The sequence below is a fragment of the Dyadobacter luticola genome, assembly GCF_005860805.1.
Taxonomy (GTDB): Bacteria; Bacteroidota; Bacteroidia; order Cytophagales; family Spirosomataceae; genus Dyadobacter; species Dyadobacter luticola.
Genome location: NZ_VCEJ01000002.1, coordinates 1,802,491 through 1,917,833 on the forward strand (window position 1 = coordinate 1,802,491; position 115,343 = coordinate 1,917,833).

Consider the following 115,343-nt stretch of genomic DNA (forward strand, 5'->3'; position numbering starts at 1 on the left):
TACTTAATTTATAGACTTAGTGTTAAAATGCTTGAAAATCTATTGCTACTCAGGAAAAAAAGACCTGCACTGCTCTTGCAGATTGCCTTCGCGGCATTGATGAGCTTACACGTAAGTGCCCAGAATGTTGTGAAAGGTACCGTGACGGCCGAAAGTGACAAAGGGACGTTGCCGGGCGTGAATGTGGTCATCAAAAACTCACAAACCGGTACCACCACCGACGTCGATGGCAAGTACGAACTTACTGCCGGCAGCGATGCCATCCTTGTTTTCTCGGGGATCGGTTACGTTACCAGAGAGGTGCAGGTAAAAGGCCAGAGCACCATCGACGTGGCGCTGGCGGCGGATACCCGGCAGCTCGACGAGCTGGTGGTGGTAGGTTATGGTACCCAAAAACGCAATGCGCTGACCAATTCGGTTTCGACGATCAATGGTGATCAGATCACCCGCAGGCCGGTTTCCAACATTCAGCAATCGTTTCAGGGACTGATGCCTGGGGTGACGGTGCTGGACCAGGGCGGGTCGCCGGGGAAATCGAATACCAACATTCGCGTCCGTGGGATCACGACATTCAACATTAACGGCAGCAGTACCAGCGGGTTTGATCTGGGCAAAAACGATGCGCTGGTCATCGTTGACGGGATAGAGCAGCGGCTGAGCGACATTAACCCGGACGATATCGAGTCGGTTTCGGTTTTGAAAGATGCTTCCTCGACGGCGATTTACGGTTCACGCGCCACAAATGGTGTGATTCTCATCACGACAAAAAGGGCGAAAGGCGGCAAAGTGCAGGTGGATTACCACGGCTACTACGCGATCCAGAAATCCAACAATGTGCCTAAAATGATGGGGATCGAGGCTTACATGCGTGAGCAGGTGGCGGCTTACACCAATGCGGGTGTGACCTTGCCGGCGCGTTTTACGGAGGAGTCGATCCAGGCTTATGTGAATGCGACGGATCGCGAGAAGTATCCGCTGCCCAACAACTGGTTTGAAACCATGCTCCGCGCCGCGCCGCAGCAAAACCACACGATTTCGGTTGCCGGCGGGAATGAAACTTTGCGCACAAGACTCAGCGTGCGCTACCAGGACCAGGATGGGGTGATTGCAGGTTATTCCAATACAATCGGCGAATTCAGGCTGAATTCGGATTACACGGTTTCGAAAAGGATCCGCGTGAGCGGCGACATTAACTATCGCTACGCCAAGGCGATCAACCCGACGGTGAATAATACCGATCCCAACCCTCAACCGCTGAATAACTTTTTTCACGGCACATTATGGGCGGTACCAAAATATGCAGACGGAACATACGGGCTGAGTACGCAGGGAAATAACCCTTTGATGTTCAACGAAATCGGCGGACAGTCAAGGCAAAATACGGATTACCTGGCAGGATATGTCAAGGCGGAAATCGACATTCTGGACGGTCTGACATTCTCGACGCAGATTGCCGGACGTGGTAATTTTATTTACCAAAAAAACTTCACGAACTCCTACACCAACACCGACAAAAACACCAACATTACCAAAACGGTGGCGATCAACTCGCTTAAAGAAGTGCGGAATACATTGCGCGAGTACACGATCAACAACTTGCTGACTTATGATAAAGGCTTTGGCGACCATCATTTGAAGGCTTTGGTGGGTTACTCGCAGATCGGCAACACTCAGACAAATCTCTGGGCTTCCCGCGAGCGTTTTTATAATAATGACATTGGCTCGATTGGCCAGGGTGCGAACGACGGTACTAAAAGCAATGATGGAAATGATGCGAAATACGGTCTCCGCTCATTTTTTGGCCGGGTTAATTATGATTTTCAGGAAAAATATTTGTTCGAGGCGAATGGTCGCTACGATGGTTCTTCCAAGTTTACCGGCAACAAACAATACAGCTTTTTCCCTTCTTTCTCGGCCGGCTGGCGGATTTCGAAGGAAGGCTTCTGGGACGGGCTGAGCAAAACGGTGAATGACCTGAAACTTCGCGGCTCGTGGGGGATTACCGGAAACCAGTCGGTGGATCTGTACAGCTACTACTCGGCGCTGCGGGCGGCGGGCTATACCTTCGGCGGCACTTCCGTGCAGGGTTATCGTCCGACGACTTTGTCGAACACCAATCTCGGCTGGGAATCGACAACGCAGCTTGACCTGGGAATCGACGCAGCATTTTTACATAACAAGCTGACATTGACGGCTGATTACTACCGCAAACTCACCGACGACATTCTGCTGAACCTCGACATTCCAGCCACGATCGGCTTGACGGCGCCTCCGCAAAACGCTGGTTCCGTGGAAAATAAAGGCTGGGAATTCAGCTTAAACTATCGTGGTACGCCCGCAGCCAGCAGCTTCCGCTACTCGGTCGGCGGCAATTTGAGCATAAATGAAAACAAGGTGACCGACCTCAAAGGTACCGGTCCCTACATTACCGGCTCCGACATTGACCCGCGCTACATTATTGCCAAAGGTTTGCCGATCAACACCTTATGGGGATATCAAACAGCAGGACTGTTCCAAAGCGAGCAGGAAATTGCAGAATACAAGGCGACTTACGCCGCCAATACCAAGCCGGGCGACGTAAAATATGTGGACCGGAACGGCGACGGCAAGATCAATGCGGACGATATGACGGTGATCGGGAATTCGTTTCCGAAGTACACTTTCGGTCTGAATGGTGATTTTTCTTACAAAAATTTCGACCTGAACATTCTCTTCCAGGGCGCGGCGAAAGTAGATGCGCGACTGGCCGGAGCGCTGGCCGAAATGGGTAACCAGGAAGGTTTTACCCACGAAATTTACACCAACAATTACTGGACACCGACCAACACGGACGCTCGTTTTCCAAGACCATTAAAGTTTGATCTGCGGAATGTGGCGACTTCCGACCGCCTCGTGATCGACGGTTCTTATCTGCGCCTGAAAAATGTGCAGCTGGCCTACAACATTCCGGGTGACGTCGTGAAAAAGCTGCATCTGGCCCGCGTGCGCGTGTATACTTCGGCCACCAACCTGCTAACATTCTCGAAACTGAACGAGTGGAACCTCGATCCCGAGGTACCGTCGGGACGCGCGGTTTACTTTCCGCAAACTGCCCTGTACACGTTCGGTCTGAACCTCCAATTTTAATTTATCATGAAAATCAAGCATATACAATACTTCTTTTTTGCCGCGGCAGCCACATTTGCACTGGCTTCCTGCGACGCGGACCTGCTCGAAACCGCGCCCAATGACCGCCTTTTGGAAAATCTTTTCTGGAAATCGGAAGGTGATGCGCGGCTGGCCGTAAACGCCATTTACACCGACCTGGATTCTACCAATATTTTTTCGTGGGACGGCGTGACAGACATTGCGCATACCAACCAAAGCTTCAACATTGACGCTTACATTGAGGCGGGCAGCTACGACGCGACGAGCTCCAAAGTTTACAGCGAGTGGCGCAAAGCCTATCGTGGGATCCGCGCTTCCAATTATTTCCTGGAAAACGTTGATAAAATCCCAAGCACTAACACGGCGCTGATCAATCAGTTTAAAGGCGAAGCCAGGGTTTTGCGGGCTTATCAGTATATCAAGCTGGCCGGATTGTATGGTAATGTTCCGCTGGTAACCAGCACTTTGACCATCGATGAAGGCCGCGCACTGACGAATTCGACTACTGAGCAGGTTTGGGATTTTGTTGAAAAGGAACTGACCGAATCCGCGCCGCTGCTGCCTCTCACTTACGGCGCTGCCGACAAAGGCAGGATCACAAAAGGTGCTGCCCTGGGCCTGCTCGCCCGCGCCGAATTGTACGCAGGCCGATACGCTAAAGCGGCCGACGCGGCCGACCAGGTGATGAAGCTGGGTGTATATGGTTTGTATGAATCTTATGAAAAACTGTTCACTTACGCGGCCGAAAACAACAAGGAAGTGATTCTGGATAAGCAGTTTGTGAAGGATGTTTATCCTAACAATGTGTTCGTTTTCCTCGGACCTTATAGTCAGAAAAACAGCCAGAGCACCTACGTGCCGACCAAGGCGCTGGTGGATATGTATGAAACCACGGCCGGAAAACGCATTACGGATGCAGGCAGCGGCTATAATCCTGCCAAACCGTACGAAGACCGCGACCCGCGTCTGAAATTCTCCATTTTTCTTGATGGCGATCCGCTCCCGAGCGGCATTAATTTCCAGCCGAAACCCAACAGTGGCACGGCGGATGCGATCGGCAGTACCTACATTGCCTCTACAACCGGTTTTAACATTAAAAAATACATCAACCCAGAAGATTTTGCGAACCCGGCAAATGGTGGTATCAACATTATATTGCTGCGTTATGCCGAAGTGTTGCTGACTTACGCAGAAGCAAAAATTGAGCTGAACCAGATCGATGCGAGTGTTTTGGCCGCGATCAACCTGGTAAGAAATGGCCGCACGGATGTGAAGCAGCCCGCTGTAAAAGCAACAACCCAGGCAGCCCTGCGCGAGATTGTTCGCCACGAGCGGACGGTGGAGCTAGCCTTTGAGGGGCAGCGGTTGTTTGATATCCGGAGATGGAAAATCGGCGAAACGGTGATGCCGGGAGCAGTCTACGGAATCACTTATACCGACGCAGCAGGTAAGCTGGTGACGGTGCAAGCCGCTACTTCGAACCGGGTTTTTGATCCCGCCAGACATTATCTTTGGCCTATCCCGCAAAAAGAGCGTGACCTGAATCCAAATTTGAAACAAAATCCCAACTGGTAACGCGGGCGCCGGCGTCGCGCCGGTGCCGTCTATTATCCGACGTCCACGTCGGAGCGTAACCAAGCTGGAACTCAACCACCAACAATAAACCGATGTTAAAAAAATTCACAGCATTTTTCTTAGCGCTGGCTGCCTGCGCACTAGTGGCATTCCAGCCGGAAAAACCGGCCGCCAAAACCCCCAACATTGTTTTGTTTTTCATCGATGACCTCGGCTACGGAGACTTATCCGTCACCGGCGCGCTGGGCTACCGCACCCCGAACCTCGACAAAATGGCCGCCGAGGGTACGCGATTTACAAACTTCATGGCGGCGCAGGCCGTATGCAGCGCATCGCGTGCCGCTTTGCTAACGGGCTGCTATCCCAACCGCCTGGGTATTGCCGGCGCTTTCGGGCCGAATGCCAAAATGGGCCTGAACCCGAAAGAGGAAACAATTGCCGAGCTGGTGAAAGCGCAAGGATATGCGACCGGGATTTTCGGGAAGTGGCATTTGGGAAGTGAGCAGGAATTTTTGCCTTTGCAGCAGGGATTTGACGAATATTACGGTGTGCCTTATTCGCATGATATGTGGCCGCTGCACCCGTGGCAGGAGCGGGCAAAATACCCTCCGCTGCATTGGATCGAAGGAAATACACCAGGTAAGGAGATCAAAAACCTGGAAGATGCCAGCGAGCTGACGCCTAAAATCACTGAGCGCGCCACGGCCTTTATCCGGAAAAATAAAAACAAACCCTTCTTCCTGTACGTCCCCCACCCGCTACCGCACGTGCCGCTGGCCGCCTCCGCAAAGTTCCGGGGAAAAAGCGAGCGTGGGATTTTTGGCGATGTGCTGATGGAGCTGGACTGGTCGGTGGGTGAGATTATGAAAGAGCTGAAAGCACAGGGTCTGGACAACAATACCCTGGTGATTTTCACGAGCGACAATGGTCCTTGGCTGAATTATGGCGACCATGCGGGTTCGGCTGGTGGCTTCCGGGAAGGAAAAGGCACTTCTTTTGAAGGCGGGCAGCGCGAGCCTTGCATTATGCGCTGGCCGGGCGTAGTACCTGCGGGTCGGGTATCAAACAAGCTGCTTTCTACCCTGGATGTACTGCCGACGATTGTGAAACTGACCGGCGCGAAGTTGCCGAAAGAGAAAATCGACGGATATGATTTCACGGATCTGCTGAAAGGTGACGATACCAAAACACCGCGAGAGACTTTACTGTATTATTATCGCAAAAACAGTCTTGAAGCCGTCAGAAAAGGCGATTGGAAACTGGTTTTCGCGCATCCGGGACGCATTTACGAAGGTCAGCTGCCGGGACAAAATGGTCAGCCGGGACCAGCGCCCGAGGATTTTCAATATCCGAAAGCATTGTACCACCTGACCCGCGATCCAGGCGAGCGCTACGATGTTCAGGCACAAAATCCGGAAATCGTGGCTGAACTGGAAAAAATCGCCGAAGCCGCCCGCGAAGATCTGGGCGATGATTTGCAGCAAAAACAAGGGAAAAATGTGAGACCCGTCGGAAAAGTCAATCCATGAAACGACCAACATTTAAACCACTGGCGCTGATTGTGCCGGTGGTTTTCTTTTTCAGCACATTCAATATTTTTGCCCAAAAAAGAGGCGAAAAACTCCCGAACATTATCTACATCTACGCCGATGACCTGGGATATGGCGAGCTGGGATCTTATGGTCAGCAGAAGATCAAAACGCCGAACCTCGACCGCCTTGCCCGGGAAGGAATGCGGTTTACGCAACATTATACCAGTATGCCGGTGTGCGCCCCAGCCCGCGCCATGCTTCTGACTGGCAAGCACGGCGGACATTCGGCGATCCGGGGTAACCTGGAACTGGGCACATTCAAAGACGATGAAGAGCGCGGACAGCAACCGCTGCCAGCCGCTGAATTCACGATCGCGGAGCTGCTCAAACAAAAAGGATACGCCACCGCGCTGACCGGAAAGTGGGGTTTAGGCGTGAGCAGCACCGAGGGCACGCCTTCTAAACAAGGCTTCGATTATTATTACGGCTACCTCGACCAGAAGCAGGCGCACAACTATTATCCGTCACATTTGTGGGAAAATGACAAGTGGGATACCCTCCCCCAGCCCTGGCTCGACGTCCACCGAAAGCTCGACCCAGCCACGGCAACGGACTCGGATTTCGATTATTTCAAAGGGAAAGTGTATGCGCCGGCGAAAATGACGGAAAAGGCCTTGGGCTTTATCGAGCGCAGCAAAAATGGTCCGTTTTTTCTGTACATGCCTTATACCATCCCGCACGTATCCTTGCAGGCGCCGGATGAATATGTCAAACAATACATCGGGCAGTTTGATGAAAAACCTTACTATGGCGAGAAAAATTATGCTTCCACCAAATATCCGCTTTCAACTTACGCGGCGATGATCACTTATCTGGATGATCAGGTGGGGATTATTTTGGCAAAAATAAAGGAGCTGGGACTGGATGAAAATACGATCATTATGTTCAGCAGCGACAATGGCGCGACATTTAATGGTGGGGTGAATGCGCAGTTTTTCAATAGCGTCGGCGGGTTGCGGGGTCAGAAAATGGATGTGTACGAAGGCGGTATTCGCGAACCTTTCATCGCTCGTTGGCCGGGGAAAATCAAGGCGGGCAGCGTCAGCGACCATGTTTCGGTGCAGTATGACCTGATGGCAACATTGGCAGAACTGACCGGTCAGAAAGTTGGAAAAACCGACGGTATTTCCTTTCTTCCCGAACTTTTGGGACAAAAAAACAAGCAGCAGAAACACGAATTCCTTTATTGGGAATATCCCGAGAAAGGCGGCCAGCTTGCGATCCGGCTAGGCGACTGGAAGGGCGTAAAAACTGATTTAAGAAAAAACCCCAACAATCCCTGGCAAATTTTCAACCTGAAAACCGACCGCAACGAAACCACCGACGTCGCTGCTCAGCATCCAGAACTGGCGAAACAATTTGATCAGATTGTCCGGCGTGAGCACGTAGATTCCGGGGTGGAAGCCTGGCGGTTTTTGGATGCGGTGATTGGAAAAAAGTAATGCACATGAGGGTTGGCGATAACATATTCTAAGTCGAAATGCTAAACATCCAAGATCAAAACGATCCCAAAGACCGGAAATGGGGTTTTCCGCTTTTTATGATGAGATTTCTTTGCCTGGATTATCTGGTCCGGGATCTAGTCAAACGGATACAACACACGCCCGAAGTAACAATAGGCCAGCATGTGATTGCGTTCGTCATCTCGATAAGCCTGGCTTTTGGAATAAATTACACTTTGCGGCACCAGCCCTGGAAAGTGAAACTTTGGGTGTCATGGCTGATTTTCGGCATTTTCGCAGCTGGGGAAATTTTGATTTCAGTATTATAAGCGACGAAGAGCCTGAATTCCAAAATTATAGCCCCTTCAAATTCGGCGGGTCACCCGTCCGCATGGTATTACAAACCTCCACCCCAGAAATATTTTTCGATAGCGCTGTCAAACTGGGCGCCACTCAAATCTGCCCGGTCACCGTAGAAGAATCCTGAAAATCGGAAAGCTGCAAGATCCTTCGGGGCACATTTGGGAGATTGGGTGCCCGCTGTAGGTTGTTGAGGAAAAAGTGATTTCTAGCATTGCGTTACGGTAAGATACATGCTCTTCGCTGTAAATTATCCGGAAACTTCCCGGCAGTTTTACATAAATTGCCTTTTGAACTAACACAAAATTCCGCATGCCACATACTACCTCCAACCCGAAAATCCACGAAGGCCGCAATCTTAAACGTTTTCGGGAAATGCTTCAGATAAAACAGGATTTCCTGGCTTTCGAGCTTGGTGAAGATTGGAACCAGCAGAAAATTTCTCTCCTTGAACAGAAAGAAAGGATTGATTCCAACATTCTTGAACAGGTAGCCGCAATCTTGAAAATACCGGCGGACGCTATCCGGAACTTCGATGAGGAAAAAGCTATGAACATCATTTCAAATACTTTTCAGGAGTTTCATGACCAATCAGGCGGTGTAAATTTTCAACCGACTTATAATGTAAATCCGGTTGAAAAATGGATAGAAGCATTGGAGGAAAATAAGCGCTTAAATGCAGAATTGCTGAAAGCCAAAGATGAGACGATCAGAGCCTTAGAAAAATTGATTGGGCATATTTAAATACTTATGGAAAGATTGGAAAAATATAAGGCATCAATCGCTAAACTTTGTAAAACACATCGTGTAAGAAGTTTATATGCTTTTGGCTCGGTACTATCCGACAAATTTGATGAGAAAAGTGATATCGATCTTGTAGTTGACTTCACTAGTATGGAAGTAGAAGACTATGCAGATAACTATTTCGATTTTAAATTTTCTTTGCAGGAAATATTTAATAGACCTGTCGATCTCTTGGAAGAAAAGGCTATAAAGAATCCATACTTTCTACAAACATTAAAGCAACAAAAGCAGCTTGTCTATGGACAATGATATCAAAGCCTGGCTTTACGATATGCTCAATGCGATTGCTGAAATTGAAAGCTTCTTCGCTGATCGTCCAATGCTTTTCACGAATTATCAATCGGACCTACGAACGAAGCGAGCCGTTGAACGAAACATCGAGATTATTGGGGAAGCGATGAATCGCATCACTAAAAAAGATAGCGGAATCCAAATTACTAACTCACGTAAACTGATAGATGTCCGAAATAGAATTATACACGGCTATGATTCGGTTTCTGATGATATTATTTGGGGAATTGTAGTTCGGCATCTGCCGGTCTTAAAGACGGAAGTTGAGCAATTGCTTAACAACGTAGACTTATAAAAATACCTACCCTCTGATTCTCTCCCCCTGGGCTTTCTCCCTAACATTACACCCTACCCCCCAAACCCCAGAAAAAAATCTCCCTTAACCTTACTGGAATAATATTTTTGTTTAATAATTTTAGAAAAACGTTAAACAAAAATGTCGGTCTACTCTATTAAGGATCTTGAACGGATCAGCAGTACCAAGGCGCATACCATCCGGATCTGGGAGCAGCGATATGGGTTACTTACGCCCGAGCGGACCGACACAAATGTTCGCTATTACAATGATGATCAGCTCAAAAAGCTGCTCAATGTGTGCACGCTGCTGAATGTGGGGCTGAAAATTTCGCATATCAGCCAGATGAGCAAACAGCAGATGACGCAGGAGATTGACAAGCTCCTGACCGACCACCGCGATGAAGATGCTCAAATCGAGGCGATCATTAACCAGTCACTTATTTCGACAGCCACATTCGACGCAACGCTTTTTACTAAAAATTTCGAGAAAGCGGTGAGTTTGCTGGGCTGGGTCAAAACGTATGAGAGGATCATTTATCCGCTGCTGGTCAGGACGGGATTGATGTGGATGAAGGATGACCTGCTGCCTTCGCAGGAACATTTTTTGTCTAACCTGATCCGCCAGAAATTATTTTCGGCTATCGACAGACTGCCGCCCCCTGGCGAGGAAAGCCAAAAATGGCTGCTGTTTCTCAACGAAGAAGAAGATCACGAGATAGGGCTGCTTTTTGCCCACTACCTCATCCGCCAGCACGGACACCAGAGCATCTACCTGGGTGTGCGCGTACCCTATAATGACCTGTCGAAAGTGGTGGCAGCCAGTAACCCTACACACATTTACTCTTTTTTTGTGGGACATCACGAGCAGAAGGCCAGTGAAGTGATCACACGTCTTTCTGCCGATTTTGAAGGACCTAAGATCCTCATTTCCGGTAGTTTAGGTAATATGCGGGAGTATTTCGAAAACAGCCGCGCCACCTATGTCCCCAACATTCTCAAATTAACCGAAATCCTCCATGCAACCTGAAATTCAAACATTAAATAACAAGCAGGCGGAAATCGCCGTGATCGGTGCCGGATTTTCCGGTATGACGGCCGCGGCGGTGCTGGCTGCGGGCGGGCATCATGTGACGGTGTTTGAGAAAAACGAAACAGTGGGTGGCCGGGCGCGTACCCTGCTGCTCGACGGCTTCACATTCGATATGGGACCTAGCTGGTACTGGATGCCGGATGTGTACGACCGCTTTTTTGAGCTTTTTGGAAAGAGTACCTCGGATTTTTACGAGCTGACAAAACTGGATCCGGGTTTTGCGGTAGTTTTCAAGGATAACGAGGTTTTTGATATTCCCGCTGATTTCGACAGCATTTGCGCATTGTTTGAAAGCATTGAGCGCGGCGCGGGCGACAAGTTGAGAAAATTCATTTCAGAAGGCGAGTGGAAATACCGCGTCGGGATGGACACGATGGTGTACAAGCCTGGACATTCGATCCGCGAGTTCATGCACTTTTCGCTTTTTAAAGATGCGCTGCGGTTGCAGATTTTTCGCTCGTTCAGCGCGCACGCGAAGCAATATTTCAAGGATCCGCGGCTGCTGGCCATGATCGAATTTCCGGTGCTGTTCCTCGGCGCCATGCCCAAAGATACCCCGGCGCTTTACAGCCTGATGAATTACGCGGGCCTGAAACAAGGGACTTTTTATCCGCAGGGTGGTTTTGGACAGGTTGCACAGGCCTTTAAAAAACTCGCCGAATCGGCCGGCGTGACATTCCGTACCGGGCAGGGCATCGAGCGGCTGGAAATTGAGAATAACCATATCCGGAACATTCGCGCAAATGGGATGGTCAGGAAAGTGGATGCGGTGATCGGCAGCGCGGATTACCGGCACATTGAGGCCAGCCTGCTGGATGAAGAGCATCGCTCCTACTCCGAGAGCTACTGGAAATCAAAGACTTTTGCGCCTTCCTGCCTGCTGTTTTACCTAGGCATCAGTAAAAAAGTGCAGAAGCTCCGGCACCATAACCTGTTTTTCGACGAAGATTTTGGGGCGCATGCGGTGGAAATTTATAAAGACAAAAAATGGCCTTCCAAGCCACTATTTTATGTATGCTGCCCCTCCAAGACGGATGAGACGGTTGCGCCGGAAGGTTTTGAAAATCTTTTCCTTTTAATGCCGATTGCCACCGGTCTGGCCGATCCGGAAGAGCTACGTGAAACGTATTTTCATCAACTGATGGACCGGTTGGAAGCGTTTTGCGGAGAAAACCTGCGCAGCCACCTGGTTGTCAAAAGAAGTTACTCGGTTTCGGATTTTGAAAACGATTACAATGCCTACCAGGGAAATGCTTACGGACTGGCCAATACATTGATGCAGACAGCAATTTTTAAACCCAAGATGCGCAGCAAGAAAGTCAAGAACCTGTTTTTCGCCGGGCAGCTCACGGTTCCTGGCCCGGGCGTACCACCCGCTATTATTTCCGGTCGCATTGCTGCCGGTGAATTACTTAAAACGTTAAATACACGCCGATGAAAGCGCTTTTCGACAAATTATCCCACTCGTGCAGCAAGCAGACGACCCAGCTGTACAGCACGTCATTCTCGCTGGGAATACATTTTCTTACCTCCCGTTTCCACGAACCGATTTACGGCATTTACGGTTTTGTACGTCTGGCCGACGAGATCGTGGATAGTTTTCATGGCTATGACAAAGTGGGGATGATGAAGCAGATCCGGACAGAAACAGCGGCGGCGATCGAAAACGGGATCAGTATCAACCCGATTCTGAACAGTTTCCAGCATGTGGTGCGCACTTACGATATCGAGTGGTCGCTGATTGATACCTTCTTGAAAAGTATGGAAATGGATCTGGAACAAACACGTCACAGCAGCGACAGCTACAACGAGTACATTCTCGGATCGGCGGAAGTAGTGGGGCTGATGTGTCTCCGCGTCTTTACCGAGGGCAACCATCATCTTTACGAAAATCTGAGACCGTACGCAATGAAACTAGGCTCTGCTTTCCAGAAAGTGAATTTTTTGAGAGATTTGAAAGCAGATTATGCGGACCTGGGCCGCACCTATTTTCCGGGTGTCAACTTTGATCACTTTTCGCATAAAGAAAAAGAGATTATTCAGCAGGAGATCGAGGAAGATTTTAACCAGGCGCTGATCGGGATCAAAGGATTGCCTATGTCTTCTCGTCGCGGGGTGTACCTGGCCTATTATTATTACAAAAAATTATATCTGAGAATCAAGGCCACACCAGCGGAAAAAGTTATGAACGCCCGCATCAGGATTCCTGATTATGATAAAGTGGGGCTCATGTTCCGCTCGCTGGTACGGCACCAGTTCGACATTTTGTAACATTTACATTTACTCCGGCCCTGCGCCCAATTTGATAAATATGCCTGTCTGGATCATCAACACATTAATCGTTATAGGCGCATTCACAGCGATGGAATGCACCGCGTGGCTTGCACATAAGTACCTCATGCACGGCGCTTTATGGTTCCTGCACCACGATCACCACCAGCGCGACGACGGTGATTTTTTTGAGAAAAACGACTACTTCTTTGTCATCTTCGCGACGCCCGGCATTGCCTGTTTGGGCGTAGGAGTAGCGCAGGGATTTAACTACTGGTTCTGGATCGGGCTGGGGATTACGATTTACGGTTTTACCTATTTCCTGGTTCACGATATTTTCATTCACCAGCGTTTCAAAATGTTTCGGAACACCGAATCGGCTTACCTGAAAGCGATCCGCCGGGCGCACAAAATGCACCACAAACATTTAGGCAAAAATGAAGGAGAATGTTTCGGGATGCTCTGGGTACCTTTGAAATATTACCGGGAGGCCCGTAAAACGACTGCGAAATGAATTACCTGTATTTGCTGGTCGACCTCGCTTCGATTTCAGTGCCGCTGGCGTTTTCTTTTCATCCCAAAATTGCGCTGTACAAACATTGGAAGGCGATGTGGCCAGCTATTCTGATGGCCGCGCTGCCTTTTCTGATCTGGGATGCCTATTTTACCGAACTGGCCGTATGGGGTTTTACACCAAGGTATCTGACTGGTATTTACCTGTTTAACCTGCCGATCGAGGAGGTGCTGTTTTTTATCTGCATCCCCTACGCTTGTCTGTTTACCTATTTTTGTTTCAAAATCTGGAAAGGCCCCGAATACCGGCTTTGGTCGGAAAAGATTGTGTCTGTGATTTTTATCCTTACTTCTGCTTTTTTAGCATTTACTAACTCAGGCCGTGCCTACACCTTTTCCGCGACGGGCTTGCTGGCGATTTTTTTGGTTTATCTGCAATTCAAAAAACCTTCCTGGCTTGGGTTGTTTTACTTCTCCCACGCATTTCTGCTGGTTCCGTTTTTCATCGTAAATGGTATCCTGACAGGGACAGGGCTCGACGAGCCGATCGTGTGGTACAACAACCAGGAAAACCTGGGTATCCGGATTTTGACCGTGCCCGTCGAAGATGTTTTTTACGGCATGATCATGCTCCTGCTCAATACCTCACTTTTTGAGTGGGGATTGAAAAGAACCCGCCGGACTCTTAGCCCAGCAAAGGTGTTGCAATAGAAACCAGCACCACCGACAGCAGCATCGACAGAAATACCAGCAGCGCTGACGGCTCTTCATCCGCATCCAGAAAAGCGGCAAATACCGTCACATTCGCGGCCACCGGAAAAAGCGGTACAAATGCCAACATCCGGTAATCCTGGTCGTCCAGGTCTTGCAATATCACAGATGCCAGCAATGTGATTACGGTTAAGATCACTGCCGCAGCAATAGTCCTTACTGCCAGTAATTTTGAGAAATATTTTACCTGAATGTGCTTGAAATTGACCTTGCCCAGCTGCAAGCCGACAATCAACATTCCCATCGCCGATACAACAAAGCTCACCACATCCGCCACCGGCTTCAACGATTCGGGCGTTTCGAGACCGGCGATTTTACCAATAATACCTGCTATAAAAACGTACAGAAAAGGAATTTTAAAAACTTCCTTCAATGCTTCCCGCGCCGATTGTTTGGTACGCGCTACCTGGTAAAAACCAATGGTATCGCCGTACAATGCCGAGCCCAGGTAAATGCAGATCAGCACGCTCACGCCCTCTTTGCCAAAAAGCGCCGTGACGATGGGGATACCGAAAAATGCAATGTTGAAAAAAGAGAAGGCGCTCCGCAAAAGCAGCGGATTAATCTCGGAAGGCACTTTTTTATGGAAAAACTTGGCGACGTAGTTCATCAATAAGGCCAGCAAGAAAGTCACTACCGGCAGAGTAGCCAGCTTGGACGGGTCCGCATCGAGCATATTCCCGAAAACCAGCAGCGGCAGCAGCACCTTGATCAGCGGCCAGCTTACGTAGCTGGATTTTACGTCCCATTTTTTGCCAATCCACCAGCCTGCCGGCACAAATGCCATGACGGGCAGCAACTCGCCATATACTTTAAGAAGCTTTTCCAATGATCTGGGCGGTGAGGTGGCGGCAGAGGTTGCCAATCGTTTTAACATTAAACCATACCGCATTCACATCCAGCAGCACGCCGTTGGTAATGTGGCCAACCGCATAAAAATTCGGACTTACCTGATCGCCCGAAATAACCTGCATCGTCTCGGTATTGATCTTGATCCCGCCCACCGGATCGGGGTCAATCAGCTTGCTCTTCAGGAGGTTCTGCATCAGCTCAGACTTCATGTGTTCCACCGCCGAGGCCGGGCCGGTCGCATTGATCAGGTATTTTTCAAAAGCGGTTTTCCCGCCGTCAAACTCTATTTTAAATGCATCTTCGTGCTCATCATATTCCACGCCTTCCATCTTTGGAATAATGTTAAGCTGCCCTTTTTCAAACAGGTCAAGCACACGTCGCGCATTTACAAGCGGCATACAGTGCCGGTGCGACGCCCAGTAGCTGCCCAGCCATTTTTTAAAACGCAGCTTTTCGTCCGCGTCCAGCCATTTCCACATTTGTGAACTGTCGTACCGTAGCGAATACGGAATGTTTATCAGCGCGTCGCCGCCATTTTCTGCGATCTGAATGTCGTCTTTCAACAATTCACCGGCTGTCTTATGGTCACGTTTGGTAGCTTTCCAATCTATTTTTCCGCCGGCATAATGTTCTGCTTCCTGCATAAATAATCGGAGCACTTCTTTCACCGTCGGGTTGCGAAGCTGCGTGCGCTGGATCTCGTGGAGATTTTTGAGGGTAAGAAACTGGCGCTCCGGCATTTCCTGCTTCTCCGGCTGCACGCGTGGAAGCTGGCCGTCAAGCGAGTAGCAGTGAATTTGACCAGTATAACCATTGTCCGTCAATGTCATCAAAGCGTCGATCGCGCTCAGGCTGGACCCAATGATCGCCACGTCTGCGTCTTTGGGGATGCGGTCCAGGATCGGCTCCGACGGCCAGGGTGCACTGAAATAATGTGACCTTTTTTCCAATTCCGGATATTTATTCCCAACCGGCGTGCCTGGCGCCAGTAGCAGAATATCGCACTTGTGTGTTTTATTACCCGATAACGAAATCGAAAAACCATCACCGAGCCGGGTTACTGCCAGCGCGGATGCGTGGATCACCTCGGTTTGCATCCCTTCATCTTGCGCCAGCCGGAAGTAATGCTGGAACTGTTCTGCCAGGTAGTCGCCATAAAGTCTACGGGTTGTGAAAGCCTCATTTTTCCCTTGATTATCAACTACCTCATCCCCCACCCGGTCGTCGTGGCGGATGAGCCACTCGCTGAAATGCTGCGGCTCGGACACGTGAATACCCATCAAATCGGCCTGAGTGTTAAGGATATGTCCCTGCTCGCGGGTGCCAAATGCCAGGCCACGTCCTACCTCGCTGTTTTCTTCTATAATGGTAATGCTGACTTTGCGGTGACTATCCGCGATGCGGAGTTGGAGAAAGAGTTCTATGAAAGCAGAGATCCCGCAGGCGCCGCCGCCCACAATCGTAATGTTTTGTAAATGCATCTGTAACTGATTCTTGCTGATGTCCCCGTCATTTTGAAAGGTTTTGCGGGGGCTTCTTCAAGAATCGTGCGCAGGAAAAAGTATTTTGAAAAACATCACTTTAAGTGGTAACCTGCTGGTATGAAGTGCAGGCTGGGAGAACATTAAAATCTCCTAGCATGATTTTTTATAAACCGTGCATTCAAAATTCTTCATTAACAACAAATACTTCATTAACAAAACAAGATTATGAAAAAGCTAACAATGAGTGTGGCCATGATGCTAATGGTAGCAGCCGGGTCAGTTTACGCACAGACTACGACAGACCAAACTAAAATGAAAGAGAATTCGACGCAGGGATCGACTTCTACGCAAAGCTCTACTTCGTCTACTACCCGTAACGGTACCGGATTATCACAAACCAACGACACGGTTCAAGGTCAGAAACCTGCAAACCAGGGCGCAGTACAGGAAACCAACTCGCTGCCTTCGACTACACGCAACGGAACAGGTATGTCACAAACGAATGATATGAAAATGAATCAGTCAAAAGACACCACCGGACAGAACAGCAGCAACAGCACACAGTCGCAGGGTAACAGCGCGGGAGGAACTTCGGCATGGCCGCAGGCAACTGGTACCACCGGCGCTACTACGCCAGAATCCCAAACACCAGCTACTTCGTCTTCGACAACCAGCACAGATGGCAGCTCAGCGACCATGGATTCTAAATCGTCCAAAGACGGCAAAATGAAAAGAAGCGACCGGAAGAAACGCCAGTCGGATGGTCAGAAGCCAGAATAGGCTGAATGATAGCATAGTTTAAATAGTGCAGAATGCCCGGTTTGTGCCGGGCATTCTTCGTTTTCAAATAGTTCTTTATTCTGATTCTCAGATTGGGCAGAGCTGAAAACTTTGCACGTCAATTTCCCCACAAAAAATGGCTAACAACTTGTAGCTCTAAGAATTGAGGATGAATTTCCCAAAAAAGATACGGACGGATATGGTCTGTGTTTTTTGTAACGCAGCGTACACTTAAATCAACAAACCATGAAGAAGACCATCGTTTTTATACACGGCATGTTCCAGAATGGCAAAAGCTGGGACAGGTGGGTGTATCATTTTGAGCAGCTGGGTTACAATTGTGTTGTGCCCTCCTGGCCGGACCACATCGGCAACCCGGCCGCGCTCCGGGCCAATACGCCTTCCACATTGGGCGACCTGATGCTGGAAGATGTGATCGCCGCCATCGAACAGGTGGTAATTGACGCAGGCGGCGGACGGCAGGATGTGAACGAGAAACCGATTGTGATCGGGCATTCGGTGGGTGGCTTGCTTGCGCAGATCTTTGTCAACAAAAACCTGGCGAGCCTTGGTGTCGCGATCTGCCCGGTGGCGCCCAACAAAATGATGACGCTCGACTGGCCGTTTTTCAAAAACGTGGCAGCGATCACAAATCCGTTTAAAGGTGACGAGCCTTTTAAGCATACCTCCGAGACATTCCACGAAAGCTTTTGTAACACTCTGGACGAAGCAACTGCACGGACCGCATTCGAAGAAACGGCGACTTATGACAGCCGAAATGTATTGCGCGGTTGCCTGGGAGAGTACGGCGAAATCCCACTCGATACGCCGCATGTACCCATGTTGTTCATCGGCGCAAAAGAAGACCATATCATCCCCTACGAGCTGGTTGAGAAGACCTATAATGCTTACAAAGACGAAGAAAGCGGTGATGTAAGCCTGCTGATTTTTGAAAATAAATCACATTTTATCTGCGGCGAGCCGGGCTGGGAAATCATTGCGGGGCAGATTGCAGGGTGGATCCGGGAAAAAGAGCATGTTGTTGCCAAAAGCACGTTGTAGTTTGGTTTCCCCAGGATGCACAACATTTTGAAAAAAATAACATTGCGGACAAAAGGCAAAATCCTGCAAATCGCTGATTTGCAGGATTTTGTTTAATGGTGCGATCTCTTGCCTTTGTGGCCGCGCAGGCTGCCTGCTGCTGGCACAATAATTCTTTATGACTGGCTTCTTTAATTTGACATCGATCACCTATGAACATCAACGTAACCAATGACCTGCTTTGCTTCTCCCATTTGAGATGGGATTTTGTTTACCAGAGACCCCAGCATCTGATGTCGCGTTTCGCTAAAAACGGGCGTGTGTTTTTTCTGGAAGAGCCTATCCTGGATGCGCCCGGCAAACCTTACATGCAAATTGAAAAAAAACTTCCCGGGCTCTGGCTCTGTGTGCCGCATTTGCCGGCCGGAAGTTCGCAAAACTTCATACTGGCAACGATGGAGTCGCTACTGACCGAATTTTTTGCCGAGCGTGACAGTACTAATTTTACTTTTTGGTATTACACCCCGATGGCCCTCGAATTTTCAAGGGATTTCGAGCCGGCACTGGTGGTGTACGATTGTATGGATGAGTTATCTGCTTTCAAATTTGCTCCGGCCAAGATCAAATTTATGGAGCAGCAGCTTTTTTCCCGGGCGGATGTTGTTTTCACCGGCGGGCTAACATTGTATGAAGCAAAGAAAACGGCGCATGCCAACATTTTTCCGTTTCCCAGCAGCATCGACAAACAACATTTCCAGCAAGCCCGGACTACTACGGAAGAGCCTGCCGACCAATCGGTTATCGATGGTGTGAAACTGGGTTTTTATGGTGTGATCGATGAGCGCTTCGACCGTGACCTGATTGACCAGATCGCTTCCCGAAAGCCGGAGTGGCAATTTGTGCTGATTGGTCCGGTGGTTAAAATCGATCCGGCAACATTGCCCCAGGCGCCCAACATTCACTATCTCGGAGGAAAAAATTACCAGCAGCTGCCTGAATACCTTTCGGGTTGGAGCGTAGCTTTGATCCCCTTTCTGCTAAATGAATCGACGCGCTTTATCAGCCCGACCAAAACACCCGAGTACCTGGCAGCAGGAAGGCCGGTGGTGTCTACGGCGATCAGAGACGTGATCGATCCGTATGAAGTAAACGGGCTTGTGAGCATCGGTGAGGATGCTGATACCTTTATATCCGCGATAGAAAAACAGCTGAAAAATATCGAAAATCCAGCCTGGCTTGATGCGGTAGATGATTACCTGGCCGATAAATCTTGGGAACATACCTTCCTGGCGATGACGGACCTGATGCGCTCGGCCATGCTAAGCAAAAAAGAGGTAATCCTTAACAGTGAGCTGAAAAATGCAAGTTGATGGCAGCGAAGCGCCGTTCAAATCCTTCTGGATGGCGGGCTTCGAATGTGCCGATCAGCTGAACGCATTTGGTGACCGGGTCGATTTGCTGACGGAAACGGCGCACATCGAGCTGATCAGGGAAGATTATGAACGGATTTCGGCACTGGGTATCAAAACGGTCCGTGAAGGAATCCGGTGGAGTGTGGTAGAGCCAAAGCCCTATCAGTACGACTTTAAGGAGGTAATTGAAATGATCGTCGCGGCAAAAGATTTGGGCATCCAGCAGTTGTGGGATGTTTGCCATTTTGGTTTCCCGGACGATCTTACCCCTTTTCACCCGAAATTCCATTCGCGTTTTGTCTCGCTCTGCCTGGCGTTTCTGGAATGTTATACCCGGCACAATCCGGGCGAAATGTTATATGTTACGCCCGTCAATGAAGTGAGCTTCCTTTCCTGGCTGGGGGGCGACGCGGGCGGCACCGTACCGTATTGCCGTAAAAATGGCTGGGATGTCAAGTATGCCCTGACAAAAGAGTTTATAGGCGGCGCGCAGGCGATGAAAATGGCCAGTGACCGGGTAAGAATCGTTACGACCGAGCCGCTCGTCAATATGGTACCCGGCCTTTTCCCCACGTGGGAAGATACGCTTCAAGCCGAAAAGGAAAATGAATTGCAATTCCAGTCGCTGGATATGCTTTTGGGAAGAATATGCCCGGAACTCGGGGGTTATGAAGAGCTCGTCGACATTGTCGGTTTCAATTACTATTACAATAACCAATGGATCACGGGCAGCTTCCAGTTTCTTGGCTGGAACGATCCGGTTCCTGACCCGCGCTGGAAGCCACTCGCCGACTTAATCGAAAACGCCTACCAGCGCTATGGCAAACCCCTGATCATTTCAGAAACCAGTCACCCGAAAGAAGACCGCCCGCTGTGGATCGATATGATCGGTGAGCAATGTGCAGCATTACTCCGCCGGGATGTGCCGCTGCTCGGCGTTTGCCTCTACCCGATCATCGACCGGCCGGACTGGGATAACCTGCACATCTGGCACCAGGCGGGCATCTGGGATTATGATGGTTTTGACAAAAAAAGCCGGGTCCTGCACGAAGAATCCGCCATCGCGCTTTTCAAAGCTCAGCTTATGCTCGACGATTGTTTGGCACTCCGGACTATAAGTTGAATAAATTCATTGCTGACCGGTACGGTATTTGTTATTCGTTGAATCATGTTTCAACCGGGAAAACCGGGCATGTTTCTCTAAAATGAGATAAAAAGGCGATAACAAATGGCGAAAGCAACCGGAGACAAATCTTTTGACAAACTCTTAGCATACCTTCACTCGCGACGGGAGACATTTTTGAACAGCTGGCGCGAGGCCTGTATCCGGGATGCTACCCTTTCCAGCAAAGGCAGTTTCTCGAGAGAAGAATTTAATGATCAGGTACCTGTCCTCCTGGATATTCTCGAACAGCGCCTGCTCGGTATCACGGAAAGTGATGATGTGATCAACATTGCCAGTGAGCACGGGTTGCACAGGTGGCAGGCGGGTTACGATCTGCACGAGCTGATCATAGAATTCGAGCACCTTTTCAGGATTCTTCAGGAATATGTCCAGAAGTTCGTAGAAGAAAATCCAAAGCTTGGATTGGCGTCGGTGACAGCCATGTACAGCCAGTTATCGCGCACTTATGCCGATTCGGTGCGGGGAAGTGTAAGCTACTATTATCGATTAAGGCAAACTTCTGCCGCAGAGCAGGCCGCTAACCTGCAAAGTGCCTTGGAGCAGCTGCAGACACTGAACAAAAAACGCAGCGAACACCTCCGCCAGAGCGCCCACGATTTACGTTCCAGTTTCAGCATTGCCATGATGGCTTCGCAGATGTGGGATATGCCTGCCTCGGAAAAAGAGCGCGCGGAAATTTTTGAAATGCTGAACAGAAACCTGGTTTCGATCCGTGATATGCTTTTGCAGCTGACTGATTTCTCCAAGATCGAGGCGGGACAGGAAATCATTGAAAATAAGGATTTTGACGTATCCGAACTACTGCGATCGCTGATCAGGACCACATTACCGCTGGCGGAGAAAAAGCAAATTTCACTCGAAGGAGAAGGACCGGAAAAGATGGTCGTCCACAGCGACCCGATCCTCGTGCAGCGCATTTTCCAGAATCTGGTTCACAATGCTTTGAAATACACCGAAATAGGCGGCGTGTTTATTTCCTGGGCCAATGAAAGTAATTCACGCTGGATACTGAGCATCCAGGATACAGGTCCGGGATTTGCCGAAAACAGTGCCGCGGCGCTTTTTGCCGAACAACTGAAACCTTCCATACATACCACGGCGATTTACCAGGAAGGAAAAATGCTGCAGTCGGTCGTCCCCACCAAAGTTGATAAAAATAAGAGCACGGTTTTTAAAGAAAGTGAAGGCCTGGGTTTGGTCATCGTGAAAAAAATCTGCGAGCTGATGAAGGCTACCATGGATATGGAAAGCAAACCCGGACAGGGAACGTTGGTCAGGATCCGGTTTCCGTCGGTAAAATAAAAAGCAGTAGTGCCCCTATTTTGAATTTGACAACAAAAATATTTTTCTAACCTAAAAAATGACAAAATCTACAACCTGTGTCCTGATTGACGATGACCAGGAAGAATACGAACTGTTTTCACTGGGACTATCCCATACATCACTCGGCGTGACCTGCCACTATTTTCAAACATGTGCGGAGGCTGTCGAATTCTATGGACAGGATGGGATCGGTGTCCCGGATTTTATTTTTGTAGATGGGCGCCTGGTCGAAATGGAGGGTAAAAATTGCATTGCCGAGCTGCGCGGACTTCCCCTGCTCGAAGCCGTGAAAATGTACCTTTATTCAGGTATGGAATATACCGACGCGGAAAATGAGAATATGACGCAGCTTCGTATCGGTTTTCTCAAAAAACAAGCTTCCATCGCTCAGCTGGGCGAGGAACTGAAAATACTTTTGCAGGCGGGAAATTTATTGTAACCTCATTGGCGACAAACACTTTTTTTCGACTCGATAATCCTTTAAGTTTACTTCCTGCCGCAGCAATTTAAGATAAGGGAGTTTCATGGAGGAATTGGAGGACGTTTACCAGAAGGATATTGACCGTGTAAGGCAAATCTCTATCATTCCCACCATGCTGGACGTAATCTGCAAAACAACCGGGATGGGCTTTGCCGCAGTGGCGCGGGTGACCGACACCCGGTGGATTACCTGCAGCGTACGCGACGACATTCAATTTGGCCTGGTCCCCGGCAGTGAACTCAGCATTGAAACCACCATCTGCAACGAAATCCGCGACTCGATCCAGCCGGTCGTGATCGACAGCGTTCAGGACGATATAATGTTCTGCAATCACCACACGCCAGCTTTGTACGGTTTCCAGAGCTACATTTCTTACCCGATCATTCTCAAAACCGGTGAATTTTTCGGAACACTCTGCGCGATTGATCCCAAGCCCCGGCAACTGAAAGACGTCGCCATCACCGGCATGTTCACCGCTTTCACCGACCTGATCTCCTTCCATTTACAACAAATAGAGCTGCTGGAAAAAAGCGGGAATACGGTAAAAACCCTTAACCGCCAGCTGAATAATTCGTTATACGAAAACCGGCAATTCAGGCACATTTCCAGCCATACTTTGCAGGAACCGCTGCGTAAGCTCCGTGTTTTCAGTGGGATGCTGGTAGAGTCGCTCCGCTCTAATGATGCTGGGAAGGCGGAGCTTCTTGCTTTGCGGATCAATCGTGGCGCAGAAAGATTTTCGACCTTGATCCGTGACCTCGTCAGCTTTTCAAACCTCGATGAACAAGATGCCGTATTTGAGCTGACGGACATTGATTTACTGGTCAGAAACATGATCACGGATATCAATGAACAGCTAACCCTCAAAGATGCGACGGTAGAGATCGGGACTTTGCCGCAGATTGTCGCTATTCCAGCACAAATGGACCAGCTTTTCCGGCACCTGATCGATAACTCCGTGAAATTTTCCAGGCGGAATGAGCCGCTGCAGCTCGCCATAACTTCCCGGGACTACATTCCCTCCAGTAAGGAAAAAGCCTTGCTGCTCAGTAAGGAATATGTCGAAATCAGCGTGCGCGACAATGGTATGGGCATCGATTCGTCGCAACTAGATGCCATTTTCAACATTTTCGCCCAGCTGCCTTCGGAACATTTGCTGGACGGCGTCGGCATCGGTTTGAGCATTTGCAAAAAAATCGTCCTCAATCACGCCGGGCTGATTTCCGTGAATTCAAAAGTGGGCGAAGGCACCACGATTTCAATCGTTTTACCAATCGAATAAATCCGCTTATTGTCGCCGAAGTACGTGCTGCATCGCTGCTCGTCGTGACTGACGCATGGCAGGCAAGCTTTTTATACGAAAGTGTCCCGCTCACTTTTTATAAAAGCACTTCATCCATGATCAGAAACTTACTTTTTACTGCAACACTATTTACCGCTGGCCAGCTCGGGAATTTGCTCATCGCGCAAAAAGGACTTCCTTCCAAAACACCATTCACCGCAACCGTCAACACCGCTTACCCGCAGCACCTCGATTTTAAGGAAAGTATGGTATCAAACCTGGTGGTACCGAGCGGTTTCAAGGTCATGCTGGTGGCTTCCGGCCTTGGCAAGCCGCGGATTATGTCGGTAACACAGCAGGGCATTTTATATGTGACCCGCCGCGACGCGGGCGACGTGCTGATGCTGAAAGACACAGACAATGACGGGAAGTTCGACGAGCTCAAAACGGTCATGAAATTCCCCGATGTGCATGGTATCACCCAGCATAATGGCATGCTGTACCTCGCATCCAGCAAAATCATTAAAAGAGCGAAAATTGGCAGCGACGGCATGTTGTCGGACACCGCGACGCTGGTGAAGGACCTGCCGGAAGGCGCCCAGCATAACAACCGCATGCTGGCATTTGGGAAGGATGGCAAACTGTACATGACCATTGGCAGCACCTGCAACGACTGCGGCGAAACGAACAAGGAGAATGCGACCATGCTGGTGATGAATGAAGACGGTACCGGCCGCCAGATTTTTGCACGTGGGTTACGGAATACGATCGGCTTCGACTGGCAACCGCAGACCGGCGATATCTGGGGCTGCGACAATGGTACCGACTGGCGCGGCGACGAAATTCCCCCGGAAGAGCTGAACAAAATTGAAAAAAATGGCGACTATGGCTGGCCCTGGGTTTTTGGGAAACAGGAAGTAGACCCAACCCGCGAAGATCCGTCGGGCACCACCAAAGAAGCCTACGCGAAAAATACGGTACCGGCCGTGATGACTTTCCCGGCGCACAGCGCTCCGATCGATTTCAGGTTTATCGGCAACAAACCCGGTGTTCCTCAGGCCTACCAGAATGATGCATTAGTCGCGTGGCACGGCTCGTGGAACCGGAAAAATCCGGAAGGTTACAAGATCCAACGCATTCATTTTGAAAATGGAAAACCCGTTTCTGTGGACGATTTCTTCTCCGGATTTTTGAGTAAAGACGGCAAAACGCGTTTCGGAAGACCTGCCGGGATCATTGTTGCCGACTCGGGGAAAATCTTTGTTTCCGACGATGAGAACGGAAATATCTATTGCATTGCGCCAGCCAAATAACATTATAAACTTATTGTCATGCACTTCATCAACACATTGATCAAAACCGCAGTTTTGCAGCTTACCTTGTTTCCCGTTTTTGCCCAAACTGCAAAAATCCAGTTTGAAAAACCGGGGCTATATCCCGAAGGCGTCGCTTATAATCCTGGCGACAAACATTTTTATATGGGCTCGGTCACTACGGCTACAATCGGTCGGGTGGGTATGGACGGAAAATATGAAGAGGTTTTTAAGGATACCACTTTAAAATCGACTTATGGTATGAAAGTCAGCCCCGACAATAAGCTGCTCTGGGTTTGCGTATCAGATGCCAATTACAGCAAATTCACCGAGCCGGCCACGGCGAAAAAGATGGGCAGGCTGATCGCGATCGACATTTCGACGCATAAAAAAGTGCAGGATGTGGACTTGGGAAACCTGGTTGAAGGAAAGCATTTTATCAATGATATTGTTTTTGATAAACAAGGAAACCTGTACGCGACGGACAGCTACAACCCTGTGATCTATAAAATTGACAAAGCTGGAAAAGCTTCGATTTTTGCAAAAAATGATCTTTTCAAATCCATTGATGTCGGCTTAAATGGCATTGCTTTTCACCCGAAAGGTTTTCTGGTAGTGGATAACAATGGTTCGGGTGCGCTGCTGAAAGTGGATATCGCTGATCCCACGAAGGTTTCTGTGATTAAAATTAAAACATTTTTCCCTGGTGCCGACGGACTCCTTTTCGATCCCGCCGGCAACCTGATTGTGGTGCAAAACAAAGGTGTCGACAAGATATTCCGACTGGCCAGCACCGACGACTGGGCGACTGCCAATGTTACCGGCGCTACGGCAGCCGAAGACCGCTACCAGCAGCCAAGCACAAGTACATTGGCTGATAACCAGGTATATGTCATCAATTCAAAAATGAATGAGCTGGCCGATCCCGTAAAACGTCCGTCAAAAGCGTTTTCAATTCAAAAACCGGATTTCAGGGAAGTTAGCAGCAAATAAAAGCGTAAGACAGTGATTGTAAATTACACCGAAGAAGGCTGGTCCATCGTTACCCAGCGGTCGCACGGCTTGCTTGCAGCGCAGATTTGCGGCCGCTGGAAAAAAGATCAGCAGCCCGAGCGCTGGGTAGAAACGCTGATTGCGACGGCCGAGCACGATGACGTAAATGACGAGCTGACCGAGCCGGAAATTGTGCACCCAAACGGAGGCCCGAAAAACTTCAAGATGGTGCCCTTTGAACCCGCCTATTGTGATCGTTTGGTGGCAAAAGCATTGGCAAAAGGTCGGTACGTCGGTATTCTGATCGCGACACACATTCGCTTTTTATATGGCGAGCAGACGGAAGCAAAACCTTATTGCGCCGCTTTGGCCAAGAAGGAAAAAATCTGGATCAAGGAAACCAAAACATCGGCAGCCCAGGTAAAGTCGAGCTATGAGCTTCTGGAATTCTGCGATGCGTTTTCCCTGATCATCTGCCAGCAACTGATGCAGCCCGAGGAGCGGCTGATGGAAATCAGCAACGGTCCGGACGGAAAATCGTATCAGCTCAGAATGCGCAATCCCGGCGAGCTGATCGTCAGCCCCTGGCCTTTTGAAGAAGACGCCTTTCAGGTTAATTACGAAAGCCGCACGGTGAAGCAGCTCGCATTTGAAAGCAGCGAAGCATTTAGAAAAGCGCTTGAATCCGCGGTAATCACGCACAATACGCTGACCATCGCCAGAAATCCGGCCTGAATGTGGACGGGGATCACTTCCCTACCCCGGAAAAATCTTCCCGATCATTCGTCCGATCTCGACAAAATCGTCATGGTTACTGACGGACCGCTTCTCTGTTTCATCCGCATTATTCTTTTGTGAAAATGGATACACCAGCAGAAAGTTATTCTGCAATGCATGCTGGTTCAGAAAATCGGGCATCAGGCCCATTCTTGGAAAAAATGAAGCCATGCCGCGTTTAGCCATAAATACAATCAATCCCTCGTCCGCCACCAGCTTTATTGCTGCCTGCTCTGCTTCGCCCCAGTAATCGATGGTATGCAGCGACAACTCGATCGCCGATTTTTTGGCCACCCGCTCAATGATATCAATGATCGGGCCGCTGGTATAAAATGCCATTTCCGAGCCCGATGACTTACCGATATTCCATACACGCAGCAGCGCATGAAAGAAACCGGGCTCTTTGTCGGCTTTGGGCGGAATGAGAACAATGTATTTTTTGATAGTCGAAATCGGCTGCGCGGCGTGATAGATCAGCGTGTTGACATGGTCGTTTTGCAGGTATCCGTTGGTGAGATTATATACCAAAGATGGCGTCAGACCTTTATCCGGCTGTAAGGCGAGGATCAGATCGGTGATTTTCTGTTCCTTGATCACATTGCTGATACCCGTGGAAACATCGCTGTCATAGCGGGTGAGCGGCTGGATACGCACATCGGCCGCCGCACCCGTAGTGACCGCCTCGTGCAATGTTTTCTCCGCATTTTTTACAGAAGATTCATTCTTTTCATTATTGATCACATTCAGTGCAAAAAGCCTGTCTTTGTTATTCGCCGCCTTGATAAGCAAGCCAAGATTGACTGTTTTTTCAACCGTTTCCTCATAATTCACCGCGATCAGAATGTTCTCAGATTCCTGGTTCGTACCTGAGGCAGTGGCATCATTATCTGCTTGTGCAATCCTGGCCGCGCTCGACATCGATACAAATGATGATACCGTACAGGAAATAAGGATCAGCAGAATACTTCCGTTGAGCACGTGCTCGCTCAGCAAACGCACCGGCTCACCGACTTCATTCTCAGAAACAATAATGTTGTAACCCACCATCACCGACGCCAAAGTAGCCGCCGCAGAAGCAGAACTCAGTCCGAAAATGATCATTCCCTCATCTTTTGTGAGCCGGAATGTTTTCTGCGTGAGTACCGCCGCCACATATTTCCCGCCGATCGACGCCACCAGCATTACCGCCGCAACGATCAATGTTTCCAGGCTTTTAAAGAAGACCGTGAAATCGATCAACATGCCGACGCTGATCAGGAAAAAAGGGATGAAAATAGCATTTCCTACAAACTCGACGCGGTTCATCAGTGCCGAGGTGTGCGGGATCAATCTGTTCAGCGCGAGCCCCGCGAAAAATGCGCCGATGATCGCTTCGATCCCGGCAAGCTCAGCCAGTACCGCGGCGAGATAGATCATCACCAGCACAAAAATGTACTGTGAGATTTTATCGTCGACTTTCTTGAAAAACCACCTCCCGATAATTGGAAAAATAAACAATACCACCAGACTAAATGCGACCACTGAAAACCCCAGGCGCAGCCAGAATGCACTGTTTACCTCACCTTGGGTCATCCCCACCACCACCGCCAGTACCAGCAGCGAAAGTACATCCGTCAGCATCGTGCCGCCCACGGTAATGTTCACCGAAAGGTTTTTAGCGATGCCCATCTTGCTCACCAGCGGATAGGAAATAAGGGTATGTGAAGAAAAAAGACTGGCAAAAAGCACAGAAGTAAGCAGTGAAAAATGCAGCACATAATATCCGCCTGCCATACCCAGGATAAAAGGTACGGCAAAGGTGAAAACCGTGAATGTGATGCTCTTGCCCATATTTTTCTTAAAATCGCCCATATCGATTTCAAGTCCGGCCAGGAACATAATGTAAAGCAAGCCGGTGGTACCGGTGACGACCACGCTGCTGTCGCGCGAAAGCAAATTCAGACCATTCGGCCCTACCACAGCCCCGGCAATCAGCAGGCCAAGCAGGTGCGGGACTTTGATTTTATTCAGCAGCAGCGGCGCGCCGAGAATAATGATCAGTTCGAGCAGAAATTTCAGGACAGGGTCTTCTATCGGTAAACTGCCGATGTGAATGTTGAGCAGCGGCATAATTTAGCGGTTTGTCAGGCGGTTCAGCTCGATGGAAAATTTCGCATTACACGATTTATCAATGCCCGCAGTTTGGGTCCCTTTGATGAGGCTCGGATTTTCCCGGTTGAGGTCTACGGTCAGTTCCAGGTTTTTGGCCGACGAAGAATCGCTGCGAAAATGCAGCTGAATGTGGGTACTGTCCAGCTTCGCCGAAAATACCCGCACCACCTGGTTGTTGTTGATCACGCGGGTGTACAATCCCGTGGAGTCGCTCACAAATTCCCAGGAATTGGAACGCTGGTCGCCGATGACATATTCACTGCAATTGGACTCCCTGCAAACCGACTTGCTGCTCCATAGCCCGGCAATGTCGTCGGGCCAGCGCTGGATGATGATCGCGGTATCTTTTTTGGCAAAAAGGCTGTCTCGTATCCGCAGAAGCGACTGGTAGTCTGCTTCTTTGATCGCAAATCCCTTTTCGCGGGCGAGGATTTGCTGCTCGCGTAAGTCGAGCTCGCGTACTTTTTCTTTATCCTGGCAGCCCCAGAAAAGCAATAAGGTAACGCAGGTAAGTAGCAGGTATTTGTGCAATGCCATAGGGTGAAGTTGAGATATATGGCAAGGCAAGTTAAAAAAGTATTCCAAAAAAAGGTTCGACCGGAGTTAAGACCGGTGCATGACAAACTCAAATGCCGCGCCTTTTCCACTCTCGCTCACCACTTCAATGGTCGTTTGGTGCAGTTCGAGGATCTTGCGAACGATGGCTAGCCCGAGCCCGGTACCTTTTTGCCCCGAGGGATAAAGTTCGGCCTGTTTATACCGCTCGAAAATCTGCTCCTGATAGGCTTTGGCAATACCCACACCGGTATCCGCGACCCGTATCCGCACGCCAGTGCCGGTTTCGGTAAGGCTTACTGTGATCCGCCCGCCGTCGGGTGTGAATTTGAATGCATTATCCAGCAGATTTTGAAATACCCTTTCGGTGAGTGCAATGTCTGCAAAAACGGGCGGCAGAACCGGTGGCGCTTCCAGTGACAGCACGATTTTACGTTCGCCCGCCTTTAACTGGTAGGAACTTAAAATGTCGGAAATGAGCTCGCCGAGCGGAAATATCTCCTTTTGCACTGCCACCACATTGGCTTCCAGCTTGGAATATTGAAAAAGCTGGTCGACCAGCCCCGAAAGTTTCCGCGCGCCTTCGTGGACGATGGATAGATAGCGCTCTTTTTCCGGGGCCGAGAGTGTTTCCTTTTTGATCATCAATGTCTCCACGTAACCCTGCATGATCGAAAGCGGCGTCCGTAGATCGTGCGAAACATTGGCGATAAGCTCCTGCCGGAGGCGGTCGGTGGCGGTGATTTTTTCAATGTTATCCACGATCACGTCCGCCATATCATTGAATGTGGAGGTCAGCACGCCAAGGTTACCTTTGGCATAGCCATGGACGCGCGCCGAGTGGTCACCGTCTTTAAATCTTTTGACCACCCCGGTAATGATGCAAATGCTGTCGGTAATGAGAAAAAAGGTGAGCAGCCCGACGACAAACACCCCGAGCAGGGCGGCGAAAAAAATGTAGGCGGCCAGCCTGAAATTGAGGTCATCCGTCAATGTCGCGAGGATCTCCATCTGCTTTTGGCTTGCGAGCACGGCATACACATACCCGACTTTTTTTCCATTTTCCAGCACCGGCGCGACGGAGAAAATACTGGCGTCGCCGGGATGTTTCGGATTGTCGCCCAAGGGCTTAGCCACACCCGCCGCCAGCCACTCCCGCACTTTGGACATATCCACTTTATTGATCTGCACGGTCGCTTCAGGCACCACGTAGTCGGTAATGTTGCCCAGCGTATCCAGCAGGTACACCTCCACGCTCGGGTTGGCCACCATCGTGGAATGGATAATGTCGTGCGTCACCGTGGTATCCGGCCGGCCGTTTTTGATGGGCTGGGTAAATGTGGCCAAATGCTGGGCGATGCCGCCAAACAACTGCTGGTGAGCCGTCATATAGTATGACTTCGAAAACCGGGAGGCGATCATCACAAAAACGATTCCCAGGATGATCAGAATGCTTGCGAAAACGCCGCTTATTTTCCAGAAAAGCAGGTTGCCGCCGATCGTTTTTACAGACATTTTTATAAATCTTCGTTAAACCGGTAGCCGATGCCCCAGGTAGTTAGTACAAATAGTGGATTGGAAGCGTCGGCCTCGATCTTGCCCCGCAGCCGGTTGATATGGGTGTTGACCGTATGTTCGTATCCTTCAAAATCGTAACCCCAGACCAGGCTCAGCAACTGCTTGCGGCTGTAACTTTTGCCCGGATTGGACGCCAGCAGGACGATCAGCTCAAACTCCCGTGGCGACAGGTCAAGCCGCTCGCCGCGCAGCATGACCTTTCGTTTATCCATATCAATTTCCAGCCCCGCAATGCTGATCAGCTGGCTTACCGGCGCTGCGTAGCGTGCTTTTTCTTCATTTCTTCTGAAAATGACGCGTACCCTGGCAATGAACTCCCGCACGCTGAAAGGTTTGGTGAGGTAATCGTCGGCGCCGGTTTCGAGGCCCATCACTTTATCTATTTCTTCCGATCGTGCGGTAAGCATCATGATCGGCGTCTGCCGGTCCGTCTGGCGGATTTTGCGGCAGATTTCCATACCGTTCAGGCCGGGAAGCATCACGTCCAGAATGATGAGGTCAAATTTTTCATCCTGCGCCCGGGTCAGTCCGTTCTGCCCGTTTTTTTCCGGGATCACTTTACAGCCCAGGTCCGACAAATGTATCGAGAGCAGCTCGGTAATGTTGGTATCGTCCTCAACGATCAGCACATTTTTGGTATCCATATCACACTGATTTTCTGCAAAGTTTACGAATAAAACCGCGCGAAAATGTGCTGTGATACTTTTGTTATAAATCCGTGACGACGCTGGGATACCCTGTCAGTTGTTTTGCATCATCCGAAACATTAAAAAGGAAACAGACATGATCAAACCACTGCTCGGGCTTTCACTTACTGCCCTGATTTTCAGCGCCTGCACCAAGGACCACGATCCGCAGCCTACTGCCAAAACCATTACCATCGAAAATGTCCTCGACAGCAAGCCGCTCGTGGAGTCAGGCGCATTCAAAGGCGAGGGCACGCCGCCCGTAATCATGCCCGGACAGTCGGTATCGTTCTCATTTTCAGCGGCCAAAAACCAGCGGCTGACCTTCGCGACGATGTATGGTTGGAGCAACGATTTGTTTTTCGCGCCGGCGAATCCGGGTATCAAATTGTATGAGGACGACGGTACGCCGATCACCGGCGACGTTTCTGCGCAGATCAAACTCTGGGACAACGGTACGCGGGTAAACGGCGTGCCGGGGATGAGCCTGATGCATCCGGGTACGGCTGAGGCTTCTCTCAAAAATATCAAGGAAGTAAAAGGTACTGATGATTATGGTCACACCTTTCTGGCCACTTCGCAGCTCATGAACGTTTCGATGACTTATGATGGCAACTCGATGTTTACAGTGACGATTAAAAACCAGTCGGGCGGCACCGGAAATGAAACACCTTTCAGTCCGGGCGTCTGGGCGATTTCTTATGTTGCCGGTGGTAACCTGCTGCTTCCCGAGCCGATTTATTCGGAAGGCAAAGCAACTACCGACGCGCTGACGCACATTGCCGTAATGGGAGATAATGCGCCGCTGAATACCTGGCTGACTTCGCAAACCGGCATTTTTACGCCGCTATCGCCGATTCTGGTGGTGGTGTACCAGGGAAATGAAAATCCATTTTTCAAATCAGGCGAAAACGACCGGGGCGAAGGTTTGAAAGAACTTGCTCAAAAAGGGAATGCCGACGTGCTGGCAGCTTCACTGAAAATGAAGAGCAACATTAAAAACGTGTATGTGCTCAAAGAGCCGACCAGCACGGTGTTATTGCCGAAAATCGGTGGCAATCCAGGCGGCAAAGTTTCCCAGCCGCTTACGCTCGGCGCGGGCGACAGGGTGGCAGTGGCTACCATGTATGGATTTTCCAACGACTGGTTCTTCTCGACGAGCGGAAACGACATCGACGGCACCACGAGCGGCGACTTTTCCGGATCGATAGGACTGTATGACAACGGCACGGCGATCAACCAGTTCCCTGGCGCGGGCATCACGCAATTTAATCTGGCCGGCACGCCGCTCAGCGAAAGTAAAGCGATCGGGCCGGTACCGAATCCCAACAAGTTCACGACGCTGCCGGGCGTGAATGCGATGATTAAAGTTACGATCCAGTAAATTATTCGCTTCCAAAACGCATTCACTTTCAGATTACAGAACTGCCGGCCCGGAGATTTTTCCTCGCCGGCAGTTCTTTTTATCGCTTTATCCACAAATTAAAATCCTTATCCAGTAAAACAGAATAAAATATTGAAATTCTACAACTTACGGATTCAATAACAGTATCACATCGCAATCATGCATATTTTTATTCTGCATTTTTAAAAATCATACGATATCTCAATTTCCTTTAGTATATATTTGGTGACAGACATTTGGCCAGACTGTGACCGCAATGAAAACCCATCATCACCATCTTTCGGACGATCAACTCCTGGCCATGCTGCGGGAAGATGCGGAGGTGGCTTTTGATGAAATTTATCATCGCTACTGGGAAAAGCTGTATCATTCGGCGCACCGCATGCTGAAATCGGCCGAGGCGGCGGAAGAGGTTACCCAGGATACTTTTATGTTGTTCTGGATCAAACGCGATACGCTGGAAATTCAGTCGCTGAAACCTTACCTGGCTGCCATGCTGCGGTACGAAGTGTACCGCTACCTCGCCAAATCGAAGCAGGCAGAGGAAGTGCAGCGGGCGGTAAGGCTGGAAACGGCCACCTCGGTTTCTATGGATCAGGAAATCGAAAACCGGCTGCTGCTGGAAATCATTACCCGGCTTATCAACCGCCTGCCGGAGAAATGCCGGCTGGTTTTTCAGTACAACAAATTACAGGACCGCTCTCTCCCGGACATTTGCGAAGAGCTCCACATTTCGCCCAAAACCGCAGAAGCACATTTAACCAAAGCATTAAAGATCGTCCGCGAAAACCTCAGCGGCGTGACACATTTTCTCTTCTCCTTGTGGCTTCTGCTCGGCAGCCTTATTTAGTCTCAAAAAAATATTTAACAATTTTTTAAAACGACTAAGGGGTTTTTCTTCAAACTTCCCTCTATGTGCTGCAAAGGGCCAATCCGCTTTGCAATGACACAGGATTACATCAGACAGCTTGCCAAAAAATTTCTCGACGGTACCGCTACCGAGGAAGAGAAGAAGCAACTGCACGCATGGTATGATAGTCAGGATGCAAATTCGGACATGACGCCTGACGAAATTCAGCCGGAGGTTGTAAAAGTGCCGGTCGGAGAAAGTGGTGAAACGATCAGGAACCGCATGCTGGATAACCTGAAAGCCTTACAGAACCGCGACGAACCTGTACTGAAATATCACTGGGTACGGCGGTTTACATTCTGGTCTTCTGCTGCCGCGGCAGTGGTGATCGCTGGTTTTTTGTTTTTAAAAAATACCCATAAAACACAAAGTTCAGCGCTGCAACTGGTACAGGCGCCGCTCGGTAAAACATTGGATATCAAGCTACCCGACGGCTCGCATATCTGGCTGAATGCCGGTTCCACGCTCACTTACCCGAAATCGTTTTCAGGCAAGACCCGCGAGGTGGTACTGCGGGAGGGGCAGGCATTTTTTGACATTGTCCATGATAAAACCAAACCGTTTATCGTACATGCCAAAGCGCTGAACATTACGGTGTTGGGTACTTCATTTGATGTAAAAGCCTACCGCAATGATCCGGACATTAAAGTGACAGTCAAAACCGGGAAGGTCGGCGTGACGCTGCGGGACAAACCGGAGCATCCGGCAGTCATGCTGCTCCCTGCCGAGCAGGCCGTGGTAGCACCTGAGCAGGCCGTAAAAATTCAGGTGAACGAGATCAGCAAACCGGCGATCGCGCCCTGGAAAGACAACCGGATGGTTTTCGAAGACGAGCTTTTGCCGGAGATATTTCATGCTCTGGAAAGAAAATACAAGCAGCACATTGTGGTGGAAAAACCGGATCTGCTGACCGAAAAAATATCGCTCACACTGCACGACCAGCCGCTGGCGGATGTGCTGAAAGTGCTGGGCTTCTCGAAGAAATTTAATTATTCACAACTAAACGATAGCACGATAGTCGTCAGATAGTAATCCAAAAAAAATGCGGGCTGGCTTTCCAGGAAGGCTGGTTCCGAGAGTACCGGGAACACGGCCATGTCCCCGGTATCGGAATGTCCTCCGCCAGGCAATGCTTGGAACCATGAATGGCGGGTGGACGCAGTTTAACAGCTCTTAACCATTAAACATCAGACAAATATGGTGAAATATTACCATAGGGGGCTCCCCTTTCTCCAAAAATGTATGCGCATTTCTACGCTCATCCTGGGTATTAATGTCCTGACAACCGCCCTCCTGATGGCAGGGCCAACCGAGGCGCAGCATGTCAGCATGGATGTGCGGCAAACGCGCGTCAAGACGGTACTCAAACAAATTGAACAACAAACCGGGCTCACTTTCGCATTTGACGAAAAACTCTTGCGGAAGACGCCCGAAGTGACCATTTACGCATCGGGTCAGCCCATCCCGGCCATCCTGAAAATGATCGAGAAACAAACCGACCTGGAATTCAGGCAGGTTGGGAACATGATCGGGGTGACGGAGAAGCCGCATACCGGACAGGTAACTGAAAAAAACCAGACCGATGCGCAGGCGATTGTGCGGACCATTAAAGGAAAGATCACCGACGAAAAAGGCGAGGGACTTCCCTCTGTTTCGATCCGCGTGAAAGGTACCAGCGACGGTACAATGTCCGACATTGACGGCACTTACAGCATTAACGTAGCCGGCGACGAATCGATCCTGATTTACAGCTTCATCGGCTTCACTGCCCAGGAAATTATGGTGGGCGCTCGCTCGGCGATCGACGTGCAGATGCAGCCGGATGTTTCGACACTTTCGGAAGTGGTTGTGACCGGTTATGGCGCTCAGCGGAAGAAAGATTTGATCGGCGCGGTGTCGGTCGTGGATGTGGACCAGCTGAAACAGACCACTGACGGTCAGGTTACCAATCAGTTGCAGGGGCGCGCCTCAGGTGTGACGGTGGTAAGCTCCGGGCAGCCGGGCGATGCGCCGCAGGTGCGTATACGCGGTCTCAATACTTTTGGCAATAACAATCCTTTGTATGTGGTCGACGGCGTACCGACCACTTCCATCGCCGATCTGAACACGAATGACATTGCCAGCATGCAGGTGTTGAAAGATGCCGGCTCGGCGTCAATCTACGGTTCGCGGGCTGCAAACGGGGTAATTATCATTACTACCCGGAAAGGCAAGGACAAGGTGAAGGTGAATTACAGCGCGTGGTTCGGGATGCAAACACCGCCGCGCGGGAATGTCTGGAACACGCTGAACCCGCAGGAACAAGCGCAGCTGAAATTTCAAGTTCAGAAAAATTCCGGACTGACATTGGGCGACGACCAGTATGGCTACGGACAAACGCCCGTGCTCCCCGACTACATTCTGCCCACCGGTGCCAAAGAAGGCGATCCCGGCACCAATCCGGATTTATATTATGTAAATCCGAATTATACTTCGGTGGACGATTTCAATACATTTAACCAGATTGTAAAAGCCAATAAATCGGGTACCGACTGGTTTCACGAGATCTTCAAACCGGCGCCTTCCACGAGCCACAACATTTCGCTCAGCGGCGGCAGCGACCAGGGAAGTTATTTGTTCTCCATGAATTACTTCAACCAGCAGGGTGCATTGACCAACACGTATCTGAAACGTTATACGCTCCGCTCGAACAGTCAATATAACATTGGCAAGCACATCCGCATCGGCGAAAACCTGGCGTATTCGATTTCCGACAACCCGAAAAGCTCGACATCTGACGGCGGCTCGGCCATCGCGTTTTCTTTCCGTATGCAGCCGATCATTCCTGTTTACGACATCATGGGCAACTACGCAGGCAGCCGCGCCACAGGCATGGGCGACGCATTTAACCCGGTAGCGATGCGTGACCGCACGCGTTATGATAAAGGTTTGGATAACAGGTTGTTTGGTAACGTTTTTGCAGAAGTAGATTTGTTCAACTACTTCACGCTGCGGACGAGTTTCGGGGGTGAAAATTACTCCGGCCGCTGGAATTCATTTTCTTTTCCCAGCTACGAAAACAAGGAAAACAGCAATACCAATACGTACAACGAAGGTTCTTACAGCGGCTTCAACTGGACATGGACCAACTTGCTGACCTTCCATAAAACCATGGGCAAGCATGAGCTGACGGTAGCTGCTGGTACCGAGGCTTATAACAACAAATATTGGGAGCTGGGCGGCAGCACGCAGGGCTACTTTTCTTTTGATCCCAACTACATGAACCTCGGCACCGGCTCGGGCACGCGCAGCAATTACAGCAGCCGCTCGCTCGACGCGCTTTATTCGCTGATCAGCCGGGTGGATTACATTTATAATGACAAATACCTGCTCGGCGGTATCCTCCGGCGCGATGGTTCCTCGAAATTTATCAACGAGCGCTACGGGTATTTCCCGGCGGTGAGCGCAGGATGGCGGATTTCAAAGGAAGGTTTTATGCAGGGCATTCCATGGCTCGACGACCTGAAAATCCGCGCCAACTACGGGGTGATGGGTAACCAGATCAATGTGGGCTCCGGCAATGCATTTACTACTTACACCTCCAACCGCCGCAGCTCCTACTACGACCTTGCGGGCACAAGTGGAACGGGCGCACTGGAAGGTTTTGAGAGAAGTCAGATCGGAAACCCGGACGCGATCTGGGAGAAAGATATCAGTACCAACATTGGTATCGACGCCACATTTTTCAAAGGCCGGCTGGACGTGATCGCCGATTATTACGTCAAGAATATCAAGGACTTGCTTTTCAATCCATCGCTGATCGGTACCCAGGGAGGTGGTAATGTACCTTTTGTGAACATTGGTCAGATGAAAAACAAAGGGATTGATTTGCAGGTGAATTCCAAATTTGACATTGGCCGTGACCTGAAACTGAATGCGACGCTGACTTTTACCAGCTATAATAACAAAATCCTAAAAGTCGCGAATAATACCAATTATTTTGATCTCGAAGGCCGCGGCTTCGACGGTGCATCCATCGTCCGCAACAGCGTAGGAAATTCAATCGGACAGTTTTTTGGTTATAAAGTGATCGGCTTCTGGAATTCGGATGAGGAAATCGCGGCTGCCAATGCACAGGCTGTGCAGCAGACCGGCGACCCGAATGCGGTATACCAGGACGGTGCAGCACTGGGACGTTTCCGCTACGAAAACATCAATGGTGACGGACAGATCACGGCTGCCGACCGCCAGATGCTGGGTAATCCAAACCCGGATTTCAGCTACGGTTTGAATTTGGCATTTAACTACAAACAACTGGACCTGAGCATTTTCTTCTATGGCGTGCAGGGCAATCAGATCTGGAACCAGACCCGCTGGTGGAGTGATTTCAACTCATCACGTTCTGGTGCGAAGAGCAAAATAGCCTTGTACGACTCCTGGACACCGGAGCATCATAATGCCACCGCGCCAATCCAGGAAAACGCCAGCTCGTTCAGTACGATCAATGTGCCTAACTCCTATTTTATAGAAGACGGCTCTTACCTGCGTGCCAAAAACGTGCAGCTCGGCTACACGCTTGCACCGGCATTTTTGAAGAAAATCAAAATGCAGCAGCTGCGCTTCTACCTGCAGGCTACCAACCTGTTTACGATCACGAAATACTCAGGACTTGATCCCGAAGTAAGCAGGAACAATAGCGCTAATGCAAGCCAGATCGTTTTTGGCATTGACGAGGGCTCCTACCCTTCTTCGAAACAATATACAGTTGGCCTTAACCTTACTTTTTAACGATTACGGCGATACGCAATATGAAAAAGTTAACAAGATATATGGCCGCCTTTTGCTTGATGGGCAGCCTGCTGTTTTTACAAAGTTGCAAAGACCAGTTTCTCGACAAACCAGTGCAGGGCGCATTGAGTGACGAGGTGCTGGCGACGAAAAAAGGCGTGGACGGCCTGCTCACCGGCGCTTATGCGGCGCTGGACGGACAGGGCGATTTTACCGGCGGCAGCGGCTGGGAATCCCCGCCGGATAACTGGGTGTACGGCGCGATACCCGGCGGCGATGCGCACAAAGGCAGCGACGGCGGCGACCAGACGCCGATCAATGCCATCGCAACATTCACTTCCGGCGCTGACAATGGTTTTTATAATACCAAATGGAAAGCGCTTTACGAAGGTGTGACGCGGTCCAATACGGTTTTGAGAGTCTTGGCGCTGGTAACCGACATGACGGATGAGGAAAAGTCCGCCTTGGAAGCCCAGGCGCGTTTCCTGCGCGGACATTACTATTTCGAGCTGAAAAAAATGTGGAATATGGTGCCGTGGATCGACGAGACCACGACCGATTTCAACCAGCCGAATGACAAGGATATCTGGCCGATGATCGAAGCGGATTTTCAGATGGCTTATGAAAAACTGCCTGCTACACAGGACCTGGTGGGCCGTGCAAACAAATGGGCTGCGGGTGCTTACCTGGGCAAAACTTATCTCTACGAAAAGAAATTTGCGGAAGCGGTAAAGGTTTTCACCGAAGTGATCGGCAGCGGCGTGACGAGCAATGGTCTGAAATATGAACTGGTGTCATTCAAAGACAACTTTGACGCGGCGACGAAAAATAACGCGGAATCGGTTTTTGCAATTCAGATGGTGGCCAATGATGGTACGCTCGACATTACGAATGCAAACCAGGGTAGTATGCTCAATTTTCCTTATGGTACCGGCGCACCGTTTGCCTGCTGCGGATTTTTCCAACCTTCTCAAATGCTGGTAAATATGTATCGGACGGACGCGAGCGGCCTGCCTTACCTGACGGATTACAACAGTCACGCGGTGAAAAATGACATGAAACTGACGTCGGCAGCACCATTTACGCCAGACGCAGGTAACCTCGATCCCCGCCTCGACTGGACAGTGGGCCGCCGCGGCATTCCTTACCATGACTGGGGCATTTATCCAGGCATGAACTGGGTACGCGACCAGCCTTATGGTGGCCCGTATGCGCCGAAAAAGAACATTCATCGTCAGAAAACGCAGGATTTGTACGCCGACCTCAGCTCATGGGCACCGGGTAATGCCATCAATGTGCTGGTGATCCGTTTTGCAGATGTGCTGCTCATGGCGGCCGAGGCGGAAGCCAATGCAGGAAGCCTTGCAAAAGCCGAAGAGTATGTAAACCGTGTAAGAAACCGGGCGGCGGACAAAGCTGGCTGGTTGTATCAATATGTTACGAACGCGAATCCACTTGCCGGTTTTTCCACAACACCTGCCGCGAATTATGTGATAAAACCTTACCCGACCGGCACATTGGCGGCGAAAGGTAAGGCTGGTGTTTTGCAGGCGATTTATTACGAGCGCGGCATTGAGCTGGCGATGGAAGGTCACCGTTTCTTCGACCTCGTGCGCTGGAATGCAGCCGACACGGCGATCAATGGTTATTTCAACTATGAATCAAAAGTGACGACTGACCTCGCGGGCGGGAAATTCCTTAATGGTAAAAACAATTACTTTCCGATTCCTCAGTATCAGATCGATATGAGCACGGCAAACGGTGCGCCGCTGCTGAAACAAAATCCAGGCTACAACTAATAATAATTTCCAGCGACCCTGTCACGCGTGACCGTGGTCGCTGGAAATTAATGTTGCTCCCTGCACATTCTCCACCATTTCCAGCTTGGTTTTCACCAGCTCCGTAATTTTGTAAGTCGCTTTGGGAAATACCTTTCTCAGGTCAATGTCCTGGTTATAGGTTAATTCGGCTTTCAATGACGCCATAAAAATATTCTTGATCTCTGTCGCCAGGTTCACTTTGCAGATTCCGTTGGAAATCGCCTGCTGAACCTGATTATGCGGCACGCCCGAGCTTCCGTGTAAAACCAGGGTTGCCGCGGTTTTTTCAGAGATCTTGCGTAAAAGGGCAATGTCCAGTTTAGGTTCTTCCTTATAAAAACCATGGGCCGTGCCGATGGCGACTGCCAATGCATCCACGCCGGTTTCCTCTACAAATGCGGCGGCTTCGTCGGGTTGCGTAAAACCGGTGGTATGGTGCGACTGGCCCAGTTTGGCGACATATCCAAGCTCCGCTTCCACGTGCACATCATAGCGTTTGGCACGCTCGACCACTTCCCGGGTCAGCTTTACATTCTCCTCAAAAGGCAGCTCACTTCCATCGATCATCACCGAATCGAAACCCGCATCCAGGCAGCGCTGCACGAGTTCCACCGAGCCGCCGTGATCCAGGTGGATCCAGCCTTCCACACCAAATTCTTCCAGTCCGTTGCGCCCCAGGCTCACCGCCGTTTTCAGGCCCATGTAGTCAATCGAACTCTGGGTAAGTTGCAGGATAACAGGCTGTTTCAGTTCTGCCGCGGCTTGTAATACACCGTGCAATGTTTCCAGATCGTAATAATTGGTGGCCAGCAAGCCCTTTTTCAACAGTGTTAATTCGCGCAGTTTTTCTTTCAGTTTCATGACAGGCATAATTCGATTCCCCAGAAGTCTTTGATTTTTTCGCTGATTGTATTGAAGTCGCAGAATGCGCCTGTGCCGCCCGCGGCCGTGGTATTGAGCGCGCCCATGAGGTTACCCTCGCGCAGGCAGTCTTCCAGCGGCGCCCCGGACATGTATTTTTGAATAAAACCTGCATTGAAAGAATCCCCCGCCCCGATCGCATCCACAAAATGCGGCACCTCAAAAGCGGGAACGGATACCTCCTCGTCACCACAAATGCCCAAACTGCCTTTTCTCCCCATTTTGAGCGCCAGCGTATTCATGTAAGGCCGGAGCTTTTCAATGCCGTGGCCGATTGAATCTGTCCTGGTCAGCGCCAGTAATTCTGCTTCATTTGGCATAAAAACATCCACATAAGGCAGGCAGCGCGCATAGTCGAAAGCCCACTGCTCGGTAGGGTCCCACTGCAAATCCAGCGAGGTGGTCATGCCGGCCGCGCGGGCGTTTTTCAGGATCTGCTCAATGTCTTTTAAAAGTCCTTTTTGCAAAAAAAGGCTTGATATATGTAAATGCTGGTAATCCGAAGGTGTTTCAAAGGGAATGTGATTGATTGTCAGCGTATTCATCGCGCCCTGGTAGGTAATGTTGGCACGGTCCTGGGCGTAGTTCATCACCAGCGTGCAGCCTGTTTTCTGGCCTGCTACCCGGGTCACATGCCGGCGGCTGACCGACTTTTTTTCAAGCTCATTTAAAATAAAATCCCCGAAATAATCATCCCCTACCACCCCGCAGAAAGTCGTATCCACGCCCATCGCAGCACTGTTTGCCGCCATAATCGCCGAAGAACTTCCCAGGCACAGATCCATTTCCTCCGCGAGCAGCTCTTTGCCCACCTGCGGAAAAGCCTGGATTTTATTTAAAATCAGATCCACATTCAGCTCGCCTGCTACCAGTAGTTTCGGGGTTATCATATATGCTGTTTTTCAAAAACCTACTCTTTATAAATATTCACGCCCTCCACAACCCTGCTGATCGACCCGGAACTGGACGGACTGTCGGGATCAATGCCCAGATGCAGCGCGCTGTAATAACCCAGCAACTGTCCGACCAGCGTGGCCGCGATCATCTGATAAGGATTTTGCGGATCAATGCTTAGGTCGATTTTGCTGCTGTTGGGTAGCGAAATGTCGTCCACGCCCCCGATTTGCAAGCAGGTGATTTCCCGGCGGTCCCGCGCAATGTCCTCCGCCAGATCGCGCTCGTAGCGCATGATGTGCGGGTTTCTTGAAAACAGGTACACTATAAGCGTATTTTCATTTACAAAAGCCCGCGGCCCGTGCCGGAAAGCCAGAAATGAGTCCGACATGCATACCAGTTTTCCGTCGGTCAGTTCGAGCAATTTCAAGTGACATTCTTTGGCGATCCCGAGATTTTCGCCGGAGCCCAGGAACACTACCCGCTCGAAACCTTTCAGTACCAGCGTTTCCAGCAGGAATTTTTGTTTTAAAATCGTATTGCCGTGTTCCGCCAGGCGCTGGATTTTTTCTGCTTCTTTTTCCAGATCATCGATATGCGCCACAAGCAGCACGCTCAGCAGCATGCAGGTAAAACTGCTCGTCATCGCCAGGCTCTTATCATTGGTTGCCTCGGGCAGTACGATGCGGTAAATTCTTTGCGGCGCGACGGTATCCATTTGCGCCAATGTGCCCTCACCATTGCAGGTGATAATCAAATGATAAAGCTCGTCGCAATGTGCATCGGCCAGCTTCACCGACTCCGCGCTCTCCGGACTATTGCCCGAGCGGGCAAAAGATATCAAAAGCGTCGGCACCGGGCGGATAAAAATGGATGCGGGATGTGTGACGATCTCCGTAGTGGGTACCGCCTGCACCGGCCTGCGCCATATTTTTTGCAATGTTCCCTGGGCCGAATCACCGATGAATCCGGAAGTGCCTGCGCCGGTCAGGATGATCCGCAGGTTTTCGTTCTGTAAAATCGGATTCAGAAAACGGCTGATCTCGCTGCTATTTTTCTGGATTAATTGGTATACCTGCTGCCATAAGGCCGGCTGGGACAGGATTTCACGTTGGGTGTGTGCTTCCCCACCGCTTTTAAGCACACTGATGTCATTTTTTTGCATTATTAAAGCGGTAATTAGAAGACGGTTATATTGATTCTGAAACGTAATGTAATTTCATTTCAAATTAAACACCATAAAACGAAAGTAAAAAGTATTTTAAACCTTTCTTTTACTTTATTTATTGTTACACCTATATTGCAGGAGAATATATCGTATTTTAGCACGAAGGCATCTATATAATAAGGTGCATCTGGCAAGACAAACACTCCTAAACCCACTTTTATGATTCCACCGGAGACCAAGGCCCCAGCGCGCGGACTTGTGACAGATGATTTGCACAAAATCCGAAAGGTAGGCGCGCCGCTGCTTTCTCCTGCGTCCGACGATCTGGTATACCACGTGTCGGTAGCCTATCTGGACGGAAATGAGTACCATGATGAAATCATACTTTTGCTGGCTGATAGTGCTGAGAAACAGATTTTGGGTCACGGGAATGCGCATGCATGGTCGCCGGACGGAACTGAGATACTCTATGAAACCGAAAGTGGGGAACTGCACATTTATGCTTTGCAGGATCAAAAAAGCCGGTTTCTAGCGCAGCGTCACGACTCTACCTATTTTTTCAATCACCTGGCCGACAAGAATTGCACCTGGTCGCCCGACGGAAAATACATTGCTTACCTAAGCGCCGATATTACTGGCGAAGAAAACTCCGAAACCGAAGAAGTACGGATTTTTGACGACTTGCTTTATAAAACAAAAGGCGGCCGCGGCAGGCCAATGTATGCCGATCGTGCCTATACGCACATTTACGTAATTCCTGCGGCGGGCGGTACGCCGGTCACTCTCACGCTAGGTACATTCAACGAACATTCCACCACCTGGTCGCCCGACAGCCGTCACATTGCATTCATCAGCAACCGCTCATCGCAGCCGGATGATACCCAGCAGAGCGACGTATGGAAAGTGGATATTGAAACCAAAACCATCACCCGCCTGACCGAACATACCGGGTTAACTTACCAGCCAACCTGGTCGCCGGACGGGAAAAATATTGCATTTCTGGCTGTTTCGTGCACATTTGGTACCAATGACAGTACCGCCGAAGACACGCACATTGCGCTCATTTCCGCAGAAGGAGGCCAATTCCACTATATCACCAAAACCTTTGACCGGCGGATCGAGCACCTGCGCTGGCATCCTTTGGGAAAGTACATTTATTTTCTCGCAGGTGATCAGGGTTGCACTTCCATCTATCGAGTAAATGTTGAAAATGAAGCAGTTGAAATCATTCAGGGAGGTTCCGGCTGCATTACAGAATTCTGCCTGGATAGCAGCGAAGAGGATTTTGTTTTTGTAAAATCAGATACAAACCATCCGGCAGCGCTTTTTAAAACGATAAATCAAAGCAAAGAGATCGAGCAGATCACGCACGAAAATGCAGATTGGCTACAAACAAAAAATTTGAGAGAAGCTGAAACATTCTGGTTCCAAAGTTTTGACAGCACGTTTGTGCAAGGCTGGCTGATGCCGCCGGTTGATTTTGATGAAACGCAACATTCTCCGCTCATTCTGGTAATTCACGGCGGGCCGCATAATATGTTTGGCTATGATTTTGATGAGCGCATGCATTTGCTTTCGCAGGCCGGTTATGCGGTGGTTTTTATCAATCCAAGAGGAAGCCACGGCTATGGACAGGCATTTTCCAATGGTACGCTTGGAAATTGGGGCGGCGGTGATTATCAGGATTTAATGTCGGGTGTGGACTTCGTTTTGGAACAAAATGCATGGCTGGACCGGGATCAACTGGGCGTGACCGGCCAGAGCTACGGCGGCTTTATGACCAACTGGATCGTCACCCAAACTTCCCGCTTTAAAGCCGCGGTCGCCGATGGCGGGCTCAGCAACCTGGTCAGTTTTGCGGGCACTTCTTTATATCATTCTTTGATGGAATCGGAGTTTGGCGGCCGGGCCTACGAGCAGTTTGACCTGTTATGGAAATGGTCGCCGCTGCGGAATGCCGGCAAAGTAACTACGCCCACATTGCTCCTGCACGGCGAGACCGACAACGAAGTACCATTTTCCCAGGCCGAAGAAATGTACGTCGCCCTTAAAAAAGCGGGCGTAAAAACAAGACTTATCCAGTACAAAGGTGAAGGCCACGGCTGGCGGCCCGATTTGAAACCCCGCAGCAAAGCCGACCTGCATACACGCATGATCGCGTGGTTTGATACTTATGTAAAAGCAACCGTTAATGAGCAGTAAAACAAATAGTTGGCTGATTTTTGTCATCATTCACGTCGTCTTCATCGGCGTCTGGGGCGCGGTCATCGAAATCCCCGAAAAGAACGGTTTTCCTGCCACACTGGGTTATGTTGTTTGGGCATTGACGATGATACCAGCCTCGCTGGCCGCATTAAAAATGAAAGGCTGGAAGCTCGATTTCAACAAACGCGCAATGCTGTGGGGCGGAGCTGCGGGACTGCTTGGAGCGGGCGGACAGCTTGTTCTTTTCTTCACGCTCCGCATTGCCCCGGCTTATCTGGTGTTTCCGCTGCTCTCACTCACACCCGTCGTGACTATCCTGATGGCAGTTTTGCTGCTCCACGAAAAAACAGGAAAAATGGGCTGGATCGGTGTGGGTTTGGCACTGGCGTCTATTTTTATGCTCTCCTACCAGCCGGCGGGTGCGACGCAGGTGAGCGGCTATACCTGGATGCTGCTGGTCGCGATCCCGCTCTTTGCCTGGGGCGCGCAGGGATACATTATGCGGTTTGCGAATGAAATTATGTCGGCCGAGAGCCTGTATTTTTACATGATGGCCACGTCGGTGCTGCTGATCCCTTTTGCATTGTATCTCACCGATTTCAGCCAGCCCATCGAGTGGGGACTAAAAGGGCCTTATTTATCTGCTATCATCCAGTCGCTCAACGCATTTGGCGCACTTTGTCTGGTGTATGCATTCCGGTATGGAAAGGCGATCATCATTGCCCCGATCACTACTGCACTTTCACCGGTACTCACCGTGGCACTCTCGCTTGCGTTGTACCAAACCATTCCCCACCCCGTCATCGTTGCCGGCATTGCGCTGGCGATCGTATCCGCAATTCTCATGGGTTTTGAAGAAGTAAAAAGTTAAATGAAATAAAAAAGAAAGATTTCGAAAGTTATTATATGCTGATTATGCTATTTCTTTTATATTAGCATGATTAAAATATGGTTTTCCTAAACACTTAATCTTTTCGCCTAAACCTCTAACCCTAAACCCCTGCCCTTTGAAAAGTATATGCCGTGTGTGGCTACTCTTGCTGTGTGCCGTCAGCACTTTCGCCCAGAAACCTGCCATTTCCGAAAAACAAGTAGCCTTTATCGAATACCCAGACTTTCCCGAGGCGCATTCCACCTGGGGTTCGATCGGGTATAATGCGGCTGCCAATACGGTGCACATAGGGGTGACGAACCATGCCAATAACATTGGTCTTTATACTTTCAATCCGGTACAAAATGTGATGAAGCTCAATGGTTTCATCCGGGATATGGCGAACCTGCGCCCCTACCAGTGGCAGGGAAAAATACATTCTAAAATCGTGGCGGCTCCCGATGGTTCCATTTACTTTTCGACGGACGGCGGCGAGTCGCGGGAGGAATATCTGATGGAGCATCCGCAGGGTTATGCGGGCGGTTTTATCATGAAGTGGGATCCTAAGAATGGTTTGAAAAATCTGGGGATCGGCATGCAGTATGAGAGCATCAAGGATGTCGATATCGACCCGAAAACAGGAACATTATATGCGATTACTTACCCGCAGGCGCATTTTTTAGTTTATAATCCTGAAAAAAATAAAATGCGCGACCTTGGCCGACTGGCCAGCTCGCACGTGCCGCGAGTACTGTTTACAGATTGGTGGGGAAACTGCTATTATGTGGACTGGCGGCAGCGACTGGTGAAATATGAAAAGGACAGCGAAAGCCTGGTTTTCGCCCGGGAAAGTTTGCCCGCATTTCCCGGCACGCCTGGCTCCAAAATCATCACCGGCATTACCGCTTTTGCCAAAGACGAGGCCAAAGGTATCATTTACCTGATTACGTACGGCGCAAAAGTAATTGCATTTCATCCTCAGAAAGAAGGCATTGGCAAAGTAGAAGACCTGGGCGGTGTGTTTGATACCGGCAAAGAAGACGCTTGGGGACCGTATGTGCCGAACCTGAACATTGGCAAAAACGGAAAGCTTTATTACATCATTGGCGGCCACGACAATTATGTTTTGAAAGACAAAACGGTCCTGATGGAATTCGATCCGGCAACGAGGAAATCGGTCATTTTAAAAACCTATCCTTCGACGGAGATCACAGAGGCCACCGGCTATGACATCCGGGACAAAGACGGCAACCTCTACTTCGCGGCCCGCCGCAACCCTTCCGGCGTGGGCGATAACACCCGCCCTTTTATGATCCAGTTCAACCCTGAAAAAGAAATCCGGAAATGAAAATCTTTACCAAAATAGTATTGCCGGTCTTACTGCTCGCCTCTGCAAGCCCGCTGCTGGCGCAGTATACCTTTTTCACACCCAAAGAAGCATTTGCGATTGAGGTTTCACTGCCCAATAGCGCCGAAAAACGCCTGCCCATGTACCGCAATGCGATCACCTCCCTGCACGTGCAAGGCGACCGGGTGATTGGCGGAACGACGGCAGAAGAAGGTTTGTCTCCATATCTTTTTATCGCATCACTTTCCGACCGGAAACTGGTTACTACCAAGGACTTGCAGGACATTATCCCCGGACAAAAAAGCATTGCAACCGGGTTTTGCAAAGGTGCAGGAAATGTGCTGTATGCAGGTACCATGCCGCATACGACCAAAAATCCACAAGCCGGACATTTAATACAGGTAAGCCTTGGCAGCGGCGATGTGATAGAGGTTAAAGACCTGGGCGCGCCTGTCGCCGGGGAAGGTATTTTTACATTACTCAGCAACACGCAAGGCACTGAGCTATATGGCATTAGTTATCCCAGCGGACGATTTTTTACCTACAACATTGCCAGTAAAAAAACACAGGTTTACGACGACGTAGCACCCAAAGAAAAGGAGTTGAACAACCTGCATGAATATGCAGTCGGACCGGAAGTTTATTTGTGCAAATCGCTGATTCTGGATAATGCAGGGATTGTTTACGGCAGCACGGCTGGCAACCGGGTTTTCGCTTTTGATCCTAATAAAAAAACATTTGAGTTTCTTGAAAACCCGCTGCCTGCCGTTTGGGGACGGGAAGTGCTGGGCCAGGTAGAAGCCTGGGCGAAGGCGCCTGACGGAAGACTTTACGGTGGCAATGCGGGTGACGGTCAGTTATTTGTGCTGGATCCAACTACCAAAAAAATTAAAAATCTCGGCAAACCGACGATGATGCCACGCTTACAGGCGCTGGCTTTCGGGGGTGATGGTAAACTGTACGGCCTGGCGGGCGGCGCACCAGGGTATTCCCATTTGTTTTATTATGATGAAAAAGGCGCTGGTTTTGTTGATTTGGGCAATCCAGAATTTACAATGGTTGCGCCTGGCATTGAGCAAGGCATTATGTGGCGGGGCTTTCAGCTGAGTACGCTGGCTGCGTCGGCGGATGGCAAATACATGGTCATCGGCGAAAATGAGGCATTGAGCCAGCTAATGGTTTTTCCAGTCGAAAAATAAACATGCGAGATCTATTCCTAAACCTGCTATGACCCGATTTGCAAAACTGATCCTTTGTTTTTTAACATTAACCGCATTTACCAGTGCGAATATATCGTTTGCTGCCGATCCCTGGCTGCTGCGCGCATTGCCATCCTCCGTACGGCTCGACCCGGTGAATAATGAGATTATCGAACACCGGTTCAAAGGCGTGCCGGCCAATGCATTGGGCAAGGGAAATCTGCTGGATAAAAACTGGATTTACGACGGCAAGCAGGTGGCATTGCACGGCGCGCGCGGGGAATATGTCTCGTTTCAGCTGGTTTTAACCAATGCGTCGGATGCCGAGCTGACGGGCATTCAGCTGGAAATGACGCCTTTTAAAAATGGCAGTACAGAACTGAACATTCAACCCGAGCTTTTTCTGGAATGGTCGGTGAATGTGCTGAGTACCAGCACCGGCTACCCAAGGGCCACCCTCGGCAAAGGCTGGTATCCCGATGCGCTGATCCCATTTAAATTTCTCCAAACTGACTCCGCCAAAGTCCACGGCCGCTGGGTGTACCCTTTTAACCTGCCTGACTTTAATAACCGCATTACCAACCAAAAGTCACAGATTGTTTGGGTGGATCAGTTTATTCCGCTCGATGTGCAGAAGGCAAAACCTGGCACCTATCAGAGCATAATCACGGCCACAATTGGTAATGTTAAAAAGCAAATCCCGATTAGCCTGACAGTCTGGGATTTTGAGCTGCCAAATGAAAATGCTTTCAAAGCCAGTTTGCAGCATGAAGGGTTTTTGAGCCGGATGGATGAAAAGCAGGAACTGGCAGTCTATCAACTTTTTAAAAGAAACCGCATTTCGCTCATGGACCCGACTTATGATCCGGAAATCCAGGTCAAAAACGGGAAAGTGGACATTCAGTGGGATAAGTTTGATAAGCGACTAAAAAAATACCTCACCGGCGCTGCTTTCACCGAGGCGCAGGGCTACAAAGACGGCCCCGGCTACGGCGAGCCGCTGGAAACATTTGCATTGCCTTTTGATGTGTATGGAAAACATGGTACTGCCGGCTGGCCGGACATTGGCAAGCCCGAAGTAGAGCGCAAGGCGGCCAATCAGGCGATTTACACGAGCGCGATCAAGCAGGTGCGTCAGCATTTGCTGCCGATGGTGGACCCGAAAAAAACGCTGCTGACGGTTTATCTGAATGGTCTGGACGAATCCTATTTCCCGGAAGCCTGGTCGCGGATGGTGTTTTACGGGAATTTGTTTAAAAAAGAATATCCCGAGGCCAAGTTCCGCGTGGATGGCGGCTATAATAAAGATGCGATGGATGTCATCGGTAAATCCGTCACCGACTGGGCTTCGCATACCATCAACTACAACATTGATACTGTACAAACGTATCAGCAAATGGGCATCAAAGACTGGCTTTACGGTCCGATGCTCTATGAAGCAAAACTCAACAGCTGGGTCGGCAGCTCGACATTTATCGATTTGCCACTGGTCAACGACCGGGCGATCAGCTGGGCGTGCTGGAAATACAAAACCTTCTCCTGGATCAGCTGGGGCGTGGGCGCCGGCTGGGAACGCGGCTGGTATGACCCTGAATCCTGGAAAGATTTTTACAAAGAGGCCTCCGAAGCCGACGCCGAATTCACCTACCGCACATTCAACGGAAACGGCTCGGTGATTTACAAGCCCGGCATGGTGCCGAATGTCTCCGAACCCTGCCCGTCGATCCGGCTGAAAACTATGCGCGACGGGGTGCAGGAATACGAATACCTACGCCTGCTGGCAAAGATCGACGGCAATTCCAAACGTGCAGATGCGCTTGTAGATCAGCTCATTAAAGAACCTTTTGGTGAAAAATCCATCGGTAACCTGGATGTATGGAGCTACGATCAGGAGCAGTGGCACAAAGTCCGGATGGAGCTGGGTGCGCTCATTTCTGCCGGCAAAAAGTAAGATCAAGTCTATTCCTAAACCTTTCATACTTTCCGAGTGAGTGCCTTTTTTACCTTCTCTATGTTGCCGTCAAATGCCAGGATGACCCGTTTTGTCCTGGCTTTGATGGTGGTTTCGCCTGCTTTGCACGCGCAAAAAGCCAGCATTTCGGAAAAGGTGCAGGCCATGAAGACGTATCCTTTTTCGGATCCAAGTCCGCTGCCAGTGATGGGAATTGGAAAAAAGGTCGCGCCGTTTTATCCATATTATGTTTTTGATGGGTATACCAATAATAGCACGACGCAAAACTGGAAAATTGTTGAGCTGGAAAATCCATACATCAAAGTGCAGGTACTGCCGGAAGTGGGTGGAAAAGTGATGGGGGCGACTGAAAAATCGACGGGTGAGGAATTTGTGTACGCCAATCATGTCATGAAATTCCGCGCCATCGGCATCCGCGGACCGTGGACGAGCGGCGGCATTGAGCACAACTTTGGTCTGGATCTCGGCCACGCGCCCTGGGCAGCCGCGGCGGTGGATTATGTGCTGCAAAACAATCCGGATGGCAGCGTAACCTGCGTGGTCGGCGGCCTCGATCTGGGTTCCCGCACGCAGTGGCGCGTCAAAATTGTGCTCCCGAAAGACAAGGCTTATTTTGAAACGCAGAGCCTTTGGTACAACCCCCTGCCCTTGCATGACTCCTATCTTTCGTGGGAAAATGCGGCTTTCCGGGCTTCGGACGATATGCAATTCTTTTTCCCGGGCACGCATCATGTGGGGCACGATGGGAATGCGAGACCGTGGCCGGTGGATGAAAAGGGCGTGGATTTGTCTTTTTATAAAAACAACAATTCGGGCGGCGACAAGTCCTACCACGTGGTGGGGACGGCAACGAACTGGTTTGGTGGATATTGGCACGACCGGAAGTTTGGATTCGGCCACTGGTCGCCCTATTCGGATGCGCCGGGCAAGAAATTGTGGATCTGGTCGCGGGCGCGTGAAGGTGCGATTTGGGAGGATTTGCTGACGGATGCAGATGGACAATACATTGAGGCACAGTCGGGCGTGACATTCAACCAGGCGGCGGAGCGAAGCGGGTTTCACAGTCCGTATAATCAAAAATCGCTCGGACCATTTTATTCTGAAACTAAAACAGAATACTGGTTTCCGGTAAAAGGCGCGGGCGGAATGGTGGATGCTTCGCCTTATGGGACGTTGAATGTGGTGGCGGGCAAGGATAGTTTGAAAATCATCATTAACCCGATTTCCATCATTCAGGACACGCTGAAAGTGACGGTCAGCGGGAAGACGATCCTACAAAACCCGCTGCAATTGAAGCCGATGGAGGTTTTTGTAAAAACAATTCGGCTGTCGGATACTGATCAGAAATCGGTTCGCGTAAGCATTGGCAATGATCGGCTTGTATATGCGACCCGGCCTGAAAAGATTTTAGACAGACCTATCGTTTCTGCCGATAAACAAGACCCACATTCCGCAGAGCGGCTTTTTGAGCTGGGCGAAGATGAAAATGCCATGCGCAATTTTGAAGGCGCGCACCTACGTTTCCTCAAAGTTTTGGAAAAAGAGCCCACGCACAGTGGCGCATTGATCCGGCTGGCGGAGTATCATTATCGTAAAGGTGAATATGCGCAGGGACTTGATTTTGCCAAAAAAGTGTTGGCCGAAAATACCTACCAGGGCGGCGCAAACTATTTATACGGAGCACTTTACCGGAAGCTTGGCGACCTTACCAAAGCGGAAGAAGCATTGTCCGTAGCGACATGGACGATGGAATATCGCTCGGGCGCATACGCGCAGCTCGCGGGGATTGCATTGCAAAAGCAGGATTTTGAAAAAGCCGAGCACGATGCTCAGAAAGCGCTGGATTACAACCGAAATAACCTGGTGGCCTACCAGCTTCTGGGCACGGCGCTCCGGAAATTAAATAAAATCGAAAAGGCAGCGCAGGTCTGGAAAGATTTGCTGGAAGTCGATCCACTCAATCATTACGCACATTTTGAGCAATATCTGCTCGCGCCAACAAAGGAAAACCAAACCCTTTTTCAGCAGGCAATCCGCAATGAGCTGCCGCACGAAACGTACCTGGAATTGGCGATGGATTATGTGAACGAGGGCCAAAATCGGGAAGCGAAAAAAGCGCTTGAACTCGCGCCCGCCTACCCTACTATATCTTACTGGCTGGCCTATCTGACGCGTGACTCGGCTGCTGGTGAGAGCAAAAAGCATTTACAAGATGCCATTCAAATGTCCCCGGAGCGGGTTTTTCCTTTTAGACTGGAAAGTATTCCTGTTTTGATCTGGGCTGAAAAACAAAATGCGCACTGGAAAAACCGCTACTATCTTGGCCTGATTTACTGGCACATTGGCGATAAGGAGAATGCTAAAACGCAATTTGCAGCCTGCAAAAATGAGCCCGACTATGCACCGTTTTACATTGCAAGAGGCATTCTTTTCCAAGACGACGCGGTTTCAAAAGAAGAGGCGCAGCATGATTTTGAAAAAGCCAACCAGCTAAATCCCAAAGAATGGCGCAGCTGGCATTATCTGACTGAATTTTTCAATGCTAAAAATGCGCAGGATAAAGGTCTGGAAAATGCAAAAAAAGCCTACGAGCACTTCACCGATAATCCGGTGATTGGGATTGACTACGCCAAGACGCTTTGGGGTGCAGGTAAGTTTGACGCCAGCCTGCAAGTTTTGGCAAAAACGCAGATCCTGCCGCAGGAAGGCGCACGTGAGGGGCACAATATATATCTGCTCGCCAACCTGGCGCAAGCACTGGATTTAGCAGAAAAGAAAAAATTTAAAGATGCATTCAAATCTCTTGAAAGAGCCCGGCTCTGGCCTGAGAATCTGGGCACCGGCAAACCGCATGAACCGGACAACCGGCTGATGGATTACCTGGCGGCCTACTGCGAAACGCAGCTGGGCCATACCCAAAACGCGGCGCAATACGAGCAGGAAATCACGAACTATTCGTTGCATGGCAGCAAGGAAAGTAACCGCAATGCGCTCAGTAACTATCTCGGCGTGAAGGTGCTGCAAGATGCAGGCAAAAAAGATGAAGCTTTGAAATACCTGAATAACTGGAAAGCAGAGCAGGATTCGCTTGGAAAATGGGACATTACCCAGGGCTCGGATGCGCCGGAGGTGAAGTGGGTATTAGCTAAATCGCAAGATGATCAGGCGCAATCGGAGCGGCTTAAACCGGAATTGATCGGGGACGATAAGTATAATCTTACCGCTTTGTTTTTCAGGATACTGGACCTCGCGGATACACGCAAGACTTTGAGCAAATAATACATGATGACTTCTTCAAAACCTGCATTTCACTTTTTCAAATACAATGTCCGCCTGGCAACATTACTGACAACATTGTTAGCTTTTACCTTGGCGCACGTTCAGGCGCAGCAGTTACGGGGAAAAGGCATTATTGAAGATGGAAAACATTATAGCAAAGTATTTAAAGAAGATCGCAACTTTCGGCTGATTTTGCCTGCGGATTACCACCAGCATCCCGAGCGGCGGTATCCGGTGATTTACTATTTTCATGGGAATGCCGGGCGGTTTAATGGTCCCGCGGAGGGGGAAGTTTCCCGCTCGGGCGAGGCGCGATATTATGATGATTTTAATGGAAACTACGAGCGCACTGGTCCGGACTCGGTTGATAATTTTACGAGCTATGTGGCTGACAATGATGTAATCATCGCAAAGTGGGATGGATATGTGCCTGCACAATATCCCCGTCCGTACGACATTGCGCCGGTGAAAGAAGACCGGCAGTTTGTTGACTATTTCCCGGAATTTGTGGAGTACATAGATGCACATTACCGCACCAAAGCGTACCGGGAAGCGCGCGCAGTTTCCGGGTTGAGCATGGGCGGGTTTATGTCAATGCTTGTGGCTTCCAAATATCCGCATTTGCTTTCGAGCGCCTCGTTTTTCTGTCCGTCCGCTTCTTTTACGGTCGGGCCGAAAGCTTTGCAGATTTATACGCCCTTTAAAGAAATGGGGCGGAATTTTGTGGGTATGCCGATCCGAATGCACCTCGGCAGCAAGGATTTTTTGCGCCAGCACGACCAGGAAATTGACGACGCCTATAAAACTTTGGAGCTGAATTACGAGAGCTGGCATTACGGCATCGGCTATTTCCGCGGTTTTCACAATGCGGTGAATATCAAAAGTCAGTTTGATTTTCACATGCATTACTTCCGCATGCCGCTGGCAAAGCCGGATAAATGGCATCATATCGATGTATATCCTAACTTTTCGGTCTGGAATTATGAAGTAAAAACCGACCGGAAAATCCCAGGCTTTACCGTCCTGGACGATGTGCGGCGGGAAGGTTTTAATTTGCAAACAAAAAAATGGCTCCCCGACGGCCCGACCGTGCCGAACCTTTTTGTGCAGATTAAGACTGACAGTATTTACGCCCCAAATGCCAATTTTGAATTAATACAACTTAACGTTGACACTCGGAAAATCTCCCGCATCAATGTCCGTAGTGACAAAAATGGCCGCATTCAGTGGCAGGGAACCAGTGAACAAACTAACATCGGAATTTACAAAAACGGGGATCCCGGACACATTACCCTGGCAACCTATACACTCGACCGGCAGATGCCTGGTGTTGGGGAGATCGTTACATTAAATCCGCTTTTATTCAACAAAGGCGGGGCGGCGGTCGATTCGGTACGCATGGAGCTGATTGCGCAGGATGAAGATGTCGAGGTGATGGATCCCGCGATTGCGTTTGGAAAGATTTTGCAAGGTACTCTGTATGATAAGACTGCATTTAGAATTCACTCTCGGAATGCCAATCTGGACCGCGCGAAGCTGAAATTATTACTCACTTATCAAGGCAAAAAAGATCAGTTTTTGCTGGAAGTACCCTTTTATTCACCAGAAAAAACATTGACAAAATTTGAAATTGCAGATGGTCACAATGTCAATCTCGAAGTCGAAAACCAAACACGGGTCGGCGAAGGAAATGGGGACGGAACCGTCAATCCGGGCGAGTGGATCAGCATTTTTACAAAATCGGACCTGGATTCGCTGCATGATTTTGGGCTGCAACTTTTTACCGGAGATCCTTATGTCATGATGGAAAACCGACGCATGCTGTTTTTCGCCCGCGCCGACTGGTCAGGTGCGCAGCGGCTTACTTCGCAGGTGCAGATCAAAAAAGATTGCCCGGACGGGCGTGAAATCAAATTTTATGGCATTTATGAATACCCCAAAACCGGGAACACGCGTCGGGACAGTCATGGGGCGCATTCATTTATCCATGAAACAAAGCGGGTTTCTTTTACTGTGAAAGTCAAAAAATAGATCCGATGGAAAACCAGTTTGCCGGACCGAGCCGGATATCGATCTATGCCAGCGACGTAAACAACGTTTTGAGCCGGATTTTGCAGACTTTTGGCAAAAGCCGGTTTGATGTTCATTACATTCAGATTTTCAAAACGGAAGACGAAAACCTGAAACTGATCATCGTCGAGGCCACATTCCCGAAGGAGATGATGGCGCTGATCCTCAACCGGATCGAGAAAATCATTGAAGTGCACCGGGCTTTTGCGCATGCCGATGAAACGGAAAAGCGGCTGAACTCCTGAACTTGTTCCGGCTGGCTTTTGCACCAGCATTTGCCCGAATGTTGCTACATTTACAACTAAAATGAATTTAATTCCATGAAAAAGACTGCGCAGCGTCGTTCGCTAATCTTGCAAAAACTCGATGAACTGGGTGAAGTGAATGTGAATGATTTAAGTGAAATGCTGGAAGTGAGTGAAGTTACGATCCGCAATGATCTGGACAAGCTGGAAAATAGCAATCTGCTGGTGCGGGCTCATGGCGGGGCGTTCAAAACCAACAACATAGCCCTGACCGTTACCGAAAAAAGGAACATTAACCACGACATCAAGCGGCTGATTGGCAAGAAAGCTGTATCGCTGATCAATGAGGAAGACAGCATCATTCTGGACTCGGGCACGACGACTTTTGAGATTTCCAATAACCTCGAAAAATTTAAAAACCTGACTGTGATCAGTAATGCGCTGGACATTGTAAATAACCTCGCGCAGTACGAAAATTTGCAGGTGTATATGCCGGGCGGTTACCTGAAAGAATTCTCGATGTCGCTCGTCGGCCCGATGGCGGAGCGCAATTTTAAGCAACTATACTGCAACAAACTTTTCCTGGGAATCGACGGTATCAAGGCCAACACGGGCTTTTTCACCCACTACATGGAAGAGGCCTACCTCAACCAGATTATGATCGACATCGCCGAAGAAGTCATCATCGTCACCGACTCCTCCAAATTCAAAAAATCAGGGCTGGCATTTATTTGTGGCTTTGATAAGATTAATAAGGTGGTGACGGATGATAAGATTGAGGAGGCGGATTTGCGGATGCTGAAGCAGCATAATATTGAGGTGATTATTGCGTGACGGGAGGTATCGCCAGAACTCACAACTTCGAAATTTTGTACATTATCAAAAGCTCTTGCTATGACTTATAAAATTGTTTGTCCGGTCCAAAACAATCAGGTAATTGTAACACTTCCGCCTGATTTTCGCAATAAAAAACAGGTAACGATATATGTTGACGACGAGATTGATATTAGGTCCCAAAAGCTTGATATAATGAAAATAGCGGCCAAAGATCCGTTGTTCCTTGCCGATATCCGCGAAATTCATGCGGATTTCGATTCTATCGACAATGAGACGTTATGATAAGGAGATGGTCTGTTTACCGTGCAAACCTTGATCCAGTTATTGGTTCTGAGCAAGGAAAGTCCAGACCTGTGCTGGTGATCAGTGAAGATGCGATCAATGATCTGCTGAACATTGTGAATGTAATTCCAATCACAAGCAGGAAGCCAGGTAGAAGAATATACCCAAATGAAGTTTTAATTCCTGCAAACAATTTTGGCCTTAATAATGAGTCAATCATTTTGTGTCATCAGATTAGGACGTTAGATAAACAAAGGCTCTCAACATTATATGGGGTTGTTACAGATCCTGGCAAACGGAACGAAATTTTAGATGCTTTGTGCTTTCAGTTGGGAATAGAAAGAGGGTGACTATTGTATAGAATTAGTAGAACTCAAAGCTTAAAAGATTTCCACACCCTATGAAAACTTCCCTCTCCCACCTCCCCGAAGACAAGCAGGAAGAATTAAAAGTCCTCACCAAAATTATTCTTGACAAAATACCCGCCGAAATGATCATTCTTTTTGGCAGCCACGCTCGGGGCGATTGGGTGGAGGACTTCCAGGAGACTTATGAATACGTGAGTGACTTTGATATCCTAATCGTTACCAAAGACAGGAAAGCTGCAAGAGGACATAAGAAATGGCAGGAATTAGATAAGGCACTAGCGGCTAATCAGGACATTACCAAAACTAACATCATTCAACATAGCGTTTGGTTTGTGAATGACAAAATCGAGCGGAACTTCTATTTCTTCGTGGATATTTTCAAGGAAGGAATTATGCTTTTTGATTCCGGAAATTTCAGTTTATCCGAGCCGAAAGAATTGAATCCGCAGGAAAGACAAAAGAAAGCGATAAATTCTTTTGGCCATTGGTTTAAGAGAGGAAATGACTTTCAAAAATATGCCGATTTGGCAATGCAAAATGAAGACAACAATTTTTCGGTATTCAATCTTCATCAAACAACAGAAACATATTATGCAGCCATACTTCTTGTTTTCACCGACTACAAACCCCGAACTCACGATATTGAAGAATTAGGAAAGCAAGTTGATAATCTTCATTCAGATTTTAAAACTGTTTTCCCTAAAAATACGGCGGAAGAAGCTCGTCTATTTAAACTTCTCAAAAAAGCATATATCGACGCGCGATATGAAGTCAATTACAAGATTGAGAAAGAGGAATTGGAATATTTATCCGATCGTGTGAAGTTGCTGAGGGATTTGACGGAGCGGATTTGCAGGGAAAGGATTGAGGAGTTTACAAAAGAATAAGCGAAGAGTAGAAAGCAGCCCTGTCAGTACAAAATTACTCCGCAGCTAAATTCATTCGAATTTCCGCGACATAACTTACAGTTACGTCCATGATAGAAGCGATCTGCTCATCCGTGAGGGATGATAGCTTGATCATATTTTTTATAGCATCACGGGTTTTTTCCTGTTTGCCTTCTATGACGCCTTCTCGTTTGCCTTCCATAATGCCCTCTCTCCGGCCTTTCTCTATAAACATTTCCAGTGTGTTCATAATCGCATTTTTGTTTTGAGTAGGTAGCGGATCAATCAATTCCAGGATTTCTTTTTCACTAAGTTCACTGCTTACGAATGTATAAACAACGAGGCTGTTATGCAAGTTCTTGTCCACTTCATAGCCAGCAGGGACGCAGCCAGAAATTTATTGTGCAGTTCCTGGATTTCTTCATCAGAAATCTGGCCCAGGTTATGGAAAATATATTGGTAATCAGGTACAAACCCCTGCAATGCCGGTTCCAAGTTTTCAAATAGATCAGCCAGTGTTTTGTATTCCCACCGATCCTTGCCGTGGTAGAGCAATATGGGTATGATTAGCGACGGACTTTCCTTATTGCCGATCTGTTTCAAAAGTCCGGAAAAGATGTAGCTGCCGATTTGGATCGGTACGTATTTGTCGACGTAGCTTTTGTGTTCGACGAGCAGCGAAATTTTTACTTCACCTGTGCCGCCAGCTCTTTTGCAGGTGTACACAATATCAGATATCGATTTTTGCAGTTCCTTGGAAATGTACGTATCAGGAAGTTGCTGAAAGGTCGAAAAATCTAGCAGGTCCTGAATGTTTTGCGGAATGCAGGATTGGAAATAGTCGAGGGCGATCTGCCGGTTACCCATGATGGCCCTGATAAAGGTGTCATGTTTTTGTGTGTGCTTGTCCATGCGGCAAATATAGAAATTGACGCATGAACAAGACAAACCTTAGCGCGTACTAGCCAGCGCCCACCATATTAGAACCGGTTGAAAAAATAATCTCCCAAAACGTTTTTTATCGGTGTCAAGGCCAAATGCGTCGCGTTTATGGGTGTATTGGGCGATGTTGCCGGGGAAAACGGCGGTAAAAAATGCAGCAGCAAACTGGCCGACTTTCGCACGTTGCCTCTTGGGTGTAGCGATCAGTGCGGCGCCGAGTGCAATCTCTGCGAACCCGGAATAAACTACAGTATCATCCGTTTTGAGTGGTACGAAATCAGGGACTTGCGCTCGAAATTCTTTTCTGGCAAATGTTAAATGACTGATGCCTGCGTAAACCAGGCTAGCGCCCAGTAATATTCTTCCTGCGGTTTTTAGGTCTTGATTGTCCATGTTGTTGAGTCGTTTTTTTCGGAACGCCTCAATAACCGTACCTACATTTTGATATTCTAGCTTCTGTATGGCAACAGCTTCGCTATACATTGTATCAACGACTTAATCGTTCCCAAAATCATCCATTGAAAATTGCTGAAAAAGTTTCGTTTCCTTGTCTTTTTGTTTTTAATTGCACTGAATTGTGCGGGCTGAACTGGTTAAAATCAGGATTACCAGCTGCCTGCGATGCTACCCGAATGCTACTCCCAAAACCAACCCTTAAAATTTCCCAGCCTTGTACAACATTTCCATCTTCCGAAAACCATTTAAAATCAAAGCAAGCACAGCCCTTCTGCTGACATGTTGCTTTTTTTCAAAAACATTCCTTGCAATAGCCCAGGTCAAGACATCAAAACCAATTTCTACAAAAAACACCGATCCGGGATCGGCCCTGCTCCCACTTCCCCAGCAGATGGAATTGACCAGTAAAATGTTCACCATCAGCAAAAACTGGAAAGTCGCAGCCGATCCGGCGCTTGCCAAAGAACAAGCCAATTTGCAGGAAGGCTTGAAAGAAGCGGGTCTTACATTGAATAATGTGTCAGGCGCATCGGGCAATGCTCCGGCTATACATTTGATAGTAAAGCCAGGATCGGTCAACATAGGAGCGAGCGTTGATACCAACCGCGTGGCGCTGGCTCGGCAAGCTTACAAACTAAGTTTGAAGTCGGGAAATGTGACCATTACGGCCAATGCAGCGCAGGGTTTGTATTATGGTGTGCAAACTTTCTTGCAGCTGCTGCGGGCACAGGCGCCTAAAATGCAGCTTCCCGAAGGTGAGATTACGGACTGGCCTAATGTGGAAATCCGGATGATATACTGGGATGATGCGCATCATTTGGAGAAAATGAGTGCGTTGAAACGGATTATCAAACAGGCTTCCACGTACAAAATCAATGCATTTTCGATCAAGCTCGAAGGACATTTTCAATACAAATCGGCGCCAGCGATCGTGGAACCCTATGCCTTGACGCCAGCTGAATATCAGGAGCTGGGCAGTTTCGCCAATGCACATTATGTGGATCTGGTGCCTTTTCTGGATGCGCCGGCACACGTTTCGTTCATTCTGAAACATCCCGAATACCGCAAATTAAGACTGATTGACGACATCAACTACCAGTTTTCGGTGACCAATCCGGAGACGTTTAAACTGCTTGACGCGATGTTCAGCGAGCTTATCAATGCGAGCAAGGGCAGCAAATTCATCATTATGTCCAATGATGAAGCCTACTATACTGGAAAAGCGCCGTCAGAAAAAGCGATCGCGGATAGCCTGGGCGGGAACGGTCGGTTACTGGCCTGGTTTATCAAAAAAATGGCCGATCGGCTGCATGAGCAAGGCCGCACAGTTTTGTTCTGGGGCGAATTTCCTTTACGGAAGGAGGATATTACGGCTCTGCCGACGCATTTGGTGGACGGGGTTTACAACAAGGAAATCGCGGCTGACTATAAGAAACATGGCATCCGGCAGTTCGTCTATACCGCCACGCAAGGCGGCGAGCCGATATTTCCAAACTATTATCCGCTGCACACGAAAACCGACATCATGGCCGATGGAAGCGATCGCTCATCCGGGCGGGTGGCGGATATGATGAAGGAAATCAATACCGCTTTTACCGACAATCTTTCGTCTTTTATGGGTGTGGTCATTGCGGGCTGGGCCGATGCGGGGCTGCACCCGGAGACATTCTGGCTGGGATATACAACCGCTACGGCAGCTGGCTGGAACAGTAAAAACATGACGCCCGCAGATGCTTCGGCGCGGTTTATGCATACATTTTACGGTCCTGCGCAGAAGGACATGGACAGCATTTACCACGTTTTGAGCCAGCAGGCCGAGTTTCATACCGAAAGCTGGGACTGGATTCCATCCGCCTGGCGACCAATGATCAAAGGAAATTCGGACAGTCTTTTCCTGCAACCTGAAAGAGACCAAACCTTGCCCCTGCTGCCTGTGCCAGAACCGGGTTCTCTGGCGATCGCCAACAAAGCTTACCCGGTCAATGCGGAGCGTCTTGCCACCGCAAAAGCGATGCTCCCGCGCAATAAATACGCTTTTGATTTGCTCCGCGAAAACAAATCGCGCGCTAAATCACAGCTTTATAACCTGGAAGTACTGGAATCGGTGGCGGCGATTTGCGGGCAGAATTTGCGAATGCTGGTTACATTGAACCAGGTGACGGACTTGCTGCAAAAAGCTTCGTCCACTGCTGCAACGAACTCAGCACAAGCAGTTAAGCAGCTGGATACGGCCATTGATATGATCAGCAAACTGAAACACCAGCGCGACAGCACCTTCGCATTTGTCGAAAAAATCTGGTACAAGGAATGGCAGCCGGTTGTGGAAGAAGCCAACGGACGCAAGTTTTTGTTTGAAGTGGACGACATTAAAGATCACCAGCCGGTACGTACCGTAAATCTTAGCTACCTCATTTACCGCGAGTTGCATTACCCGCTCGACGATTGGTGGAACAAAGTTCAGGAAGTCAGAAATGAGTTTGCGCAGCAACACAAGTTGCCGGTCGTGAACAAGACATTGGACTGGCAGAAATATAGATAGCAGCGTTCCCTACCCAACTTACTTTTACAAACTATGATTAAATGCTTCCAGGCTAATCCTTGGAAGCATTTTCTTTTTACGCTCATTCACATCCACATTATTCTTCAAAACCTCCGTTATCTTTCTTTTTAAATTGATAATATTATTTTTTTCTTATGAAAAGATTTTACATTTAATAAAAACATTATATTTGTTTCGATACCTTTCGATTCTACCATTTCTAGACCACTAACCTTCCATACCTTATGGAGAAAAAAATGTTTACTAAAAGTTACGACGGTTTCCGCCGCGCCTGCGGAGTGCCTCTGCGGATCGTCTTTGCAGTCTTATTTGCATTTTTATGTTGCACCACCGCGCACGCCCAGACTTCCGGTCGCGGTAACCAGGTCACTGTCAGCGGCCAGGTAACAGAAAAAGCGACCGGTCAGCCACTCGTCGGCGTATCTATCCGGGTAAAAGGCGGCTCGGATGGGGTGGTATCGGATGCAAGCGGCGCCTATAAAATCCAGGTGCCTGCCAACAGCACATTGCTATTTACGTATATAGGTTACAGTGACCTGGAAGAGCCTATAGGAAACCGATCTACCATTTCGCCCCAACTTGAAACGAGCGACCGCGCATTGAACGAGGTCGTGGTTGTCGGTTACGGTAGCCAGCAAAAACGCGAACTGACCGGCTCGATTGCCTCGGTTAGCTCCCGGCAGTTGCAGGACCGGGCCGTGGTTTCATTCGGTGAAGCCCTCGCTGGTCAGATGGCCGGTGTGCAGGTGCAGCAAACTTCGGCAGCGCCGGGTGGTGGTATTTCACTGAAAATCAGGGGAACTGGTTCTATCACAGCGGGTAACCAGCCTTTGTATGTGGTAGATGGCGTGCCGCTGGACAATTCGGTGAGCAGTGCAGGGGCACAGGGCGGGGATATTGGGGATCAGTCTCCGGTGAACCCGCTGGCAAGCATTAACCCCGGTGATATTCAGTCCATTGACGTTTTGAAAGATGCTTCTGCAACTTCTATTTACGGTTCGCGCGGCTCAAATGGGGTGGTTCTCATTACGACCAAGCAGGGAGCAGCCGGCAAATCGCAGATCAGCATTAATGCCAGCTACGGTTTTCAGGAAATCGGCAAGAAGGTGGGCATTATGACCAACCAGCAATATGCACAGCGGCAGATCGACCAGCGCAACACCGACTGGGTGCGCGCTGGCGGACAAGCGACAGATCCTAACTCTGTCAGAAGCGGCCCGCAGTTTAAAATCCCTGACGAGTTTAAGAATGCAGCTTCCCTCCCATTTACAGATTGGCAGGACCTGCTTTATCGTCGTGCACCGATGCAGAATTACCAGCTCTCAGCTTCGGGCGGCACTGAAAATGCACGGTATTATTTATCCGGAAATTACCAGAACCAGGAAGGGATCGTGATCAACTCCGGCTTCAAGAAATATGCATTTCGTTTGAATGTGGATGCAAAAGCGTCTGAAAAGGTCCGGGTCGGCTTCCGGCTTGCGCCTTCTTACACCAACAACCGCATCGCGACTACCGGCGGGATCCAGGATTATGGCGCGGTAGCTACTACCGTGATGTCGGTGCCGGGCTTATATCCTTCGAGAAATGCGGACGGTACTTATGCTACCTCCTACACACTGCATTACGACGACGGTACCGCGCAGAACATTACCTACAACAATGCGCTGGCTTTTGGCGAGGGCATCAAGAATACGATGAACCAGTTCAGCACGGTCGGCAGCATGTTTACGACGGTGGATATTGTGAAAAACCTGCAATTCAAAACCAGTATCAATGCAGACTTTAACACATTCAGCAACAATAAGTTCTCGCCTTCTTTTATCAGTGTAAATCCATCCTTCGGCCGCTCTTATGCAGCGACCAACATCAGCTGGATCAATGAAAACACATTGACCTACGATAATTCTTTCGCCGAGCGCCACCATGTGAATGTGCTTGTGGGTTTGACCGAACAAAAATCCTCCTTCAACTCGACGGCGGTCAATGCAAATTCATTCCCGAATGACCTTGTGCCTACATTGAATGCAGGTATCGTGACCGGTGGCAGCTCGGTCCGCTCGCAGTGGACCTTGCTCTCGCTGCTCAGTCGAGCAACTTATAATTTTGATGAAAAATACTTTTTGACCGCTACATTCCGCCGCGATGGCTCGTCCCGCTTCGGGTCGGACAACAAGTGGGGTAACTTCCCTTCGGCTTCGGTAGGCTGGCGGATCGGCCAGGAAAAATTCATGGCGGATGTAGCTGCCGTAAGTGAGTTAAAACTGCGCGCAAGCTACGGTCTGATCGGAAATAACCAGATCCCTGACTATGCATCTGTGGGATTGATTTATGGCAGCAACTACATTCTGGGCGCGGGCGATGGCTCAATTGCCAGCGGTTTGGCGCAGGGTTCCCTGGGTAATGCCAATCTGGGCTGGGAAAAAGCGAAGGAAGTTGATTTGGGATTGGATTTAGGTCTTTTTCAAAACCGCATTAATTTGAATGTCGATTACTACAACAAGCTGACTTCCGATTTGCTCCTGAATGTGCCGGTGCCGCTTTCGACGGGCTATGAAACTGCACTGCGTAACCTGGGCAGCTTGCGTAACAAAGGACTGGAAATCGCCCTCGAAACCAGAAACGTCAAGACGGCAAAATTCACCTGGACCACGAATGCCAACATTTCCTTCAACAGAAACAAAGTAGAATCACTCGGCGCAGGCGGTACACCGATTATTGTGGCCAACCGTGCCCAGGAGAACTCTCTGACACACATTACGCAGATCGGCAGCCCGCTGGGAAGCTACTATGGCTACATTTATGACGGTGTTTACAACACCACCGACGAAGTAAATGCCTCCGCGCATTTACCTAATACCTACGCCGGCGACGCCAAATTCAGGGATCTGAATGGGGACGGGCAGATCAATGATTCTGATAAAACCATCATCGGAAATAACCTTCCTAAGTTTACTTACGGGATGACCAACAGCTTCAATCTGGGCAACTTTGACTTCGGATTTTCGCTGCAAGGTGTTCAGGATGTGGAGGTAATGAATTTGACAAAACGCAGCGCATACCGCAACAACGGAACCATTTCGGTGAACTACTGGCGGTCGCCGGAAGAGCCGGGTGATGGTAAAACATTTGGCGCTGGCAGCTCGGCCAACAACCGCACGATCTCATCATACCTCGTGGACGATGCCTCTTTCCTGCGCATTCGCAATGTGACAATCGGCTACCGGCTTGGCAAAGTGCTCAACGGATCGATCCTGAAAAATGCGCGGGTTTATATGAACATTCAAAACCTGCACACATTCACCAAGTACAGCGGCTACAACCCGGAAGTGAACACAACCGAAGGCGATCCGTGGATTTCTTCCGCGCTCACGCCGGGCATCGATTACGGTACTTACCCGATGGCGAGAACGATTGTATTTGGACTTAACCTTGGTTTCTGATCCCACTAAACCCAGATCAACCTTTAACATTGACTGACATGACGACAAAACATATAAAGACAGCTGTTGCCCTGGTCATCCTGGCATTTGCAGGGACTTCCTGCGACGATTTCCTGGAATCAAAGCCCATTTCGCAGATCGGTGAAACGGATTTCTTCAAGACTGAATCCGACTTTGGCCAGGCCGTAGTGGGCGCTTACTCGGCTTTTTCGCAGGTGTACTCGGGAAATGGATATTATCCGCTGCTGGTCGACCTTCGCGCTGATAATACCAGCGAGCTGGTTGCCGGTGCATCCGGCAATGATGCCAAAAGAAACATTGACGAGTTCCGCGAAACGACCGACAATGAGCACCTTACAGCATTCTGGCAAAACAGCTACACGCTGATCGCCCGTGCAAACAGTATCCTTTCCCGCATCGACGGCTCGACCGTGGGGGATGAATTGAAAAAACAATACACCGGCGAATCGCTCACATTGAGGGCATTGGCTTACTTCAACCTGGTGCGCTTATACGGCGGTGTTCCGCTGGTGACCGAGCCGGTGACGGACATTGATGCCAGCTACAAAGTGGGCCGGGCGAGTGTTCAGGAAGTTTACGCGCAAATTGAATCCGATTTAACCAAGGCAGAAGGATTGGTACCTGTTTCTTATGGTGAAACCGGCGTGGGACGGGCCACAAAAGGAGTCGCGCAGAGCTTGCTTGGACAGGTTTATTTAACCCAAAAAAAATACGCAGAAGCTGCTGCTGAGTTCAAAAAAGTAGTGACTTCGGGGACTTACAGTCTGCTGCCGGTGTATGCCGACATTTTCAAAGCCGGACAGCAGGGAAACCCGGAGGCAATCTGGCAGTCGCAATACAAAGGTTCGTCCAATGGTTTGGGATCCAATTTGCCAAATCACTTTGCCCCTACCGGCTCGGAAGGCATTACCATCCCGACCGGCGGCGCTTACGGATTTAACCAGCCGACCGATGACATTGCGGCGGCTTATTCCAAAGGTGACGTTCGCCGCAACAACATTGCCGACGGGTATACCCAGGACGGTGCATTTGTTGCTGCCAAGTATGTCCGCGGGTATGTGGACCGTGAAACCGGCAGCGGCTATGCCGACTCGGGCGCGGACTGGTATGTGATCCGGTATGCCGATATCCTGCTGTATTATGCGGAGGCATTGAATGAAGTAAACAAAGGTCCGGTTGCCGACGCTTACGCGGCGATCAACCAGGTGCGGAAGCGCGCCGGCCTTGCTGATCTGGCGGGTCTGACTTACGACACATTCAAGGCGGCGGTGTACAATGAAGAGCGACTGGAATCGCCTTTCGAGGGCCACCGCTGGTTTGACCTGCTGCGTACCGGCCGTGCGATGGAAGTGATGAATGCGAAAGTTTCAGGCCCTGGTAAAAGTACCGTAGGCATTTCCACACCGATCAAGGAGTACCAGCTGCTTTACCCGATCCCTGCGATTGCGGTGATCACGAGCTCTCCGGCGATTGTGCAGAATACAGGTTATTGATTATTCAAAATCCATAAAAGGCTGGCGGTATCTTGCATACTGCCAGCTTTTTGTATTAATATGAGAATGTGGTTTGGCTATTTCAAAACCATCAAACCGCTACATTACTTTAAGCCGCAACCCGAGCTGCGCAGAAACATTACTCGCCAGATATGGATTGCCCATCACCCACCCGCTCGTTTTTGCATGGACGGAAACATAGGCCGACAATGGCCTGCTGAATTCATGAAAAAGCTTTGCATGGATTGCTCCACCGGAAATATGGTCATTTTTCAGGAATGCCTCCGGTTGCTGCCAGGCTTGCAGGGAGACATCGGCGAGCCACTTTTCACTGATACGGTGATCGGCCATACCCAGTTCGAAACCGTAGTAACGCTGGTCGCGGTTGTCGTACCGGTGCACGCCAAAGAGTAAATTACGCTCACGCAGCTGGACAGGCACGATCAGGGAGATGTCACTACCGAAATGCGTTGGCGCGTATTGTGTAAAAAAGTTGAATGCAAAACTGCGGCCCAGCCTGATCCGGTTCACGAAAAATATTGCCGGGTTGAGGTAGTTGAGTAGGGACAATTTCTTCTGCCGGATCAAATAATCCTGCGCCTCTTTGCTGAGATCCGAAAACCCGACGCGCCGGTTCACCCCATCGCCACCCTTGAATTTGGTCCGCTCCGCAAATGCACGCTCCGGATTGAACATATCGTAAGCCCACGCAGTAAGATCCGCGCCTGCAAAGTCGCGCTCGGTTTGCAGCGGGCTCTCGAATGTCGGTGCCCAAACCTTGGCCGAATCACTTCCGGGACTGGTCGAAAACCGGAAATAATGATGGACATACCAGGCATTATAAAGCAGCAATGCACCTTTGGGCAATGTGCGTTTGTGATAAAAATCATCGACTGAAATACGCTTGTTCAGTAACACTTCGGACTGAACACCAGCCGTATAAGCATAAAGCAGACTGGCAGGATGGTTTTTCTTCAAATCGGAAAGCTGCCCGTCGGTGACGCCGTAAACCGTTCCGTCCCAGCGGTTCGGCAGCCAGTTTCCATTTTTAGAGGCAATTCCATTTACACCCAGCACTGTGCGGTGGAATTCTTCGTGCGCCCATTCTCCGAGCGGGATCGGGAGCTCACTCGCAAAACGGGAGAACCCGAGCGTCATCCCATATTTGAGGATACCATTCCAAATCTTTCCAGGCTTCGACTTGGGCCGCACGAGCGCATTTCCCAGCGCATCGATTCCCCAAAACGAAAGCTCATACATGCCCCGGGCCGATTCGAGCGCCTGGTCCATCGAGACATACCGCTGCGGCAGATCGGTTATTTGGGGATAGTCGACAAGCGGCGCCGTGATCCTGAGCTTGTACTGTAATGTGTCCTGCGCCTGCACAGGCAAATGCGTGGCCAGCAGCGTCAGCGACGCCGCGGCTAAAACTTTGATTTTCATGGCTATTGATTGATTATTGGATAAAAATTCAGTGAGTGAGCAGCTGCCCGGCAGGGTCTTTTCCCGAAAGCAGATCCTCCCGCGACGGCCTGATCACGACATCCGGCATAATGCCGCGGTGCACGCCTGTTTCGGATTTGGCGGCCATGTAGTAGCCGGCCAGCGGAATGCCAAGATCGAGCCCGGTAGCGGGTAATTTATAGATCGCGAAAGTCCCGCTGTTATCGCCCTGGTAGGCTCCGCCCGACTCTTCACCTGCGAACAGTCCGCGGTTTTCGCTCCGCGCCACGGCCAGGAATTCGGACGTGACGGAATAGCTCAGCCCGTCCATCAGAAAGACTACATTTCTGGTGTAAGCTTTTTGGTGCGGATGGTGGAGGCCCAGGTTTTGGTGTTTTTTAAAAAGTAGCTGGTTGTTTTCTTTTTTGATAAACAGCCGGGCCAGTCCGATGAAGCGTGGCAGGTAGGCGAGCCCCTTGGCCGGGACGTCTTTTTTGCGCTTTACTTTTACTTCAATCCTGTCATAATACCTGAAATCCTGCCGGGCAATGTGTGCAAACAAATCTTTTCCCAGCGCATCATTCCCGCCTTCATTTCCCCGGACGTCGATAATCAGCCGACGGGTAGGATGCTGCGCGATCTGTGCAAAAGCAGAATCCAGGAACCGCCGGAAATGCTTGTTACCCTCGGCCGGATAAAATGTTGCAATACGAAGACGCGCTACCGAATCAGCGGGGAAGCTAAGCTGGTTATTTGAACTCAGAAAAGTATTGTTGCGATTGAGCGCCTGCCAAGCTTCTGCTTGGATACCCGGCATTTCAATAATTGTAGTCTGACCTTTATCGTTTGCCAGCGTGATGGCAAAAGGACTGCGGTCGGTCTGGATAAAGTCGGCGTACCAGGCGCTAAAATATTGCTGAATCTGGGCGTCTGCCGAGGATTGCACGTGCGCATCCGAAAACAACTGCGGACGTAATGCATGAAGTACCGAATCGATGGATTGACCATTGATCGCCCGCACATATTGCCCGACGGCTTCCCGGTTGGCGGCATGTGTGACGAGCAGCTGACCGGTATTGTCAAAGCGGACGATGATGGGTATTAAATGATTTGTAAAAAAATAAAAAGGGAAGCCCTCCATCGGCGGAAAAAACTTGGTATGCCCGCAGCGAAGCCTGGTCAGCACCGGATTCACCATCCTGAAAAACGCCACGAAAAAAGTAGAATCACGGCTGGCAATCTCCACCCTGACCGAATCGAGCGCATTCAGAAACTCTTCCGGTGGCCCAAAGCGGCCAAGACCCGGATGGAGCCGCACGACCGTGGAGCGGATCATGTCCAGGTCGGAAAGTAATGCGGCCGATGGAATTTTTTTGTTGGGTAAAGATTGTGCACCGCTTGCTAAGTATATAGCCAATTGGAGCAGGGCGGTAAGCAGTATTCGATGGCTCATTTTAGAAATTTTCCGCAATTTTGTTTCAAAAAAAGGCCTCTGTCGTCTTTCCCGACGAGTTCATACCTTTTTAACATCCTTGTACAGCAAATTTCCCGGCAAGTTTTGATCACAGCACTCCTCATTTCCGGCATTATCCAGGGCGGCTTCTTGGCCTTTTTGCTACTGCGAAAATCATCCAATCAGGTACCCAACCGCATTTTGGCCACATTGATTTTTGTTGTCATGTGTCACCTTTCCCTAATCTGCCTCGACGTCCGCAACCTTTTCCTGGTGTACCCGCATTTGAGCAGGTTATCCTGGCTGCTGCCGCTTTTATACGGCCCGCTGATTTTACTGCTGACGCAAAGCATCTCTGATCCGCTATTTAAAATGCGGCCCGGCCAGCTGCTTTTACTGCTGCCTTTTGCCGCCTATTTTGTCCTTTTGATACCTTACTTTTCCCTCTCTGCTGCCGCGAAAATTACCATTTTGGCAAATACCCAGCTTGTTACCCTGGCGGATTTTGGATGGATGAATACCTTGACGAACTATTTACATCTCGGGTTCACTGCCTGCGCATTGGTACTATTTTATCAAAACCTTGGAAAAAGATCTCAGTACTTTTCGAGCAGTGAACTGATCAATGTGCATTGGCTGAAAGAATTTTTGTGGCTGGTGTTTGCGATCATGGCTTTATCGGTAGCAACATTCTACGCGCGCAAATATGGCATCCGGTACGTCAGCGGCATTTATCCGGCGCATTTTTTACTGGTTGTCCTGCTGGTATACTGGATCGCCTTCAAGCTGCTGAATGTAAAAGCCACTTTAACCCCAATAACCGAAAATCCCACCGGGCCGCGAGCCGACCCGGTGGAACCTACTGCCAAATATGCAAAGAGCAGCCTTACCGACGAACTCACCGAAAACATTGCCGCGCGCCTCTCCGCGCTGATGCATTCAGAAAAGCCCTATCTGGAAAATGATCTGACAATCATTGAATTAGCAGCTCGACTGCATGTTTCCCGGCACCAGCTATCGCAGGTGATAAATACAAGTTTTGGTGTCAATTTTTTTGAGTTTGTCAACAAATACCGGATTGCAGAATTTAAAATTCAATCCCTAAACCCGTCCAACGAGCATTTATCGCTGCTGGGAATTGCCCTGGAATGTGGCTTCAATTCGAAAGCCACATTCAACCAGGCATTTAAAAAACTGGAAGGCACTACCCCTTCGGATTTCATCAGAAAAAGCCGGGGAAAGGTGTTGGAGAAAGCTTAATAGGAGTTAAGCTCCGAACATCCACTACTCTTTCACAACCTTAATCGCATTGCTTCCTTTTGCTTTCAGGAGGATTAATCCCGCTGGCAGCTCCGAAATATTTACTTTTTGTGAAGCGGCTGTTTTTTGGACCGTCTTCCATTTTTTTCCATTTACATCAACAAACTCTACGAAAGTTGCGCTGCTTTTTTTCCAGTCAATCCAAAGCTCGTTTTTCGCCGGGATTGGATAGGCGATCACCCGGTTCGTTTCAGGCAACTTGATGGAAATGATCTTGCTGAATGCGCTGCTGCCATCGGCTTCAAAGATTTTCAGACGGTAATAAGCCACATCCCCTTCATGTGCAAGCGAGTCGGTAAAGTTATAGGCGGTCGTGCTCAATGTATTGGCAGCCACCGCACCGATTTTGTTGAACGATTTACCATTTTCGCTGTACTCAACCTGGTACACAGCGATTTTTTCCTGCTCGGTCACTTTCCAGTTAAGTCCCACTTTTCCGTCATCCTGATGTTTGCCTTCAAAGCTGATCAGACGTACCGGCAAAGGATTCTGGCCCGCTGTCCCTGCAAAAAATCCGCTGAAACGCATGACAGGAAAGGTAACTTCCCAGCGGCTGAGCGCCGCATTCCACACAATATTATCATCGTCCGGATTGATAAGCCCGCGGTCGTCTCCATAAGAGTCAGGTTCGCCGCTTCCGTCGAAACTGTCACCGTGAAACTGGTAGATCCGGAAATTGGCTTTACGGGCAGCTTCTCCGCTGGCATTTCCGGTTGGCAGATAGTCTGTCGAGGTAACCCGTGCATTGAACGCATCAAATTCGGCCTGGGTAAAATAGAGCGTGATCTGTGCGCCCGCATCTTTGACTTCGTTTACCGGTATAATATCATAATGCCGCTGAACATAATAGGCGCCATTGAAGGAATTAACAACCTGATCTGTCCAGACTTTTGCGATCACTTCGCCGGTAAGTTTTCCCGGTGCCATGGTGAGCAGGTCCGCACTGCACACGCCAACTTCGGCAGTAAATGTATGCGCCGAATTATCCATAAATTCAAAAGCGCTCTTTTTGCCACTTGCTGCCAGACGCGACCCGCCGGACGATTGTAATTGCTGCGACTCGTAAGCGCCTATATCCAGTGTTTCATTAAAGAACCGGGGATTGCCTGCAACATCCTGCTGGGGAAAAAATTCCGGTGGAAACGGAATGTATCCTGCATCAATGGCCCTGCTGCATGGGGTAAGCGAAAAATCATCGTTTTCAGGATCGGTAAATGACGGATCTTCGTCCAGGTTTCCGCCAGCATCCTGGATACCGTATGCCGACAACTGCCAGTTACTGCTACCGCCACTTCCACCAACAATGCTGGTTCCCAAAATGCCACCCGACCCCTCCGCGTAAAAATCTGCCTTGTATGGATTTCCCTCCTCGTCCAGATCATTATCCAGCAAAATGTTATCATAACTAATGACATTAAACCCTGTTAAACCAGATCCGGAAAGAAAGATACCGGCGCCAAGCTGAACAGACACATTTTGAGATACGGTTGTATTAAATAATGTCGTGGTTTGTGTCTCGAGAGTAAAAACCCCGCTGCCTCCAAGGATCGTGGCATTGTGATACACCGCTGAATTGACCAGCGATACGGCCCCTGCCAGCGAAGCAAGGCCGCCACCCACCAGGCCAACATTATTCCTAATTACCGTGTTTACGAACGAGACATTCGCATTAAAAGTCAGGACCCCGGACCCAAAGCCGCCCGGCACCTGCACCTCATTGATCCTTAAAATCTCATTAACTTCCCGGTCAAAGTCATTTCCGCCTTCAATCGTAAATCCATCCACTGCGGCGCCCGTGAAACCTATGGATACCGCCGACACCACTACAAACGCATTTTCGGTTTCCAAATCAGGCCCTTCATTGATAAAATCATTGATATCGAAATCGTCGTCCTGGTTGAAGTCTCCGCTCAGGATACTGGCATTTTCCAACCTGCTTCTATCACGCTCTGCAAGAGTACCTTCTGTGCCCGCAAAACCACCGTAAAGGGTGGTACCTTCTACCAGGGAAAAGGAGTTGAGCGGGCTTTTCGGATCATCACCAGACAGGTTATCCGGCCGGTAGAGCGGAAAATAGGTCCCGCCGGCAACCCAGATCTCTTTTACGGTTTCCAGTTGCGCGGCGACAAGTGCATCGGCTACTTCACCAGCGGCATCGGCCCAGCTGCTGCCGTTTCCTGTGTTACCTTTTTTAACAAATAATACACCATCACTATTGGGCGTAAGTGTGGTGGTGACAATACCATACAGACTTTCTAACGCACCCATATCAACCGTCCCTGCGGAAATGCGGTCCACACCCCGGGAGTCGAGGGCTATCCCTGACAAATCGGGCGTCTGGCCTGCATCGTAGATGGCGTTGGTACCTGCATTGATGGCCGGGCTTCCCGGACGTAATGTGTAATCCAGATAATTTATATTTCTGAACCGTGGGTCGGTATCAATGTTCCCGCCGGCATCCTGCCCAAAACTGGTATCCCATACAGAACTGCCGCCGCTGCCTTCTACCAATGAATTCAGAAACGTGACGGATGCGGCTGGGTCGCGGTATACATTGTTCGTAGAAATATTCTGGCGATTTCCCCATATTATGGTATTCCTGATACGGGCGGATGTTGCTGCCCCGTCAAAGAAAATCCCGGCGCCTGGCTGTTTTGACAAGTTGTTGGTGATGGTCGCATTGGTGATCACCGGAGACGAATTACTGATATATACCGAACCTGTTTGTTCCGAAAAGTTGCCATCGATGGTGGCATTGGTCATCACAAAATCCGAATTGAATGCTGCAATTGCACCACCTATGTTGGCCTTGTTATCGGACAAAAGCAGGTTTTGAAGGATTGGAGACGAACCATAGAGCACAATTCCGCCGCCCGCCATTCTGGAAACTTCCTGACCTTGTATCGTAATCGGCTCCTCATTGTCAGCATTTCCATAGGCAATGACAACGCCATCCAAAAGTGCGGACCCTACGTTGCCCACTGAGGTTACCACGTGATGAACACCTACGATAACGGTTGCTCCTTCCTCTTCAACTTCCATGTCGCCATGGAGAATGGTAGCCACATCGTAACCGTTATCAACGAACCCAGAACCGCTTTTGATCATCAGCTGACGTTCGTTCAGCGAGTTTTCGGTGCCGTAAAAGCCGCCGTAGATCTTCACATCGCGCAGCAGCATAAATGTTTTGTTGCGCGGATCAAAACCATCGCCGTCACTCTTGTATTCGTGATCATAAAGCGGATAGTATTCACCAAAGGCTACCCAGATTTCCTCGACGCCGGTTACGCCGCTGGCATATTTCAGCGCGTCGGCGAGTTCGTTAAAAGCATTATCCCAGTTCGAACCATCCCCCGCGCCGACAGCGTCCTTCCTGACATACAGGATTGCAGGTACATCGGAAGTTCCGCTTTTCCTGGCTGCGGAAGGTTTCGGCCTGGAAGTTGCCGTGCTTTTTTTATGGACAAACAGCCGAGGGTTTGTCCAGGTTTTAGATGTAGTGTTGTGGTAATTTTTTGTTAATGACTTGAAATCGAATGGTTTGTCAGGGCGGGCAGCGGGTTTCGCATGGCCCTGCTTCTTGGCGGCATCCATGATTTGTTGCAATTGACCTTTGCTGATGCCAATGTTCTGGTCAAATTTTTGTTTGTAGGCCGACTTGTTGATCTTCCATTTTTCCTGGGCCTGGGAATGTGCCTTGTTGAACATAGACAGAACCAGCGCCAGAAGGAGCAGGGTAGAGATTTTTTTCATGAAAACGTTGATTGATTTTTGGGGGAAGAAAAAATTGAAGTATTGGAGAAGTTAGACTACAAAGCTGGTATAAAGTATCTTATACTCAGTAAAATATCGGGCTTCCAAAGTATTTAAGGATTAAGCTATTTTATTTGTCTATGAAACCGATCGTCGCTACCCTGGAAATGTCAGATGCTGCGCAGACATATTTCAATGAGCTGCGCCGGCGACATTTTCCGCCCGGGCGCAATTATCTGAATGCGCATCTTACGCTATTTCACGCCTTGCCCGACGAGCCCTGGATTTTTGAGGAGCTTGCGGAAATCGTGAAAGATCAAATGTCTTTTGAAGTCACAGCGCAACACATTGTGTCCCTGGGGAATGGTACCGCATTTAAAATCATTTCCCCAGAACTTCCTGCACTCCACCAGACGCTTCGAAACCGCTGGTTTGACCATTTAACCCCGCAGGACAGGCAGAAAAGAAATTTCCACATCACAATCCAGAATAAAGTAGAAAGCCAGGAAGCCAAAAAGTTACAAGCTGAACTATCCCCATCCTTCGAACCTTTCAGCTTCCAGCTCACCGGCATCCAACTCTGGCGCTACCACGGCGGCCCGTGGGAATATCTGAGGACACTTTCGTTTGGGTCGGCACACAGATCTTTTTGATGGGATGAAAAATCTGGTAAAATAAAAAATGCGCCTGCTTCGCTGCGTGGATATTTATCCGGGTTGGCGAAACAGGCGCAAAAGCCTTTTATATAATATACTTCCCTTACCTAATTCCGAATGGAATGTAAAGCAACGCCCCATTTTTTCAGTTCTGCAAACATCGCCAGGGCGGCATTTGTGTGAGATTCGTCGCCTGTGAAGACACCCTCAGCATCAATATGTTTTGTAAAAAATGGCAGCACAATTCCCTGATTGAGCGGCATCATATTTAATGTGGTCAATACTTGTTTCAGCATTTGGGTTGAACGCAATCCGCCCGAAACCCCGCCATAACTGGCAATGCCGACCGGCTTATAAGCCCATTCATGAAATAAATAATCAATCGCATTTTTAATGGGGGCAGGGATTGCATAATTATACTCGCCCAAAACAATGATAAATGCGTCGGCTTCTTTAATTTTTGCACTCCAATCTTTGGTATGCTGGTGCTCGTACTGGCCCAGTCTCGGATGATTGGGCTCATCCAGTAAAGGCAAATTGATTTTCGCCAGGTCGAGCAGTTCAACATGCAAATCCTCCTGCGCAGCGGCAAGCGAATAAATCCATTCTGCGATAGCAATACCTTTACTTCCGGGCCGGGTAGTAGATGTGATGATTTTTAAGTTCATGCAATTTGATTGTAAATGATTTTGAAAAATAACTGCACAAAACTTAAATGTGCTTCAATTCGGCGATGGTGGTCAATTCGACGCGCGCCTGTTTGGGCAAACCTGCTACTGCCAGACAAGTGCGGGTGGGGAAACGGTCGGTGAAATAGGTTTGATAAACTTCATTCAGCTGATCAAAATACCGCATGTCGGTCAGATATACATTTACGCTCACAATGTGGCCAAAAGTCAGTTGATGCTCGTCCAGTATCGTTTTAATGTTTGCAAAAACCTGCTTCACTTCATCTTCGAAAGAGCTGGTCACCAGCTGCCCGCCCGCAGAACCGATCTGGCCCGAGATGAATAGGAAACCATTGGAAACCAAAGCTTTGGAAATCGGCACCGCCGGCGCTGCTGTTTTTTCAATTGTACTCATGATCACAAAATGTTGTTAAAATGTTTTGTTTACTACTTTAAAACCGACCTCCTCTCCTACTTACCGTCCCTTGCCGCTGCCCATTAAACCGCACAAATTACCCATAATGTTCCTCAAAGCCCGCTGATCGGCGTCACAAGCGGTTTATTCCGGGCTGGGGCAGGCGTTATTTGGTTTAACGTGGTGTTGATCGTAACTTGGAAAAGTTACCCGAAATCTGATTGGCTTGCTGAATCAATGACGGCCAAATCTAAAAAAGTCAATCACTCCTCTACATAAATGACTGATATCTTCAAAAGGAATAATGTAAACATATTTGGCACCGGCTCAAAGACCATGTTATTTGCGCATGGATTTGGCTGTGGCCAGCAAATGTGGCGGAATATCTGGCCGGCATTTCAGGACGAATACCGGATCGTACTCTTTGATTACGTGGGCAGCGGAAACTCCGATGCGAATGCCTATAACCCGGAGCGGTACCGCAACCTGAACGGTTATGCCGAAGATGTGCTTGAAATATGCGAAGCGCTGAATTTGAAGGATGCCATATTTGTCGGCCACTCGGTCAGCAGCATTGTTGGTATGCTTGCCAGCATTAAGGAGCCGGCTTATTTCGACAAGCTTGTGCTGGTAGGTCCTTCGCCAAGGTATATCAATAATCCTGAGTATGTTGGTGGATTTGAGCGTGCCGACATTGAAGAGCTTCTGGACACAATGGATAAAAATTATATCGGCTGGGCCAACTTTCTGGCACCCGCTATCATGCAAAATCCTGATCAGCCGGAGCTGGCCGCCGAACTGACCGAAAGCTTCTGCTCGACTGATCCCGTCATTGCCAGACAATTTGCAGAAGCTACTTTTTTGTCCGATAACCGGCAGGATCTGGCTTATGTGAATCATCCCTGTTTGATTTTGCAATGTTCAGATGATATGATCGCGCCGCTGCCGGTGGGTGAATATTTGCATAGTAACCTCACCAACAGTTCGTTGGTGGTAATGCAGGCCACAGGTCACTGCCCGCACCTGAGCGCTCCGCAGGAAACGGTAGCGTATATCCGACAGTTTCTTGCCCAAGATTGACCGCCATTTGGAACAGGCCGAACAACTACTCGATAATTTGCCCTGCGGATATATCATTTTTAATGACCGCGGTGAGATCAACTACATCAATCAAACGCTTCTTCACATTGTTGGCTACGCAAGTGATGAGTTGTTAGGCCAAAAAGTCGAAAAGCTGTTGACCGTTTCCAGCCGGATATTTTATCAGACCCACCTCTTCCCGCTTTTAACATTAAAAAGTGAGGTAACCGAAATTTTTCTGACTTTAAAAGCCAAAAATGGCACGCACGTTCCGGTAATGCTCAACGGTAAGCGCACGCTTGCCGGGACTGAACAGGCTTATACCTGCGTGATCTCGACCGTATGGGAACGCCAGAAATATGAGCAGCAACTGATTGAGGCACGGCAGGGTTACCAGCAGGCGCTGGAAGATAATCAGTCGCTTAAAGACTTATCCGACCGGTTGCAGCAAGAGCAGCATAAGCTCGACCAAAAGTTGGTGGAGGTTGCCCGCACAAAACAGGAATATGTGCAACTCGGTAAAGTGCTGATGCACGATTTACAGGAACCGGTGCGGAAAATCAGCTTTTATTTTGAGCGAGCGCTTTCGAAGAAGCTGGTACCCACCAGCGCCGAAAATGCCGAATTGCTAGCCAAAATCGGCAAATCGGTATCCCGGCTCCGGCTGGTGGCCGATTCGGTACAACGTTTCGTAGCGATCGAGGATGAGAAGGAGCCAGTTACAGAGCTGTGGAGCGACCAGCTGGTGACGGCGGCAGCGAACGATTTCATGACGGCTACCGGTACGCAGGACGTTCAGTTGCATGTTGGCGGATCCATCGCCTTTCAAGGTCGGGCGGCGGTTTTCAAAACACTTTTTTATGAATTGATTGCCAATGCGGTACGTTTCAGAAAACAGGGAATCCCTTTGATTATGAATGTCAGGTCGATCACTGTACAGGAAAATGTATTCCAGAGCACCGTCGACAAATATCTCTATTCCGACCATGTTCAGATAGAATTTACTGATAATGGCATCGGGTTCGACCAGCGATTTGCTTCCTATGTTTCTGGTTTATTTAACAAAATGAAAAACGACGAAGAGGGCGTGGGCCTGGGACTTGCACTTTGTGAACAGATTGTGGTCCGGCATTATGGGAAGATTTCAGCGCGCTCTGCCGAGGGAGTGGGTACAACAATTAAAATTGTCCTGCCGGTTGTTCAGCCAAAGCCTTTTTTCTGAGGTCCGCCGATCTTATTGAAAGTGTTTTTCGAAGCAGTTCTGGATCGTATCGGCAACCAAGGTAAAGCCAGCCGTCGTGTCTGGTTTTTTAAGATAAGCTTCAATTCCAAGGTCCTGGCATTCACTTACCATTCTCTGGTTGATGGAAGTCGATATCAGGATAACCGGAATGTTCCTCGCCTCGGGACTGCGGCGGATCTCGCGAAGCAACTCCAAACCGCTCATCTTTGGCATATTCATATCCAGCAAAATCATGGAACTGCCATTATCTGAAAAAATATCCGGCATCTCAAGATAAAAATTGTAGGCGTATTCAAACTCACGAATATCAATTCCCTGAATAACCTCTCCGATAGCCTGACTAAGCAGCATTCTGTCGTCCTCGTCATCATCGATGACATATATCCTTTTCGCTAACCCCATTTTATATGGAAGAATGTTGAACAAGGTAAAAAATACTCACGACTCTATCGCAAGTATAAACGAACATTATCTGACATTCCGACACAACTAAGTGATTATTTTCTTGTCCAGCATGGCAATCAAAGTGCCTAAATCCAGAGGTTTTGTCAAATGCTCATCGAACCCCGCGCGCTTGCTTTTTTCCACTTCGATGGCCCCGCTATAACCCGAAAGTGCGATGATCAACATGGATTGTCCCCACTCCTGCTCCCGCAGCTTGCCGCAAAGTGTGTAGCCGTCCATTCCGGGCATTGCCAGGTCCAGCACAGCCGCAGCCGGGTGCAGGCGATCTGCCAACTCAAACGCCGCCTGGCCAGAGTGGCAGGCATTTGCAGAAAAGCCCTTGATTTCCAGCAGTCTGCCCAAGATGGTCACTGCGTCTTCATTATCGTCTACGATCAGAACTACTTTATCCTTCCTGCTGCTTCCTGTCTGATCCATATCTGATAAGTTTAATTTTTCGGTATAAGGGGCAGGTATACGCTGAACGTACTACCATGACCTAAACCCTCACTGGTAACTGTGACCTTGCCGCCGTGAAGCGAAATAATTTCCCGCACGAGGGCCAGCCCCAACCCAAGACCTCCGTGCACGCGGCCATGACTTTCGTCGACCTGTGCAAACTGGGTAAATATCCGCGACTGCTCTTCGTACGCAAGGCCAATTCCATTGTCCTCTACCTGTATGCAGGCTTCGCGCCCCTCCTGGGTGAGCATCACTTTGACCGTCCCGTTGTCGTTTGAGAATTTGATCGCATTGCTTATCAAATTGCGTGCCACCTGCGTCAGCCGCACGCTGTCGCCTTTCACAAAAAGTAGTTGGTCCGGCAAAGTCATCACATAATGTATGTTGGCTGCTTCCACCAGCGGCCGGACGGCCTCTTCTACCTGCTTCATCACATTATTCAAATCCACAATGTCAAAGTACAGAGACATTTTGCCGAGATTGATCCGGCTGATATCCATGAGGTCATCCACGAGTCGCTTTAAATATTTGGTTTCGCGGTTCATCATGGACATAATGGTTTCGAGGGGCAACTTAGGGTCAGTTCCGCCGGTGGCCTGCAGCAATTCCAGTGCGTTAAACAAGGTCGCCATGGGATTGCGCAGCTCATGCGCCAGCAAAGCCATGAATTCATCTTTGCGCCGGTCCGACATACGCAGTGTCTCTTCGGCATTCTTACGGTCACTCACATCACTGGCGGCGCCAAACCATTCCGTAATGTTTCCTGCCTCGTTCAATAATGGGATTGCCCGCAAGAACGTCCAGCCAATGCTTCCGTCTGCGCGTATCGTTTTATGTTCAAATTCTACCGGTATTTTGGACTTGATTGCCGAGTCGATCAGCGGCTGAATGTGCTCGCGGTCGTCAGGAAGAAGCGCCTGTTCCAGCCAGTTGTTCACGGTTTGCCCACCGACGGGAAACAGTCTGGTCTCCGGCGATTGGTACATGGTGGTCCAATCGGGGCTCATTTTAAACAAAGAATCCGAAGTAGCGGTGACAAACAACCTGAGCTGCTCTTCACTCATGCGAAGGCCCTCCTCTGCTTCCTTTCGAAGCGTAATATCTACCAGCGTAATCACCACACCATTTATCCGGTCGTCGGCGGTGCGGTAAGGCAGCAGGCGGAGGAGAAAAGTCCGGCCGTCATTAGTACCTACTTCCCGCTCAATGGGCTGCAGCCGGGTCAGTACCGCCTCTGCATCATTGGAAAGTTCGGTATAGGCAAGCCGGTGGGTAATGTCTGTCAAAGGCCGCCCGTAATCCGAAGAAATCAAATTGAAAATATCCCTGGTAACAGGCGTAAAAAGCTTCACCCGTAACCCGCGATCCAGGAATAAGGTGGCGATATGTGTGGAATTGATCAGGTTCCGAAGGTTGTCGCTTGATAGCGAAACCTCTTCCACTTTTACTTTAAGCTCCTGATTAACCGTGGTCAGCTCTTCATTGATGGACTGCAATTCTTCCTTGCTGGTTTCCAGCTCTTCGGCTGCGGAACGAAGCTCTTCATTCATCGCCTGCAATTCTTCGTTCGAGGCCTTCAACACTTCTGCCTGGCGGTCGTGGCGCTCATTGGTTGCCCGCAGCTGGCTTTTAACACGGATCAGCTCGGCTTCCAGCTTCTGGGCAAGCGGCTCCACCGAGTTCAGCACGTTTTTAGCATCCTCGGGTATCTCACCGTTGACCTGAAACAATACCAGAAAATAACCCCGTGCAGGGTCACTTTCGCCCAAAACCGGCCGCACGTGCAGGTTTACCGCTTCCGTCCGATCCTCAAATTGCACTGCCAGATTTGACACTTCTACATTCATTTGCCGCTCAGCGGCCTGATAAAATGCTGTCCTGAGTTCGAGCCGGAGCTCGGGACGGATGAGTTTGAGCAGGTTGCGCGAAAGTTCACCACCTGGAAAATGCAGGTATCTTCCTGCCCGATCGGTAAAATGCAGTATCTCATAATCTTCATTGACAATGATCGACGGCGGCGCATATTGTTCCAGCAAACGCTGGTGCAGGTCGCCGTAGTTCATTCTTGCCTCGGCTTGTACCTCCACTTCCGGCCGCGTCGACACGGTGGACCTCCGCCCTGTCGCCATCGGCACCGTTTCGGGGACGGGGTAGCGCCTGCCGGCCACCAGGCGGGTCTGGTACAAATGGTTTTCCCGACTGACCGGCGCGTACAGATCTTTGGAGCTGTCTGCCGTCTCGGACATGCCGAGCATAAGGTAACCGCCCGGATTAATGGCGAAATGGAAAGTTTCCAGTACGCGTTCCTGGGCCGTCTGATTGAAGTAAATCATCAGATTCCGGCAGCTGACCAGGTCGAGCCTGGAAAAGGGCGGGTCTTTGAGCACATTATGGTGGGCAAAAAGGACCATTTCGCGAATTTCACGGCTGATGATATATCGTTCGTCTTCCAGTGTAAAAAACCGGCGCAGCCTTTCCGGCGGCACATCCGCGGCATCATTCAATGTATAAACACCATCACGCGCGAAGTTGATGGCATCTTCATCAATATCGGTTGCGAAAATCTGGATCCGGGGCGAGTCGATTACGCCCAGGGTATGTTCAGCGCAAAGCATCGCCAGCGAATATGCCTCCTCGCCCGTCGCGCAGCCAGCCACCCAAATCCTGACTTCGTCTTCCGATCTTTTTTCGGAAAGAATTTTGGGCAAAACCTGCTGCCTGATTATCTCAAAAACCGCCTGATCACGGAAGAAATTGGTCACCGAGATCAGCAAATCCTTCAAAAGCGCCTCTGCTTCCTGGTGGTTTTCGGTTAAAAAAGTCGCGTATGCGGGCAGGCTTGGCAATCCATGGACGTGAATGCGCCGCTCGATCCTTCTCAGTAAAGTGGGCCGCTTATAATTGGAAAAATCATGACCGGTACGAAGCCGGAGCTGCATAAAAATTTCGCGGAGTGCCTGCTGCTGCTGCTGTGGCCGCTGGTTGGCTTCCGCCGGAATACTTACTGCGCCGAAATTGGCATGGTAAGCAATCAGTTTGGAAGGGATATCGGCAACATTCAGCACTTCGTCCACCAGCTCAGTGGAAATAGCCTGGCGCGGCATCTCCGAAAACGCAGCCTGATGCGGATTTTGAACAAAAACAGCCCCGCCGCGCTCCTTGACGCGTTTGAGTCCCATGGAACCGTTGGCACCCGTACCCGAAAGCACGACGCCTACTGCCAGGGGACCGTAAGATTCGGCCAGGGTACGGAAGAAAATATCGACCGGCGCCCTCCGTTCCTCGATCGTGAGGTTGGGATGGACGGCCAGGAGCCCGTCTTCCATGATCAGATGGGTGCTCGGAGAAATGACATATACCTGGTTTCCGGTCACTTTAACCGGCTCGGTGACCCGCTGCACGGGAATCAATGTTACATTTTGCAGGATCTCTGTAAGCCGGCTGTCAAATTCCGGGGACAGATGTAAAATGACTACATAAGCAAAGTTGGAATCCTCAGGTACCTGCTCAAAAAACGACATGAGCGCCTCTACCCCGCCCGCTGAAGCGCCAATCCCCACCACCAGAAGCGGATCCTGCCCGTTTGGTTCAACTACCTGTTTTATTGATTTCTTCCTGCTCATGAGTCCAAGATGCGCTGTCGCGAATGATTATCGCTTTAAAAATACATCATCTTCCAAATGCTACCCTTTTACGTTTGGAGGAATTTTGTTGGTAACCCGATATTGGATTGAAAACCAGGCAGAATCCTTTGTTTACCTTTTGTACACCTCAAAATCTCCGGCAGGCTACCTTTTGTATACCCTGCGCCCGCCCCTGCCCAGCAGGTCGCGAATGATACAGAGCTGCAAACTTTACGCAGCTTTTTGGCAGGACTCACCGGTGCATCGCCTGACAAAGTCGTTTATGATCAGAGCGACAAAACATTTATCATTGATGGCGACATCAGGATCACCCGAAGCAGCGCACTGGGCTACCTCAATGCTGATAAAACTTCACGGGTGAACCAGCGGCAGTTAATGTGGTTGCTGAAAGACGATGTTGTAAAAAATATCAAGGTGCACATTGCATCGAGCATTTATCCCGACTGGTACGAACCCGTATACCAGGCATTGAAAGCATGGAGCACGATGTCGAATACAAAAGTGTATTTCGTGCAGACAACCAAGCTTGAAGAGGCCGACATCCGCATCACGGCGCAATATCAGTTACCCAATCCCGACGGCTCCCCGAACTGGGTAGCACGTCAGAGTTTACCGAATGCGGACGGAACGATCGGCGGTGGTATGGAAGTCAACATTTACTATAACTCCGATAGCAAAATGTCCTTTTCCAAAAAACGATATGCCATCGTCCACGAACTGGGCCACGCGATCGGACTTACCCACACGGATAAACCAGCGGCAGGCCTCTTTGATTTTCAGGTTTGCGACACGCCTGTAATGGATAAGGCTTCGGTCATGAATTCTATGGTACAAGACTGGACCGGTTTCAGCAAATACGATGTCACTGCCGTGGAGACTATGTACCCCAAACATGCCTGGAAGTATTTGCCGGCTTTCGCTTCGGACGTGGCAGCTTCTACCGGGCCAGGTAAGTCGTTATGGATGGTTAGTAAATTGCCTGTCAACGGCGGATATTCGATTTTCCGGTATGACTACGCAGGGAACAAAGTGCAGGTGGTGCCGGGCGGCGCGGTAAGGATAGCCGCAGGGCCTGACGGCCTGCCCTGGATCGTGAATAGTCAGGGGCAGATTTATAAGTTGAACAGCAATTCCCAGTGGCAGCATTTGTCAGGCAGCGCGCTCGACATTGCCGTAGGAGCTAACGGTGCCGCTTTTATCATCAGCACAACACCTGCCCCTGGCGGTTTCGCGATCAAAATGTGGAAAGACAACCAGTGGAAACAAATGCCGGGATTGGGCGCGGTACGCATTGCGGTATCTTCAACCGGTGTTGCCTGGGCGATTGACAATACCAACAAAATCCTGAAATCGAACGGATCATTTATGGTGGATACCGGAGGCGCCGGCCGGGACATTGCGGCCGGAAAAGACGGTGCCATGTACGTGATTGGCCAAACGCCGGTTCCCGGAGGTTATTCGGTCAAGAAAAATGAAAAGGGCTGCTGGGTGCAGTTGGACGGCGGCGGGGTGGCTATCACCGCGCAGGGAAACGGCGGTGGCCCTGTGGTGATCAATAACCTGGGAATGGTACTGGAATACTAAGATTTTTTTCTTCAATTAAAATTTCTTCAATCAAAACTCCCGCTCACCAAATTCACTGGTCGGGAGTTTTGATTTTTTATTGAGCTGATTGAGATTTAATGTCAGGTTCAGCAGGAAAATGTCTGTTTCCTGGATGTAATTGGTTGTTGTAAAAAAGTCTTTCCCGAATGTGGTGATGCGCTGTTTGTTACTGCCAAGCAGGCCGGCGTTGATGTTTTGCCATTGCAGTGACAACGCGAGCTTTCCTGCCCAGAATGTCTTCCTCGCCGTGAGTGCCGGGATCAGGAAACGGGAATCTTCGCCCTGGGCAGTGACACGTTTGGACAAATAATTCACAGAGCCCTGAATTTGCAGCGTAGGTGAAAACCGGAAAGTGGAATTGGCATTCACATTGTAAACCACTGACGATGAATTGACCGGCACATTCCCTTTGAAAAGCGCGCCCTTGATGCTGTAATGATACACATTGCCACCCGCGTATAGCTGCCACCGGCGGGTAAGGTTTACATTACCGCCAACTTCCAGGCCCCACGAAACTGCCAGACCCGCATTGGTGTAAATGCGGTTGATGATCGTATCATTATATACACTGTTCACCCGGTTCACCACGTGCTTGATCCGCTGATTGTAGAAAGTGGCAAATACACTGCCGGATTTGAACTCTCTGACAACCCCAACTTCCGACAAATCCACAAATTCAGGCAATATATCCGGGTCGCCGGATTCGAGTGTTTCCGAATGCTCTCGCTCTGGGAAGGGGTTCAGTTCACTGTTTGTCGAGCGTTGCACGCGTTTGTTGTACCCCGCTTTTACCCGCCACACATCGGTCAGCTTATAGTTCAGGCTGAGTGAAGGAAAAAGGTTCGACAAATTCAGCTCCCTGGTGTCGGCAGCAGCGGCTACAAATACGCGCCGGGCATATTCATACCGCAAGCCGCCTGCGTATTCGAGCTTCCCTGATTTTCCTGCGTACTGGGTGTAGACGGAATGTATGCGGTTGGTCACCCGCGTCGTGCTGCTGAATTCGGGAACGCGCTCGAAAATGTTGGTTTCGAAATTCAGGTTTAGATATTCAAAATCACCTTTTTGAAGCTGATCGCGGTACTGATACCCGGCTTCTAATTTTCCCGGACCGATCGTCACGCTGTAATCGGCACGCCCACGAAATGCGGTGAGCGGGTTGGCGGATGGATTTCTCGTGCTTTGCAAAAGTGTTTGCCGCCCTGGCTCGGCGAGGTTCAGATTGGTGGTAAGTCCGTCCAGATCTGCCTTTTCGTAAAGAAAGGAAAATGTCAGCGCGGATTTGTTGTCAAAAGTGTGTGTATAATCGAAGTTCGCCAGCTGTATATCACTGCTCTTACGGGCAATGTTAGAATTGAAATAGGTAACCCTACCCACATTCTGCCCGGTTTCTGTATTGACTTTAGTATTTTGATAAACAATATCCGCCCTCCGCGACTGGCTGCGAAAACCTTTATAAAAACCAATTGAAAATGCATTCTGCGCATCCGGCTCGAATGTCAGCGCTGCCCGGCCGGTGTAGTTGTAGCGGATGTAACTTCTCTCGCCGTCGGATGGAAAAGCTGTGAACACATTTCCGATGGTCGTGCTGGCATTACCTACCCTTCTTCCGGCAATGTCATTGCGCAGATACGAGCCGCCCAGACTCAAATTCCACTTTCCACGCTGCACATTGTAAGTGAGGTCGCCACCAAAACGGAGCGGCTGATGCAGGTTTCCGTAATCCCGGACCGATGGAAGCCCACCCTGAATACTGGCCGTAAATGCACTTCCCTGCACCGCCTTCCGGGTGGTAATGTTGATGATCCCACCCTTGCCATCCGGATCAAAACGTGCTGAGGGGGACGTGATAATTTCGATGTTTTCAATGCTGTTGGCCGGTATTTGCTGCAACAATTCGGAAGCGCTTGTCTGCACAGGTTTCCCGTTCAGGAGTACCATCAGCCCGTTGGAGCCGCGCATCGTAATGTCGCCTTCTGCATTTACGGTCACCGAGGGCGTGTTTTTAACAACATCCAGTGCCGTGCCGCCGCGCGCATTCAGAAATTGATCGGCGCGGTATACCTGCCTGTCGGCCTTATTTTCTAAAATCGTTTTTTCGTCCCGCACCACCACTTCGTTCAACCTCCCGGCAGCTGCATTCAGTGAAATGTTCACAAGGCTATCTCCGGCAATCTGGGCCTGGCTCAGGCTGACCGACTTTTTTTGGTAACCTACGTACCGGGCCAGCAGGTAAAACGGACCATTTACAGATTTTTCAAACTGAAAAGTGCCATCGTCCCTGGTAAGCACGCCATCGACAACCGACGAGTCCTGCACATTACACAAAGCAACCGAGCCATAAGCCAGCCCTGCCCCGGAAGCCGCGTCGATGAGCTTACCGTGCAGGAAATGTGCATTTTGGGCAAAAGCAGTAAAAGCCAGAAAAAGGCCGCAGACAAGCAGTAGGAAGTATCTTTTCAGGAACATTGCACGCTGATTCAACAGCCGCAAAGTTATAACCTACTATTTTTATAGACTTTGTATATTTGGTCCGATTACTGGTACATTCAGGAAATTCCTTTCCGATATTCACCCGGCAGCACGCCGGTTTGCTTCTTGAAAAACTTATTAAAATGCGACCCGTCCGCAAAACCCAGCCTGTCGGCGATTTCCGAAAGGCTGTCAAAAGAATACAGTAATTCGAGCTTGGCCTGCGCAATTAGCTTTTCCTCAATCACGGTTCCGGCCGTTTTACCGACATACTTTTTGCATGCCGTATTCAACGTTTTTGGCGTAACACCCAAGGTTGCGGCGTACCAGGCTACCTCCCGGTTGGTTTTGAAATGCTGGTCGAGCAGTTGGAAAAAGTTGGTTAAAATGGGCGGACTAGTCTGGAAATCCTGATTTCCGGTTTCACGTTTCAGCAGGCTGAAAAGCAGCAGCAGGTAAGTCTGGATAACCGTCTGATGGTGAGCCTGCTGCTTTTCATATTCACTTTCAATGTGCTTGAAAATATCCGTAATCCTCTCCCGCACATGGTCCAGCCGGAACTGGTTGGGAAAGGGCAAAGGGAATGTCTGAAAAAGCTGGTGATAGAGCGGATGGTCGAGCAGGAAGTCCTTCTGGACCATCATCACAAACCCTTTCGGAATAGCCGTCAGCTCCCAGTGATGAATGTTGCCGGGCATGATCAGGTACAGACTAAATGGCTGAACATCAAAGCGGTGGTGATCTATCTGATGCGTCCCGGCGCCTTCGTGCAGGTAAATGATTTCAAGGTATTCTTTGTGACCGTGCGGCTGGGTAGTTTTGATCACCTCCTTCATCGGCCGTATCCGGAAAAGCTCCTTTTCGGAGAGCTTGTTTTTTACTGGTACCTGCATGGAATATTCATTATCGAACCGTGAATTTACAGGTACTGAACCGTATTTGCTGCAAAAGAAACATGGTTAATAAACCACAATACCCCTATCCCAGGATGCGCCGTCGGGATATCTGTAGACAACGTACATGGGTTTCATTACAATGGTGTAGTCTTCGAAAATCCAGGTCATACTTTGGTCTGCGCCGGTTTTGGCGGCTTCGAAGTCGTATTTGTAGTGATAACGACTGGTGTCGAGATAGGCCGTTTTGCCGGGAGGAACGAGGCGAAATGCTTCATCAACGCCGGAAGAATTGACGACAACCGTTTTCCTGGTATCGTCCCATTGAAATGTCATGCTGGTCGATCTCGAAAATTTCATATTTAGGTAGAAAGCGCGGGCGGGAGGCGTGACTGGAATGGTTGGACTATCCCACTCTTTTCCGACATAGAACTGCACATAACCTATCCCATCCGAGCCGTTGTCATCCCGGAATGTTACGTAGACAGCATCACGGTAAAATCTCATAATTGAATCCGCCAGTACATTGACGGTGTCTTTGCCAACAACCCGGTAAGCCTGCGATATGTAAAACGGCACATTATTAAGCTGTCCGTAAAACTTGTTTTTATCAAACTCCTCGACGGCAACATCCTGTTTATCAACCGTTTTATGGGCACAGGAAATGGCAAAAAAGACGGAGGCTAAAATCAGCGTCGAGAATAACAGTCTCTTCATAGGACAATTCGTTTAGAAAGTTTGGCTTTGTTGTTTCAAGTACGGACAAAAAAACCTGAATGCAACGTTGCATTTTTTTGCAAACTTTTAAAAGAAATGCTAATCCGCTCACCTGTCACCCAGCTGGCGTCAGATGGGGCCGGTTAACGCAATGCAATGCATTCAACGGAAATCAAGATTCCACCGGGGAATGGCATTACCTGTGGCGTACTGCGTGCAGGCGCATCTGTTGGGAAGAATTCCATGTATACTTTATTAACAATTCCGAAGTCATTACCGGCGACCATAAATATGGTCGTTTTCACAACCCGGTCCATGCTGCTCCCGGCTTCTTCCAGCACAATTTTGATATTTGAGAATGCCTGTCTTGTTTGGTCTTCAAATGAACTGCTCACTACCTGACCCGATACAAGGTCTAGGCCTGGCATACCAGACAGAAAAATCAAGTCATCGGTAAGTACCGCTTGCGGGAACGCCGTATTCATTCGCGGCGACTTCTCTGTATTGAAATTTCTTCTTTCACCCATGACACAACTTGTTTAATGGTTGGCTTCAATCGATTGGTTAACACACGATAATTTTCGCAATTCAATTTTAGAAGAAGCCTGTGGAAGAATATACTTATGACAGCATTTGACGAAATGGAAAACGTGACGATCCGCTAGCGCAGGAAGCCATTTCGTTTTAAAAACCATTACTTAGTTAAAGAGCTCTCTAAATTCCAGGGGAGAAAAGTTTGTCTTTGATTTGAATAACTTACTAAAAGACTGCGGATGCTCAAAACCGAGCTGGTAGGCGATCTCCCCTACTGTCATGTCACTGAAGGTCAACACTTCCTTCGCTTTTTCGATCAGCTTATTGTGAATGTGCTGCTGGGTATTCTGGCCGGTCAATGCCCGAAGCATGTCGCCCAGGTAGCGGGGCGAAACATTCAGTTCGTTGGAAAGATACTGGACGCTCGGCAGCCCTTTCAGCAGCGCGGTTTTGTCGTCGAAATAATTATTCAGCAGTTGATCCAGCTTTTCCAGCAATGCATTGTTGATCGTTTTGCGGGTAATAAACTGGCGTTTGTAAAAGCGCTGACTGTAATTCAGCAGCAGTTCCAACTGCGAAATCAGCACATCCTGGCTCAGGTCGTCAATGGCCGTTTCGAGCTCGTCGCCGATATTCGCGCCAATGCCTTCGATGATCACCCTTTCTTTGTCCGACAGATGCAACGACTCGTTCACCGAATAGGAGAAAAAGCCATAATGCCGCATTTTGGCGTCCAGTGGATAGTTTCTGAGGAAATCAGGATGGACCAGCAAGGTAAATCCCAGACTCTGCTCGGCCATCTGAATGCCTGTCAGCGGCTGTCCCGGCGAGGAGAAAAACATGCCGCCCACCTGAAAATCGTACGTCGTTTGCCCATACCGCATCCGGCAGCCCGCCGCTTCATTATAGGTAATGTTGTAAAAATCCATGGCAAAGGTTTCTGCCAGCATTTCAGCCGTGATCTGCACTTTATTGTAGTCGAGGAAGCTGATCAGCGGGTGCAAAGGTTGCGGCAGGCCGAATGCGCGCTGCATTTCGGAAATCGAATGGTACACGCGCGGTTTGAGATGTTCCCTTTTCATAATCACATAATGGGCTGCCGGCGCAAATCGTTCCGCCTGCGCCGGCAGCCCCTTTTGATTTTAAATAGCTGCTAACATTTGTTTGATCGCGTCGCGGAAAGCTTCGTCGCCCTCAGCCAGGCGCTTCGCGTACCATTCTTTGGCGTCGTCGCCGCAAACGTATCTTAATGTGTCGGTTCCATCAGTTGTCGCGCCGTACACCACTTCGGCAATTTGTTCGGAAGTCGTCGGGGCATTACCCGTCGCCAGCATCGTTGTAAATTTGCCTATGATGGCTTCATAAGCCGGGTGCGCGGCAAACACCGATTTAGCACCGATTTCAGTCGCCACCAATCCTGGTTCAATGGTTTTAATTCCAATTCCAAACTCATTGAGCTCATAAGACAAGCTTTCCGCCCAGCCTTCGAGCGCAAATTTGCTGGCATCGTACATCGAGCTTACGGGGAACGCCATCAGCCCCGCCGATGAACCGGTGGTGATGAAAAGTCCTGCTTTCCGCTCGCGGAAATACGGAATAAAAGCCTGCGTCACGCGCACGACACCAAAGAAATTGGTATCCATTTGCTGCACCAGCTGCTCGTCCGTCATCGCTTCCAATGCACCAAACAATCCATATCCCGCATTGTTAAATACCACATCAATATCGCCCAAAGCCAGTGCCTGCTGCGTGGTTTCGCGGATTTGCGCCGGGTTGGTCACGTCGAGGGGCAGCACGGTTACGTTGTCCAGCGCGTGGAGTTCTTTTTCATTTTCAGGCTTGCGCATGGTGGCGATCACCTTCCAGCCTTTGGCGGCAAACAATTTGGCCGTAGCCCGTCCGATACCTGTTGAAGCACCGGTAATAAAAATCGTCTTTGTCATTTGTCTCACTTGTTATTTTCGAAAGACAAATTTCTAAGACACGCGGCTGGCGTTTGGAGTGGATTTGGGAAATGTTGTAGCCGAAATGGTCATGCGCTCCCATTTTTTCTAATGTAGCATCTTACCAAAAATCTATTGCAGGAACCGCAAAACCTCGCGCTGATAGGACTTGCCGATGGGTATCTCGCTGCCGCTGGTATGGATGCTGCTGGCGGAGAAAGATTGGATTTTGGAAGCTGCAACAATAAATGAGCGGTGCACGCGGATAAAATCGGAGGCGGGGAGCATCGCTTCTAATGCGGTGATGGAATATTTGGTGACCACCTGGCCGGCTTCCGTCATGATCTTCACGTAATCTTTCAGACTTTCGATCAATACGATATCCTTCAACATGACTTTCACCATCTTCCGGTCGGCGCGAAAATAGAGGAACGCATCGTTTGCCGCGGGAGTTTCGGCAGGCAGCTGTGCCGGAAGCGACATCAGTGGCAAAGCTTTGTTGATGGCCTTAATAAATCGCTCGAATTTGATCGGTTTTAAAAGATAATCGACTGCGTCGAGTTCGTAACTCTGCACGGCAAACTCGGCGAAAGCGGTGGTAAAGATGATTTTCGGAGGATTGGGTAATGCGGCTACAAGCTCTAATCCTGACAACTGGGGCATTTGGATATCCAGAAGCAGCAGGTCGACGGGTTGCTGGTGCAACAGGGTAATTACCTGCACCGCATTGGAACATTCACCGGCCAGTTCGAGCAAGGGCAATTTTTCGATGTAGCGCCGGAGCACCTGCCGGGCGGGCGGTTCATCATCAACGATCAGGCATCTGTATTTCTGGGTATTCATAAAGGTTTATTGCTATGCCTACTGCGGCTCCGGACGAGCAGCCAGCTTGATTTCCAAATTAACAATGTACAGTTCATCCTCTTCCATTATCGTCAATTTGTGTTTTTCAGGATAAATCAATGTCAGCCTCCTGCGCACATTCTCAATCCCGATTCCGCCCTCTTGCGCATGCATTTTGTCAGCTTTTCCATTCACAAGTTTTAACTGCATTTCCTGATCCTTCAAGGCAATGTTTAGGTTGATCCACGGATTTTCGAGGACCGAACTCGTCCCATGTTTGAAACAATTTTCGACAAAAGGAAGCATAATCAGCGGCGCTATCATCAGATTTTCTGTATTGCCTGGCAACTGGATAGATAGTTCCAATTCTTCGCCGTACCGCTTTTTTTCCAGGTTAATGTATGCCTGAATCATTTTGATCTCGTCCGCCAGCGGTACCAGTGGCGCGTTGCCGGTATACAACATATACCGCAGCAACCCCGAAAGTCCCAGCAGCATATCGGCGGCGATGGGGGCCGTTTCCTGGGCGTGGGAGTAAATGTTGTTTAAAGTATTGAACAAAAAATGGGGATGCAGCTGCGATTTCAATGTTTGCAGCTCGGCCAGCATATTCTGCTTTTCCAGCTGCGAAGCCAGCTGCTGCTTTTCATAATAATGCTTCATGAGTTTAATGGCCGCCGCCAGCCCGCCGATCGTAATCCCGCCCCGAAGCCCCGCGATCATTGACATAAAGAGCTGGACATAAACCGGTTTGGGATAATATCCTCTTCGTAAATACTCGATGACCGTGAGCGATAAAAAAGCGGAAAGCGCCGCCGTGGCCAATAATACCAGAATCACCGTTCCTGCTGCCAGCACGTACCGGCCGGGGATGATCAGGCGTGGGATAACCCAGTACATCAGGCTGTATGCGAGGAAGATATGTACCGACAAGTAGCAGAGACTTTCCGGCGCAACCATGATCATACGGGTCAGAAAAGGCAGTGCCAGCAGTTTCGGCTCGGGCGCAAAGGCGTAGAGCATTACCTGGAAAACATACCAGAGAAACCAGAAACTAATGTGTCTCGCCAGTCGCCAGCCAGGCTGGTTGGAGAAAACAAAGGGCAAACTGACCATAAACCGACTTTTCACTAAAATTACAAATCTGTAATTAAAAGCTCCTCTCCTGCACCTGTTTGGCGACATTCAAGGATTTTAAGCCTTTGAAACATTTTCGTCGTCGACCAATGTAAATATTTCTTCCCAACCGATTGTATAACCCCAAAAACCGCACGCCGGGCTACTTTGCCGGTTTGCGCCCCAAAAATCTGATAGCTTCGTCCGTATCCATCACAAGCTATTATGCATCAGCCAGTCACAACCGTACATCTTGTTCACCCCTATCCCTTGGAACGCGAAGCTATTGCGTATTGGCTATCGAAACAGGCTTTTTTAGGCCTCAAAAGAAAGGGAAATAGGCTGCCGGAAGTATCGAATCCATGCAGTTTGAATGACATTGAAATGCTCATTGCCTTCACTTATCATGCCGCGGATACCGCTCAGCAGATCGTGCATTTGAGAAAAATAAAGCCGTCACTGAAAATCTTGATCGCCGTCGACATTGAAAATACGGATACCATCTCCGAAGTTGTGCACTGCAGCGTCCACGGAATTATCGACGTCCATGCACAAGTAGAAGAATGGGAATGGGCGATCAAATCCGTTTCGCAAGGCAAGGTGTATTACGCGCAACAAGTGATGAAGCTGCTCGCCGGGCCGATCATCCACAATGCTGAAAATCAATCGATTCCCGCATCGAAACATTTTTTGAGCAAAAGAGAAATAGAGGTACTGATGCTGGTCGCCAGCGAATACTCCACCAATCGCATTGCAGACAAGCTGTTTATCAGTAGCAAAACCGTAGAATCGCACCGGCGAAACCTCTTCCAAAAATTGGGCGTAAAAAATTCCGTCGGCCTGACGAAAGTAGCGGTCCGGCTTGGTGTCATTTAAAATCAAAAAAACAATCTTATGAAAAAGGTAATGCTTCTGTTGCTGATCTTATCAGCAGGTTATCAGGCTCTGGCCCAAGTGGATACGACGAGCTATCCCAAAGAAAGGCAGGAAATAAGAAACCTGCTCCATCAAAGAAAACCAAATGCCGGGATTGATTGCAACGACTTCATCGCAGTCGGCCCAAAAGGCGACATATCATTTTCGCATCAGCAATGGCAAAGTGCGCAGGCCAAAGAAAAGGTTGTTTTCAAATCGGTACAAGCGGTACCCGGTCACGAATTCATCCGGATTTATGAAGGCAATGTGGCCGTAGTCAATTTTCTGGCCAATGTCCACCTGACAGTCGACGCCAAAGAGGTGCATTTAAAAGTCCGGCGGCTGGAAGTTTATCATAAAACTGCCTCCGGCTGGTGCCGCGTGGCAGGTCAAGGGACGGAGGTGGCTGAAGGGCTGTTTCCGGTGACGTCAACAATAAATAAGTGAAAACCACATGCTTCAAAATCCCAGTTACGATGAAAGTGGCAGGCGAATTATTAGGATTATGTATCGAGGCAAAAAAAAACCTGCAAACCAATAATTTGCAGGATTTTTATCAATTTCAGTAACTTATTCTGTGCGCCCGAAGGGATTCGAACCCCTATCGGTGGTACCGGAAACCACAATTCTATCCATTGAACTACGGGCGCTTCTTTCGGTAACGGGGTGCAAATATAGGCCCTATTTTAATTTTTGACCAGAAAGGACGGGAAATTAACGGGAAAATTTTGCGGCCCCAGCGTTTACAATTGTTTCAGCAGCTCCCAATCGCCGACGTCTTTGAGATACATATAATTCTGCAGCACGGCATTTACATTGGTAATCAGCTTGTGACCTTCTGCAAATGGGACAACGTAGGTATTAATGTACTCGTGCTCAGAAATCACCCCCTGCGTTTGGTTGTGGTAACTATTTATTTCCTCGCTGGTAAGTTCCAACTCGCAGTAGAAGAGGTACATCGCCTCGTCGCTGGTTCCGGTGGACGGGTAAAATGGCTTTTTATTGAGTTGTTTCAGCTGCGAAAGTTCTACCTGGATGCTCGTTTCTTCAAATACTTCACGGGCAGCCACCGCAGCGGCGTCGCTTTCGCTGTCCAGCATTCCGGCCGGATGCTCAAAAGTCATGGAGCCGTCGCAAATCCTTCTTTGCTGCACCAGCAGGAGATATTTTTCTTTCGAAACAGAATCAATAAAACATACCAGGACGCTCACCACTTCGCCTTTTAAAAAACACAGCGGCGGAATTTTGTTTCCTTCCGGCGTGGTGGCGTCGGTAAACAGCAGCGAAAAAAGCACTTCTCCGTGACCGTTCCGGCGGGTGTAAAGTTCATCGACATTGTGAACGTCCATCCCATTTTTTTCCAGCCTGCTTTTCCACAAATTGTATTTGTGCGAGTCAACCAGTTTTTGAACTTCCATTTTTGCTTAACTAATTATAGAGCGGGAAACTGATGGACGCGGAAGGCACGCCGTATGTCTTGGAAAAGCGTCTTTGACCATTGTCCAGCTTTTCAGAGGTCGAATAAGTAATCCTGCCGTGCACGTAAGCCAGTTTCAGGCCGATGCGGTCGGTGATCCAGTACCGGATGTATACTTCTGATTGACCATTTTGCTTGTCGATCACGAGGGGCAGCACGTTGAATGCACTTGGATTGCTCGGCACATAAGAATTGTAATACGGAGCGCCCTCACCTTCGAAAAGTTTGGATTTATCATACAAGCCATGTCTTTTTACACCGAATGCAAAACCGACAATATCGGTGTTTGCGCCAATATCAAACTTCCAGAGACGGAAATTAGCCCCAAACAAAAAGCTGGCACCATTTGCACTTAGCCGGCCATATTTGAGTGTATCATCTGAAAAGGCTGAACTTTTGGGCACCAGATTGGTGCGGCCGGCATAATATCCCCACGCTCTTACCCCCCAGCCCACGCGGAAGTACGGAAAATTGGTAAGGCTCAGCTCCTGATGATACACAGCAGAAGGAACCCAGGTTTTGTCCTGATATCCGAGACCGACGTCGATGCCGGAAGTGACGCGGGAAAGACTTTGAGAGAATGTTGTGGCTGTGCTGAATAAAACAAAAAGTACTGCTATTTGAATGCGCATCATTGGATCCTCATAATGTGATTTCGGGCAAAGGTAAAAAAATGTGCAAATGCTACTTCACTTTTTTCAGGACAATGGCACCCATCGGCGGCAGATCTACGGTCAGCGAGTTGGCGCGGCCATGCCACTGATGACCTTCGGCCGTGATCGGATCATAATTAATGATACCGCTTCCGCCAAATCGCTCCTGGTCTGAATTGAATATTTCCTGCCAGCTTCCCTCCGAAAGTACGCCTACGCGGTAACCTTTCCGGGGAATCGAAGTCAGGTTCAATGCGATGACAATATTCTGACTCGGATCAAACGCTTTGCGGGCGTATACCAGCACCGAATTTTCTCTGTCCTGGGTATCAATCCACTCAAAACCTTCGTGCGAAAATGAAAAATCATACATGGCTGGCTCCGATTTGTACAGCTCGTTCAGTTCCTTTACACATTGTTTCATACCAATGTGCGGTGCAAAATTGAGCAGGTGCCAGTCGAGGCTTTGTTGAAAATTCCACTCGGAAGTCTGACCAAATTCGCAACCCATGAACATCAGCTTTGTACCCGGATGCGTGAACATATAACTGAACATCAGCCTCAGATTGGCAAATTTCTGCCACTCGTCACCCGGCATTTTATTGATCAGCGATTTCTTGCCATACACTACTTCGTCATGCGAAAACGGCAGCATAAAGTTTTCTGAAAATGCATATACCAGGCTGAATGTCAGCTGGTCCTGATGCCACTTACGAAATGCCGAATCCTTCTCGAAATATTTCAGGGTATCATTCATCCAGCCCATCATCCACTTCATACCAAAACCGAGACCACCCACAAAAACGGGGCGGGATACGCCTGGAAATGCCGTAGATTCCTCGGCAATAGTTTGAATGTCAGGGAATTCCGTATAAGCAGCAATGTTCATTTCCCTCAGTAAAGAAATCGCTTCCAGGTTTTCACGACCACCAAATTCATTAGGGATCCACTCGCCATGTTTTCTTGAATAATCAAGATAAAGCATCGATGCCACGGCATCCACGCGAAGACCGTCGGTATGATACCGGTCGAGCCAGAAAATCGCGTTACTGATCAGGAAAGACCGGACTTCATTTCTTCCATAATTAAAAATATAGCTCTTCCAGTCGGGGTGATAGCCTTTTCTGGGGTCTTCGTGCTCATATAATGATGTGCCGTCGAACCGGAACAAACCGTGCGCATCACCTGGAAAGTGAGAAGGCACCCAGTCCATATATACCCCGATGCCCGCCTGGTGCAGCTGGTCGATCAGATACATTAATTCCTGCGGCGTACCCATTCTCGACGCCACCGAAAAATATCCGGTGATCTGATAACCCCACGATGGCGGATAGGGATGCTCCATGATCGGCATCAGCTCCACATGCGTAAAACCCATTTCCTGCACATACGGTACCAGACTTACGGCTATCTCCTTGAAAGTCAGGAATCTTTCGGGATCACTCGGGTCGCGCTGCCAGGAGCCCAAATGTACTTCATACACCGAAGTAGGTGCATTGAGCTTGTTTTTTTCCTTACGGGTTTTCATCCAGCTCGCATCCTCCCACTCGTACCAGGTATCCCAAACGATGGATGCTGTACGGGGTGCAACTTCGCACCATAATGCAAAAGGATCGGACTTTTCGAGGTGCTGACCGTTGTTGGAAACAATGTAGTATTTGTAAACCTCCCCTACTCCGATGTTCGGGATCCAACCTTCCCAGATACCCGAACTATCCCAGCGCGAAGCGAGCGGATGACTTCCATGGTTCCAGCCATTGAAATTTCCGGTAACCGAAATATAAGACGCATTGGGCGCCCAAACTGCAAAATATGTACCCGTAACTCCCTGATATTCCATCACATGGGAACCCAGCTTTTCATAAAGCTTGTAATGTTTCCCCTGACGGAAAAGGTGAATATCGAATTCTGTTAAACGGCTTATAGTTTCCACCGCGTTGAGTGCTGGTGCAGCGCTTTGCTCAGGATTGTTCCCAGCCAGGCTTTGAGCCGAGCTTTCGTTCAGACTTTCAGCTGGTTCCTGCGCTGACTTTGATTGTACTTTTCCAGTTGACTTAGCCATTATAAATATTTCAATGAATGATATTCTGTAAGAGCATGTAAGATTTGCAATTTTATTAAACTATTTCCCAAAATGTATATATTTTTTTACCGCGTTTCTTCCTCTGTACAGCCGTTTTAATCAAGTTCACATTTCCTTCGCGACCTTCTCCACCTGGTCGAGCACACGCATAATGTTGCCTCCCCAGATCTTCTCAATGTCCTTCGCCGAATAGCCTCTCTTGACCAATTCTTCGGTAATTCCACCGATCTGGCTCACGTCCTGTAACCCGATCACCTCGCCGCCGCCGTCCAGGTCCATACCTATTCCAACATGGTCCACGCTGGTCAGCTTGATGACGTGTTCGATGTGATCCACAGCATCTTGCAGGGTTGGCATGTCGGATATATATTTCTTGTCGATCGCCCTCATTTCGTCACGCAGCGCTTTTTTATCAGCGTCCGAAAGATCGGTTTGGCGCAGTTTCAGGCGCAGGGCTTTCAACGACATTTCGTGTGGCTGCGACGGCGCTTTCACAAAATTCGGGACAAAGTTGATCTGTATCACGCCGCCGTTTTTCGCCAGTGTTTTGATCATATCGTCTGTCATATTTCGCGGCACATTGCAAAGCGCGCGGCAGGAAGAATGCGACGCGATGACCGGCGCTTTTGTCATTTTGATCACATCATAGAACGTTGAATCCGACACGTGGGAAATATCTACCATCATTCCGAGCCGGTTCATTTCCTGTACCACCTGCTCACCAAAAGCGCTCAAACCATTGTATTCCGGGCCGTCTCCGTCGGTCGACGAATCACAGATATCATTGTTGAGGGAATGTGAAAGCGTCACATATCTCAGCCCCAGATCATAGTACATTTTAAGATTGGACAAATCCTTCCCGATCGGCCAGCCATTTTCCATACCGATAAACATGGCGCGTTTTCCCTCCTTTTGGAGCCGATACGCATCTTTTGAAGTCGTGGCAATACCTGCCAGCTCAGGGTGTGATCTGGCTGTTTCACGAATTTTGTCAAAAATGGCAAGTGCCTGCTTTTTCGCCTCCGCATTTCCTTCGGGCGTCCGTTTTCCCTGTCCGAGATACACCGCAAAAAACATTCCGTCCATGCCGCCTTTTATCATTCTCGGGAAATCGATCTGGGACTGGTCTTTCTCGTAATTGTGCTCGACCGTCATGTCAAAGCCAAGTTCCATCATTTTGATCGGCGCATCGGCATGCGTGTCGATCGTCAGCGCTTTTTCATGGATCTTCGCAGCTTCGGGGGACATTTTGACCGGGACAGTTTGTCCTGCTGCCAGTACCGGCAGGGTTAAAAGGATCAGGAGTTTTTTCATCGGAAAATAGGTGGTTGTCAGAAATTCATCGGTTTTTAAATTCAAGTTTTTTTTCTGTAAAACCAATTTAAAGGCCCGCATTCATTCTTTTATTCCTAAATGTCCACGTCAGCATGCCATTCCCAAGTCTCGACCAGTAATTTTAGCTTATCATTTTCTCTTGTTGTTTTGATTCAAATTCATCTACACCCTCAACGTATGCCGACCTCTGCTTTTAAAATTCTGCCCCGGTGCTTCATGGCTTTCCTGCTGCTTTCGGCGGCATGCATGTTTCAAAGCTGTAAATCGGCCTATCCCAAAACTGGCAGAGCAAGTCTTGAAAAGGATTTCATGTATCAATATTCGATCATTGATGCTTTAATGGCTGGCGTATTTGATGGCGACCTCACGATTGGCCAGCTAAAAAACAAAGGTGATTTCGGCATAGGAACATTCAACCGGGTGGATGGGGAACTGATGATGAACGCAGGACTTGTATACCGGACAAAGTTCGATGGCTCGGTGGAAGAGGTATCCGACGAAGACAGCACGTCGGCCGCTTTCATCAAATTTTTCAGCGCAGACACAGTAATCATATTGAACGACAAGAACCTGACCTACGAAAAAATACAGCAATACCTGAGTGAGAAACTGAACCCGAACGAGATTTATGCCTTGCGGATCAAAGGAAGGTTTACCACGATGACTACGCGGGCAGAAAAGCCCGCAAAACCGCCTTATACCAGTTTGCCGGAGCATTTGAAAACAAATCAGACGGTTTTCGACCTCAAAAATTCAGAAGGTATCTGCAACGGATTTTTGCTTCCGCCATACCTCGCGAGGACCAATGTTCCGGGTTTTCACATGCATTATCTTGCCAATGATCACAAAGCTGGCGGCCACATTTTCAGCTTCACAACCGACTCCGTCACCATTGAAATTGACAAGGCGAAAGGTTTTACGATCGAAAACAATACCAACGCAGAATTCAAAAAAGTAAATTTGAAACCCGACCGCGGCGCGGAACTTAAGAAAATCGAGTGAGGTAGCCAATCAAGACTTTCCTTATTATATTTATACTTCCGTTTATGTTATTATCAAAATGAAAGTTGCCCTCCGCTGTGTTATCTTAATGCTGATTACCTTTTTCCCGGCTTTCGGGCAGGTAACATATTTCGCTGATATACTCGGGAAGGGTTTTAAGCAGGCCACGATCGTCCAGACGCCGGATTATGAAGGCAGCGTTACATGCACCATCATTAAAAAACCAACCCCTGAAAAAAGTACAAAAGCAGTGTTGTATGTCCACGGCTTCAACGACTATTTTTTTCAGGAAGAAATGGCCGAGAAATTTATCAAAGAAGGCTACAACTTTTACGCCGTAGATCTTCGAAAGTATGGCCGCTCGTGGTTGCCAAATCAGAAATTCAATAACGTCCGCGACCTTTCAGAATACTATGCCGACCTGGACACGACGCTGGCAATCATGAAAAGTGAAGGTTGCGAAAAGATCCTCCTGAGCGGGCACTCACTCGGCGGGCTGGTGGTATCATTATATGCAGATGCAAGAAATGGGCAGGAGCGCTTTGACGCGGTTTTGCTCAACAGTCCGATGTTTGATATGCCGGTAAAATCCGGTCTCAAAAAAACGGCCCTTCCGCTGATCGTAAAGCGTGCGGAAAAACATCCTGAAACTTCGATAGACGCCGGTTTAAGTCCACTTTACGGCGAAAGTTTGCATAAGGACTCGCATGGAGAATGGTCGTATAGTCTGGGATTCAAGCCGCTGATAGCGCCGCCGGTCAATTTCGGCTGGATGCGCGCGGTACATTTGGGGCAGGAAAAAGTCACTCAGGGATTGCAGATCAACAAGCCGGTCCTCGTCTTACATTCCGCCAAATCCATCGACGAAAAAAAATGGAGCGACGTCATGTTCACCGGCGACGCCGTACTGGACATTGCCCAGGTCGATCTTCAAGCCAGAAATATCATCGGCCAATACAGCATCCAGGCAGTCCCCGGCGGCATGCATGATCTGATCCTCTCTAAGCAACCGGTTCGAGACGAGGTTTATTCGACGATACTGAACTGGGCAAAACGGGTGATTAAGTAATCCGGTCCGAACGTCTACGTTCGAACCTACTTCACGACAGGAAATGCGACAATCCTCACCTTTGTAAACCCATAAGGCACCAGCGTAATCTTCTCAACAGTCGGGCTTACTTCACCTTTGTAAATCCCTTCCCGATCCGAAACCGGCTGCCGAGCCAGGCCATCGACAATTTTCCAGTTTGGAATCTTTTTCGCCGAAGCTGTGATTTCAATCGGTGCATGCGCCAGGTTCCATACAAAATTCTGGCCCACAGGCTTCACTACGTTCACAGTTAGATTGTTAACCGGATCTTTCACAGTCTGCAAGACCAACCCATAATTCCAATCCGATTTTGGAAAAACATTGAAATAATCACCCTCCTCTTTCTGCGTTTCCTTCTCCCATCTTTCCTCCAATTTCAATGCATATACCAGCGGCCCACGCTCAACCGTACGCGAATTCTTGCCCCAATTTGAAGTAGAAACCTGCATCGGCAGCTGCAATGTCAGCTTGTCACTATTTTTCCAAGTACGATTGATTGTAATCACTTGCCCGCCTTTATGTTTCCTTAACTCCTTGCCATTCAAGGCAATTACTCCCTCTTTACACCAGGAAGGAATTCTCAGCCGCAAAGGAAATGCGACATCCTTCGCCATCGAAAATGAAAAATTTACGGCGTCCTCAAAAGGATAATTGGTCGCTTCATCAATAGTCACCTCCGTGCCCGAAGCACCCACTTTCGTCTTGATTTCATTCGGACTAAATGCCAAGGCCGCCAGCCCTTTATCCGCCGTAGCGTACCACAAATGACTCGCGAACTTCGTCCAGCTCTGGTGCATGTTGGCGAGGCAGCAAGTGTAGCCGCTACGCATGCCCAGCACATTGTTCATTTCCCGGTCGAAAGGCAGCGAAAAGTCGAAAACACCGCGACTGATCTGTACCTGATTGGCGATCTGAAAGTATTGTTTCGCATTGTAATCATCCGTAGTCTGCGTCGGTAACGCATTGAAAGTCATCCTTTCCAGCGCATCCATATATTGTATGTCGCCCGTGATGGCAATAATTTCTTCCAGTGAGTACATCGCTTCCGCAATCGCGCAAAGCTCAACTCCCTGCGTCGGCGCATTTCCGTGTAGATCTTCATCACCCGAAAAAACGCCCATCGGCAAACCGTGCAGGTTCATAATATCCGTAAAACCCGTTTTAAGGTCGTTGAGATACTTTTCGTTTTTGGTTCGCTGATAATTAATGGCGGGAGATTTCAGGGCCATGCCGACATTTACGGCATGCCGCTGCATCCATTTTTCGTTGTTTTGCTGGGCTGCCGCATTCATCACCCAGTCGCGGCTGCCGAGCAAATTACTCCACGGAAAAGCCTGTGCTTCAATTCGTTCCGCCAGTTCCAGAAGTGATTTATCTTTGGTAATGTTGTAAAGCCACTGCGCCATCATCACATTATCCGCCCCGCGCGATTCTGCCCACTCGGTCCATTTTCCAAGAGGACAACTTTTCAGCGCCTGCGACTGATACTTAAAATACTTGGTCATAAAGGGGATTACGCGCGCATCATTCGTAGCCTGGTAATATTGCCGTATTACTTTCAGCATCACCATTTTAGGCCACCAATCTTCACCCGCCGCACAATTATCCGGCGTGATCTGCTTTTTCTTCTCCCGCTCCTCCTTCGTAATCGGCCCGAAATATCCCGAAGGCCGCTGATTCTCAATCGTCCAGTTAATGTATTTGGTCACTTTTCCCTTCATTGCCGGATCGTCCAGCAAATAAGCCAGCGGCACCGCGCCATCGAGCCAGTAAGGCGTCTCCTCCCAGCCATCCCCGTGGCCTCCCAGCCACCCATTATCATTTTTCACCTTCGCATACACCTCATCCAAATGCCCAGTCGTCCCATTTTTCATAATCACCAACTGATCACGCAGCCAACCTTTCGGCTTGATTGAACCTAACGGTATCTCCGTATACGGTTGTACCGGCTTGGGTTGGGCCTGAGTAATCGTATTCTGAGAAAGTAAAAGGAATAAAACGAGAATACTGATTTTTAGAAGCGAGAAATGAAGGTAGTAGGAATATTGGCGCATCAGTTTCAAAGATTTAGGCTGGCAGATATGATATCTAATGTTGCAAATCAAAGAGTTTCCACCAAATCCGCAATCGTTTTCATCGGCAATATCATTTTTGCGGAATCAGAAAGCGGCACAAAACCATAACCGGCGTAAAACTTTTTTGCCCGCTCGTCAATAGGATCAACGGTTATCATATTACTTCCATCCCATTTCTTTTTTCAATTCATCAAGTGTCACGAAGTCCTTTTCTTTTTCAACTTTTTCCATGACTTTGCCGAGATAGAAATCTTCTAACTCTTCATTATCAATGATCGCGAGGATTTTTTCGACCTCTTCAATAGTCCAGCTACCACGCTTTTTTTTAACTGAAAAATTGGGTGACGGAATGCCCAGCTTTTCTGCGATATATGAATTTTTGTAACCTGAATGTTTAATGAGCATACCAATGTTCTGTCTTAGTTCTTTGTAGTTCGCAACGATCTTCAACATTGACATAATTTCCGTTTTTAGTAAATTTTGCTAATTAATTTTACCAAAAATACTAACATGGATTTTTATTGTCATTACGATCTCGGAAATATTAAATTGTAAAAACCTACCCGAACTACAAATATCAACACTCAAACTGTAAGTTTTTCTACCGTTAGTTCAACCAAACCGACCGCAGGAAAAGCGAGATCGAAATGGTTTTTTAGACTCAAATATCATTTCTAACTTTCAAGTGCGACTTAAAAAAAAAACCAATTGAAATCACAAATATTGTTTCAAAACATACCCGACAGAGAGCAGGTGAAAGTCCTGGCCTACTTGGTTTTTGTAGTCGCGCCACTGTCGGGTTTCACTTAAACTATCTTTTATGCGATCGTCTCAAAAACCAACAACCGAACCCAAAACATTCAAACTAAAACGCCCGGAAGTACGCAGTTTGAAAATTCAGCCGAAAACACGGTTTAATGTTTATGAAGAAAAGCAGGTACCGGAAATCAAATTATCAGGCGAGTGGCTGCGAAACCTTGGTTTTCAATCCGGCGAAAAAGTAAAAATCACTACCATGAATCAACTGCTGATCATTCAGCCTTTTGAATAATGTAAAACACAACTCACACGGCAAAGCCGCTTCTGATCATTCAGGGCGGCTTTTGTTTTGAAGAAACTTCTCAGCTTCAAACACATTACTCACTTCGGAGGAAAAGCATTGTAAAACCCACCTCTGACCGCAACCATAATGACAACTAAATCAGGGTGGACATACTCAATTCCCATCCGGTATTGGCCAATCCGAATACGGTAATAGTTTCCGCCCGGCCTCTGCCCTTCCATTTTGAGATAGTCAACATTCGCTGTCTCCAAACTATCCGAATTTCTTAGCGAATCGAGTACAGATTTGATAGCTAACTGAGCTTTGGCGGGAATGCTTTTTAAGTCTTTGAGAAATCTCTTCTTATAGATTATCTCCATCCCATTTCCTTGTAAAGCTCGTCGTGACTTATGGTATCATCGTCCTTTCTTGCCTCCATTTCCTGCATTAACCAAAAATCACTAACATCTTCATTATCAATAATTGAAGCTAGCTTTTTAAGTTCTTCAAGAGAAAAACTTTTGCGGTTTTTTTTAGCTGAAAAATTGACATTGCTCAATCCCAGCTTCTTCGCCAGGTAGTCATTCCGGTAACCCGAAACCTCGATCAGTTCTCCGATATTCATAATGAATTTCTCGTAATTATTTACAATTTCAGTTATCATGACTTTGGAACGTTCGAGTCTTTTTGTATCAATATCGATACGAATATGTTCATAAAAATACACAAAATGTTGTCTTGAATAAAAAATTTCCGAAATCCGCTCCCCTGCCTTACCTTTAAAAACCGAAAAACTCTTACAGAAAAACCAACATTCCTATGCAGATCAATGACCTTAAAATCCTCTTTTTTGATATTGGCGGCGTGCTTTTGAGTAATGGCTGGGGGCATGAGTCGCGGATTATGGCGGCCGAAAAGTTTGGGCTGGATTATAAAGAGATGGATCAGCTGCATAATTTCATATTCAATGTGTACGAAATTGGCAGCATTACTTTGGACCAATACCTTGACACTGTGGTTTTTAATCACCCCAGAGATTTTGTGCGGGAAGATTTTAAGGAGTTTATGTACTCGCAATCCGTAGAGCTGCCGGGCATGCTGGCGTGGCTGAAAGAGTGGAAAAGAGATTGCGGTTTCCGAATCATTTCCGTCAATAACGAGGGCAAGGAGCTGAATGATTACCGCGTGCAAAAATTCAAGCTGCACACTTGCTTCGACGCATTTATCTCTTCCTGCGAAGTCAAAATGCGGAAGCCTGATCCGCGGATTTTCGAGCTGGCGATGGGCATTGCGCAGGCCACGCCGAGTCAATGTGTGTATTTCGACGACCGCATTATGTTTGCCAATCTGGCCAAAGGGCTGGGATTGCGGGCGTATCAGCACACGAGTTTTGAGGCGACCAAAGAAATCCTGGAAGATCTTAAACAAGAAAAGTTCGCCAGGTTTGGCCCGACGAACTGATCATAAAACACTTAAAAAACTGACTTAGAACGTTTTGTCATCCGCGGACGGCCCGTAAATGCTGGGCACCGGAATTTCACTGATCCGCATGTAAACCGTCAGCTGCCCACGGTGGTGCACCCAGTGGTTGATCGTCGAGCTGACGCCTTCCAGTTTGGTTTGCGTGAAGAGTATTTCTCCGTATCTTTTCAAATGAAATTCGCCATTGAGATCCTCATCGGTAATACTTTTGAGCGACTCGATGGCGCCTTTGAAAACTTCCTCATAATGCGCAACCAGCTCGTCCTTTGTTTCCCATTCAAAGCGTTTATAAGTCGCAAAGTCCACCTCGCCTTCCTTGATCATAAATGTGATCCACAGCGGAATTTCGGCTGTTAACAAGGTAAGGTACCGCATTTCCATGGACGTGGGATGCGGCTTAAAACCATACACCGATTCCGGAATGTTTTCCAGGCACTTTTTGGTGGACGTATACTCCGCTTCCAATTCCTTGATGAAGGCGGTCACAAGTGTTGAAGTAGCCATAAGGGTTTGGTTTTTATGGAGTTGACTTCAAAAATAATGCCGGTTGAGGGAGCCACGAGTACACCAGCGGCAGCCGCGAATGTGTACGAATATTTATTTCCTGCCGGATTTTAACCTTACCGCTCTTTTCAGCATATCTGTTTCCTGTAAGATCTTATTTCTCAAAAAGTACGGATAATGCGGGTTTTCGGCTAAAAATTTGGTTGCAATGTCGGCGGCTTCTTTGGATGAATGTCCGGCGAAAGTGCTGTGAAGCCAGCGGGTTGGGAAGAAAATATCTCCGGTAAGCTGGATTTCCTGCAATAAGTCGAGCGATGGGCGGAGGTATTTGATCGCGGATTTTTGCCGCAAAGGATGGTGCAAATAACCCACCGCATCCAGTACCCAGGCTTCTTTTTCCCGGTTCTCTTCCTTTTTTAATGTTTCAAAAAAAGTGTCACGCTGGGATTCATCGGGGTTCAAGGCGGGGATTACAAATTGCATCCGCGCTTTCCGATCAGGGTTTTTCGTGTTTTTTAATTGCTCGTCCAAAATGGATTTAGCACCATCTTTACTTTTCAAAGCCAGCTCGTAGGCCAGTGATATTTTATCATCTTCCGACAAAACCAGGTCTCTTATCACCAGCTTATCATTCCAAAGCGATTCCATTTTTTGCCAGCCATCGTCACTAAGCGCCAGACTTTTAAACGATCGAAAATAGGAAGTTTTGACGCCTTTATCCTTCGTTTTGTTGAGCAGCTCCCACAGTTTGCTTTCGACATCATGCTGGTGAGCGGCGCGCTGATCTTCATCCAGAAAAGTCCACCAGGCCGTTTGCAAGTTACCCAGCAAGTAATCCACCAGAAGCGGATTTTGCTCTTTTTCCAAAGTATTTAAAACATTGGAAATGAGCTGCTCGGGATCCGGATTGCCGTCTCGCAACAATCCCTCCCAAACATTCACCAGCATTGCACCCCGGAAAACCGGATTTTCAAAAAGTGAATCTTTCTTCGAATAGTTTTTGATAAAATAATCTTTACTCGCAGTGTCCATTTTGAAATAACCGTAGCCGGTACCATCCGCATTCGGGAAAACAATTTGCTGCCCATTTTCGGAAATGTCCTTCAAAACCAGAGGCTGTTCCCAAATGCGATTTGAAATAGAATCCTTCACTTGAGTCAAAGATTTTTTGGCATTGCGATCTGAAATGTAGTACTCCGGCATGCCCGGCGTTTTCACCCAAACATTGCTCCATTTTGTAATATTCAGCGGCGTGTTTTTATCAATAATCCCAATCAGATCGTCCCAGCGCGCATTTTTGAATGCATAGGTTTTTAGATATTCCTGCAAACTCTTCTGCATCAGGTTTTCACCGATCATCCTTTCCAGCTTCCGCATCACGATCGGCGCCTTCATATAGATGATGGCGCCATACAAAGTTCCCGCATTTTTGAGATTCCCGAGTTCCTGCAAAATCGGGTTGGTGCCAGCCGTCCTGTCGATCTCGTAAGCATTCGGATAATGTGCCAGCAGAAAGCGCAGGTTATGATTGATTTCCGGGAAGCTTGGATGCACGATTTTGGCGGCCATAAAATTGGCAAAAACCTCTTTCAGCCACACATCATTAAACCAGTCCATCGTCACCAGATCGCCAAACCACATGTGCGCCGACTCGTGCGCAATCACACTAACGCGCGAAAGCAGCCGGTTCACCGAGGGATTTTCATCCAGAAAAAGCGCCGATTCATTATAAAAAACCGACCCCGGGTGCTCCATACCGCCGTATTGAAACGAAGGGATCAGCACGAAATCGAACTTGCCGAAAGGATAATCAATGCCCGTATATTTTTCCAGCCAAGCCAGCGACTTGGCATGTAAATCGAAAACCTGGTCCCGATTTCGGCTTACTTTGGCAGTGTCCGTCTCGCGATAATACATGGTCATTTCCCGGCCGCCCACATTTTGTGTTTCCTTGAAAAACTTCCCCGCCGCGAATGCAAAAAGGTAAGAACTGATCGGTTTGGTGGGCGCAAATTGATAGCTTGATTTACCACCTTCCGCCGTTTTCGATTTCAAACTTCCATTTGAAACTGCCTCCCAATCCCGGGGCGTTTTCAACGTTAGCACATAAACCGCTTTCAAATTCGGTTGATCAAAAAGCGGGAAACAAGTCGAGGCACGATCGGGGACAAACAACGTGTAGAGATATTCGTCGCTGCGGTTCAGGGAAAGATTACCGGCTGTAAATGTGATTGAAACCTGGTTCTTTCCTTTTCTTAAATGTTCGGATTGAATGACAATGTGCTCATTCACAAAATCATAGCTTACTTTCTCGCCAGCGACGAACACTTCACGAATATGTGAACTGTCGGAATTAAAATCAATCACCAGCGCAGAATCCAGCGAATTCAGTTTAAATGTGATCGTCTCTTTCCCACTAATCGGCTCCGCTTTCACCGCCGGAATATCCAGCGCAATGTCGTAGCGAATGCTGTCAATGGTCTTTTTCCGATATTCATTCAGGGCGAAGGAAACGCCCTTTTCGGGCGGAGATGCCTTCTTGTGACACGATCCAAAAACAATCAGCGAAGCAAAAACAAAAAGTGAAATTTTCATTGAATAAACTATTTCTCTCAGATTTGATATTTCAATTAACTTCAAGGCTTTGATCCTAATGTCAACTACCGTTACGTATCGTAACAGATTTTTTATATATTTACTAAATCACACACTCAGTTATGAATGAATTTGACCTGAGAATGAGGCTGGCGGCACTACGTCAGTATTTTCGCGACAATCAAGAAACATTATCACAAGAACAAGTTGATGAAATTCTCGATGTAATTTCTAAGATTCTGGAAGTTTTGAGAGAATTGGTCAGCCGAAGATAACACGAACATGGAGACGATCACAAAAATAGAAGACGATCTGAAAAATTTGCTTTCCGATGCTAGGGAGGCACTTTCCAATGCGCAAAATTACCTTTCAAAAGATGGAAAGAAATATGAGCTGCACGACTGGATCACCATTGCTGAGTACTGCAAACGGTTTAACATTCCAAACACGCAGACAGTTAGCAACTGGATAAAACGGGGTGTCATCCCAGAGGAAAATATGGTCGTGATTGAAGAGTGTAACAATATCCGGCTAATCAAGGCTATACCATATAACTAGGCCCGACAAAAAATAGCCCGAGACGCGAGTCTCGGGCTATAATATAACCTTGTACAGAAAAATCTTCTAAGCCGCATTCGTCACGCGCCTTACCAGCGGCATGCCGCCGTAATCTTCCCACAATCCCAATAGCAACTTCTGCTCTTTGGGCGTGTGTAGTCCGAAATCGATCAGGATTTCGCCGTCCTGGATTCTTCTTTTAAAATACTCGGCGTAATCATCGGACATTACTGAGCTCGACATGGCACGCAGGCCGCCTTCGTTCAGCTTTCCGACAACTACAAGGGCCAGTCCCGGAATCGCCACAAACCTACCATACACATCCAATGCATCCGAGATCCTGGTTACCTGTAGTTTCTTTCTGTGGTGTTTAAGATTATCTGTATAAAAATCACTTCCAGAGTGATGATATAGTTTTCCACAAGTTTCTTCCGACATGATCAGCGTGATTTCTTCCGCCTCATAGCCGAGTCCGATCAGCGTTTTATATGCATTTTCCGCATCCTCGCGGGTAGCAAATACGCCGGTCATGGTACTGATTTTTTTTGGTGTCGATGTTTCCATAGCGCTAAGTGTGCAAAATGGTTGAAAAGTATGTTGCTTATTAAATGTTTAATAAGTGTTGATTTTATGTTGCCGCAGGTTACTACCATTTTCGTGCCGCGGACGTGTAAGTAAACTATACGTCAGCTTTTTAGCTCAAAAATCCAGTTTTCACTGATACGCCATCGTTGCAAGCTCTGTGGCATTTGCTCCCCAACCAACAAAAACAGCTTCCAAAAAGAGTAATTACAAATTCGCATTTGCTTATATCGGCAGCCGGAGTTAGCCGGTAAATCAACCTGACCAATCAAATGAACGGACAATTATCTAAAATAGCAGCCTCCATCGCAGCGCCTCTCGCTATTGCTTTTTGCTTAAATTCTGTGAGTTATGCCCAGGTGGGTGTGGGTACCAAGCCAATCAAAGGCGCAGAAATGTATCTTGATGGCAGCCGAAAAATGCTGGATGACAAGTGGATTTACTGGGAAGGCCCGCGCTTTTCGGCCAAGCCGCCAATCAAGTGGACGGTGGTGAATGACCCGGTCGATAAAGGTACCGTAATCAATTGCAATGATCCGGCATCCCAGGGCGGGCTTTACGGGTCCGCAGACATTGTTACCAAAAAACAATTCAAAGATTTCCGGGCGCACGTGGAGTTTTTGATCACCAAACCGGGCGGCAACAGCGGGGTATATCTGCAAAATCGTTATGAAATCCAGGTGCTGGATGGCGACACGACTTCGCACGGTATGGCGGCGGTGATCAACGAATCCAAATCACCTTATTATGCGTACAATGGGATCGGAAAATGGAATTCTTATGACATTCTCTTCCGTGCGGCGCGTTTCAAAGATGGCAAACTGGTGGAGCAGCCGATGGTCACCCTTTATTTCAATGGTAAAAAAGTGCATTCCAATCAAAAAATCAGCCAGGTTTGGGGCGGACCGAACTCCGGAATCGACGGCGGAAATGATGGTGGAAAAGGGATTACCGACAAACCGGGTGGTTTGAAACTACAATCCGAAGGCCACGATGTCTACTACCGCAACATTTGGATCAAGGACATGGAGCTGGACAAAGCTGATACAGATTTTTAAAAGTCGATTTAACATTAAAAAAATAGTCCTGCTTCCTTACGAGGCAGGACTATTTTTTTGGAAGACCTTTCTAAAAGTCTGGCTTACTTCTTTTTATAGTCAATCTTGAAAATCGTCCCGTTCAAATCATCGGTGACATAAAGTGCGCCGTCGGGGCCTTGCGCCAGTCCGCACGGACGATGCTGGATCGGGCCGCTCGGTTTTACAAGGTCTACGCCTGCGAAGTTATCTGCAAAAATCTCCCACTTACCAGGCTTACCATTTACAAAAGGCACAAAAGCAACCATATAGCCTTTTTTCAGCTCCGAAGACTGGCTGTGAAAAGCAATGAACGCTCCGTTTCTATATCGTGCAGGAAACATATTCCCGGAATAGAACATCAGCGCATTTGGGCCTAAATGTGCCGGAAATGCGACCAGCGGGTTGATTGCTTTTTCACCGGAAGCCGTTTTTCCGTCGCCGCCATATTCCGGTGCGAGGATCTTTTTGTTCTGGAAATGATCGTAATAAATGTACGGCCAGCCAGCATCGTCACCTTCTTTGAGCTTGTAAAAGGTTTCGGCAGGAAGCTCCGCACTTTGCTTGGGCGTGTAGTATTGCGGGAACAAATCGTCGAACTTGCCACGACCGTGGCTGGTCACATACAAGGCATTGGTTTTGTTGTCCCAATCCATTCCAACGGCATTTTTGACGCCAGTTGCATACCGTTTTCCGTCGCTGAATGTCTGGTTTTGCTGGTCGGCCTTGAATTTCCAAATACCACCCGCAGAGTCGAGGATCGAGCAGGGCGACATGCCTTTTCCGGAACCCGCCTGGCGGCAGTTATCATTCCACGAACCTACCGTCACATATAAATTTCCCGAATTATCCACCGCCACAGGTTTTGCATTATCGCGCCCATGGTCCGCCAGACCGGAAACAATCAGCTCAGGCTTGTCCATATCGATGATTTCTTCCTTCTCATTCAATTTATAGCGGTACACGCCTTTGTTGGAAGAACTGTACAGATAACCATTTTTGATGGTCACACCGGTACCGGGAAAATCTCCAAAAAGTTTCTGTTCATCCAGTGTTCCGTCACCATTTGCATCCCGAAGCAGGTAGGTACCTTTTCCATCTTTTAGTTTGGAAAGCCGGACATACATCGAGCCGCCTTTTCCGATCGTCATGTGCCTCGTCGGGCCCAGGTCGGTCGCAAGGATCTGGGCGGAAAATCCGGCGGGGAGCTTAATGTCTTTTGCTTCGACGGGCACAAATTTTCCGTCGTTTTCAGGAGAGGTAACCGTCATGCTTTTATAGGCAAAGAGGCAGGTTGTCGCGGCCAGTGCCAGCGTGGTTGCGACCAGCGTAGCTCCGGTTTTCTTCAATAAATTTTTTTGCATGCAATCGAAAAATTGAGTGGTTAATGTTGGACCTGATAGCAGCCCATTTTCTTGAAAAGATCGGCGGCAAAGTTTGCTACTTGAACGCGACTGCAATTTTAGCTAAATGTGGATGGAATGGTTTTTTAAATAACCGGACAAACTTAAATATCAATGCTATGAACCCAAACGACAACGACGCAGACCAATACGATGAGGATCTGCCAGGTAACTATCCGCCTGAGGAAGACATATTCAGACAAGGTTTGATAGAAGAGGACATTGACCCTGAAAATATAGACCGAATCAAAGATGAACCGGGTGAAGATCCCGAAGAATGGAATGAAAAATCTTTTGCATCCGACCGCGTAGGCGACGATCTGGACATTCCGGGATCGGAGCTGGACGATGACGACGAGA

At 48.9% G+C, this 115,343-nt stretch carries 98 protein-coding genes and 1 tRNA gene (1 of these 99 running past the window's edge); 58 read left to right on the forward strand and 41 right to left on the reverse strand.

The genetic code is table 11. The annotated features are described in order from the left end of the window. Positions 1–27: 27 nt before the first annotated feature. From FEN17_RS07550 to FEN17_RS07610, 13 genes are all read left to right on the forward strand, one after another. Complete coding sequence (locus FEN17_RS07550; RefSeq protein WP_138364658.1) at positions 28–3,126, forward strand: SusC/RagA family TonB-linked outer membrane protein; 3,099 nt, start codon at positions 28–30, stop codon at positions 3,124–3,126. A gap of 6 nt (positions 3,127–3,132) precedes the next feature. Beyond that, positions 3,133–4,722, forward strand: coding sequence for a RagB/SusD family nutrient uptake outer membrane protein (locus tag FEN17_RS07555; RefSeq protein ID WP_138364659.1), 1,590 nt, complete (start codon positions 3,133–3,135; stop codon positions 4,720–4,722). Positions 4,723–4,814: 92 nt separating this feature from the next. After that, positions 4,815–6,251 carry a sulfatase family protein gene (locus FEN17_RS07560; RefSeq protein WP_138364660.1) on the forward strand — a complete coding sequence of 479 codons (1,437 nt, stop codon included), beginning with the start codon at positions 4,815–4,817 and terminating at the stop codon, positions 6,249–6,251. After that, entirely contained in the window at positions 6,248–7,756 is a 1,509-nt protein-coding gene (locus FEN17_RS07565) for an arylsulfatase (protein ID WP_138364661.1), read from the forward strand. The genes FEN17_RS07560 and FEN17_RS07565 overlap by 4 nt, the downstream gene beginning before the upstream one ends. A gap of 79 nt (positions 7,757–7,835) precedes the next feature. Beyond that, positions 7,836–8,243, forward strand: coding sequence for a hypothetical protein (locus FEN17_RS07570; RefSeq protein ID WP_138364662.1), 408 nt, complete (start codon positions 7,836–7,838; stop codon positions 8,241–8,243). A 185-nt stretch (positions 8,244–8,428) separates the two neighbouring features. Then, positions 8,429–8,860: a helix-turn-helix domain-containing protein gene (locus FEN17_RS07575; RefSeq protein WP_138364663.1), complete on the forward strand. Its 432-nt coding sequence runs from the start codon at positions 8,429–8,431 to the stop codon at positions 8,858–8,860. A 6-nt stretch (positions 8,861–8,866) separates the two neighbouring features. Next, positions 8,867–9,169, forward strand: coding sequence for a nucleotidyltransferase family protein (locus tag FEN17_RS07580; protein WP_138364664.1), 303 nt, complete (start codon positions 8,867–8,869; stop codon positions 9,167–9,169). Further along, complete coding sequence (locus FEN17_RS07585) at positions 9,159–9,506, forward strand: HepT-like ribonuclease domain-containing protein (protein WP_138364665.1); 348 nt, start codon at positions 9,159–9,161, stop codon at positions 9,504–9,506. The genes FEN17_RS07580 and FEN17_RS07585 overlap by 11 nt, the downstream gene beginning before the upstream one ends. 141 nt (positions 9,507–9,647) lie before the next feature. Continuing rightward, positions 9,648–10,535: a MerR family transcriptional regulator gene (locus tag FEN17_RS07590; protein WP_138364666.1), complete on the forward strand. Its 888-nt coding sequence runs from the start codon at positions 9,648–9,650 to the stop codon at positions 10,533–10,535. After that, a complete protein-coding gene (crtID, locus tag FEN17_RS07595; RefSeq protein ID WP_138364667.1) occupies positions 10,525–12,036 on the forward strand; it encodes a bifunctional phytoene desaturase/3,4-desaturase in 1,512 nt (503 codons plus the stop codon). The genes FEN17_RS07590 and crtID overlap by 11 nt, the downstream gene beginning before the upstream one ends. Further along, complete coding sequence (locus FEN17_RS07600) at positions 12,033–12,869, forward strand: phytoene/squalene synthase family protein (protein WP_138364668.1); 837 nt, start codon at positions 12,033–12,035, stop codon at positions 12,867–12,869. The genes crtID and FEN17_RS07600 overlap by 4 nt, the downstream gene beginning before the upstream one ends. 40 nt (positions 12,870–12,909) lie before the next feature. After that, on the forward strand, positions 12,910–13,383 hold the full coding sequence (locus FEN17_RS07605; RefSeq protein WP_171037868.1) for a sterol desaturase family protein: 474 nt from the start codon (positions 12,910–12,912) through the stop codon (positions 13,381–13,383). Further along, complete coding sequence (locus FEN17_RS07610; protein WP_138364669.1) at positions 13,380–14,093, forward strand: lycopene cyclase domain-containing protein; 714 nt, start codon at positions 13,380–13,382, stop codon at positions 14,091–14,093. Before FEN17_RS07605 ends, FEN17_RS07610 begins: the two co-directional genes overlap by 4 nt. Here the strand turns inward: FEN17_RS07610 and FEN17_RS07615 are convergent. Beyond that, the gene (locus FEN17_RS07615) at positions 14,068–14,982 is read right to left on the reverse strand and encodes an AEC family transporter (protein WP_138364670.1); all 915 of its coding nucleotides are present in this window, start codon (positions 14,980–14,982) and stop codon (positions 14,068–14,070) included. The two genes, FEN17_RS07610 and FEN17_RS07615, sit on opposite strands and share 26 nt — an antisense overlap. Further along, positions 14,966–16,486, reverse strand: a complete 1,521-nt coding sequence (locus tag FEN17_RS07620) for an FAD/NAD(P)-binding protein (RefSeq protein WP_138364671.1) — start codon at positions 16,484–16,486, stop codon at positions 14,966–14,968. The genes FEN17_RS07615 and FEN17_RS07620 overlap by 17 nt, the downstream gene beginning before the upstream one ends. 228 nt (positions 16,487–16,714) lie before the next feature. On the opposite strand from FEN17_RS07620, the gene FEN17_RS07625 reads away from it, so the two are divergent. From FEN17_RS07625 to FEN17_RS07670, 10 genes are all read left to right on the forward strand, one after another. After that, positions 16,715–17,269, forward strand: a complete 555-nt coding sequence (locus FEN17_RS07625) for a hypothetical protein (protein ID WP_138364672.1) — start codon at positions 16,715–16,717, stop codon at positions 17,267–17,269. A gap of 246 nt (positions 17,270–17,515) precedes the next feature. Continuing rightward, a complete protein-coding gene (locus FEN17_RS07630) occupies positions 17,516–18,331 on the forward strand; it encodes an alpha/beta hydrolase (protein ID WP_138364673.1) in 816 nt (271 codons plus the stop codon). Positions 18,332–18,522: 191 nt separating this feature from the next. After that, positions 18,523–19,680, forward strand: a complete 1,158-nt coding sequence (locus FEN17_RS07635) for a glycosyltransferase family 1 protein (RefSeq protein WP_138364674.1) — start codon at positions 18,523–18,525, stop codon at positions 19,678–19,680. After that, positions 19,670–20,845, forward strand: a complete 1,176-nt coding sequence (locus FEN17_RS07640) for an amine oxidase (protein ID WP_229208726.1) — start codon at positions 19,670–19,672, stop codon at positions 20,843–20,845. Before FEN17_RS07635 ends, FEN17_RS07640 begins: the two co-directional genes overlap by 11 nt. A 105-nt stretch (positions 20,846–20,950) precedes the next feature. Further along, the gene (locus FEN17_RS07645) at positions 20,951–22,210 is read left to right on the forward strand and encodes a sensor histidine kinase (RefSeq protein ID WP_138364675.1); all 1,260 of its coding nucleotides are present in this window, start codon (positions 20,951–20,953) and stop codon (positions 22,208–22,210) included. A gap of 58 nt (positions 22,211–22,268) precedes the next feature. Continuing rightward, a complete protein-coding gene (locus tag FEN17_RS07650) occupies positions 22,269–22,670 on the forward strand; it encodes a response regulator (RefSeq protein ID WP_138364676.1) in 402 nt (133 codons plus the stop codon). Positions 22,671–22,755: 85 nt separating this feature from the next. Then, positions 22,756–23,994: a sensor histidine kinase gene (locus tag FEN17_RS07655; RefSeq protein WP_138364677.1), complete on the forward strand. Its 1,239-nt coding sequence runs from the start codon at positions 22,756–22,758 to the stop codon at positions 23,992–23,994. Positions 23,995–24,110: 116 nt separating this feature from the next. Continuing rightward, positions 24,111–25,307, forward strand: coding sequence for a PQQ-dependent sugar dehydrogenase (locus FEN17_RS07660; protein ID WP_138364678.1), 1,197 nt, complete (start codon positions 24,111–24,113; stop codon positions 25,305–25,307). Positions 25,308–25,325: 18 nt separating this feature from the next. Then, a complete protein-coding gene (locus FEN17_RS07665; protein ID WP_138364679.1) occupies positions 25,326–26,300 on the forward strand; it encodes a DUF6923 family protein in 975 nt (324 codons plus the stop codon). A gap of 12 nt (positions 26,301–26,312) precedes the next feature. Next, positions 26,313–27,035 carry a DUF3891 family protein gene (locus FEN17_RS07670; protein ID WP_138364680.1) on the forward strand — a complete coding sequence of 241 codons (723 nt, stop codon included), beginning with the start codon at positions 26,313–26,315 and terminating at the stop codon, positions 27,033–27,035. A gap of 21 nt (positions 27,036–27,056) precedes the next feature. On the opposite strand, the gene FEN17_RS07675 is transcribed toward FEN17_RS07670, so the two are convergent. The 4 genes from FEN17_RS07675 to FEN17_RS07690 all read right to left on the reverse strand — a co-directional run bounded on the left by FEN17_RS07675 (position 27,057) and on the right by FEN17_RS07690 (position 32,005). Beyond that, positions 27,057–29,186, reverse strand: a complete 2,130-nt coding sequence (locus FEN17_RS07675; protein ID WP_138364681.1) for a cation:proton antiporter — start codon at positions 29,184–29,186, stop codon at positions 27,057–27,059. A 3-nt stretch (positions 29,187–29,189) separates the two neighbouring features. Further along, complete coding sequence (locus tag FEN17_RS07680; protein WP_138364682.1) at positions 29,190–29,765, reverse strand: hypothetical protein; 576 nt, start codon at positions 29,763–29,765, stop codon at positions 29,190–29,192. Positions 29,766–29,831: 66 nt separating this feature from the next. Further along, positions 29,832–31,298 (reverse strand): HAMP domain-containing sensor histidine kinase, encoded by a 1,467-nt coding sequence (locus tag FEN17_RS07685; RefSeq protein WP_138364683.1) that lies wholly within the window; start codon positions 31,296–31,298, stop codon positions 29,832–29,834. A 2-nt stretch (positions 31,299–31,300) separates the two neighbouring features. Continuing rightward, complete coding sequence (locus FEN17_RS07690; RefSeq protein WP_138364684.1) at positions 31,301–32,005, reverse strand: response regulator transcription factor; 705 nt, start codon at positions 32,003–32,005, stop codon at positions 31,301–31,303. A 139-nt stretch (positions 32,006–32,144) separates the two neighbouring features. On the opposite strand from FEN17_RS07690, the gene FEN17_RS07695 reads away from it, so the two are divergent. From FEN17_RS07695 to FEN17_RS07715, 5 genes are all read left to right on the forward strand, one after another. Next, positions 32,145–33,431, forward strand: coding sequence for a spondin domain-containing protein (locus FEN17_RS07695; protein ID WP_138364685.1), 1,287 nt, complete (start codon positions 32,145–32,147; stop codon positions 33,429–33,431). A 277-nt stretch (positions 33,432–33,708) separates the two neighbouring features. Continuing rightward, complete coding sequence (locus tag FEN17_RS07700; protein ID WP_138364686.1) at positions 33,709–34,302, forward strand: RNA polymerase sigma-70 factor; 594 nt, start codon at positions 33,709–33,711, stop codon at positions 34,300–34,302. Between the two features lie 93 nt (positions 34,303–34,395). Then, the gene (locus tag FEN17_RS07705; RefSeq protein ID WP_171037869.1) at positions 34,396–35,391 is read left to right on the forward strand and encodes a FecR family protein; all 996 of its coding nucleotides are present in this window, start codon (positions 34,396–34,398) and stop codon (positions 35,389–35,391) included. 213 nt (positions 35,392–35,604) lie between these two features. After that, positions 35,605–39,129 carry a SusC/RagA family TonB-linked outer membrane protein gene (locus tag FEN17_RS07710; protein ID WP_138364688.1) on the forward strand — a complete coding sequence of 1,175 codons (3,525 nt, stop codon included), beginning with the start codon at positions 35,605–35,607 and terminating at the stop codon, positions 39,127–39,129. Between the two features lie 20 nt (positions 39,130–39,149). Further along, positions 39,150–40,928 carry a RagB/SusD family nutrient uptake outer membrane protein gene (locus tag FEN17_RS07715; RefSeq protein ID WP_138364689.1) on the forward strand — a complete coding sequence of 593 codons (1,779 nt, stop codon included), beginning with the start codon at positions 39,150–39,152 and terminating at the stop codon, positions 40,926–40,928. A 21-nt stretch (positions 40,929–40,949) separates the two neighbouring features. Here the strand turns inward: FEN17_RS07715 and FEN17_RS07720 are convergent, their stop codons facing one another. From FEN17_RS07720 to FEN17_RS07730, 3 genes are read right to left on the reverse strand one after another with little or no spacing between them, the layout of a single operon-like run. Continuing rightward, positions 40,950–41,810 carry a class II fructose-bisphosphate aldolase gene (locus tag FEN17_RS07720; protein WP_138364690.1) on the reverse strand — a complete coding sequence of 287 codons (861 nt, stop codon included), beginning with the start codon at positions 41,808–41,810 and terminating at the stop codon, positions 40,950–40,952. Continuing rightward, a complete protein-coding gene (locus FEN17_RS07725) occupies positions 41,807–42,760 on the reverse strand; it encodes a carbohydrate kinase family protein (protein ID WP_138364691.1) in 954 nt (317 codons plus the stop codon). The genes FEN17_RS07720 and FEN17_RS07725 overlap by 4 nt, the downstream gene beginning before the upstream one ends. A 20-nt stretch (positions 42,761–42,780) precedes the next feature. Beyond that, the gene (locus FEN17_RS07730; protein WP_138364692.1) at positions 42,781–43,929 is read right to left on the reverse strand and encodes an SIS domain-containing protein; all 1,149 of its coding nucleotides are present in this window, start codon (positions 43,927–43,929) and stop codon (positions 42,781–42,783) included. Between the two features lie 222 nt (positions 43,930–44,151). On the opposite strand from FEN17_RS07730, the gene FEN17_RS07735 reads away from it, so the two are divergent. The 12 genes from FEN17_RS07735 to FEN17_RS07790 all read left to right on the forward strand — a co-directional run bounded on the left by FEN17_RS07735 (position 44,152) and on the right by FEN17_RS07790 (position 59,495). Then, the gene (locus FEN17_RS07735; protein ID WP_138364693.1) at positions 44,152–46,134 is read left to right on the forward strand and encodes a S9 family peptidase; all 1,983 of its coding nucleotides are present in this window, start codon (positions 44,152–44,154) and stop codon (positions 46,132–46,134) included. Further along, complete coding sequence (locus FEN17_RS07740) at positions 46,124–47,008, forward strand: DMT family transporter (protein WP_138364694.1); 885 nt, start codon at positions 46,124–46,126, stop codon at positions 47,006–47,008. The genes FEN17_RS07735 and FEN17_RS07740 overlap by 11 nt, the downstream gene beginning before the upstream one ends. 136 nt (positions 47,009–47,144) lie before the next feature. Continuing rightward, complete coding sequence (locus FEN17_RS07745) at positions 47,145–48,356, forward strand: hypothetical protein (protein ID WP_138364695.1); 1,212 nt, start codon at positions 47,145–47,147, stop codon at positions 48,354–48,356. Further along, positions 48,353–49,555 carry an NHL repeat-containing protein gene (locus FEN17_RS07750; protein WP_138364696.1) on the forward strand — a complete coding sequence of 401 codons (1,203 nt, stop codon included), beginning with the start codon at positions 48,353–48,355 and terminating at the stop codon, positions 49,553–49,555. Before FEN17_RS07745 ends, FEN17_RS07750 begins: the two co-directional genes overlap by 4 nt. A 28-nt stretch (positions 49,556–49,583) precedes the next feature. Next, positions 49,584–51,506 carry a glycoside hydrolase domain-containing protein gene (locus tag FEN17_RS07755; protein ID WP_138364697.1) on the forward strand — a complete coding sequence of 641 codons (1,923 nt, stop codon included), beginning with the start codon at positions 49,584–49,586 and terminating at the stop codon, positions 51,504–51,506. 81 nt (positions 51,507–51,587) lie between these two features. After that, positions 51,588–54,806 carry a DUF5107 domain-containing protein gene (locus FEN17_RS07760; protein ID WP_171037870.1) on the forward strand — a complete coding sequence of 1,073 codons (3,219 nt, stop codon included), beginning with the start codon at positions 51,588–51,590 and terminating at the stop codon, positions 54,804–54,806. A 3-nt stretch (positions 54,807–54,809) separates the two neighbouring features. Further along, positions 54,810–56,837, forward strand: coding sequence for an alpha/beta hydrolase (locus FEN17_RS07765; protein WP_138364699.1), 2,028 nt, complete (start codon positions 54,810–54,812; stop codon positions 56,835–56,837). Between the two features lie 5 nt (positions 56,838–56,842). Then, a complete protein-coding gene (locus FEN17_RS07770) occupies positions 56,843–57,121 on the forward strand; it encodes an ACT domain-containing protein (RefSeq protein WP_138364700.1) in 279 nt (92 codons plus the stop codon). A 75-nt stretch (positions 57,122–57,196) separates the two neighbouring features. After that, on the forward strand, positions 57,197–57,955 hold the full coding sequence (agaR, locus tag FEN17_RS07775) for a transcriptional repressor AgaR (protein ID WP_138364701.1): 759 nt from the start codon (positions 57,197–57,199) through the stop codon (positions 57,953–57,955). A 60-nt stretch (positions 57,956–58,015) separates the two neighbouring features. Further along, positions 58,016–58,240 (forward strand): hypothetical protein, encoded by a 225-nt coding sequence (locus tag FEN17_RS07780; protein WP_138364702.1) that lies wholly within the window; start codon positions 58,016–58,018, stop codon positions 58,238–58,240. Further along, entirely contained in the window at positions 58,237–58,590 is a 354-nt protein-coding gene (locus FEN17_RS07785; RefSeq protein ID WP_138364703.1) for a type II toxin-antitoxin system PemK/MazF family toxin, read from the forward strand. Before FEN17_RS07780 ends, FEN17_RS07785 begins: the two co-directional genes overlap by 4 nt. A gap of 50 nt (positions 58,591–58,640) precedes the next feature. Beyond that, positions 58,641–59,495: a HEPN domain-containing protein gene (locus FEN17_RS07790; protein ID WP_138364704.1), complete on the forward strand. Its 855-nt coding sequence runs from the start codon at positions 58,641–58,643 to the stop codon at positions 59,493–59,495. 34 nt (positions 59,496–59,529) lie between these two features. Here the strand turns inward: FEN17_RS07790 and FEN17_RS07795 are convergent, their stop codons facing one another. From FEN17_RS07795 to FEN17_RS07805, 3 genes are read right to left on the reverse strand one after another with little or no spacing between them, the layout of a single operon-like run. Beyond that, entirely contained in the window at positions 59,530–59,850 is a 321-nt protein-coding gene (locus FEN17_RS07795; protein ID WP_138364705.1) for an RpnC/YadD family protein, read from the reverse strand. Continuing rightward, entirely contained in the window at positions 59,817–60,407 is a 591-nt protein-coding gene (locus FEN17_RS07800; protein ID WP_138364706.1) for an Rpn family recombination-promoting nuclease/putative transposase, read from the reverse strand. The genes FEN17_RS07795 and FEN17_RS07800 overlap by 34 nt, the downstream gene beginning before the upstream one ends. Positions 60,408–60,446: 39 nt before the next feature. After that, on the reverse strand, positions 60,447–60,830 hold the full coding sequence (locus FEN17_RS07805; RefSeq protein WP_138365305.1) for a DoxX family protein: 384 nt from the start codon (positions 60,828–60,830) through the stop codon (positions 60,447–60,449). Between the two features lie 277 nt (positions 60,831–61,107). Here FEN17_RS07805 and FEN17_RS07810 point away from each other — a divergent pair, with 277 nt between their 5' ends. The 3 genes from FEN17_RS07810 to FEN17_RS07820 all read left to right on the forward strand — a co-directional run bounded on the left by FEN17_RS07810 (position 61,108) and on the right by FEN17_RS07820 (position 68,407). After that, positions 61,108–63,432: a beta-N-acetylhexosaminidase gene (locus FEN17_RS07810; protein WP_229208727.1), complete on the forward strand. Its 2,325-nt coding sequence runs from the start codon at positions 61,108–61,110 to the stop codon at positions 63,430–63,432. Between the two features lie 245 nt (positions 63,433–63,677). Beyond that, positions 63,678–66,893 carry a SusC/RagA family TonB-linked outer membrane protein gene (locus FEN17_RS07815; protein WP_138364708.1) on the forward strand — a complete coding sequence of 1,072 codons (3,216 nt, stop codon included), beginning with the start codon at positions 63,678–63,680 and terminating at the stop codon, positions 66,891–66,893. A gap of 38 nt (positions 66,894–66,931) precedes the next feature. Beyond that, entirely contained in the window at positions 66,932–68,407 is a 1,476-nt protein-coding gene (locus FEN17_RS07820) for a RagB/SusD family nutrient uptake outer membrane protein (RefSeq protein WP_138364709.1), read from the forward strand. Between the two features lie 99 nt (positions 68,408–68,506). Here the strand turns inward: FEN17_RS07820 and FEN17_RS07825 are convergent, their stop codons facing one another. Further along, entirely contained in the window at positions 68,507–69,850 is a 1,344-nt protein-coding gene (locus FEN17_RS07825; protein WP_138364710.1) for a hypothetical protein, read from the reverse strand. Positions 69,851–69,878: 28 nt separating this feature from the next. Next, on the reverse strand, positions 69,879–71,303 hold the full coding sequence (locus FEN17_RS07830; protein ID WP_138364711.1) for a S41 family peptidase: 1,425 nt from the start codon (positions 71,301–71,303) through the stop codon (positions 69,879–69,881). 105 nt (positions 71,304–71,408) lie between these two features. On the opposite strand from FEN17_RS07830, the gene FEN17_RS07835 reads away from it, so the two are divergent. Continuing rightward, positions 71,409–72,563, forward strand: coding sequence for a helix-turn-helix domain-containing protein (locus FEN17_RS07835; RefSeq protein WP_171037871.1), 1,155 nt, complete (start codon positions 71,409–71,411; stop codon positions 72,561–72,563). 24 nt (positions 72,564–72,587) lie between these two features. Here FEN17_RS07835 and FEN17_RS07840 read toward each other — a convergent pair whose 3' ends face one another. Then, a complete protein-coding gene (locus FEN17_RS07840; protein ID WP_138364713.1) occupies positions 72,588–76,376 on the reverse strand; it encodes a choice-of-anchor Q domain-containing protein in 3,789 nt (1,262 codons plus the stop codon). A gap of 140 nt (positions 76,377–76,516) precedes the next feature. Here FEN17_RS07840 and FEN17_RS07845 point away from each other — a divergent pair, with 140 nt between their 5' ends. Further along, complete coding sequence (locus FEN17_RS07845) at positions 76,517–77,029, forward strand: 2'-5' RNA ligase family protein (protein WP_138364714.1); 513 nt, start codon at positions 76,517–76,519, stop codon at positions 77,027–77,029. A 110-nt stretch (positions 77,030–77,139) separates the two neighbouring features. On the opposite strand, the gene FEN17_RS07850 is transcribed toward FEN17_RS07845, so the two are convergent. Continuing rightward, entirely contained in the window at positions 77,140–77,700 is a 561-nt protein-coding gene (locus FEN17_RS07850; RefSeq protein ID WP_138364715.1) for an NADPH-dependent FMN reductase, read from the reverse strand. A 43-nt stretch (positions 77,701–77,743) separates the two neighbouring features. Beyond that, positions 77,744–78,115 carry a Rid family detoxifying hydrolase gene (locus FEN17_RS07855; protein ID WP_138364716.1) on the reverse strand — a complete coding sequence of 124 codons (372 nt, stop codon included), beginning with the start codon at positions 78,113–78,115 and terminating at the stop codon, positions 77,744–77,746. 279 nt (positions 78,116–78,394) lie between these two features. Here FEN17_RS07855 and FEN17_RS07860 point away from each other — a divergent pair, with 279 nt between their 5' ends. Both FEN17_RS07860 and FEN17_RS07865 read left to right on the forward strand, forming a co-directional pair. After that, the gene (locus FEN17_RS07860; RefSeq protein WP_138364717.1) at positions 78,395–79,195 is read left to right on the forward strand and encodes an alpha/beta fold hydrolase; all 801 of its coding nucleotides are present in this window, start codon (positions 78,395–78,397) and stop codon (positions 79,193–79,195) included. Beyond that, on the forward strand, positions 79,182–80,417 hold the full coding sequence (locus FEN17_RS07865) for a PAS domain-containing sensor histidine kinase (RefSeq protein WP_138364718.1): 1,236 nt from the start codon (positions 79,182–79,184) through the stop codon (positions 80,415–80,417). The genes FEN17_RS07860 and FEN17_RS07865 overlap by 14 nt, the downstream gene beginning before the upstream one ends. A 12-nt stretch (positions 80,418–80,429) precedes the next feature. Here FEN17_RS07865 and FEN17_RS07870 read toward each other — a convergent pair whose 3' ends face one another. The 3 genes from FEN17_RS07870 to FEN17_RS07880 form a co-directional block, all read right to left on the reverse strand. Further along, positions 80,430–80,840, reverse strand: coding sequence for a response regulator (locus FEN17_RS07870; protein WP_138364719.1), 411 nt, complete (start codon positions 80,838–80,840; stop codon positions 80,430–80,432). Between the two features lie 87 nt (positions 80,841–80,927). Next, a complete protein-coding gene (locus tag FEN17_RS07875; RefSeq protein WP_138364720.1) occupies positions 80,928–81,320 on the reverse strand; it encodes a response regulator in 393 nt (130 codons plus the stop codon). Between the two features lie 11 nt (positions 81,321–81,331). Beyond that, complete coding sequence (locus FEN17_RS07880) at positions 81,332–84,967, reverse strand: CheR family methyltransferase (RefSeq protein WP_138364721.1); 3,636 nt, start codon at positions 84,965–84,967, stop codon at positions 81,332–81,334. 243 nt (positions 84,968–85,210) lie between these two features. Between FEN17_RS07880 and FEN17_RS07885 the strand changes: the two genes are divergently transcribed. Next, positions 85,211–86,572, forward strand: a complete 1,362-nt coding sequence (locus tag FEN17_RS07885) for a matrixin family metalloprotease (RefSeq protein ID WP_138364722.1) — start codon at positions 85,211–85,213, stop codon at positions 86,570–86,572. Positions 86,573–86,602: 30 nt separating this feature from the next. Here FEN17_RS07885 and FEN17_RS07890 read toward each other — a convergent pair whose 3' ends face one another. The 8 genes from FEN17_RS07890 to FEN17_RS27450 form a co-directional block, all read right to left on the reverse strand. Next, positions 86,603–89,062: a TonB-dependent receptor gene (locus FEN17_RS07890; protein WP_138364723.1), complete on the reverse strand. Its 2,460-nt coding sequence runs from the start codon at positions 89,060–89,062 to the stop codon at positions 86,603–86,605. An 80-nt stretch (positions 89,063–89,142) separates the two neighbouring features. Next, positions 89,143–89,958, reverse strand: a complete 816-nt coding sequence (locus tag FEN17_RS07895; RefSeq protein WP_138364724.1) for a helix-turn-helix domain-containing protein — start codon at positions 89,956–89,958, stop codon at positions 89,143–89,145. A gap of 66 nt (positions 89,959–90,024) precedes the next feature. After that, a complete protein-coding gene (locus FEN17_RS07900) occupies positions 90,025–90,675 on the reverse strand; it encodes a hypothetical protein (protein ID WP_138364725.1) in 651 nt (216 codons plus the stop codon). A 143-nt stretch (positions 90,676–90,818) separates the two neighbouring features. Continuing rightward, positions 90,819–91,202 carry a RidA family protein gene (locus FEN17_RS07905; protein WP_138364726.1) on the reverse strand — a complete coding sequence of 128 codons (384 nt, stop codon included), beginning with the start codon at positions 91,200–91,202 and terminating at the stop codon, positions 90,819–90,821. Between the two features lie 171 nt (positions 91,203–91,373). Beyond that, a complete protein-coding gene (locus FEN17_RS07910) occupies positions 91,374–92,291 on the reverse strand; it encodes a helix-turn-helix domain-containing protein (RefSeq protein WP_138364727.1) in 918 nt (305 codons plus the stop codon). Between the two features lie 60 nt (positions 92,292–92,351). Next, positions 92,352–93,152, reverse strand: coding sequence for an SDR family oxidoreductase (locus FEN17_RS07915; RefSeq protein ID WP_138364728.1), 801 nt, complete (start codon positions 93,150–93,152; stop codon positions 92,352–92,354). Between the two features lie 132 nt (positions 93,153–93,284). Beyond that, positions 93,285–93,995 carry a LytR/AlgR family response regulator transcription factor gene (locus FEN17_RS07920; RefSeq protein WP_138364729.1) on the reverse strand — a complete coding sequence of 237 codons (711 nt, stop codon included), beginning with the start codon at positions 93,993–93,995 and terminating at the stop codon, positions 93,285–93,287. A gap of 18 nt (positions 93,996–94,013) precedes the next feature. Continuing rightward, entirely contained in the window at positions 94,014–95,111 is a 1,098-nt protein-coding gene (locus FEN17_RS27450) for a sensor histidine kinase (RefSeq protein WP_205748108.1), read from the reverse strand. Between the two features lie 270 nt (positions 95,112–95,381). Here FEN17_RS27450 and FEN17_RS07930 point away from each other — a divergent pair, with 270 nt between their 5' ends. Next, a complete protein-coding gene (locus FEN17_RS07930) occupies positions 95,382–95,987 on the forward strand; it encodes a response regulator transcription factor (protein WP_229208728.1) in 606 nt (201 codons plus the stop codon). 18 nt (positions 95,988–96,005) lie between these two features. Then, on the forward strand, positions 96,006–96,473 hold the full coding sequence (locus tag FEN17_RS07935; RefSeq protein WP_138364731.1) for a nuclear transport factor 2 family protein: 468 nt from the start codon (positions 96,006–96,008) through the stop codon (positions 96,471–96,473). A 131-nt stretch (positions 96,474–96,604) separates the two neighbouring features. Here FEN17_RS07935 and FEN17_RS07940 read toward each other — a convergent pair. The 5 genes from FEN17_RS07940 to FEN17_RS07960 all read right to left on the reverse strand — a co-directional run bounded on the left by FEN17_RS07940 (position 96,605) and on the right by FEN17_RS07960 (position 101,553). Next, positions 96,605–96,676, reverse strand: a tRNA-Arg gene (locus FEN17_RS07940). Positions 96,677–96,769: 93 nt separating this feature from the next. Continuing rightward, on the reverse strand, positions 96,770–97,444 hold the full coding sequence (locus FEN17_RS07945; protein ID WP_138364732.1) for an NUDIX hydrolase: 675 nt from the start codon (positions 97,442–97,444) through the stop codon (positions 96,770–96,772). A gap of 10 nt (positions 97,445–97,454) precedes the next feature. After that, a complete protein-coding gene (locus FEN17_RS07950; RefSeq protein ID WP_229208729.1) occupies positions 97,455–98,138 on the reverse strand; it encodes a hypothetical protein in 684 nt (227 codons plus the stop codon). Between the two features lie 49 nt (positions 98,139–98,187). Next, positions 98,188–100,218 carry a 1,4-alpha-glucan branching protein GlgB gene (gene glgB / locus FEN17_RS07955; protein WP_138364733.1) on the reverse strand — a complete coding sequence of 677 codons (2,031 nt, stop codon included), beginning with the start codon at positions 100,216–100,218 and terminating at the stop codon, positions 98,188–98,190. A gap of 126 nt (positions 100,219–100,344) precedes the next feature. Further along, positions 100,345–101,553, reverse strand: a complete 1,209-nt coding sequence (locus FEN17_RS07960) for a dipeptidase (protein ID WP_138364734.1) — start codon at positions 101,551–101,553, stop codon at positions 100,345–100,347. Between the two features lie 198 nt (positions 101,554–101,751). Here FEN17_RS07960 and FEN17_RS07965 point away from each other — a divergent pair, with 198 nt between their 5' ends. After that, positions 101,752–102,576 (forward strand): acetolactate decarboxylase, encoded by an 825-nt coding sequence (locus tag FEN17_RS07965; protein ID WP_229208730.1) that lies wholly within the window; start codon positions 101,752–101,754, stop codon positions 102,574–102,576. Positions 102,577–102,634: 58 nt separating this feature from the next. Then, positions 102,635–103,645: an alpha/beta hydrolase gene (locus tag FEN17_RS07970; protein WP_138364736.1), complete on the forward strand. Its 1,011-nt coding sequence runs from the start codon at positions 102,635–102,637 to the stop codon at positions 103,643–103,645. 26 nt (positions 103,646–103,671) lie between these two features. Here the strand turns inward: FEN17_RS07970 and FEN17_RS07975 are convergent, their stop codons facing one another. Further along, positions 103,672–105,720, reverse strand: a complete 2,049-nt coding sequence (locus FEN17_RS07975; protein ID WP_138364737.1) for a beta-L-arabinofuranosidase domain-containing protein — start codon at positions 105,718–105,720, stop codon at positions 103,672–103,674. Positions 105,721–105,900: 180 nt separating this feature from the next. After that, positions 105,901–106,194, reverse strand: a complete 294-nt coding sequence (locus tag FEN17_RS07980) for a hypothetical protein (protein WP_138364738.1) — start codon at positions 106,192–106,194, stop codon at positions 105,901–105,903. Between the two features lie 367 nt (positions 106,195–106,561). On the opposite strand from FEN17_RS07980, the gene FEN17_RS07985 reads away from it, so the two are divergent. After that, complete coding sequence (locus FEN17_RS07985; RefSeq protein ID WP_138364739.1) at positions 106,562–106,792, forward strand: SymE family type I addiction module toxin; 231 nt, start codon at positions 106,562–106,564, stop codon at positions 106,790–106,792. A gap of 89 nt (positions 106,793–106,881) precedes the next feature. Here the strand turns inward: FEN17_RS07985 and FEN17_RS27975 are convergent, their stop codons facing one another. Then, the gene (locus FEN17_RS27975; protein WP_138364740.1) at positions 106,882–107,163 is read right to left on the reverse strand and encodes a type II toxin-antitoxin system RelE family toxin; all 282 of its coding nucleotides are present in this window, start codon (positions 107,161–107,163) and stop codon (positions 106,882–106,884) included. Next, the gene (locus tag FEN17_RS07995; protein ID WP_171037872.1) at positions 107,154–107,408 is read right to left on the reverse strand and encodes a hypothetical protein; all 255 of its coding nucleotides are present in this window, start codon (positions 107,406–107,408) and stop codon (positions 107,154–107,156) included. Before FEN17_RS07995 ends, FEN17_RS27975 begins: the two co-directional genes overlap by 10 nt. 194 nt (positions 107,409–107,602) lie before the next feature. Between FEN17_RS07995 and FEN17_RS08000 the strand changes: the two genes are divergently transcribed. Continuing rightward, positions 107,603–108,244 (forward strand): HAD family hydrolase, encoded by a 642-nt coding sequence (locus FEN17_RS08000; RefSeq protein ID WP_138364742.1) that lies wholly within the window; start codon positions 107,603–107,605, stop codon positions 108,242–108,244. A gap of 24 nt (positions 108,245–108,268) precedes the next feature. Here the strand turns inward: FEN17_RS08000 and FEN17_RS08005 are convergent, their stop codons facing one another. Continuing rightward, on the reverse strand, positions 108,269–108,769 hold the full coding sequence (locus FEN17_RS08005) for a DinB family protein (RefSeq protein WP_138364743.1): 501 nt from the start codon (positions 108,767–108,769) through the stop codon (positions 108,269–108,271). Positions 108,770–108,862: 93 nt separating this feature from the next. Continuing rightward, positions 108,863–111,364: a M1 family aminopeptidase gene (locus FEN17_RS08010; protein ID WP_138364744.1), complete on the reverse strand. Its 2,502-nt coding sequence runs from the start codon at positions 111,362–111,364 to the stop codon at positions 108,863–108,865. 122 nt (positions 111,365–111,486) lie between these two features. Between FEN17_RS08010 and FEN17_RS27250 the strand changes: the two genes are divergently transcribed. Both FEN17_RS27250 and FEN17_RS08015 read left to right on the forward strand, forming a co-directional pair. Next, positions 111,487–111,639 carry a hypothetical protein gene (locus tag FEN17_RS27250; RefSeq protein ID WP_171037873.1) on the forward strand — a complete coding sequence of 51 codons (153 nt, stop codon included), beginning with the start codon at positions 111,487–111,489 and terminating at the stop codon, positions 111,637–111,639. A gap of 7 nt (positions 111,640–111,646) precedes the next feature. Further along, positions 111,647–111,922: a helix-turn-helix domain-containing protein gene (locus tag FEN17_RS08015; protein ID WP_138364745.1), complete on the forward strand. Its 276-nt coding sequence runs from the start codon at positions 111,647–111,649 to the stop codon at positions 111,920–111,922. Between the two features lie 66 nt (positions 111,923–111,988). Here the strand turns inward: FEN17_RS08015 and FEN17_RS08020 are convergent, their stop codons facing one another. Continuing rightward, the gene (locus tag FEN17_RS08020; RefSeq protein ID WP_138364746.1) at positions 111,989–112,486 is read right to left on the reverse strand and encodes a hypothetical protein; all 498 of its coding nucleotides are present in this window, start codon (positions 112,484–112,486) and stop codon (positions 111,989–111,991) included. Positions 112,487–112,776: 290 nt separating this feature from the next. On the opposite strand from FEN17_RS08020, the gene FEN17_RS08025 reads away from it, so the two are divergent. Next, positions 112,777–113,562 (forward strand): 3-keto-disaccharide hydrolase, encoded by a 786-nt coding sequence (locus tag FEN17_RS08025; protein ID WP_229208731.1) that lies wholly within the window; start codon positions 112,777–112,779, stop codon positions 113,560–113,562. A gap of 83 nt (positions 113,563–113,645) precedes the next feature. Here FEN17_RS08025 and FEN17_RS08030 read toward each other — a convergent pair whose 3' ends face one another. Continuing rightward, positions 113,646–114,944 carry a PQQ-dependent sugar dehydrogenase gene (locus FEN17_RS08030; RefSeq protein ID WP_138364747.1) on the reverse strand — a complete coding sequence of 433 codons (1,299 nt, stop codon included), beginning with the start codon at positions 114,942–114,944 and terminating at the stop codon, positions 113,646–113,648. Between the two features lie 158 nt (positions 114,945–115,102). On the opposite strand from FEN17_RS08030, the gene FEN17_RS08035 reads away from it, so the two are divergent. Beyond that, on the forward strand, positions 115,103–115,343 hold the 5' portion of the coding sequence (locus FEN17_RS08035; protein WP_138364748.1) for a hypothetical protein. Its footprint extends 86 nt past the window's final position; only the first 241 of its 327 coding nucleotides appear in the window; the start codon lies at positions 115,103–115,105; its stop codon lies beyond the right edge, outside the window.

Coding starts and splice junctions, on each gene's coding strand:
- FEN17_RS07550 (WP_138364658.1), top strand. CDS start 28: ATGCTTGAAAATCTATTGCTACTCAGGAAAAAAAGACCTGCACTGCTC.
- FEN17_RS07555 (WP_138364659.1), top strand. CDS start 3,133: ATGAAAATCAAGCATATACAATACTTCTTTTTTGCCGCGGCAGCCACA.
- FEN17_RS07560 (WP_138364660.1), top strand. CDS start 4,815: ATGTTAAAAAAATTCACAGCATTTTTCTTAGCGCTGGCTGCCTGCGCA.
- FEN17_RS07565 (WP_138364661.1), top strand. CDS start 6,248: ATGAAACGACCAACATTTAAACCACTGGCGCTGATTGTGCCGGTGGTT.
- FEN17_RS07570 (WP_138364662.1), top strand. CDS start 7,836: ATGGGGTTTTCCGCTTTTTATGATGAGATTTCTTTGCCTGGATTATCT.
- FEN17_RS07575 (WP_138364663.1), top strand. CDS start 8,429: ATGCCACATACTACCTCCAACCCGAAAATCCACGAAGGCCGCAATCTT.
- FEN17_RS07580 (WP_138364664.1), top strand. CDS start 8,867: ATGGAAAGATTGGAAAAATATAAGGCATCAATCGCTAAACTTTGTAAA.
- FEN17_RS07585 (WP_138364665.1), top strand. CDS start 9,159: ATGGACAATGATATCAAAGCCTGGCTTTACGATATGCTCAATGCGATT.
- FEN17_RS07590 (WP_138364666.1), top strand. CDS start 9,648: ATGTCGGTCTACTCTATTAAGGATCTTGAACGGATCAGCAGTACCAAG.
- crtID (WP_138364667.1), top strand. CDS start 10,525: ATGCAACCTGAAATTCAAACATTAAATAACAAGCAGGCGGAAATCGCC.
- FEN17_RS07600 (WP_138364668.1), top strand. CDS start 12,033: ATGAAAGCGCTTTTCGACAAATTATCCCACTCGTGCAGCAAGCAGACG.
- FEN17_RS07605 (WP_171037868.1), top strand. CDS start 12,910: ATGCCTGTCTGGATCATCAACACATTAATCGTTATAGGCGCATTCACA.
- FEN17_RS07610 (WP_138364669.1), top strand. CDS start 13,380: ATGAATTACCTGTATTTGCTGGTCGACCTCGCTTCGATTTCAGTGCCG.
- FEN17_RS07620 (WP_138364671.1), bottom strand. CDS start 16,486: ATGCATTTACAAAACATTACGATTGTGGGCGGCGGCGCCTGCGGGATC.
- FEN17_RS07625 (WP_138364672.1), top strand. CDS start 16,715: ATGAAAAAGCTAACAATGAGTGTGGCCATGATGCTAATGGTAGCAGCC.
- FEN17_RS07630 (WP_138364673.1), top strand. CDS start 17,516: ATGAAGAAGACCATCGTTTTTATACACGGCATGTTCCAGAATGGCAAA.
- FEN17_RS07635 (WP_138364674.1), top strand. CDS start 18,523: ATGAACATCAACGTAACCAATGACCTGCTTTGCTTCTCCCATTTGAGA.
- FEN17_RS07640 (WP_229208726.1), top strand. CDS start 19,670: ATGCAAGTTGATGGCAGCGAAGCGCCGTTCAAATCCTTCTGGATGGCG.
- FEN17_RS07645 (WP_138364675.1), top strand. CDS start 20,951: ATGGCGAAAGCAACCGGAGACAAATCTTTTGACAAACTCTTAGCATAC.
- FEN17_RS07650 (WP_138364676.1), top strand. CDS start 22,269: ATGACAAAATCTACAACCTGTGTCCTGATTGACGATGACCAGGAAGAA.
- FEN17_RS07655 (WP_138364677.1), top strand. CDS start 22,756: ATGGAGGAATTGGAGGACGTTTACCAGAAGGATATTGACCGTGTAAGG.
- FEN17_RS07660 (WP_138364678.1), top strand. CDS start 24,111: ATGATCAGAAACTTACTTTTTACTGCAACACTATTTACCGCTGGCCAG.
- FEN17_RS07665 (WP_138364679.1), top strand. CDS start 25,326: ATGCACTTCATCAACACATTGATCAAAACCGCAGTTTTGCAGCTTACC.
- FEN17_RS07675 (WP_138364681.1), bottom strand. CDS start 29,186: ATGCCGCTGCTCAACATTCACATCGGCAGTTTACCGATAGAAGACCCT.
- FEN17_RS07680 (WP_138364682.1), bottom strand. CDS start 29,765: ATGGCATTGCACAAATACCTGCTACTTACCTGCGTTACCTTATTGCTT.
- FEN17_RS07685 (WP_138364683.1), bottom strand. CDS start 31,298: ATGTCTGTAAAAACGATCGGCGGCAACCTGCTTTTCTGGAAAATAAGC.
- FEN17_RS07690 (WP_138364684.1), bottom strand. CDS start 32,005: ATGGATACCAAAAATGTGCTGATCGTTGAGGACGATACCAACATTACC.
- FEN17_RS07695 (WP_138364685.1), top strand. CDS start 32,145: ATGATCAAACCACTGCTCGGGCTTTCACTTACTGCCCTGATTTTCAGC.
- FEN17_RS07700 (WP_138364686.1), top strand. CDS start 33,709: ATGAAAACCCATCATCACCATCTTTCGGACGATCAACTCCTGGCCATG.
- FEN17_RS07705 (WP_171037869.1), top strand. CDS start 34,396: ATGACACAGGATTACATCAGACAGCTTGCCAAAAAATTTCTCGACGGT.
- FEN17_RS07710 (WP_138364688.1), top strand. CDS start 35,605: ATGCGCATTTCTACGCTCATCCTGGGTATTAATGTCCTGACAACCGCC.
- FEN17_RS07715 (WP_138364689.1), top strand. CDS start 39,150: ATGAAAAAGTTAACAAGATATATGGCCGCCTTTTGCTTGATGGGCAGC.
- FEN17_RS07720 (WP_138364690.1), bottom strand. CDS start 41,810: ATGAAACTGAAAGAAAAACTGCGCGAATTAACACTGTTGAAAAAGGGC.
- FEN17_RS07725 (WP_138364691.1), bottom strand. CDS start 42,760: ATGATAACCCCGAAACTACTGGTAGCAGGCGAGCTGAATGTGGATCTG.
- FEN17_RS07730 (WP_138364692.1), bottom strand. CDS start 43,929: ATGCAAAAAAATGACATCAGTGTGCTTAAAAGCGGTGGGGAAGCACAC.
- FEN17_RS07735 (WP_138364693.1), top strand. CDS start 44,152: ATGATTCCACCGGAGACCAAGGCCCCAGCGCGCGGACTTGTGACAGAT.
- FEN17_RS07740 (WP_138364694.1), top strand. CDS start 46,124: ATGAGCAGTAAAACAAATAGTTGGCTGATTTTTGTCATCATTCACGTC.
- FEN17_RS07750 (WP_138364696.1), top strand. CDS start 48,353: ATGAAAATCTTTACCAAAATAGTATTGCCGGTCTTACTGCTCGCCTCT.
- FEN17_RS07755 (WP_138364697.1), top strand. CDS start 49,584: ATGACCCGATTTGCAAAACTGATCCTTTGTTTTTTAACATTAACCGCA.
- FEN17_RS07760 (WP_171037870.1), top strand. CDS start 51,588: ATGACCCGTTTTGTCCTGGCTTTGATGGTGGTTTCGCCTGCTTTGCAC.
- FEN17_RS07765 (WP_138364699.1), top strand. CDS start 54,810: ATGATGACTTCTTCAAAACCTGCATTTCACTTTTTCAAATACAATGTC.
- FEN17_RS07770 (WP_138364700.1), top strand. CDS start 56,843: ATGGAAAACCAGTTTGCCGGACCGAGCCGGATATCGATCTATGCCAGC.
- agaR (WP_138364701.1), top strand. CDS start 57,197: ATGAAAAAGACTGCGCAGCGTCGTTCGCTAATCTTGCAAAAACTCGAT.
- FEN17_RS07780 (WP_138364702.1), top strand. CDS start 58,016: ATGACTTATAAAATTGTTTGTCCGGTCCAAAACAATCAGGTAATTGTA.
- FEN17_RS07785 (WP_138364703.1), top strand. CDS start 58,237: ATGATAAGGAGATGGTCTGTTTACCGTGCAAACCTTGATCCAGTTATT.
- FEN17_RS07790 (WP_138364704.1), top strand. CDS start 58,641: ATGAAAACTTCCCTCTCCCACCTCCCCGAAGACAAGCAGGAAGAATTA.
- FEN17_RS07800 (WP_138364706.1), bottom strand. CDS start 60,407: ATGGACAAGCACACACAAAAACATGACACCTTTATCAGGGCCATCATG.
- FEN17_RS07805 (WP_138365305.1), bottom strand. CDS start 60,830: ATGGACAATCAAGACCTAAAAACCGCAGGAAGAATATTACTGGGCGCT.
- FEN17_RS07815 (WP_138364708.1), top strand. CDS start 63,678: ATGGAGAAAAAAATGTTTACTAAAAGTTACGACGGTTTCCGCCGCGCC.
- FEN17_RS07820 (WP_138364709.1), top strand. CDS start 66,932: ATGACGACAAAACATATAAAGACAGCTGTTGCCCTGGTCATCCTGGCA.
- FEN17_RS07825 (WP_138364710.1), bottom strand. CDS start 69,850: ATGAAAATCAAAGTTTTAGCCGCGGCGTCGCTGACGCTGCTGGCCACG.
- FEN17_RS07830 (WP_138364711.1), bottom strand. CDS start 71,303: ATGAGCCATCGAATACTGCTTACCGCCCTGCTCCAATTGGCTATATAC.
- FEN17_RS07840 (WP_138364713.1), bottom strand. CDS start 76,376: ATGAAAAAAATCTCTACCCTGCTCCTTCTGGCGCTGGTTCTGTCTATG.
- FEN17_RS07845 (WP_138364714.1), top strand. CDS start 76,517: ATGAAACCGATCGTCGCTACCCTGGAAATGTCAGATGCTGCGCAGACA.
- FEN17_RS07850 (WP_138364715.1), bottom strand. CDS start 77,700: ATGAACTTAAAAATCATCACATCTACTACCCGGCCCGGAAGTAAAGGT.
- FEN17_RS07855 (WP_138364716.1), bottom strand. CDS start 78,115: ATGAGTACAATTGAAAAAACAGCAGCGCCGGCGGTGCCGATTTCCAAA.
- FEN17_RS07860 (WP_138364717.1), top strand. CDS start 78,395: ATGACTGATATCTTCAAAAGGAATAATGTAAACATATTTGGCACCGGC.
- FEN17_RS07870 (WP_138364719.1), bottom strand. CDS start 80,840: ATGGGGTTAGCGAAAAGGATATATGTCATCGATGATGACGAGGACGAC.
- FEN17_RS07875 (WP_138364720.1), bottom strand. CDS start 81,320: ATGGATCAGACAGGAAGCAGCAGGAAGGATAAAGTAGTTCTGATCGTA.
- FEN17_RS07880 (WP_138364721.1), bottom strand. CDS start 84,967: ATGAGCAGGAAGAAATCAATAAAACAGGTAGTTGAACCAAACGGGCAG.
- FEN17_RS07890 (WP_138364723.1), bottom strand. CDS start 89,062: ATGTTCCTGAAAAGATACTTCCTACTGCTTGTCTGCGGCCTTTTTCTG.
- FEN17_RS07895 (WP_138364724.1), bottom strand. CDS start 89,958: ATGCAGGTACCAGTAAAAAACAAGCTCTCCGAAAAGGAGCTTTTCCGG.
- FEN17_RS07900 (WP_138364725.1), bottom strand. CDS start 90,675: ATGAAGAGACTGTTATTCTCGACGCTGATTTTAGCCTCCGTCTTTTTT.
- FEN17_RS07905 (WP_138364726.1), bottom strand. CDS start 91,202: ATGGGTGAAAGAAGAAATTTCAATACAGAGAAGTCGCCGCGAATGAAT.
- FEN17_RS07910 (WP_138364727.1), bottom strand. CDS start 92,291: ATGAAAAGGGAACATCTCAAACCGCGCGTGTACCATTCGATTTCCGAA.
- FEN17_RS07915 (WP_138364728.1), bottom strand. CDS start 93,152: ATGACAAAGACGATTTTTATTACCGGTGCTTCAACAGGTATCGGACGG.
- FEN17_RS07920 (WP_138364729.1), bottom strand. CDS start 93,995: ATGAATACCCAGAAATACAGATGCCTGATCGTTGATGATGAACCGCCC.
- FEN17_RS27450 (WP_205748108.1), bottom strand. CDS start 95,111: ATGGTCAGTTTGCCCTTTGTTTTCTCCAACCAGCCTGGCTGGCGACTG.
- FEN17_RS07935 (WP_138364731.1), top strand. CDS start 96,006: ATGAAAAAGGTAATGCTTCTGTTGCTGATCTTATCAGCAGGTTATCAG.
- FEN17_RS07945 (WP_138364732.1), bottom strand. CDS start 97,444: ATGGAAGTTCAAAAACTGGTTGACTCGCACAAATACAATTTGTGGAAA.
- FEN17_RS07950 (WP_229208729.1), bottom strand. CDS start 98,138: ATGATGCGCATTCAAATAGCAGTACTTTTTGTTTTATTCAGCACAGCC.
- glgB (WP_138364733.1), bottom strand. CDS start 100,218: ATGGCTAAGTCAACTGGAAAAGTACAATCAAAGTCAGCGCAGGAACCA.
- FEN17_RS07960 (WP_138364734.1), bottom strand. CDS start 101,553: ATGAAAAAACTCCTGATCCTTTTAACCCTGCCGGTACTGGCAGCAGGA.
- FEN17_RS07965 (WP_229208730.1), top strand. CDS start 101,752: ATGCCGACCTCTGCTTTTAAAATTCTGCCCCGGTGCTTCATGGCTTTC.
- FEN17_RS07970 (WP_138364736.1), top strand. CDS start 102,635: ATGAAAGTTGCCCTCCGCTGTGTTATCTTAATGCTGATTACCTTTTTC.
- FEN17_RS07975 (WP_138364737.1), bottom strand. CDS start 105,720: ATGCGCCAATATTCCTACTACCTTCATTTCTCGCTTCTAAAAATCAGT.
- FEN17_RS07980 (WP_138364738.1), bottom strand. CDS start 106,194: ATGTTGAAGATCGTTGCGAACTACAAAGAACTAAGACAGAACATTGGT.
- FEN17_RS07985 (WP_138364739.1), top strand. CDS start 106,562: ATGCGATCGTCTCAAAAACCAACAACCGAACCCAAAACATTCAAACTA.
- FEN17_RS27975 (WP_138364740.1), bottom strand. CDS start 107,163: ATGGAGATAATCTATAAGAAGAGATTTCTCAAAGACTTAAAAAGCATT.
- FEN17_RS07995 (WP_171037872.1), bottom strand. CDS start 107,408: ATGAATATCGGAGAACTGATCGAGGTTTCGGGTTACCGGAATGACTAC.
- FEN17_RS08000 (WP_138364742.1), top strand. CDS start 107,603: ATGCAGATCAATGACCTTAAAATCCTCTTTTTTGATATTGGCGGCGTG.
- FEN17_RS08005 (WP_138364743.1), bottom strand. CDS start 108,769: ATGGCTACTTCAACACTTGTGACCGCCTTCATCAAGGAATTGGAAGCG.
- FEN17_RS08010 (WP_138364744.1), bottom strand. CDS start 111,364: ATGAAAATTTCACTTTTTGTTTTTGCTTCGCTGATTGTTTTTGGATCG.
- FEN17_RS27250 (WP_171037873.1), top strand. CDS start 111,487: ATGAATGAATTTGACCTGAGAATGAGGCTGGCGGCACTACGTCAGTAT.
- FEN17_RS08015 (WP_138364745.1), top strand. CDS start 111,647: ATGGAGACGATCACAAAAATAGAAGACGATCTGAAAAATTTGCTTTCC.
- FEN17_RS08020 (WP_138364746.1), bottom strand. CDS start 112,486: ATGGAAACATCGACACCAAAAAAAATCAGTACCATGACCGGCGTATTT.
- FEN17_RS08025 (WP_229208731.1), top strand. CDS start 112,777: ATGAACGGACAATTATCTAAAATAGCAGCCTCCATCGCAGCGCCTCTC.
- FEN17_RS08030 (WP_138364747.1), bottom strand. CDS start 114,944: ATGCAAAAAAATTTATTGAAGAAAACCGGAGCTACGCTGGTCGCAACC.